Genomic DNA, 115,343 nt, shown 5'->3' on the forward strand with positions numbered 1-115,343 from the left:
CCAATGCCGGTGCCGCCACCACCGCCACGGGCGCGCTTGCCACCGCAGCGGGCGTCGCCAGCGCGGCGTCGACCATCGCGGCGGCCGCGTCCGCGCTGTCGGGCGGCAAGCTGGTCTCCGCGCGCTTCACGATCTGCGGGCACGCCAAGCGGATCGACTGCATGGTCGACGGCGACACGTTCTGGATGGCGGGCACCAAGATCCGCATCGCCGACATCGACACGCCGGAGACCCACCCGCCCCGCTGCGCCCGCGAAGCGCGACTGGGACAGGCGGCGACGCTTAAGATGCAGGCGCTGCTCAACGCCGGCCCCTTCACGCTGACCCCGATCAAGCGCGACGTCGACCGTTATGGGCGGAAGCTGCGTCTGGTGGAGCGGGACGGGAAGTCGCTGGGCGCGGTCCTGGTCCGCCACGGCCTCGCGCGGCACTATGGTGGGGGGAAGCGATCGCCTTGGTGTGGGTGGGCATGAGTTGCTGCTGGTCGTGGTTGCCTTTGAGGTGTATCTCCGACCAGTGACGCGTGAAAACGCCTTGTTCGATACGAGCGATCCGGCTGCCGAGGCTGAGGCCGATGCGCGGGCCGACGCGGATGTGCGCAACGGGCGATTGATCAGCCACGACGCGGTCAAGCGCTGGCTATCGTCATGGGGTTCGACCGAACCTCTACCCCGACCTCGCGTCGGCGATTAGTTGCGCATCGTCTGGACGGAAGATGCCGTCGCCAATCTGGAAGCGATCGTTACCTATGTCTCCGCGTTCAATCCCGTCGCTGCCAATGCACTGGGCGCGCGGCTTATCGCGGTGGCAGACAGCCTCGCGATCTTTCCGGATCGAGGTCGCGACGTAGGCGACGGACGGCGTGAGCGGACGACGGTATGGCCGTATATTCTTCGCTATCGGGTAGTAGGCGATTGCGTGATCATTTTGCGCGTCAGGCATGGTGCGCGGGACGAGGGGTCGACGCATGATTGGAACGAATGAGTCGGAGTAGCAGGCTCAGTGCGTCTATAAGGCGTGGACGGATGCCAAAATCAAGATCGGGAAGGCACAAACTATCGTCTTGTAAATTCTCTCAGTTAATGGCGGTCAGTTCTCAGGCTTTTGCCAATACTGATTGGCGAGGTTCAATGTCGTTCCACAATTTGCCAATCTGGCGGCAGGCGGCTTTAATTGCGCGAACGCGGGCGGAATGGTCGCTTGAGGAAAAACTAATTCGCTCTTGGAGTCTTATGTCAGCTACAATCGACTGAACGCGGTCAAAGGACCAACCTGGCTGATCATCCACGAGCAAATGAGCCATCGCCAGCATATAGCGCCCCATCTCGCGTCTATGCTCACCGCGCTGTCGGCGCGTTTCTTCCAAGCGACATGCCTCAGGATCAGGGGCCTTTTGCGGTCGAAACATAACGACGCCAAGTTTTCCGCCGTCAGAGTCCTGGGGTCGTATTAGCAAATCGGGTTGTATCGATACTCGGACGCCCTCGATAATAAGAGGCTGATAGCGGTCGGTGGTGCAAAGCGACAGGCCGTTCAATCCGAGCGCGTTTCGGGCTCCCTCGAATAACGATAATGTTTCAAGGCAACGTAGCGCTTCTTCACGTGCCTTAGGGCGTAGTGCTCCATCGTGCGACTTACCCGTGAGTGATTCCTTTGCCGCATTAATGACAGAGTTGGGTCTTAGTGGGTCGCCGCAGTACGCTCGTATGGCATTCATCGCTTCGAAATATGGAGTGACGACCGGCGGGCTTGCGAAGCGTGAATTGTGAAGCACTGTTTCTTGTTGATCAGGCTTCATGATGAGATATTCTGAGAGGGCCGCCGCCGACATGCGGGGAGTACGGTGTTCCCGAACCGATGGGTGCAGCTTGATGATATCCGCCATGGAAAACGACCTTTCCGTTGAGCTAGATGCGAGCCGCACCTTGTGGTTAACTGAAATCAGTAGACATACTTTCGAAGATCAAGGGCTTTCAGATTTGGAAAGCGATAGTGGTCTATTTATTGTACTAGAAGATTTGGCGAGAGGATCGTTCGATATTCTCGCCAAAGTTGCTTCTGCGCAATCGGGAACAGTTCTTTTAAGTCTTTTTGCAGGACGGTTGGGATTGCATCCTGCAAGGACTTAAGGGGCCTATATACTGAGACTATTCGGCCGCAACCGAGTCGCTGAACATATCCCGAACTTCGCTCAGGTCCACATTCGCAGCCGGCCCCTTCTTCGCGGTCTGGCGCTTGTCGAAGCTATCCCAGACGTCGTTCCACTGGCCCTTGGTCGCGGCCTTCGAATACTCCGTTGCGCGCTGTTCGAAGAAGTTGGCGTGCTCGACGCCGTTGAGCATCGGGGCGAGCCAGGGCAGCGGGTGCTCGTCGATCATGTAGATCGGCTTCAGGCCGAGCTGAGTCATGCGCCAGTCGGCGATGAAGCGGATGTACTTCTTGATCTCCTTGGGGGTCATGCCGTTGACCGGGCCCATCTCGAAGGCGAGGTCGATGAAATTGTCCTCGAGGCGGATCGTCGTCTGGCAGACGTCGGCAATGTCGTCCTTGACCGCCTTGGTCAGGCACTGGCGCTCCTGACAGAAGGTGTGGAACATCTTGATGATGCCCTCGCAGTGGAGGCTCTCGTCGCGGATCGACCAGGTGACGATCTGGCCCATGCCCTTCATCTTGTTGAAGCGCGGGAAGTTCATCAGCATCGCGAACGACGCGAACAGCTGGACGCCCTCGGTGAAGCCGCCGAACATGGCGAGCGTGCGCGCGATGTCCTCGTCGTTGTCGACGGTGAACTGCTGCATGTAGTCATGCTTTTCCTTCATCTCGGCATATTCGAGGAAGGCGCCGTACTCGCTCTCGGGCATGCCGATGGTGTCGAGCAGATGGCTGTAGGCGGCGATGTGGACCGTCTCCATGTTGCTGAACGAGGTCAGCATCATCTTGATCTCGGTCGGCTTGAACACGCGGCCGTATTTCTCGTGGTAGCAATCCTGCACCTCGACATCGGCCTGCGTGAAGAAGCGGAAGATCTGGGTCAGCAGGTTGCGCTCGTGATCGCTGAGCTTCTGCGCCCAATCGCGGCAATCCTCGCCCAGGGGCACTTCCTCGGGGAGCCAGTGGAGCTGCTGCTGGCGCTTCCAGAACTCAAACGCCCAGGGGTATTCGAACGGCTTGTACTGCTTGGAGGCGTGGAGGAGGGACATGGGATACTCCGGAAGAAATTTGGGAAACTGGGTGAAACGGTAGAATGGAAACTAGAAGCGGCTGGAACTGACCATCACGACGACCACGAAGACGACCGAGGCGATCGGTGCGGCGATCATCAACTGGCGACCGCGCTGACGGATCTTGGCGACGTCCATCGTGCCGGGGTTCCAGCCGGGGACGGGCTCGCTGTCGACCTCGGGATCGATGTCGAGCACGCGATCCGACGACGACCTCGACCAGGGATTGTGATCGAGGCGGCTCCAGTGACGGCCGAGCATGACGTTCGCCATGCAGAGGACGAACACCGCGAGGATCAGGACCAGTGTGTTAAGGCTCATGGTGTATTCAGGCTCACGGCGTGTTCAACGTCATGTCTCGGTGCTCCATTGCCACATCGCGGCGGCGGACATCGCGAGGACGATCGCGCCGGACGTCAGCATGATCCCGATCATCCGAAACGCATAGGTCTGCGGTTCGGTGATGTTCGGCGAGCGCAACCGGAGCAGCATCGCGGTGCCGACGATTCCGAGCACGCCCGCGACCACGAACATGATAGCTGAACCATATGTCATGCGGCGAACTCGCATGACGTGCGTTGAGATGCCGAACCCACTACAGGAGAACGACCATGGTCGATGCAACCAAGATCCAGGAACATGCCGAAGTCATCGGCGCGGACGGCGTCCATGTCGGCACCGTCGACAAGGTCGAAGGCAACCGCATCAAGCTGACCAAGAAGGACTCGGGCGCGCAGGTCGTCGAGGGCACGGGCAGCCATGAAGGGCATCATCACTTCATCTCGCTCGGGCTGGTTGCGGATATCGAGGACGGCAAGGTCCGGCTTTCCGCCAACGCCGACGTGGCGGTGACGTTCGAAGAAGAGGCCTGACGCGAACGCGGTGTGTTCGACACGCGCCGCATAGCCAGTCCGAACCCCGGTCCGCTTCGCGCGGGCCGGGGTTTTTTGCGTCAGGCGCTCCCCGGTCCGTGGTTCACGGGCCGGGGTCACGCTTGAACGCCGAGAGGCCTTACTGGCAGGCAAGGCACTCATCGTAATCCTTCGACTCGACGTCGATCTGGCGCAGGTCGATGGTGTTGTCCGCCTCGACACCACCGGCGAAGCCCGCGCGCTGGACCGACTTCGAACGCAGGTAATAGAGCGACTTGATGCCGAGCTCCCACGCGCGGAAGTGGAGCATCAGGAGGTCCCACTTCTCGACGTCCGCCGGGATGAACAGGTTCAGCGACTGCGCCTGGTCGATGTACGGCGTGCGATCCGCGGCGAGTTCGAGCAGCCAGCGCTGGTCGATCTCGAAGCTCGTCTTGTAGCAGTCCTTTTCCTCGACCGAGAGGAAGTCGAGATGCTGGACCGAACCGCCCTGCTCGAGGATCGAGTTCCACACCGCGTCCGAGTTCTTCGACTTCTCGCTCAGCATCTTTTCGAGATACGGGTTCTTGATCGAGAAGCTGCCCGACAGCGTCTTGTGCGTGTAGATGTTCGCCGGGATCGGCTCGATGCACGCCGAGGTGCCGCCGCAGATGATCGAGATCGAAGCCGTGGGCGCGATCGCCATCTTGCAGCTGAACCGCTCCATCGCGCCGACGTCGGCGGCGTCGGGGCAGGGGCCGCGCTCGATCGCGAGCTGCATCGAGGCTTCGTTCGCCTGGCTGCTGATGTGCTTGAACATGCGCAGGTTCCACGACTTCGCCATCGCGCCCTCGAACGGGATGCCGCGCGCCTGGAGGAAGCTGTGGAAGCCCATCACGCCGAGGCCGACCGAGCGCTCGCGGCCCGCGCTATAGGCGGCGCGCTCCATGCCGGGTTCGTGGCGGTCGATGTAATCCTGCAGGACGTTGTCGAGGAAGCGCATGACGTCCTCGATCAGGCCCTTCTCGTCCTTCCACTGATCCCATGTCTCGAGGTTCAGCGACGACAGGCAGCAGACCGCGGTCCGCTCGTTGCCGAGGTGATCCTTGCCGGTCGGCAGCGTGATCTCCGAGCACAGGTTCGAGGTCGAGACCTTGAGGCCGAGTTCGCGGTGATGCTTGGGCATCGCCTTGTTCACGTGATCGGCGAAGACGATGTACGGCTCGCCGGTCTGGAGACGGGTCTCGACGAGCTTCTGGAACAGCGAGCGCGCGTCGACGGTGGCGCGGATCGCCTGGTCCTTTGGCGAGCGGAGGTGCCATTCGTCACCGTTGCGGACGGCTTCCATGAAGGCGTCGGTGATCAGCACGCCGTGGTGGAGGTTCAACGCCTTGCGGTTGAAGTCACCCGAGGGTTTGCGGATTTCGAGGAATTCCTCGATCTCGGGATGCGAGACGTCGAGGTACACGGCGGCCGAACCGCGGCGCAGCGAGCCCTGAGAGATCGCAAGCGTGAGCGAATCCATGACGCGGACGAACGGAATGATGCCGCTGGTCTTGCCGTTGAGGCCGACCGGCTCGCCGATGCCGCGGACGTTGCCCCAATAGGTGCCGATGCCGCCACCGCGCGAGGCGAGCCAGACATTCTCGTTCCAGGTGTCGACGATCCCGCCGAGGCTGTCGGGGACCGAGTTGAGGTAGCACGAGATCGGCAGGCCGCGACCGGTGCCGCCGTTCGAGAGAACGGGGGTGGCGGGCATGAACCACAGCTTCGAGATCGCGTCGTAGAGGCGCTGCGCGTGGCCGGCGTCGTCGGCATAGGCGGAGGCAACGCGGACGAACAGGTCCTGGTAGCTCTCGCCCGGGAGCAGATAACGATCCCGGAGCGTGTCCTTGCCGAATTCGGTCAGCAGCGCGTCGCGGCTGTGATCGACCTCGACGGGGTAAATCTGCGCGCGCACGGAATGGCTGTCCTGCGCCTGGCGTGGCGCCTTGGGAGCCTCGGCTTCGATGGTGGGGGCTGCTTGGTCGATCGTGTCTGTGGTCATGTCGCTATCCCGGCTGCTGTCTCTGAAATCCATCGAAACCGCTCCTAGTGTTCTGTATTCGTTCGAATCGGCGTCATGTCGCCATGCTACCATCGGACGGCCCCTAACGGGAGAACAAAAAGTGACCATCGCGGCGGTGGAAGGCGCGCATATGATCGGTTCGCATAGGGCTATGCGAGGGATGTTCTACCAGCGATTGGGTCCGCCCCCGAACGCAACCCCAAGAGATTGTGCCAAAGCGCGGAGAGACGCAAGGGGGTGTGGGGGTGGTCGAGGGCTCGGTTCGTCGCGTTCGGGTGCGGGTTGGGCGAGCGGGATATTCGCGACGCGTGGACTTCTGCGGGGTTCGTGAAGCGCAAGGGGGCGAAGCGGGAACGAAAAATTATTTAAGGGCGGAAGGTGGCAAATGTTGCTTCAAGCGGAGCAGGTATGAGTAGGCACTGGATATGGGGGGCCGCTCTAGTTCCCCCGCGAAGGCGGGGGCCCAGGAACCACGAACGTCGCCCTACTTGATTCCTGGACCCCCGCCTTCGCGGGGGAACGGTGGTGATGCGAAGGTAACCTCAAATCGCCCCACCCCGGCGAAGGCCGGGGCCCAATTGGGGGACGGTGATAACGAAACGCAGCGCGCCGTTACGACCACCTTTCCACTTGGGCCCCGGCCTTCGCCGGGGTGGTGGCGGTTGTTGGCGCGTCCTGTCCGCCTCAGCCCTCGATCATCGTCCGGATCTGCGTCGCCAGCGCCTCCATCGCGAAGGGCTTAGTGATCATCGACATGCCCGGCTCCAGGAAGCCCGACGCCAGTGCGGCGTTCTCCGCATAGCCGGTCATGAACAGTACGCGCAGGTCGGGACGCAGCGCACGGCCGGCGTCGGCGACCTGGCGACCGTTCAGGCCGGGCAGGCCGATGTCGGTGACGAGCAGGTCGACGCGCTCCATCGTGCGCAGGCGCTCAAGCCCGGCAGGGCCGTCATGCGCCTCGATCGCCTGATAGCCCAATTCGCCGAGGACCTCGACGATCAGCGCGCGGACGACCGAGTCGTCCTCGACTACCAGCACGATCTCGCCCGCATCGGTGACGTGGTCCTGCGTCAGCCCCGGCAGCGCCTCGTCCTGCTCCGCTTCGCCGTAATGGCGCGGCAGATACAGCTTGATCGTCGTGCCCTGGCCGAGCTCGCTATAGATCCTCGCATAGCCCTCGGACTGGCGCGCGAAACCGTAGATCATCGACAGGCCGAGCCCGGTACCCTGACCGATCGGCTTGGTCGTGAAGAACGGCTCGAATGCCTTGGCAATCGTGTCGGCGGACATGCCGGTGCCGGTGTCGGACACGCAGATGCACACGTAATGGCCGGGCCGGACGTCGCGCTGGCTGGCGGCGAAATGGTCGTCGAGGTGCGCGTTGCACGTCTCGATCGTCAGCTTGCCCCCATGCGGCATCGCGTCGCGCGCGTTGATGACGAGGTTGAGCAACGAGTTCTCGAGCTGGTTGGGATCGCACAATGTCGTCCACAGACCGCCCGCGAGCACCATTTCGAGTTCGATCTGCTCACCGGTGGTGCGGCGGAGCAGGTCTTCGAGCGAGGCGACCAGCGGGTTGACCTTGACCGGGCGCGGATCGAGCGGCTGGCGGCGCGAGAACGCCAGCAAGCGGTGGGTCAGCGAGGCGGCGCGGTTGGCGGCGGTGGTCGCGCCGGTGATGAAGCGATCGAGTTCGCTTACCCGGCCTTGCGCGACGCGGCGCTGGACGATCTCCAGGCTGCCGGTGATGCCTTGCAACAGGTTGTTGAAATCGTGCGCGATGCCGCCGGTGAGCTGGCCGACCGCCTCCATCTTCTGCGCCTGGCGTAACGCTTCCTGCGCTTCGATCAGTTCCTGCGTGCGGTCGCGGACGCGCTGTTCGAGGTCGGCGTTGAGCGATTGCAGGTCGCGTTCGAGCGTCTTGCGATCGGTGACGTCTGCGCCCTCGACGAACACGCCGACGACCGCGCCGGTCGCGTCGCGGATCGGCTGGTAGACGAAATCGACATAGCGGTCGTCGATCGGACCACCGGGTTCGGCCTGGACCGCATACAGCATCCCGCGCGCGGTGAAGGCGTCGCCGCTCGTGAACACGCCGTCGAGCAGGTCGAGGAACCCTTGTTCGACCGCATCGGGCAAGGCATCGGCGACGGTGCGGCCCAGCACTTCGCGGTGGCCGATCAGCTTGTCGTAGCCGGGGTTGGTCAGCTCGAACCGGTGCTCGGGCCCGCGCAACATCGCCATGAAGGTCGGCGCCTGCGCGAACATCTGGCTCATCCGCTCGCGCTCGTCGCGCAGCGCGCGTTCGGTCACGACGCGCTCGGTGCTTTCGTAGGTCGAGCAGAACATGCCCGCGATCGCGCCGCTCTCGTCGCGCACGGGCGAGTAGGAGAAGGTGAACCAGGCGTGCTCGTCATAGCCCTTGCGGTCGGTGACGAGCGGCAGATTCTCGAAGAACGACGCTTCGCCCGCCAGCGCCTTGTCGACCAGGGGGCTGATATCGCTCCAGACATCCGCCCATACGTCCGCAAACCGCTGGCCGAGCGCCTGCGGGTGCTTGTCGTGCATGATGCGCGCGTAATGGTCGTTATAGAGGAAGCCGAGTTCCGGGCCCCAGGCGAGGCACATCGCGAATTCCGAGGCGAGCATCAGCGAGACGATCGAACGGAGCGACTGCGGCCAGTGCTCGATCGGCCCCAGCGGCGACGACGACCAGTCATGCACGCGGATCATCTCGGCCATCTCGCCGCCACCGGTCAGGAAATCGGCCTCGGCCGTCTGTGTGGTCATCTCAAATTCCTGCCGGGTCGCACGCCGGGCCGAATTTTACTCCGGTGCGCGTTCGATACGGCGACGCGTCGCACGTTTCTACCGGTTCGCGGGCAGGTCGGCGGGTCATCGGCACAGTTCGTCCGCCAATCGCGTCAGGCTGTCGACGCTATGGTCCCAATCCTGCGCGGCGTCAGCGTCGGGTGCCGGGCGGCCGCCATATTCGTGCGGTCGGTCGACATAGGCGGTTTGCAGGCCGGCGGCGCGCGCCGCGGCGAGGTCGCTATGGTGCGCAGCGACGAGGCAGAGTTCGCCGGGAGCGATGCCGAGAAACCGCGCGGTGGCGAGGTAGGATTCGGGGAGCGGCTTGTAGATGCGGCTGACTTCCGCCCCGAGGATCGCGTCCCAAGGCAGGCCGGCGCGGCGTGCCATCTCCAGCATCAGTGCGATGTTGCCGTTGCTGAGCGTGACGATCGGATACCGCGTCTTGAGGTGGGTCAGGCCCTCGACCGAGTCGGGCCAGGGATCGAGCCGGTGCCAGGCGTGAGTCAGGTCGACGAGCGTTGCCTCGTCCAGCGCCGCGGTGTCGATGCCGTGGTGACGGATCAGGTCTTCGAGCGCCTCGCGGTGGAGCGTGTCGAGAATGACGAACGGCCGCCGTCCGCTGCGGACCTCCTCGAGCGCCGGCTGATAGCGTTTGCGCCAGCCGTCGGCGAAGGCGTGCGGGTCGATATCGGTGCGGCCGAGGTTTGCGAGGATCGGGGCGGCGTCGCGCGCGATGCCCGAGCGCCAGTCGACGACGGTGCCGAACACGTCGAAGGCCAAGGCTCTGATCGGGAGGCGGTTTACCATGATGGAGAGACGGCGGGCGACGGCGGTTGGTTCCCGCTAAAAGCCGATCGGGCTGGCACGGGAGGACGGTTCCATCGCTCAGCCCGCGCGACGAAGACGCGTTCCCTGGCCCTGGTTGAGGCTATCGAGGTCGAACGCCTCGTGGAACTCGATCCCCGCCTTGCCGCCGCGGGCCCAGCGGACGCGGGCCGCGACCATCTGGTCCTCGAGCAGTTCGATCTGCATTTCGACGCCGTCGGGATTGCCCTTGATCCGCAGCCCGTCGAGCATCGCTCCCGACGTCGAAATGTCGCGGATCCTGACGTCGCCGCGGACGCCGTCCATCATGATACGCGCCGAGCGCAACATCTTGGTGCGCGGCGCACGGCTCACCTTGAAGCCGCTGGCGGTGGCGGTGGCATCCTCGACCCCCAGTTGCAGCAACGCCTCGTCCGCGCGGACCGGGCGGCCATAGACATAGCCCTGGATATGGCTGCACCCGAGGTCGCGGACCAGATCGATCTCGTCCTGCACCTCGACCCCCTCGGCGGTCGTCTCCATGCCGAGCGTGTCGGCGAGCGTGACGATCGCCTTGATGATCGCGGCGTTGCGGTTGCCGGGTTCGGCGGCGCCTTTGACGAACGACTGGTCGATCTTGATCTTGTCGAACGGGGCGTTGCGCAGATAGCCGAGCGACGAATAGCCGGTGCCGAAATCGTCGAGCGCGAGCCGGACGCCGATCGTCTTCAGCGCCCTGAACATCCGCTCCGACGATGCCGTCTCGTCGAGAAACACGCCTTCGGTGATCTCCAGTTCCAGCCGGCCCGGTGCGATTCCCGATTGCGCCAGCGCGCTGGTGACGAGCGCGGGCAGCGCCGGATTGGCGAACTGGATCGGCGAGACGTTGACCGCGACGCGGACGGTGCCGGGCCAGCGCGCCGCCTCCATGCACGCGGTGCGCAACACCCATTCCCCGATCGCCTCGATCAGCCCGCATTCCTCGGCGACCGGGATGAAATCGGCGGGCGAGACAAGCCCGCGCGTCGGGTGGAACCACCGGATCAGCGCTTCGTAGCCGACGATCCGCGTCGTCTTCGTGCTGACGACGGGTTGATAGCAGAGGTGGAATGCGCCCTGCGATACCGCGGCGCGCAGATCGTCTTCGAGCAGTTTGCGCGTCCGTGCGCCGGTCAGCATGTCGTCCGAATAGAATCGGGCCACGCCGCGACCGTCGGCCTTGGCGGCGTAGAGCGCGAGATCGGCGTTGCGGACGAGCGTTTCCGATGTGTCGCCGTCCTCGGGTGCGATGGCGATGCCGATCGAGCAGCCGATCGTGACGGAGGCGCCATTGATGAAATAGGGCTCCGAGAGCGACGCGATCACCTCACGCGCGAGTGCACCAAGCGTGGTGCGATTGTCGATTCCAGGTAGCACCACCTTGAATTCGTCGCCACCCAATCGCCCGACCAGACCCGCATCGGCGATGCCACGCTGGAGCCGCTGTGCGACCTGTTGCAGCAGCGCGTCGCCGGCCTGATGGCCGAGCGTATCGTTGACCGCCTTGAACCGATCGAGATCCATCAGGAACAGCGACGTGGCCCGGTACGGACCGGTGTTCTGCGCAAGCGTCTTGTCTAGCGACAGCCGCATCCGCTGGCGGTTGGCCAGCCCGGTGAGGCCGTCGAACAACGCGAGGCGCGTGATCTCCGCCTCGGACCGGCGTTGTTCCGTCAGGTCGCTGCCGGAGCCGATGAAGCCCTGGAACCGGCCGAGATCGTCGACGACCGGACGGCCGGAGATCGACCACCAGCGCTCGACGGCGCCCTCGGTCGCGGCGCAGACCGAATAGTCGGAAAACGACGTACGCGACGCGATGTGGAACGCCAGCGTCCGCTCGGTGCCGGGCGTATCGCTGTCCATCCGGAACAGGTCGATCAGCGGCTGCCCCACGGCGGTATCCGCCAGACCCAGGTCTTCGGCGACCTTGGCGGACAGATGGGTGACGCGGCCCTGGCGATCGGCTTCCCAGAACCAGCCGGTGCCATAGCTCTCGAATTCGGCGATCATCCTGATCGCGCGCCGTCCTTCGCCGGCCGCTTCGGTGCGGCCGAGTTCCATCTCGTGATCGATCCGCGCGAGTTGCCGGGTCGCGAGCACGAGGCAGCCGAGAAACAGGAGTGCGACCCCGAGAGGCACGCCGACACCGGCCAGGATCGCCAGCATCAGCACGATCCCGATACCCAGGCCGAGCGTCGCGGCGCGGACGGCATGGACCCCGACCGCGGTGACGATGAGCGCGCCCGTCGCTGCGGCGAAACACCCGAGCTGCAACGGGCCGGCCGGCAGATGGGCGACGGTCCAGAGCATCGACAGCAACACCGCCGAGGTCGACGCGACGAGGAGCATCAGAATGCGGTTGCGCTGATAGGCTGGCCATCGGCGCAGCATCGGCAGCCGCAACAGGCCGAAGATCGCGGAGGATACCGAGCCGAGGATCGCGGCATGGATGCCGATGACCGGCACGAGCACGCCGAGGCCGGCCGCGGACGGCGCGACGAGACCGAGGAGGATCAGCAGCGCGCAGGCGAGCGCCTGCGCCGCGAAGGTGAGCGGCCATACCGCGGCGGCCTGGTCGAGCTTTCGGCCAAGCATCGCGGCGATCTGTTCGCGCGTTTCCTCGCCCAGTCCGAACACGGCGGGAATGGGCAGTCGATCGCGCGCGCGGCGATCGGCAACGGGGAGGGGCGCGTACATCCACCCATTCTGGCTCGAATAGGTTTCGGATATGGTAAGATGCGAAGCGCCGACGCCTCAGTTCGTCTCGGACCTCGGAGCGCCGCTCATCGTCACCGGTTGCGGGCCGCCTGCGGTGGCCTCCAGCGTCGAATCCCCGCCCAGCACCCGGTAGAGCGTCACGCGGTTGCTCGCGCCGACGAGTTGCGTCGCGACGAGGTTGCGCTGTGCGGTGTAGAGCGAGCGTTGCGCGTCGAGCGAGTTGAGGAAGGTGTCGATCCCGCCGCGATAGCGCGCGTCGGACAGGCGATACGTGTCGAGGGCCGCCTCCGAGAAGTTCTGGTTCGCCTTGAGCTGGTCGGCGATCGTGCCCTGTCTGGCCAGCGCGTCGGCGGTTTCCTGGAACGCGGTCTGGATCGTCTTTTCGTAGGTCGCGAGCGCGGCGTCGCGTTGCGCCTTCGAATAGGCGACGCCGGCGATCCCGGCACCGGCGCGGAAGATCGGGTAGCTGACCGAGGGCGCGACCGAATAGTTGAACGCGCCGCCGCTGAACAGCGAGGTCAGCGACGTGCTGGCGAACCCGAGGATGCCGGTGAGCGATATCTTCGGGAACAGTTCCGCGCGGGCTGCGCCGATCTCGGCATTGGTGGCGCGGAGCTGGTATTCGGATTCGACGACGTCGGGTCGGCGCAGGAGAATGCTGCTGTCGAGCCCGGCCGGCAGCGTGGCGACGGTCGGCAGCGCCTGTTCGATCGACGTGGGCAGTAGTGCCGCGTCGACGGGGGCACCGACGAGCAGTTGCAGCGCGTTGACGTCCTGCGCGAGTGCGGTGCGCTGTTGCGCGAGGTCCGACTGCGCGGTGAACAGGATTTGCTGTGCCTGGCGAAGATCGGTGCGCGGCGCGACGCCGCCGCGCAGCCGCGCGTTGGTCAGCGTGACGCTGCGCTGCGAGCTCGTGACGGTGTCCTGCGCGATCTTGAGCAGGCTTTGGTCCGACGCGTAGGTCAGCCACGCGTCTGCAATGTCGCCGACGAGCGTCAGGCGGGTGGCGCGGGCGGCGGCTTCGGTGGCGAAATAGCGATCGAGCGCGGCGCTGGTGAGCGAGCGGATGCGGCCGAACAGGTCGAGTTCGAACGCGGTCGTGCCGAGGTCGACCGAGAAGGCGCTGTTCGAGCTCGACGAGCTGACCACCGATCCGGTGCCGGTGCCGGTGCCGGTGCCTGTTCCGCCCGTGCCTGTACCGGTCCCGGTTCCGGTCCCGGTCCCGGTTCCCGTTCCGGTCCCGCCTGTTCCCGTACCGCCCGTTCCGCTCGTAACGGTGTTGCTGGTGCCGTTGCCGCCGCCCGAATAGGTGTAGCGGCCGCTCGCGTCGAGCTGCGGCAACAGGTCGGCGCGCTGGATGCGGTACTGCGCGCGGGTCGAGGCGATGTTGGCGGCGGCGACGCGGAGATCGCGGTTGTTGGCGAGCGCCTGGACGATGATCTGCTGGAGGCGCGGGTCCTTGAACACGTCGCGGTAGGTGAATGCAGGCAGCGTCGCCTCGGACTGGCGCAGATACGCGTCGCCGACCGGGAGCGACGGCGGCACGGGAAGCTCGGTGCGCGCGTATTTCGGCGCGAGCGAGCAGCCGGCGAGCGCGGTCGAGGCGGCGAGGATCAGGACTAGCGAGCGCATCATGCGGGCTCCGGCCGGTGAGGGCCCTGTGGTTCGGGCGGACCCAATGGTTCGTTGTGATCGCCATCGGATCCGTGGCCATCATGGCCCTGGAAGCCGGTCGGCTTGCCACGGAGCTTGGCGATGCCGTCGCGCGCGCCGCGGCGGACAAGGACGAAGAACAGCGGGATGTAGAAGATCGCCAGGATCGTCGCGGTCAGCATGCCGCCGACCACTGCGGTCCCGATCGCGATGCGGCTGTTCGCACCCGCACCGGTCGACAGCGCGAGCGGCAACACGCCGAGGATGAACGCGAACGAGGTCATCAGGATCGGGCGCAACCGGATCTTCGCCGCGGACAGCGCCGCCTCGATGACGCGCTTGCCCTTCTTCTCCTCCTGCTCGGCGAACTCGATCATCAGGATCGCGTTCTTCGCGGCCAGCCCCATCGTCGTCAGCAGGCCGATCTGCAGATACACGTCGTTGATGAGCCCCCTCAGCGTCACCGCGAGGATCGCCCCGACGAGGCCCAACGGGATCACGAGCAGCACCGCGATCGGGATCGACCAGCTTTCGTACAGCGCGGCGAGGCACAGGAACACGACCAGCAGCGACAGCCCGTAGAGGATCGGTGCCTGACCCGAGGACAGGCGTTCCTGATACGACAGGCCCGACCAGGCGACCGACGTGCCGGGAATCTGCCCCGCAAGCTCGGCGATCCGGTTCATCGCATCGCCCGAGCTGACGCCGGTCGCGCCCGAGCCCTGGATCTCGTACGAGGCAATGCCGTTGAAGCGCGACAGCGTCGTCGGCGCCTGGCCCCAGCTGGTCTTCGCGAACGACGAGAACGGCGCCATCTGGCCATTCGATCCGCGGACGAACCATTGGCTCAGGTCGGACGGCTGCGCACGGAACTGCGCGTCGCCCTGGACATAGACGCGCTTCACGCGGCCGCGATCGATGAAGTCGTTGACGTACTGGCCACCCCAGGCGGTCGACAGCGTCGAGTTCACGTTGGCCTGCGTGAGGCCGAGCGTAGAGAGCTTCTGCTGGTCGGCATCGACGCGCAACGTGGCGACGTCGGGCAGTTCGGTCAGGCGGATAGCGGTCAGCGACGAGTCGGCGCGCGCGAGCGCGAGCAGCGTGTCGCGTGCGGCGTTGAACTCGACTTGGCTGAGCCCGCCGGCGTTCTGCAACTCCATCGTGAAGCCGTTCGACGAGCCGAGACCACGCACGGCGGGGGGCACGAGCGAATAGACCTGCGCGTCACGGAAGCCGGCAAAGGCCTTCGATGCCCGACCGGTGATCGCTTCGGCAGTGTTTTCCTTGCCGTGGCGGTCTTCCCACGGTGCGAACGAGACGAAGCCCTGGCCCGTATTCTGGCCGCTCGCGCCACCACCGCCGCCGCCGCTGACGGTGAACATCGTGCGGACGTTGGCCTTCTCGTTGGTGAAGTAATATTGCTCGATCTGCTTCTGCAGCGCGAAGGTGCGGCCTTGCGTGGCGCCCGCCGGAAGCTGGAACTGGACGATGCCCGAACCCTGGTCCTCGGTCGGCAGGAAGCCCGTCGGCAGCCGCAGGAACAGCACCGCGAGCACCGCGACGATCACCGCGTAGATCAGCAGGAACAGCCACTTGCGGTCGATCACCGACTGCACGGCACCGGTGTATTTCTGCGTGCCCTTCTCGAACCCGCTGTTGAACTTGTCGCCAGCGCGCGTGAAAAAGTGCGCGACCTTGGGGAATTTACGTTCGCCCCAGCTCTTCTCGGTGTTGCCGTCGGCGTCCTTCTGCTTCTGCTTGAGCAGCGTCGCGGTGAGGGCGGGCGAAAGGATCAGCGCGACCAGCACCGACAGGACCATCGCCGACACCATCGTCAGCGAGAACTGGCGGTAGATCACGCCGGTCGAGCCGCCGAAGAACGCCATCGGCAGGAACACCGCCGACAGCACGAGCGCGATCGCGACCAGCGCGACGGTGATCTCGTTCATCGACTCGATCGTCGCCTCCCGAGGCGTCATCTCGGGATTTTCCTCCATCAGGCGCTCGACGTTCTCGACTACGACGATCGCGTCGTCCACGAGAAGCCCGATCGCGAGCACCAGCCCGAACAGCGTCAACGTGTTGATCGAGAAGCCTGCGAGATAGAACACGCCGAACGTGCCGAGCAGCACGACCGGGACCGCGATCGTCGGGATCAGCGTCGCGCGCCAGCTTTGCAGGAACACGAACATGACGATGACGACGAGGATGACGGCCTCGATCAGCGTCTTGACGACCTCGTCGATCGACAGCTTGATGAAGTCCGTCGTGTCGTTGGCGTAGGCGAATTTCAGGCCGGGCGGGAAGCTCTTGGCGGACTTGGCGACGAACGCCTTGACCAGCTCGGCGGTCTTGAGCGCGTCGGCGCCCGGCGCGAGCAGCACCGCGATGCCTGCGCCGGGATGCGCGTTGACGCGACTGCGCGCGTTGTAGTTCTCCGCACCCAGCTCTATCCGGGCGACATCGCGCAGCTTGACGACCGCGCTGTCGTTGGTCGTCTTCAGGATGATGTTGGCGAACTGCTCGGGCGTCTGGAGGCGCGACTGCGCGGTGACGGTCGCGTTCAGCATCTGCGTGTCGGGCTGGGGCTGTCCGCCGAGTTCGCCGGCGGCGACTTCGGTGTTCTGCGCCTGGATCGCGGTCGTAACGTCGCTCGGGATAAGCTGGTAACTCGCGAGCTTGTTCGGGTTCAGCCAGATCCGCATCGCGTATTGCGCGCCGAACACGTTGCTGTCGCCGATGCCGGGAATACGGCCAAGCGGGTCCTGCAGGTTCGAGACGAGATAGTCCGAGACGTCCTGGTTGGTCAGCTTGTCGGTCTCGTCATAGACGCCGACGATCAGGAGATTGTCCGGGTTCGATTTGCGGACGACGAGGCCCTGCTGCTGCACCTGCGTGGGGAGGCGGGACAGCGTCTGCTGGACCTGGTTCTGGACCTGGACCTGCGCGATGTCGGGATCGGTGCCCTTCTCGAACGTCACGGTGATCGTCACCGACCCGCGCGACGACGAGGACGAGCTGAAATAGATCAGCCCGTCGATACCGGTCAGCGATTGCTCGACGACCTGCGTGACGCTGTTCTGGATGGTCTGCGCGTTGGCGCCCGGGAAGGTCGCGCGGACGGTCACCTGGGGCGGTGCGACGTCGGGATATTGCGCGATCGGCAGGCTCATGATCGCGCCGATGCCGCCAAGCATCACGATGATCGCGAGCACCCAGGCGAAGATCGGGCGATCGATGAAGACACGGGACAACATAAGGGCTTAGCCGGCCTTTTTCTGGCTGGAGTCGCCGCCGGAGGACCCGTCATCAGAGGTGCCCTTGGGCGCTTCGATCTTTTGCGCGGTGTTTTCCGGCACCGGCTTCACGCCCTGGTTCGGGGCGATCTTCGACAGGCCTTGTGTGATGATCCGATCGCCGGGGTTGAGCCCGCTGGTGACCACCCAGAACGCGCCCTGCGTGCGGTCCGCCTTGATCTTCTTCTGCACCGCCTTGTTGTTCGCATCGACGACATAGACCGTCGCATTGCCCTTGGCATCGCGCGACACGCCTGCCTGCGGCACGAGGAACGCGCGCTGGTTGATCGCCTGCGCGAACTTGGCCTGGACGAACATGCCGGGGAGCAGCAGCCCCTGCGGGTTGGGGAAGCGCGCGCGCAGCGTGACGGTGCCGGTCTCGGTATTGACCAGCGCTTCGGCGAACTCGACGGTGCCGGTCGCGCCATATTCGCTGCCGTCCTCGAGCGTCAGGCGGACTTCGGCGCGGGTTGCGACGATGCCGTTCTGGCCGAGCGAGCGACGCAATGCGAGAAGGTCTCCGGAGGATTGCTGGATGTCGACGAACATCGGATCGAGTCGCTGGATCTGCGCCAGCGGATCGGTCTGCGTGGCGGAGACGAGCGCGCCGACGGTGAACAGCGAGCGGCCGATGCGACCGGTGATCGGCGCGGGGACGGTCGTGAACTTGAGGTTGATCTGCGCTGTCTCCAGTGCCGCGCGGGTCTGCGCGACCGAGGCGGTGGCCTGGCGCGAGGTGGCGACCGCGTTGGTGTAATCCTGCTTGCTGATCGCCTCGATCTCGGCGAGCGGCTTGTAGCGCTGTGCGAGGATGGTCTGCGCCTGCTGGTTGGCGCGCGCGCTCTGCAGGTTGGCCTGCGCTTCGTTGGCGGCGGCGCGATAGAGGCGGGGGTCGATCTCGTAGAGCGGCTGGCCCTTCTTGACGAGCGTACCCTCCGTGAAGAAGCGGCGGCGGATGATCCCGGTGACCTGCGGGCGTACGTCCGAGCTTTCGAACGCGGTGGTGCGGCCGCTGAGTTCGGTGGTCATCGCGACACTGGTCGGCTGGACGACGACGTAGCCGACGGTCGGCGTACCCTGGCCCGGCTGGCCACCGCGGCCTGCCTTGCCCTGGGCCTTGTCATCGCCGCCGGAGCAGGCCGCGAGCGCCAGTGCGGGCACCAGCAGGATGGCGCACCGCCGCGCAGAAAATCGTGTGGCTATCAAGTTTGGTATCCGCTCGCGATCGGTGTGGGCAGCTGCTGGTCGGGCTAAACCACGAGGATGTACCAGAAGTATGTCAGTTGAAAAGCGGGGGTGAGAAATAGGGTAGAAAGAGTAACCTGTTTGATTGGTTGGGGGTGGTTTGTGCGTTCGTTGCGCTTCGATGGAGAACAAGGAGGAGTGCGCTCCTGTAATCCCATGCATCACCCCAGGATGAACATCGCACCACCCCGGCGGAGGCCGGGGCCCAGTTGGGTGACGGTGCTAACGGAGCGCGGTCCGTCGTTACTGCGACCTTTCCAACTGGGCCCCGGCCTTCGCCGGGGTGGTGCTTTGTGTGGGAGTCCTCCAAACCAAATTGTCGCGAGGGCGTTGAGCAGTGGTTGCCGGAACGAGCCCGGCATGACGGATGGGGTGGGCTGATGGCTTCGATCGATGATGACAAGAAGGCGGCTGCCGTTGCGGCTGTGGCCGAGGTGCGGGATGGGATGCTGGTCGGACTCGGGACCGGATCTACCGCCGCATTCGCGATCCAGGTGCTCGGCGACCAGGTCGCTCAAGGCCTGCAAATCCGCGCGGTCGTCACCTCCGAAGCCTCCGGCAAACTCGCCCGCGAACTCGGCATCGAGATCCTCGACTTCGCCACCATCGCCCACGTCGACCTCACGATCGACGGCGCGGACGAGATCGACTCGCGGTGCTTCGCCATCAAGGGCGCAGGTGGGGCGATGCTGCGGGAGAAGATCGTCGCCGCAGCCTCGGCACGGATGGTCGTGATCGCCGACGGTTCCAAGCGCGTCGACCGGATCGGCGCCGCCAAGCTGCCGGTCGAGGTGCTCCCCTTCGCCGGCGCGTACGTCATGCGCGTGCTGACCGAGATGGGGGCCGCCCCCATCACCCGCGACAACTACCGGACGGACCAAGGCAATCTCGTCATCGACTGCCACTTCGCCACCCTCGACGACCCCCGCGCAATCGCCGCCACTCTCGCCGCGATCCCCGGTATTCTCGGCCACGGGCTGTTCCTCGACGAGGTCGATGCCGCGTATATTGCTACGAATGGCGTCGTTACGCGACTGGAACGGACGGGTGCATCCGACTAAAGGCATCCTATGTTGGCAACCAGATCGGATGCGCGGCGTTCGGTCACCGTCTAGAGCGAGGCTTCTTCCATGACCGATACCGCAACCGCCCCCACCAAGGCGGACCCCAAGCTGCACGAGGACGGCTCCCCCGAGCGTCTGGCGATCGATACCATCCGCACGCTGTCGATGGACGCCGTGCAGAAGGCCAATTCGGGCCATCCCGGCACCCCCATGGCGCTCGCGCCGGTCGGCTACACGCTCTGGTCGAAGTTCCTGCGCTATGATCCCAAGCATGCCGACTGGCCCAACCGCGATCGCTTCGTGCTGTCGGTCGGCCACGCGTCGATGCTGCTCTATTCGCTGATCCACCTCGCCAAGATCGAAGAGATCGACGCCGACGGTAACAAGACCGGCAAGGAGGCCGTCAGCCTCGCCGACATCGAGCAGTTCCGTCAGCTGTCGTCGAAGACTCCGGGTCACCCCGAATACCGCCACACCACCGGCGTCGAGACCACGACGGGTCCGCTCGGCCAGGGTTGCGGCAATTCGGTCGGCATGGCGATCGCCGAGCGCTGGCTCGCGGCGCGCTACAACAAAGACGGCTTCACGCTGTTCGACCATGACGTCTACACGATCTGTGGCGACGGCGACATGATGGAGGGCGTCTCGTCCGAGGCCGCGAGCCTTGCCGGCCACCTCAAGCTCAGCAACCTTTGCTGGATCTACGACAGCAACCACATCTCGATCGAGGGCGCGACCGATCTCGCGTTCGACGAGGATGTCGGCCTTCGTTTCGACGCCTATGGCTGGAACGTTATTCACATCGACGACGCGAACGACACCGCAGCGCTGAGCCGTGCGATCGAGACGTTCAAGGCGACCACCGACAAGCCGACCTTCATCGTCGTGCATTCGGTGATCGGCTACGGCAGCCCCAAGGCGGGCAGCGAGAAGGCGCACGGCGAGCCGCTCGGCGAGGAGAATATCCGCCTCACCAAGCAGGCTTACGGTTGGCCCGAAGATAAGTCGTTCTACGTGCCGGACGGCGTGATCGAGCATTTCAACGGTGCGATCGCCGAGCGTGGCGCCAAGCTGCGCGACGAGTGGGTCGCGCTGACCGACAAGTATCGTGGCGCCTATCCCGAGCTGTCGGCCGAGCTCGACCTGCTGCTCAAGGACGAGCTGCCCGAGGGCTGGGATGCCGACATCCCGACCTTCGAGGCCGATGCCAAGGGCGTCGCCAGCCGTGATTCCGGCGGCAAGGTGCTCAACGCGATCGCCGCCAAGGTGCCGTGGCTGATTGGTGGTTCGGCCGATCTCGCGCCGTCGACCAAGACCGACATCAAGGGCCAGCCCTCGTTCGAGGCGGAGAATTACGCCGGCCGGAACTTCCACTTCGGCATCCGCGAACACGGCATGGGCGCGATCGTCAACGGCATGGCGCTGTCGCATCTGCGTTCGTACGGCTCCACCTTCCTGGTGTTCGCGGACTATATGCGCGCGCCGGTGCGCCTGTCCGCGATCATGGAAGTCGGCGCGATATGGGTGTTCACGCACGACTCGATCGGTGTCGGCGAGGACGGCCCGACGCATCAGCCGATCGAGCATCTCGCCACGCTGCGCGCGATCCCCGGCCTCGACACGATCCGTCCGAGCGATGCGAACGAAGTCGTCGCGGCGTGGAAGGCGGTCCTGAAGGACGCCAGCACGCCAGCCGCGCTGATCATGTCGCGCCAGGCTCTGCCGACGCTCGACCGGACCAAATATGCGAGCGCCGATGGGCTCGAAAAGGGCGGCTATGTTCTCGCGGATAGCGACGGCACGCCCGACGTGATCCTGATCGCGACCGGCAGCGAAGTGTCGCTGGTCGTCGAGGCGCACGAGAAGCTGACTGCGGACGGCGTGAAGAGCCGGGTCGTGTCGATGCCAAGCTGGTATCGCTACGAACTGCAGGACGCAGCGTACAAGGAAAGCGTGCTGCCGCGCGAAGTGCGCGCGCGCGTTGCGGTCGAGATGGCCGGGTCGATCGGTTGGGACCGCTATGTCGGGCTCGACGGCGCGACCGTGACGATGTCGACCTTCGGGGCTTCGGCACCGCTCGCCAAGCTGCAGGACAAGTTCGGGTTCACCGTCGACAATGTCGTCAAGGTCGCCCGCCAAGTGATGGAGACCAAGTGATGGGTGCGCTCAACGATCTCGAAGGCTTCGGCCAGGCGGTATGGCTCGATTTCGTCGACCGGAAGTTCCTGGAGGCCGGTGGTCTCCAGAAGCTGGTCGACGAGGACGGCCTGACCGGCGTCACGTCGAACCCGTCGATCTTCGAAAAGGCGATGGGTCATGGCGATGCCTATGATTCGACGCTGGCCGAATACGACAAGCAGCATGCCGGCGCGGCGACGATCGACCGTTACGAGCATCTGGCGATCCAGGACATCAAGGCGGCGGCGGATACGCTGAAGCCGGTTTATGACAAGGTCGACGCGAAGGACGGCTATGTCAGCCTCGAGGTGTCGCCGTACATTTCGGACGATACCGACGCGACGATCGCCGAGGCGAAGAAGCTTTGGGGGATGGTCGACCGCCCGAACCTGATGATCAAGATCCCGGGGACGCTCGCGGGTGGTCCGGCGATCTCGTCGACAATCGCGAGCGGGATCAACGTCAACGTCACGCTGCTGTTCGCGCTCGACGCGTACATTCGCGTGGCTGAGGCTTATGCGGCGGGTCTGGAAGAGCGCGTCAAGCAGGGGCAGCCGATCGACAAGATCGCCAGCGTCGCGAGCTTCTTCGTCAGCCGCATCGATTCGTCGATCGACAAGGAGATCGATACGCGTCTGGAGAAGGGCGATGCCGATGCCGAGGCGCTGAAGGCGGTGCGCGGCAAGGTCGCGATCGCCAACGCGAAGATGGCGTATCAATGGTATCTCGACTTCCTGAAGTCGGATCGCTGGCAGGCGCTCGCCGCCAAGGGTGCGCAGCCGCAGCGGTTGCTGTGGGCGTCGACCGGCGTGAAGGATCCTAGCTATCCCGACACGCTCTACATCGACACGCTGATCGGCAAGGACACGGTCAACACGATGCCGCCGAAGACGATGGACGCGTTCCGCGACCACGGCACCGCGGCGGAGACGATCACGCAGGACGTCGAGGGTGCGAAGCATACGCTCGCCGAAGCCGAGCGCTTGGGGCTCGACCTCAACGGCGTGACCGGCAAGCTGGTCGAGGAGGGCGTCGCCTCGTTCGTGAAGGCGTTCGACGACCTGCTCGGCTCGATCGCCAAGAAGCAGCCCGCGACGGCGTAAACTTCTGCTCCCTCTCCCCGTTGGGGAGAGCGCCGGGGTGAGGGGCGCCGCGAGCGCTGCCCTCCCCAACTGCCCCTCACCCCAACCCTCTCCCCGGCGGGGAGAGGGGGTAAGCAAGGAATTCCCCATGAAGATCGGACTGATCGGCCTCGGCCGGATGGGCGGCAACATCGCGCGCCGGTTGATGAAGAACGGCCATGAGGTCGTCGCGTTCGACCGCGATGCCGAAGCCGTGAAGAAGCTCGCCGCCGACGGTGCGATCGGGGCGGACTCGCTCGACGACATGCGCGAGAAGCTCGACACTCCGGCGATCTGGTGGGTGATGGTCCCGGCCGGCGAGCCGACCGAGAGCACCGTCCAGGCGATCGCCGCGAAGTCGAATTCGGGCGATATCATCATCGACGGCGGCAACAGCTTCTACAAGGACGACGTCCGCCGCGCGAAGGAACTGGCCGAGAAGGGCATCCACTATGTCGACGTCGGAACGTCGGGCGGCGTGTGGGGCCTCGAGCGCGGCTATTGCATGATGATCGGCGGCGACAAGGAAACCGTCGACCTGCTCGATCCGATCTTCGAGACGCTGGCGCCGGGCATGGGGACGATCGTCCGCACGCCGGGCCGCGTCGAAGGGCAAGCCGATCCGCGCGCCGAGAAGGGCTATATCCACGCAGGCCCCTCGGGCGCCGGGCACTTCGTCAAGATGGTGCATAACGGCATCGAATACGGCCTGATGCAGGCCTATGCCGAGGGCTTCGACATCCTCAAGGGCAAGTCCGGCGAGCATGTCGTCGAGGAGGAGCGCTTCGACATCAACCTGACCGACGTCGCCGAAGTCTGGCGCCGTGGCAGCGTGATCTCGTCGTGGCTGCTCGACCTGTCGGCGATCGCACTGGCGAAGGACGGCACGCTCGAAGGGTTCAGCGGCAGTGTTGCGGACTCGGGCGAGGGCCAGTGGACGATCGACGCGGCGATGGAGGAGAAGGTGCCCGCCAACGTGCTGAGCGCGGCGCTGTATGCGCGCTATCGCAGCCGTGTGGACCATACGTTCGGCGACAAGCTGTTGTCGGCGATGCGCTATGGCTTTGGCGGTCATGTCGAGATGCCCCAGTGAGCGGTGGCATGAGCGATATCAAGCTCCTGGTTTCCGATGTCGACGGCACGCTCGTCGACAAGGAGAAGAAGGTCACGCCCGCGACCGTCGACGCGGTCAAGCGACTGAAGGCGGCGGGCCTCGGTTTCACGATCATCAGCGCGCGGCCGCGGTCGGGGATGATGCCGATCGCGGACCTGCTCGGCATCGACGAGCCGATGGGCGCGTTCAACGGCGGCATCGTGTTCAAGCGCGACGGCACCGTGATCGAGCACCACATGATCGACGTCGATGTCGTGCGTGGCGCGATGGAGATCATCGGTGACGCGCCGGTCGATACATGGTTCTTCGCGGATGATGTCTGGTACGCCAGCACCGACCAGGGTGGCCATGTCGGCAGCGAGAAGAAGGCCTCCGCGCAGGACCCGGTGATCGTCTCCGACTTCACCGCTCTGCTCGCCAAGGCTGACAAGGTGACTTTCGTCAGCGACGACGAGGATTTGTTGCGCAACCTGCATGCCAAGGTCGCCGCCAAGTTCGATACGCAGGCGACGATCGTCCAGTCGCAGACCTATTACCTCGACATCACGCCCGTCGCCGGCAACAAGGGCAGCGGGATCGAGGAACTGGCGGATGCGTTCGGTATCTCGTTGACCGAGACCGCGGCGATCGGCGATCAGGCCAACGACATCGCGATGCTCAAGCGCGCCAAGCTGGCGATCGCGATGGGCAACGCACCGCAAGCCGTCCGTGACGTCGCGCACGAGATTACCAGCGCGAACGATGCCGACGGCGTCGCCCACGCGATCGACACGTTTATCCTTACTGGAGTTTCCGCATGAAAGAGTTGGTTGCCTTCGACCTCGATGGAACGCTGGCCGAGAGCAAGCAGCCCCTGCAGGAGCCGATGGGCGAGGCACTGGCGAACCTGCTCGACGTCGCGCATGTCGCGGTGATCTCGGGCGGCGACTGGCCGCAGTTCGAGAAGCAGGTCGCGTCGCGCCTGCCCGAGCGGGCCGATCGCACCAAGCTGTGGCTGATGCCGACGACGGGGACCAAGCTGTACCGTTTCGATGGCGAATGGCGCGCAGTGTATGCCGAGCTGTTCGAGGACGACGAGAAGCAGAAGATTCTCAAGGCGTTCGACGAGGCGCTCGAGGCCACCGGATTCGTGCCGGAGAAGACCTGGGGTGAGCGGATCGAGGATCGTGGCAGCCAGATCACGTTCTCGGCACTCGGCCAGGAAGCACCGATCGACGCGAAGCACAGCTGGGATCCCGACTTCGCCAAGCGCAAGGTGATCCAGGCCGATCTGCAGAAGCGCCTGCCGGGGCTGTCGATCAACATGGGCGGTGCGACCTCGATCGACATCACGCGTGAGGGTGTCGACAAGGCGTATGGTCTGAAGAAGCTCAACGAGGCGAGCGGCATCGCGCTCGACAAGATGATGTTCATCGGCGACGCGATCTTCCCGGGCGGGAACGACTATCCGGCTGAGCAGCTTGGGCTGGACGTCGTGAAGGTGAAGAACGTCGACGGCACGCTGGCGGCGATCGCCGGGATCGTCGCGTGCCTGAAGTAAGGGCGTGAGCGTCGCCTTCCGTCGCGAGAGTGACGAGGAACATCTCGAACCCAAGTTCGAACAGCCGATCGCGCCGGGGCCTAATCTGGTCACCGCGCGCGGGCTTCGGTTGCTCGGCGAGCGGGTGGTCGCGATCGAGGCTGCGGTTGCGGCTGAGACGGACGAGGAGGCGCGCAAACTGCTGCTTCGCGACCTGCGCTATTGGCACACGCGCCAGACGACCGCCGAACTCGCGCCTTCGCCGGAAGAGGACGAGGTTGGGATCGGGTCGCGAGTTCGGGTTCGGATGAATGGAGCTGAGCGCGTGATCGCGATCGTCGGTGGTGACGAGGCCGAGCCCGGCGAGGACCGGCTGGCGTTCTCGGCACCGCTGGCGCGCGCGCTGATGGGCGCGGCGGTTGGCGAGACGGTTGCGTTTGCGGACAAGGCGGATGCGATCGAGGTTCTGGCGATCGACAAGGATGACGGCTGATGGCTGAGGCGAAATTCGAGCGGCATCGTCAGGCGTGGACGCAGGACGAGATCCAGAAGCTGCACACGCTCGCCAAGAAGGGCATGGCGTTGAAGGCGATCGCCAAGGCGCTGACCCGGAGCGAGGAGTCGGTGAAGGTTCGGGCGAAGGAAGACTCGTTGAATATTGCCAAGCTGCGGTGAGGTGAAAAGAGCCCTCTCCCCTCCGGGGAGAGGGTTGGGTAAGGGGCTGTTCTTGGCGGTGCACTGCTTGGCGGCCCCTCACCCCGACCCTCTCCCCGGAGGGGAGAGGAAGTAGAAAGGCCCGCAGCAACCTTCGCCATATCGTCGGAAAATCCGGCCCCCAATGGCACCGCCCCGGCGAAGGCCGGGGCCCAATTGGAAAGGTCGTGGTAACGGCGCGTGACGTGCGTCATTTCCGTCTTCCAATTGGGCCCCGGCCTTCGCCGGGGTGGTTCTGGTGTTGGACGCGGTGTGGCCAACAGTTATGCGGGGCACTCCCTATGTGGCACACCCCGAACACGCTACAGCGGCCACCCCTTGTTCTCCCGCGAAGGCGGGAGCCCAGTCTGGGTCCCCGCCTTCGCGGGGAAACATTCTTGACTAGCTGCCCGCCCAACCAAGCCGCACGGAGCGACACTTGTCCGAATACGACGCGATAATCCTCGGGGCAGGCGCCGCCGGCCTCATGTGCGCCGCCGTCGCCGGCCAGCGCGGGCGCAAGATCCTGCTCGTCGATCACGCGGACCAGGCCGGCAAGAAGATCCTGATCTCCGGCGGAGGGCGGTGCAATTTCACCAACGTCCACACCGCCGCCGACCGCTACATCTCCGCCAACCCGCATTTCGCCAAGTCCGCACTCGGCCGCTACACCGCGCAGGATTTCATCGCGCTCGTCGAATCCTACGGCATCGCGTGGCACGAGAAGACGCTCGGCCAACTCTTCTGCGACGGCTCGGCACGACAGATCGTCGAGATGCTCCTCGACGAATGCGACAAGGGCCGCGTCGACCTGTCGCTCGGCCGCGCGGTCACCGGAGTCGACCATGCAGACGGCCGCTACCGCGTGTCGCTGGACGGCCGCACCGTCACCGCCCCCGCGCTGGTGATCGCAACCGGCGGCCCGTCGATCCCGAAGATGGGCGCGACCGGGTTCGCTTATGACCTCGCACGGCAGTTCGGGTTGAAGGTTGTCGAACCACGTCCCGCACTCGTCCCGCTGACGCTCGGCGGCGACGAGACGCTGTTCCGCGAACTGTCCGGAGTCGCTGCCGAAGTCGTCGCGACCGCCGGCAAGACCGCGTTCCGCGAAGCCGCGCTGTTCACGCACCGTGGCCTGTCCGGCCCCGCGATCCTCCAGGTGTCGTCCTATTGGCGCAACGGCCAGCCCGTCGGCATTGATTTCCTCCCCGATCGCGAGTCCGGCTGGCTCCCCGCCGCCAAGCGTACCACGCCGCGCGCGACTCTCCGGAAACTGCTCGGAAACACGCTTCCGGACCGGCTCGCGGAGACTTTGAGCGAGCGATTGGGGATGACGAGCGAGATTTCCACGCTCACCGACCGGAAACTCCAGGACGCCGAACGCGCGCTAAGTCACTGGCAATTCACGCCAAACGGCTCGGAAGGCTATGCCAAGGCCGAGGTCACCGCGGGCGGAATCAGCACCGCGGAACTGTCATCGCAAACAATGCAAGCCAAACGCGTACCAATGCTGTATGCAGTCGGCGAAGCGGTCGATGTCACAGGGTGGCTCGGCGGCTACAACTTCCAATGGGCATGGGCGAGCGGGTGGGCCGCGGGTCAAGTCCTGTAGGGACCACCACGCCAGTGCCTTGCCGTTGCGTAAGCCGGCCACCAATTAGGACGTACATGCCTTTTACAAATATTCCGTCGCTTCTTTCCGAGGCGCTCGAAGCGCGCGGCTATACCGCGCTCACCCCCGTCCAGGCTCATGTGATCGAGGACAATGCGATCGGTCGCGATCTCGTCGTGTCGGCGCAGACCGGCTCGGGCAAGACCGTCGCGTTCGGCCTGGCGATGGCCGGCGAACTGCTCGGTGAAGCCGGCGAGGACGGCGTCCAGCGCCTGCCCGCGCCGCACAAGCCGCTCGTGCTCTGCATCGCGCCGACTCGCGAGCTCGCGCTCCAGGTCAGCCGCGAGCTGATGTGGCTCTATGCCAAGGCCGGCGCGCGCATCTCGACCTGCGTCGGCGGGATGGACGCCTCGAAGGAGCGTCGTTCGCTCGCGCACGGTGCGCATATCGTCGTCGGTACGCCGGGGCGTCTGCGCGATCATCTGGAGCGTGGCGCGCTCGACCTGTCGGCCCTTAAGGTCGCGGTGCTCGACGAGGCCGACGAGATGCTCGACATGGGCTTCCGCGAAGACCTCGAGCAGATCCTCGACGCATCGCCCGAGAGCCGTCGCACGCTGCTGTTCTCGGCGACGATGCCGCGGCCGATCGTCGCGCTCGCCAAGCGTTACCAGAAGGACGCGCTGCGGATCTCGACTGTCGGCGAGGATCGCGGTCATGGCGATATCTCGTACCAGGCCGTCACGGTCTCGCCGTCCGAGATCGAGCATGCGGTGATCAACCTGCTGCGCTTCCATGAGGCGGAGACGGCGATGCTGTTCTGCGCGACTCGCGATAACGTGCGTCATCTGCATGCGAGCCTGGTCGAGCGTGGCTTTGCCGCCGTGGCCTTGTCGGGCGAGCATTCGCAGAACGAGCGTAACGCCGCGCTTCAGGCGCTGCGCGATCGTCGTGCACGCGTCTGCGTCGCGACCGACGTTGCTGCGCGCGGGATCGATCTGCCGACGCTGTCGCTGGTCGTGCACGTCGAGCTGCCGCGCGATGCCGAGACGCTTCAGCATCGCTCGGGTCGTACCGGTCGTGCGGGCAAGAAGGGCACGGCCGTCCTGATCGTGCCGTTCCCGCGTCGTCGTCGTGTCGAGATGATGCTCCGTGGTGCCAAGATCAACGCGGAGTGGGTCAACGCCCCGACCGCCGAGGACATCCGCAAGAACGATCACGAGCGGCTGATCGGCATGCTGTTGCAGCCGGTCGAGGTCGAGGAGGAGGATCGCGCGCTCGCCGTCCGCCTGATGGCCGAGAAGACGCCGGAAGATATCGCCGCCGCGCTGGTGCATATGCACCGCGCGACGATGCCGCAAGCCGAGGATCTGATCGACCAGAGCAAGCAGCCGACGCAGGACGAGCGTTCGCAGGGGCCGCGCGCGGGCTTCGAGGACACCGTCTGGTTCCGCATGGACATCGGCCGTCGCCAGAACGCCGATCCGCGCTGGATCCTGCCGCTGATCTGCCGTCGCGGGCACATCACCAAGTCGGAGATCGGCGCGATCCGCATCGGCCCGAACGAAACGGCTTTCGAGATTCCGCGGGCGGTTGCGTCGCGGTTCTCGGCGGCGATCCAGCGTACCGCACAGGCTGGTGAGGAAGAGAGCGGCGTTGCGATCGAGGCGATGCAGGGTGCGCCCGAGAGCGGTGCGCGGCATGACGGCGGCGGCGGTGGTCGCAGCAATGCGAGCGGCCCTCGCTCGACGCTGCACCGTTCGGCTCCCCGTGGCGGCCCGGCTCCGGCGCGGAAGCCTCCGTACCGTGGTAACCGCGAGCGTAGCTGAGGGCCTCGGCGCGCCCTTCCCAATAGGGGAGGGCGCGCCGCCCTCAAGAACTCCGTCATCCTGACGAAAGTCAGGATCCAGAGTAACGAACGCCGCCCTGCTTGATCCTGGATCCTGACTTTCGTCAGGATGACGGGAATGAGCGGGGCGGTTCGGGATGTGTACGATGACGAACGTATCTTCCAGCACGATCCGCATCCTCGTCGACGCTGACGCGTGCCCGGTCAAAGACGAGATCTACAAGGTCGCGTGGCGCCACGAAGTCCCCGTGACGATCGTCGCGAACAGCCATTTCCGCATCCCCATCCATCCGCTGATCTCGCGCGTAGTCGTGAGCGACGGGTTCGACGCCGCAGACGACTGGATCGCCGAACAGGCCGATGCGAAGTCGGTCGTGATCACCGCCGACATCCTGCTCGCCGACCGCTGCGTGAAAGCCGGCGCGACCGTGCTCGCCAACACCGGCAAGCCTTTCACCACCAGTTCTATCGGCGGCGCGATCGCAACGCGCGCGATCATGGCCGATCTGCGCGCGGGTGGCGACATCATCGGCGGCCCGGCACCGTTTTCGAAAGCCGACCGGTCGAGCTTCCTCTCCGCGCTCGATGCCGCGCTTGTCCGGCTGAAGCGCCGCTAAGCTCGCCGCCTGCCCTGAAACCGACTTTACCGGTTGCCATCCCACGCTTCGCATCGGCATAGGCGCGCGTTCATTGAAGGACGACGCGATGCAGACGGACGCTGGCGGCCCCGCTTTGGGGCTGGATTTCGGCACGACCAACAGCGTCGTGGCGCTGGGGACCAAAGGCGGTTCGCCGGAGCTGGTGATGTTCGCCGCCCCTGCCGAGACTAGCCCGGTGTTTCGATCGGCGTTGTGTTTCTGGCAGGACGACAGCGGCAAGGGGCTCGCGTCGGACGCGGGGCCTTGGGCGATCGCGGAGTATATGGAATATCCGCTCGACAGCCGGTTCATCCAGTCGTTCAAGTCGGTCGCGGCGATGAAGACGTTCGAGCAGGCCTCGGTGTTCGACAAGCGCTATCGCTTCGAGGAGATGGGCCAGCTGTTTCTCGAAAAGCTGATTTCGCATGCGGGCGGCAAGCTCGACACGCGGCCGCACCGGATCGTGGTGGGGCGGCCGGTCGAATATGCTGGTGCGCGGCCTGACGAAGCACTGGCCCGCACGCGGTATGACGCGATGTTCAAGGGTTTCGGCGCGGAGATCCATTACGTCTACGAACCGCTCGGTGCGGCGTATAGCTATGCGACGCGGCTGACCGAGCCGGCGACGATCCTGGTGGCTGATTTCGGCGGCGGGACGAGCGACTTTTCGGTCGTGCGCGTTGCCGAGCCGGGCGCGGCGCGGCGGTGTACGCCGCTTGGGCATGCAGGCGTGGGGATCGCGGGCGATCGGTTCGATTACCGGATTCTCGACCGGCTGGTGCTGCCGATGCTCGGCAAGGGCGGCGCGTACAAGTCGTTCGGCAAGGAACTGGAGATTCCGCGCGCGTATTTCGCCGACTTCGCGGACTGGTCCAGGCTGGCGCTGATGCGCAACCGCAAGACGATGACCGAACTGGAGCGGTTGCAGAAGACCGCCGTGGATCCGGATGCGATCGGGCGGATGATCGCGGTGATCGAGAACGAACTGGGCTATCCGCTGTACGATGCGGTCGGGTCGCTCAAGCGCGCGCTGTCGAGCGGCGAGGATGCGCATTTCCACTTTGCGGGCGCTGGGCTGGAGATTGAGGCGGACGTGACGCGGGCGCAGTTCGAGGGCTGGATCACCGACGACGTCGTGCGGATCGAGGCGGCGGTCGATCGGGCCTTGGAGGTCGCCAACGTCGGTGGTGGCGAGATCGACCGGGTGTTCCTGACCGGCGGATCGTCACTGATTGCGCGCATCCGGCAAATCTTCGTCGAGCGGTTCGGCGAGGCGGCGATCATGAGCGGCGGCGAACTGACCTCGATCGCGCACGGGCTGGCCTTGATCGGCGAGCAGGACGATATTGCGGCTTGGTCGGCATGATCCCTCGGGTGCTGTTGGGAACGGCGCAGGTGCCGGGCGGGGGTGAACTCCGGCTCCTCCAGCGTGGCGCCGAGTTCTCGATCATGCTCGGTGCGAACGAGTTGATGAACAGTCGGTTGAGCGGGTCGGAAGAGGCGCTGGCGGTGCAGGCGTGCGACCGGATCGGTGGGCGGCCGGGCGTGCGGATGCTGATTGGCGGGCTTGGGATGGGGTTTACCCTCCGCGCGGCGCTGGCTCGGCTTGTGCCTGACGCGGAAGTAGCGGTTGCGGAGATCGTGCCGGCGGTGATCGAGTGGGCGCGGGGGCCTATGGCGGCGCTGCACGAGGACAGCCTGACCGATCCGCGGACGCGCATTTTCGAGGGCGATGTCGCCGCGGCGATCGCGGAGGGTGATTGGGACGCGATCCTGCTCGATGTCGACAACGGTCCGGACGGGATTTCTCGGCCGGGTAACGATCGGCTTTACGGGGCGCGTGGATTGTCTCTGGCGCGGGTGGCATTGCGGCCGGGCGGGGTGCTTGCCGTGTGGTCGTCCGCGCCGAGCAAGCCGTTCGCCACACGACTTGCCGAAGCGGGTTTCGCGGTCGACGAAGTGATTGCGCGTGCGACGCGGAAGGGCGGCGCGCGGCATACGATCTGGTTCGCTACCAAGGCATGATCGGGCGCTGGGCCGTATTGATCGCGCTGTCGGCGGTGATTGCGGGGGTGCTGGAACTGGTCGGGCTGCCCGCGGGATTGCTGCTCGGGCCGATGATCGCTGCGGTCGTGCTGGCGGTGCGGGGGTGGTCGCTGAGCGTGCCGACTTCGGCGTTTCGGGGTGCGCAGGCTGCGGTCGGGACGCTGATCGCGGGATCGATCACGACCGGGATCGTCGCGACGGTGGCGGATCATTGGCCAGTGTTCCTGATGGTCAATTTCGTCACGCTCGCCGCTAGCAGCGTGCTCGGGTATTTGCTGAGCCGGTGGCAGGTGTTGCCAGGCACCGTCGCGGTGTGGGGATCGACGCCCGGCGCGGCGAGCGCGATGGTGTTGATGGCGCAGGCGTACGGCGCGGACTCGCGGCTGGTCGCGGTGATGACGTATACGCGGGTCGTGAGCGTGGCGGTGGTCGCGTCGGTGCTGGCGGCGGTGATGGTCGGTGGCGGGAGCGGGCATCATGTTGCCGCGACGTGGTTCGCGGCGGTCGATCCGGTTGCCGTGCTGCGGACGATCGCGATTGCCGGTGTTGGTGCGACTGTTGGCGTCGTGCTGAAGTTGCCGGCGGGCGCTCTGCTCGGGTCGCTGGTCGCGGGAGCGGCGCTCAATGTTACAGGCGTCGCGCAGCCGGTGTTGCCGCAGTGGTTGCTCGCGATCAGCTATGCAGTGGTCGGGTGGCGGATCGGGCTGTCGTTCACGCGCGATACGCTGCGGGTCGCGGGGAAGGCGATGCCACGGATCCTGCTGTCGGTGGCGTTGCTGATCGCGTTCTGCGGCGGGATCGCGGCGGCGTTGACGCGCTGGTGGGGGATCGATCCGGTCACCGCGTATCTGGCGACTAGTCCGGGCGGGATGGATTCGGTCGCGATCATCGCTGCGTCGAGCCCGGTGGATGTGCCGTTCGTGATGGCGCTTCAGGTGCTGCGGTTTCTGGGAGTGTTGTCGATCGGGCCTCCGCTCGCGAAGTTCGTCGCCACGCGGCAGGGCGGGGTGCCGCCGCCGGGTATTCCGACCTAGTTCGGTCCTCCCCTGCAAGGGGAGGTGTCGCGCAGCGACGGAGGGGTATCGCCCTATCGAGCGCGGATCACCCCTCCGTCAGCGCTGCGCGCTGCCACCTCCCCTTGTAGGGGAGGATTGAGCGTTAGCCCTTGGTCGGTCGGTAGGCCTCGACGTCGATGTCGTGGCGCTTGAGCTTGTCGTAGAACGTTTTCCGCGGGATGCCGAGCGCGGCCAGGGCCGAGCGGACGTCGCCGCTGACTTGTTGGAGGGTCGCGCGGATCGTCGCTTCCTCGAACTTGTCGACGCGGGCGGGGAGGGGAATGTCGCTGTCTTCGTCGACCGCCTCTTCCGCCTCGACTCGGAGCACGAGGCGTTTGGCGAGGTTGTCGAGTTCGCGGACGTTGCCGGGCCAGTCGTGCTGGCCGAGATAGGCTAGCGTGGCGGTGTCGATCGTCGCGACCTCGCGGCCGAACCGTTCCGCCGCCTGGTGGAGTAGATGCCCGAACAGCAGCGGTATGTCATCGCGGCGTTCTCTAAGCGGCGGGATGCGCAGGCGTACCGCGTCGAGGCGGAAGAGGAGGTCGGCGCGGAATCGGCCTTCGTCGACTGCCTGTTCGAGGCCGGGTTTGGCAGCGGCGATCACGCGGAGATCGAGTGCGCGCGGGAGGTCGCCACCGACCGGCATCACTTCGCGCTCCTCGAGCACGCGGAGCAGTTTTGCCTGGAACGCCGGCAGCGTGCTCGCGATCTCGTCGAGGAACAGCGTGCCGCGGTTCGAGGCCTCGATCCGGCCGGTGCGGGGAAGGCGGGAATCGCCGTCATGGCCGAACAGCTCGATCTCGGCGACCGCCTCGGGCAATGCGGCGCAGTTGACCGCGACGAACGGGCGTGACCTGCGGTTGCTCCAGCGGTGGAGTAGTACAGCGACGAGTTCCTTGCCGGTGCCGGTCTCGCCTTCGACCAGCACGTCGATGTCGGCTTGGGCGATCTGGCGCATCGTTTCGCGGAGGCGGACCATCACCGGGGTTTCGCCGATCAGGGGTTCGGCGCCGATGGTTTCCTCCGCCGCGGCGCGGAGCCGGCGGTTGTCGAGCACGAGGCGGCGCATTTCGAGCGCCCGGCGCGCGCCAGCGATCAGGTGATCGGTCGCGAACGGTTTCGGGATGAAGTCGAACGCGCCGTTCTTGAGCGCGGCGACCGCCATCGCGACGTCGCCGTGGCCGGTCATCAGCAGCACCGGGATCTCGTGGTCGATCGCGGCGATCCGGCGGAAGAGTTCGAGCCCGTCCATTTTCGGCATGCGGATGTCGGACACCACCGCGCCGTCGAACCCGGCGGTCACGCGGGCGAGCGCCACGGTCGGGTCGCGCTCGGCGATCACCGCGATCCCGGCGAGTTCGAACGATTGCTCGAGCGCCCCGCGGAGCACATCGTCGTCGTCGACGAGTAAGACGGCCTGCTCGCTCATGCCTTCACCAGGATCATACGGAAGATGGCGCCTTCTGGAGCGGGGACGAGGTCGAGCGTGCCGCCGAACTCTGTCATGATGTCGCGCGCGATGCCGAGGCCGAGCCCGAGGCCGTCCTTCTTGCTCGTCGCGAACGGGGTGAAGAGGTGGTCGGCGATGTCGGGCTCGATGCCGGGGCCGTTGTCGGCGACGGTCAGCACGACGTCGCGGCCTTTCCGTCCGACCGTGACGCTGACGCGGGCATCTCGGCGGTCGGCGACCGCGTCGAGCGCGTTCTGGAGGAGGTTGACCAGCACCTGTTCCAGGCGGACGCGACCGGCGATCACCGTCAGTCGCGCCTCGGGGCCGTTCGGCAGGTCGAGCGTAACGCCCTTGGCGCGGAAGCGGTCGCCGATCAGCAGGCGGACGCCGTCGATCGCTTCGTCTAGCGCTACCGGACCGATCGAGCCTGCGCCACGCCGTGCGTAGCGCCTGAGCCCGGCGGTGATGGTGCCGATCCGGCTGGTGAGGTCGACGATCGACTGGAGATTGGTTGCGGCCCGCGCGGGTTCGCCGCGGTCGAGGAACGCCGCGGCATTGTCGGCGAAGGTCCGGATCGCGGCAACGGGCTGGTTGATCTCGTGCGCGACGCTGGCGGTGATCGTACCGATCGAGCCGACGCGGTTGGCGTGCGCTAGTTCCTCGCGGGCCTGGCGGAAGCGCTGGTCGGAGGCCTCGCGCTGCTCTACCTCGATCTGGAGGCGGTCGGCGGTGGCGCGGAGCTCGGCGGTGCGGCGGGCGACCTCGGCCTCGAGTTCGGCGCGGGCGCCGGCATTGCGCTTCCGCCGCTCCTGAAGCCACCACGCGGCCAGCATTGCCGCGATCGTCGCCAGCGCCGCGATCGCGGTCGCCCAGCGGGTACGGGCCGCGGCGGTGCGCAGCGCGGCGTCGAGCGGCTCCATATGCACCAGCCGCCACTTCGCGATCGGTACGGGCAGCGAGACCTCTACCGCCGGCGTCCCGTCGGCGAGGCGCGCGCGATCGGCGTCGAGCACGAGCGGCGCAGGCGCGAGTGGGGAGGCACCGAATTGCCGCGTCGCGATCAGTTCTGCGCGGCGCGTCGACGATAGCGGGCGCGTCGTACGGAATTGCAGGCGGGGGTCGCTCGCGATCAGGATGATGCCGTCGGGATCGGTGACGAAGGTCGCCATCCGGTCCTGGATCCACGCGCGGGCGATCGTGCCGAACTCGACCTTGACGACCACCACGCCGAGCGGTCGTCCGGCGCGATCGATGCGGCGCGACAGGTACAGGCCTGGGCGCCCGCTGACGCTGCCCAGCGCGAAGAACTCGGTCGCGCCCGATGCCATCGCCTTGGTGAAATAGTCGCGGTAGCGATAGTCGTGGCCGAGAAAGCTGTCGGGGCGGCCGGCGTTCGACGCCGCGATCGTCATGCCCTGCGTATCGAGCGCGTAGATCACCGGGGCGCCGGTTCGCTCCGCCAGCATGGCCAGTTTGGTGTTGAGCGCCGGGTCGACGGTGCCTGATGCCAGCGCCGCACGGACATCGGGATATTCACCAAGCATGACCGGGAGCAGGCGGTAGGTCTGCAACTCGGCTTCGAGCAGCCGGAGGTTGCTGCGGGTCTGCTGGATCGCGCGCATCCGTACGCTCGCGGTCGCGTCCGCCACCGCACGCGGGCCGTAGACCGAGGCGACTCCGGCGACGATCACACCGAGTGCGGCAAACGCGAGCAGCACCGCCAGCGCAGTCATGAAAAGAGGGGATCGGAGCCGCGCCATCTGTGCGGATTATCACACACCACTAGGTCGCGCCACTCCGTAAAATCGGCATTTCTCGCACATCTGAAGACTGGGTATGTATGCAAACCACGCAAAACCAACGTTTTATGCGCATGACCACATAGTCTTGTAGTCCTTGGTTCGGCCCGGCATTACCGTCAGCATAACGTCCCGTGGCAGTGGACGAGGTTTTCAGGAGGCGATGTTGACCCTACCCACCCAGACATATGGCGTCGCGGAAACGCCCGCGCGGAAGCGCTGGAGCGGCCAGCTCTATATCCAGGTCCTGATCGCGATCGCGCTCGGCGCGGCGCTCGGGCATTTCTATCCGACCTATGGTGCGGCGCTGAAGCCGCTCGGCGACGCGTTCATCAAGCTGGTGAAGATGATCATCGCACCGGTGATCTTCCTGACGCTCGTCACCGGTATTGCCGGTATGAAGGAGCTCGGCTCGGTCGGCCGCGTCGCGGGCAAGGCGTTCGCGTATTTCCTGTTCTTCTCGACGCTCGCGCTGATCGTCGGCCTGATCGTCGCCAACGTCGTCCAGCCGGGCGCGGGGATGAACATCGACGCCGCCACGCTCGATACCAAGGGCATCGCGGATTACACCGTGAAGGCGCACGAGACGACGATCACCGGGTTCCTGATGAGCATCATCCCGGACACGATGGTCAGCGCATTCACCGAGGGCAACATCCTCCAGATCCTGCTCGTCGCGATCCTGTTCGGTATCTCGCTGAGCCTGGTCGGCGAGCCTGCCAAGCCGGTGCTGAACTTCCTCGAGCGCCTCAGCCTGATCGTCTTCAAGCTGGTCGGCATCCTGATGCGCGCAGCTCCGCTCGGTGCGTTCGGCGCGATCGCGTTCACGATCGGGAAGTACGGGATCGGCAGCCTTGCCAATCTCGGTGCGCTGGTCGCGACCTTCTATCTGACCGCGGCGCTGTTCGTGATCGTCATCCTTGGCACCGTCGCTCGCCTGACGGGCTTCTCGATCTTCAAGCTGATCAAGTATCTGAAGGCCGAGCTGCTACTGGTGCTCGGTACGTCGTCGTCGGAAGCCGCGCTGCCGAACCTGATCCAGAAGATGGAGGCGGCAGGCTGCGAGAAGTCGGTCGTCGGGCTGGTCGTGCCGACCGGCTATTCGTTCAACCTCGACGGCACCAACATCTACATGACGCTGGCGGCGTTGTTCATCGCGCAGGCAACCAACACGCATCTGACGCTCGGCCAGGAACTGTTGCTGCTGGTCGTCGCGATGATCTCTTCGAAGGGTGCCGCGGGCGTCACCGGCGCGGGCTTCATCACCTTGGCCGCGACACTGTCGATCGTGCCGACGGTGCCGATCGCCGGCATGGCGCTGATCCTCGGCGTCGATCGCTTCATGAGCGAGTGCCGCAGCCTCACCAACTTCATCGGCAACGCGGTCGCGACGATCGTCGTCGCCCGCTGGGAAGGCGCACTCGACCGCGACAAGCTCGATGCTGCGCTGTCGGGCAGGCTTCCCGAGTTCGTGCCGGCGGCGATCCCTGCCGCTGCTACCGCCCATTGATGCCGGCGGGGACGGCCAGTCCGTCCCCGTTCGCCAGTACCGGAACTTGCTTATGACCTCGATGACGATGCGCCGCTTGCGGCACGCGGCTGGCCTTGCCACGTCCGCGCTCTCGATCTTCGCGTTTGCGAATGTCGCCACCGCGCAGGCCGAGGCGCCGCCGTCACGGCAGGCCAATATCGGCGCCAAGGACGTGTCGAGCACCGCCGAAGCCTCGCCGATCGCCGAGAGCTATCCCAATGCCGCGATCGGCGACGGCGTGACGGCGGGTGGCTACAACCAGTCGCGCTGGGCGGAGGACTGGTCGAAGCTGCGCGATCCGAAGAAGCGCAAGGACATTGTCGACCAGCTGAAGTTCATCTCGATCGCGGGTGATGGCGACGTCTATCTGACGCTGTCGGGCGAGGCGCGGTTCCGCGTCAACGAGACGACCAACCCCAATCTGCGCGATGCCGAGGCACAGCGACAGGACATTCTTCGCCTGTTCGGTGGCGCCGACCTGCATGTCGGCCAGCATCTCCGTTTCTATGGCGAGCTCGCACATGGGACGCTGGAGGGGCAGAATCTCGGGACCGCGCTGCCGAACCTGCGCAACAAGCTGGCCGTCCAGCAGGCATTCGTCGATCTGACCGGGACGGTCGCCGATGTCGATGTCGGCGTGCGCTATGGCCGCCAGACGTTTGCGGACGGTCCCAACCTGCTGGTCGTGCCGCGCGACAACAACACGCTGTTCTTCGGTTTCAACGGCTTCCGCGCCTGGGCGCGCACCGCCGGCGTCCGTGCCGACGTGTTCGATTTCAAGCCGACTGCATACGGCAATGGCGGTACTCAGGATGACAATGCGGAGAGCGCGCGGCGCTTCTCGGGCATCTCGACGGGCATCGTCGTGCCGGAGACGCTGTTCGGCGGTTCGAAGCTGTACGTCGATCCGTTCCTGTGGCGCCTGCGCAACCGCGCGGCGGTATGGGGCACGGACAATGCGCGCGAAGTCCGCAATTTCTACGGGCTCCACGTCTGGGGCGATGCAGGGCCGGTCAATCTCGACTGGACGATCAATTACCAGGGCGGTTCGTACGACAATCGCTCGATCAAGGCGTGGCTGATCCTGTTGGCGCAGACCTACAAGCTCGGCGAGGGCAAGTCCGCGCCGCGCGTCGGCTTCCACGCGGACTATGCGAGCGGCGGCGGCGCGTACGGTAATGGCACGTTGCGCAACTCGTTGGCGCCGTTCGGCAACAACATCTATTACAGCTATCAGCTGTTCGCGACGCCGACCAACCTGCTCGCGCTGGCGCCCAACGTGACCTTCACGCCGTTCGGCAAGCTGCGCATGACCGCGGAGTATCAGCGCTCGTGGCGCGATACGACGAGCGATGCGGTGTACCGTGCGAACGGGACCGCGTTTGCCGGGACGCAGAATTTCGGGGGCAAGAAGATCGCCGATACGCTGCGGTTCCAGGCGGTGTACCCGTTCACCTCGCGGCTGTCGTTCACCGGGCGTTACGAGCATTTGATCGCGGGGCCTGCGCTGACGAATGCGGGGTACAAGAACTCCGACTTCCTCGCTGGCTGGATCAGCTACCGGTTCTGACGCTTTACTGATCCTCCCCTGCAAGGGGGAGGTGGCTGGCGCTTGTCAGACGGAGGGGGAGGAAAGGGCTTACGTCTGTTCCGTGTCCTCCCCCTCCGTCACCTGCGGTGCCACCTCCCCCTGGCGGGGGAGGATTGATAGGCCGCGATACCGTTCGGATTAACCTGCGTCGCTCCGCACGACAAATTCGGTTATCCAGACCATACCGGTCCTTCAATTCCCCGATCGACTGTGGCACACAGGCTCCAACATCAGGAGTCACATGGCCATGGATCTCAGCTTCACGCCCGAGGAAGAAGCCTTCCGCGAGGAAGTCCGCAGCTTCTTCCGCGACAAACTTCCCGCCCGCCTCTCGACGCTGGTCCGCGAGGGCAAGCGGCTGCGCAAGTCGGACATGGAGGAATGGCACGCGATCCTCAACGAACGCGGATGGCTGGCGAACCACTGGCCCGAGGAGTGGGGCGGTCCGGGCTGGAGCGTGATCCAGCGCTTCATCTTCGACAATGAATCCGCGCTCGCGCACGCGCCCCGCGTCGTGCCGTTCGGGGTGAACATGCTCGGGCCGGTGCTGATCAAATACGGCTCGGAGGAGCAGAAGAAGCAGTGGCTGCCGCGGATTCTCGACGGCTCCGACTGGTGGTGCCAGGGGTATTCCGAGCCGGGTGCGGGGTCCGATCTCGCGGGGCTCAAGACGACGGCTGTCAGGAAGGGCGACGTCTACGTCGTCAACGGCCAGAAGACGTGGACGACGCTCGGCCAGCATGCCGACATGATCTTCTGCCTCGTTCGCACCGACGCGACGGCGAAGAAGCAGGAGGGGATCTCGTTCCTGCTGATCGACATGAAGTCGCCCGGCATCGAAGTCCGCCCGATCACGCTGATCGACGGAGAGCAGGAAGTGAACGAGGTGTTCTTCACCGATGTCGAGGTGCCCGTCGCCAACCTCGTCGGCGAGGAGAATCTGGGCTGGACCTACGCAAAGTACCTGCTGACCTACGAGCGCACCAACATCGCCGGCGTCGGCTTCTCGATCGCGTCGTTCGAGCGGCTGAAGGAGGTCGCGCAGATGCAGAAGAAGGGCGGGCGCTCGCTGGCCGACGATCCGTTGTTCGCGGCGCGGATGGCACGGGTCGAGATCGACTTGGCCAACATGCAGACGACCAACCTGCGCGTGCTCGCGGCGGTGGCGGGCGGCGGTGCGCCGGGTGCGGAGAGTTCGATGCTCAAGATCAAGGGCACCGAGATCCGCCAAGAGATCACCTCGCTGACGCGTCGCGCCTATGGATCGTACGCGGCGCCCTACATACCCGAAGCTCTGGAGGCCGGGTGGAACGGCGAGGATGTCGGCCCGGAGGACGCGGCGATGGCGGCGCCGAGCTATTTCAACAACCGCAAACTGTCGATCTTCGGCGGGTCGAACGAGATCCAGAAGAACATCATCTCCAAAGCCATCCTGGGTCTGTGATACCATGAACTTCGAACACACCGACGACCGCCGCATGCTCGCCGACACGCTCGTGCGGGCGCTGCGCGACGGCTATCCGATCGAGACGCGCAACGCGGGAGCGTATGGCGAGGCGGGGTACGACCCGGCGGTCTGGCAGCAGTTGAATGAACTCGGCATCGTGTCCGCGCTGTTCGACGAGGCGGCGGGCGGCTTCGGCGGCAGTGGGTTCGACATCATGGTGGTGTTCGAGGCGCTCGGCCGCGCGCTGGTAGTCGAGCCGTTCCTCGGTGCGCTGATGGCGGGGCGTGCGCTGGCGAAGGCCGGCGGGCATGACGAGACGCTTGCCGGGATCGTGTCCGGCGAGACGATCGCCGCGTTCGCGCATGAGGATGGCGCGACGCCGGTGACCGCGACGAAGAGTGGCAATGGCTGGACGCTGAGCGGGACGAAGGCGGTCGTCTCGCAGGCCGGCGCCGCATCGGTGTTCGTTGTGACGGTGGAGCAGGATGGCGACCCGCTGGTGTTGCTCGTGCCGGCGGATACGGCGGGGGTGTCGGTGCGCAGCTTCAACGTCGTCGAGGGTGGTGCGGCCGGGGACGTGACGTTCGAGAACGCCACGCTCGGTGCGGATGCGCGCGTTGGTGACGAAGGGCAGGGGCAGGCGATCGTCGATGCGGCGGTCGGGGCGGGGTTGCTCGCGTTGTCGGCCGAAGCGGTCGGTGCGATGGAGTTCGTCAAGGAGGCGACGCTCGGCTACCTTCGCGACCGCAAACAGTTCGGCGTGCCGATCGGCAAGTTCCAGGCGCTCCAGCATCGCATGGCGACGGTGTTGCTCGAAATCGAGCAGGCGCACTCCGCGGTGATCAATGCGGCGTCGGCGTTCGACGGTGATGATGCGAAGGCACGGGAACGAGCGTTGTCTGCTGCGAAATACACGATCGGGCGAACTGGTGCGCTGGTCGCGGAGGAGACGATCCAGCTCCACGGCGGCATCGGCATGACGTGGGAGTATGCGGTGTCGCACTACGCCAAGCGGCTGGTGATGATCGACCACCAGTTGGGTGATGAGGACTATCACCTGCAACGCTACATCGCGCTGGGCTGACCCTTCAGTCCGTCATCCTGACTCTGGTCAGGATGACGGTACGACCTACCGCGTGCGCTTCCCGATCATCGGTCGGAGCCGCACGCCGAGGCAGATCACCGTCGGCCAGAGCAGCGTGTTGAGGATGTCCAGCGAGGTATCTCCCCAGCGCCAGGACCCGAAGCTCAGCCGGTCCATGATCTCGTTGAAGGCCTCACCGGCGACGACGACCCACCACGGGATGAACGTCCCGAACGAACGACGCGTAACCAGTCGCGCTATCATCAACAGCGCCATGCCGGCGTGGATATGCAGGATGGCATCGGGCAGTCCCGTCCCGTCGCCGATCCAGATGATGGCATCATGGTACAATTTGGGGATCACGCTTCACTCCGGGCGAAAACGGCAGGGCCGTGGCAGTGCGAGCCTATACGAGCCTCAACCGGAAGCGCCAATCGTACCGAGCATCAACGGTTTGAGCGCGGCGATCGTCGCGTCGAGCCAGGCGATGAACCGATCGATCCGCGCGATCCGCCGGACGTCGCGGTGGACGACGAGCCAGAACGAGCGCGCGATGTCCACTGCTTCGGGCAGCACGCGCACCAGTCCCGGCATCTGGTCGCCGATGAAGCACGGGAGTATCCCGCAGCCCGCTCCTGCCGCGATCAGTTCGGCCTGAGCGACGATGCTCGAGCTGCGGATCGACGCATCGAGCCGCCCGTCGATCTCCGCAAGATAGCGGAGTTCGGGCGCGTAGATCATGTCGGGTACGTAGCCTATCAGCCGGTGCCGCATCAGGTCCGCAGTGGTCGCGATCGGCCCGGTCCGCGCGAGGTGATCAGGATGCGCGTAGAGGCCGAGGTGATAGTCCGTCAGCTTTCGCGCGACCAACGGTCCGCTTTTCGGTCGCGCGAGCATCACCGCGATATCCGCCTCTCGCCGTGAGGGGTTTAGGAACCCGGTCGACGCGATCAGGTCGACCGCGATCCGCGGATGCTGGTTGGTGAACGACGCGAGCCGCGGCGCGAGGATACGGCTGCCGAAGCCTTCCGAGACGCTCAACCGGATCGGGCCGGCGAGCACGCCGGCGTCATTGCCGACGACTTCCTGGATGCCGAGCGCGGACGCCTCCATCGTCTCGGCATGGTCGAGCAGCGCCGCGCCACGCTCGGTCAGCGCGTATCCCGCCACGGTCTGTTCGAACAACGTCGTCTGGAGTCGGCGTTCAAGTCTTTGCAGCCGCCGCGAGACTGTCGTCGCGTCCTGTCCGAGCAGTTTGGCGGCTGGCCCGAGCCTGTGCGTGCGCGCCAAAGCGAGGAAATACCGGACGTCGTCCCAATCCATGAACGCCTCACCCTATGCTGCATATCTGCAGAGCGTATCTGCAAACAGCCCCACTTGGCTGCGAAACGCTTATGGCGGACGATGCGGGCAACTAGAAGAGGATGCCCATGCGGACGATCGAGAATTTCGTGAGCGGTGCGGCCAGCACGGCCGAGCGCTTCGGCGACGTGTTCGACCCGAATTCGGGCGAGGTGCAGGCGCGCGTGCGGCTGTCGGGCGCGAAGGACCTGGATGTGGCGGTCGCTGCCGCGCAGAAGGCGCAGCCGGGCTGGGCCGCGACCAACCCGCAGCGTCGTGCGCGCGTCATGTTCGAGTTCAAGCGGCTCGTCGAAGCGAACATGGACGAACTCGCGCGACTGCTCTCGTCCGAGCACGGCAAGGTGATCGCGGATTCGAAGGGCGACATACAGCGCGGGCTCGAGGTGATCGAGTTTTGCTGCGGCATCCCGCACATCCTCAAGGGTGAATATACGCAGGGCGCCGGGCCGGGGATCGACGTCTATTCGATGCGCCAGCCATTAGGCATTGGCGCGGGGATCACGCCGTTCAACTTCCCGGCGATGATCCCGCTGTGGATGTCGGGCGTCGCGATCGCCACGGGCAATGCGTTCATCCTCAAGCCCAGTGAGCGCGATCCTTCGGTGCCGGTGCGGCTCGGCGAATTGTTCGTCGAGGCGGGGCTGCCCGAGGGCATCTTCCAGGTCGTCCACGGCGACAAGGAAATGGTCGACGCGATCCTCGATCACGCGGCGATCTCGGCGGTGAGCTTCGTCGGATCGTCCGACATCGCGCATTACGTGTACCGCCGCGGCGTCGAGGCGGGCAAGCGCGTCCAGGCGATGGGCGGCGCGAAGAACCACGGGATCGTCATGCCCGACGCGGACCTCGACCAGGTCGTCGCCGACCTTTCGGGTGCGGCGTTCGGGAGCGCCGGCGAGCGCTGCATGGCGTTGCCGGTGGTGGTGCCGGTCGGCGAGAAGACGGCGATCGCGCTGCGGGAGAAGCTGATCCCGGCGATCGCCGCTTTGCGGGTTGGCGTGTCGACCGACAACGACGCGCACTACGGACCGGTGGTGAACGCGGCGCATCGCACCCGGATCGAGAACTGGATCCAGACCGGCGTCGACGAGGGCGCGGAACTGGTCGTCGATGGGCGCGGGTTCGCGTTGCAGGGGCATGAGAAGGGCTTCTTCATTGGGCCTTCGCTGTTCGATCACGTGACGACGGAGATGTCGGCGTACAAGGAGGAGATCTTCGGGCCGGTGCTGCAGATCGTCCGCGCCGCCGATTTCGAGGAGGCGGTGCGCCTGCCGAGCGAGCATCAATACGGCAACGGCGTCGCGATCTTCACGCGCAACGGGCACGCGGCGCGCGAGTTCGCGGCGCGGGTGAATGTCGGGATGGTCGGCATCAACGTGCCGATCCCGGTGCCGGTCGCGTATCATACGTTTGGTGGGTGGAAGCGCTCGGCGTTTGGCGACACCAACCAGCACGGGATGGAGGGCGTGAAGTTCTGGACCAAGGTCAAGACGATCACGCAGCGTTGGCCGGATGGCTCCGCGCTGCCGGCGATGGCCGAGGATGGCGGTCCGGCGCGCAATAACGACGCGTTCGTCATCCCGACGATGGGGTGATTGGGGTGCGCCTGGGAACCGTCGCCCTCGTCGTTCGCGACTATGACGAAGCGATTGCGTATTTCGTCGGTACGCTGGGCTTCGTACTGGTCGAGGATAGCGAACTGGGCGGCGGCAAGCGCTGGGTGCGTGTCGCAGCTCCGGGCGGCGGTTCGGCGCTGCTGCTCGCCAAGGCGGTTGGCGATGAGCAGATCGCGGCGATCGGCAAGGCTGGCGGCGGGCGCGTTTCTTATTTCCTGAACACCGACGATTTCTGGGCGTCTTACGCGAAGTTGAAAGCCAAGGGCGTTGATTTCGTCGAAGCACCGCGCGACGAGCCCTATGGATGGGTCGTCGTGTTCGCCGACCTGTACGGCAACACATGGGATTTGGTCGGATTGACCGCAGACGCAAAAGCCAATGGAGCTTCCTCGTGACCAACCAGTTCGACCTCACCGACGACCAGCGCGAGATCCAGGAGCTGGCACGCCGGTTCACCACCGACCGGATCACCCCGCACGCGGCTGAGTGGGACGAGGAGCACATCTTCCCGCGCGAGACGATCAAGGCGGCGGCCGAGCTCGGTTTCGCGGCGATCTATGTCAGTGAGGAGAGCGGCGGGATCGCGCTCGGGCGGCTCGAGGCGGCGCTGATCATGGAGGCTATGTCGTACGGGTGCCCTTCGACGTCCGCTTTCATCAGCATTCATAACATGGCGGCGTGGATGATCGACCGGTTCGGATCGGCCGCGGTGAAGGACAAGTACCTCCCCGATCTCGTGACGATGGATCGGCTGGCGAGCTATTGCCTGACCGAGCCGGGTTCGGGCTCGGATGCGGCGGCGTTGAAAACGCGGGCCGTGCGCGACGGCGACGACTGGATCGTGACGGGATCGAAGCAGTTCATCTCGGGCGCGGGCGAGAACGAGGTGTATGTGACGATGGTCCGTACTGGTGAGGATGGGCCCAAGGGCATCTCGTGCCTGGTGATCGAGAAGGACATGCCAGGCGTCTCGTTCGGCGCGAACGAGAAGAAGCTCGGCTGGCATTCGCAACCGACGCGGCAGGTGATCTTCGACGGCGTCCGCGTGCCGGCGGCGAATATGGTCGGGGGCAAGGGCGAGGGCTTTCGGATCGCGATGATGGGCTTGGACGGTGGGCGGTTGAACATCGGCGCGTGCTCGCTTGGTGGTGCGCAGCGGTGTCTCGACGAGGCGATCGTTTATACCAGGGATCGGAAACAGTTCGGGAAGGCGATCGCGGATTTCCAGAACACCCAGTTCATGCTGGCGGACATGGCGACCGAGCTGGAGGCGGCGCGCGCGTTGCTCTACATCGCGGCCGCCAAGGTGACGGCGAACACGCCCGACAAGACCAAGTTCGCGGCGATGGCGAAGCGGCTAGCGACGGATACCGGCTCGTCGGTGGTCGACCGCGCGTTGCAGTTGCATGGCGGGTATGGGTATCTGCAGGATTACCCGATCGAACGCTTCTGGCGCGATCTGCGCGTGCATTCGATCCTCGAAGGCACGAACCAGGTCATGCGCATGATCGTCGGTCGCGAACTGACGCGGCAGTGAGTCCGCTTAGCCGTAGTCTTGATCTTCGCGCCTTGGCGCCTTTGCGTGAACAAGAAGGTTTTGATCACGCGAAGGCGCAAAGGCGCGAAGAGCTTATGCAGTGGAGCAATCGCCGTGACCGATGATCTGATCGTCGAGAGTGAAGGGCCTGTCGGCCGTATTCGGTTGAACCGACCGAAGGCATTGCACGCGTTGAATCTCGCGATGTGCGAAGGCGTGCTCGAGGCGCTGGAAGCTTGGCGTGGCGATGCGGCGATCGAGGCGATCGTGGTGGATCATGCGGAGGGACGCGGGTTCTGTGCTGGCGGGGATATCCGCATGCTTGCCGCGTCGGGCGCGACCGATGGCGTCGAGGCGCGGGCGTTCTTTCATGCCGAGTACCGGATGAACCACCGGCTGTTCACCTATGCCAAGCCGATCGTTGCGTTCATGGACGGGATCACGATGGGCGGCGGCGTCGGTCTCGCGCTGCCGTGCCGGTTTCGCGTCGCGACCGAGAACACGAAGTTCGCTATGCCCGAGACCGGGATCGGGCTGTTTCCGGACGTTGGTGGCGGCTGGTATCTTTCGCGGTTGCCGGGGCGGATCGGGCAGTATCTCGCGCTGACCGGGCATCGGCTCGATGGCGCCGAGTGTCTCGCGCTCGGGTTGGCGACGCAGTACCTCGCGAGCGATACGCTCGACACTGCCAAGGCGCGGATCGCAGAGACACCACAGGATATCGCGGGCGTGTTGGACGCATTGGCCACGTCGGCACCCGACGCGAAGATCTTGGCTCGCAGGGACGAGATCGACCGGCTTTTCGCGTCGGACGTGCTCGAGGACATCTACGCTGTGCTCGAAGCCGATGGCGGGGAATGGGCCGCGCAGACGCTCGCGACGTTGAAGACCAAGTCGCCGCAGACGATGAAGGTGTCGCTCCGGTTGCTCCACGAGGGGGCGGGGATGGCGAGCTTCGCGGACGAGATGCGGCAGGAATATGCGGTTGGTGCGCATGTCGTGCAGCGGCATGACTTCATTGAGGGCGTGCGGGCGGTGATCGTCGACAAGGACAATGCGCCGCGCTGGGATCCGGCGACGCCCGAGGATGTGACCGATCACGTCATCGACCAGATTTTCGCGCCGTTGCCGGAGGACCAGGCGTGGACGCCGGGCTGAATGGCAGAAAGCACGTCACCCCAGCGGAACCTGGGGTGACGAAATTGGAAGGGTTTGGAATGGCTGAGTACGAAACGATCCTGGTCGAGCAGCGCGGTGGCGTCACGCTGGTCACGCTGAACCGGCCGCAGGCGCTGAACGCGCTCAATTCGCAGGTGCTCGCCGACCTGATCTCCGCGTTCGCCGCGTTTGATGCGGATGCGTCGCAGGGCTGTGCGGTGCTGACCGGCTCGGGCAAGGCGTTCGCGGCGGGGGCGGACATCAAGGAGATGCAGTCGCAGGGCTTTGCCGAGATGTACGCGAGCAACTTCTTCGCGGGCTGGGAGAACTTCACGCGGACGCGCAAGCCGGTGATCGCGGCGGTCGCGGGGTATGCGCTCGGCGGCGGGTGCGAGCTGGCGATGATGTGCGACTTCATCCTTGCTGCCGATACCGCCAAGTTCGGGCAACCGGAGATCAAGCTCGCCGTGTCTCCCGGCATGGGCGGATCGCAGCGGCTCACGCGCGCTGTCGGCAAGGCCAAGGCGATGGAGATGTGCCTGACCGGGCGGATGATGGATGCCGCCGAAGCCGAGCGCGCGGGGCTCGTTTCGCGGATCGTGCCGGCGGACGAGCTGGTCGAGGAGGCGGTGAAGACGGCGACCACGATCGCCGCGATGGCGCCGCTGGCGGTGCTGGCGAACAAGGAAATGGTCAACGCGGCGTTCGAGACGGGGCTCGCGATGGGCGTGCAGTTCGAGCGGCGGCTGTTCCACGGGCTGTTCGGGACCGCGGACCAGAGCGAGGGCATGGCCGCTTTCGTCGAGAAGCGCGCCGGGACCTGGACGGGGAAATGAACCGGATGCCCCTCCCGCTTGCGGGAGGGGTCAGGGGAGGGGCGTGCCGCGACCACGCGCGACGTATTTGCGGCACTGCCCTCCCCCAACCCCTCCCGTGAACGGGAGGGGAGCAAGATTAGGAGAGAGAACATGGCACGAATCGGTTTCATCGGGCTCGGCAACATGGGCGGCGGGATGGCGGCGAACCTCGCCAAGAAGGGCCACGACGTTCGCGCGCTCGATCTGAGCGTCGACGCGCTGGACAAGGCGAAGGCCGCCGGATGCCTGCCGGTCGCGTCTGCTGCCGAAGCCGCAGACGGTGCCGAGGCGATCGTGACGATGCTCCCCGCCGGCAAGCATGTCGCGGAGGTCTATGACGCGCTGTTCGGCGTCGCGTCGCCGTCCGCGATCCTGATCGACTGTTCGACGATCGACGTCGCCACCGCCAAGCAGGTCGCCGCCGCCGCGCAGGCCAAGGGCCTCGTCGCGGTAGACGCGCCCGTCTCGGGCGGGATCGGCGCGGCGAATGCGGGCACGCTCACCTTCATGGTCGGCGGTTCGGCGGAGGCGTTCGACCGGGCACAAGCGATCCTAGCGGACATGGGCAAGGCGGTCATCCATGCGGGTGCGAACGGCGCGGGGCAGGCGGCGAAGATCTGCAACAACATGATCCTCGGCGCGACGATGATCGCGACCTGCGAGGCGTTCGTGCTGGCGGAGAAGCTCGGGCTCGATGCGCAGGCATTCTACGACATCGCCAGCGTGTCGTCGGGGCAGAGTTGGTCGATGACGACGTACGCGCCGCTGCCGGGCATAGGTCCCGATACGCCTGCGGATCACAACTATCAGGGCGGTTTTGCGGCCGCGCTGATGCTCAAGGACCTGCGGCTTGCGATGGCGGCGGCGAAGGACACCGGCGCAGATACGCCGATGGGGGCGAAGGCGGCCGAGCGTTACGAAGCGTTCGCCGAGGCCGGGCAGGGTGGGCTCGACTTCTCGGCGATCATCCGCACGCTGCGCAGTTAGGTCTTAGAGGAAGCGGATCAGCATCAGCAGCAGGCCGAGGATCGACACCGTCCAGCACAGGCTGCGCACATACTTAATCCCGAACAGATAGAGCGGGATGTAGGCGATCCGCGCACCGAACCAGAGCCATGCGCCGATCGTACCGAGCCCGCCGGTGCGATCGGTCACCGCTAGCCCCAGCGCCAGCGCGATGAAGACCGAGTAGGTTTCCTGGAAATTCTTCAGTGCACGTTCGGCGCGGCCGGCCATCTCGCCGAGCGGCTTCTGCTCCCCGTCGCGCGGGCCTGCGTTCCAGTCGAGGCCGCGGTCGCGCGTCGCGGTCTGCCCCTGGATCATGACGTAGGCGAACAGCAGGACCGTCGACCAGCCCAGCAGCAGCATTTCGGTAGGCAGCGTCATGATCGATCTCCGCGGGGCAGCGGGTCTCGAACGCCGCTATGCGAGCGTGGTTGCGCTGCGCTGGATTGGAATGGCGAGCCGCTGGGCATCGCGGGCGCGGTGGAATGCGCGGTCGGCGTCGTCGATCGCGCCGAGCAGCGCGCCGAAGCAAGGCATCTCGTCGATCGGATAGACGCGCGACAGGTCATGGCCGAGCGCGAAAACGTCACGCTGCGTGAGCAGTCCGATCGCGACGATGCGGTCTTGATCCGGCATATGTCAGGCTCCGTTTGTATAACACATGTTAACACAACGGGACGACTATGTATCAGAAATGTCGGACGAAGAGACCAAGCGAGCCTTAGCCGAGCCCAAGTCGCTCGCGCGCCTGCCATCGGGCGATCATGAGTACCGAAACCACCGCCAACCCGGTCGCCAGCCCGGTCCAGATGCCGACTCCGCCCCAGCCGCGCCCGAACGCTAGCCATGCACCGACGCCGATTCCTATGCCCCAATAGCCGATCGCCGCGAACAGCATCGGCACCTTGGTATCGCCCAGTCCGCGCAACATGCCTGCGCCGATCACCTGCGCGCCGTCGACCACCTGGAACACCGCGGCGACCGCGAGCAGCGAGATCGCCAGCGTAACAACGGGTGCGTTGGCGGGCGCATCGACGTCGAGGATAATGCCGATCAGCATTTGTGGCGCTAGGATTAGGAGCATTGCGGTCAGCACCATGAAGCCTTCGCCGATCGCGAACGCCGCCCAGCCGGCGCGGCCGATACCTGCGCGGTCGCCGCGACCCGAGGCGAGACCGACGCGGACGGTGGCGGCTTGCGCGATGCCGAGCGGGACCATGAAGGTGACGCTGGCGATCTGGATCGCGATGGCGTGCGCGGCGAGCGGCACGGTGCCGAGCAGCCCCATGAGGAACACCGCAGCGATAAACACGGTGGATTCGAACCCCAGCGTGATCGCGATCGGCAGGCCAAGCTTCCAGACCGCGCGGTATCGTGGCCAGTCGGCACGCCAGAACCGGCCGAGCAGGCGATAGCGACGGAACGGCCTGGCATAGACGATGACGGCGGCCATCGCGACGAAGCTGAGGCCGTTGGCGATGCTGCTCGCCATCCCCGAACCGAGCAGGCCGAGCGCGGGGAGGCCGGCATGACCGAATATCAGCAGCCAGTTGAGCCCGGCGTTGACGACCAGCAGCCCGACCATCACCACCAGCGACCAGGCGGGTTTCTCGAGCGCGGCGACGAATGCGCGGAGCACGAGGAAGCAGAGGCTCGGCAGCATCCCCCACATCACCGCGCGGACGAACCGTGCGGCTTCGTGCGCGAGGAGCGGATCCTGGTCGAGCAGGTGGACTAGGATCGGCTCGGCGTTCCACAGCACGATCCACGAGGGCACGCAGAGCGTGGCGGCGACCCAGATCGTCTGACGCACGGTCCGCCGGATATCGCGCACCGCATGTGGCCGCGCGCCGCGCTCGCGTGCGATCATCGGGACGGCGGCGGTGGTGAGGCCCATGCCGAAGATCAGGAAGACGAGGTAGAGGTTGAGGCCGAGCGTTGCCGCCGCCAGCGTGTCCGACCCCAGCCGCCCCAGCATTGCTACGTCGGTCGCGCCGACCAGTGCCTGCGCGAGGTTGGTCGCGACGAGCGGCCAGGCGAGTTTCAGCGTGGCGGCGAACTCGGTGCGCCAGGGGCGGGGCGGGGTGGACGTCATGCGCTGGCTTTAGCCGGGTTGGGCGGCTTGTCGATTACTCCCGTCGATCCTCCTCCTGGTAGGGAAGGCGACGCATGGGAGGACATGCAACGGATGTCGTCCATTCCTCCCCCTCCGTCAGGCTGATGCCTGCCACCTCCCCCTGGCGGGGGAGGATCGATAGGGTGAGCTATGGCGCGCAGATTGCGCGGTTGAGGCCGTCGAGGTTTTCACCAACTCCGTCATCCTGACGAAAGTCAGGATCCAGGGTAACGGATGGTGTCCTGTCTGGCTCTGGATCCTGACTTTCGTCAGGATGACGGGTGGGAGTTGGCGGGAGTGCACCCAACCGCTAGCCGATGGCTAGCCTACCGCATCAACCCGGCCGCCCGGAGCGCGTTCTCGATCGTCGCCTGGATACCGGTGGGCGCCTCGGCGCGTGGCTTCGACGCAGGCTTTGGCGTCATGGGTATCGCAATCTTGGCTACGCGTTCGGATGGTGCCGGCTTGACCACAGTCTCCGCCTTCGCCGCCGCTAGCAGGCCCCAGGACTTCGCGATCACCGCCGTGCTCGAAATCCCGACATCCAGCATGAACGGCCCCGCGGCGCCCAAGCGCTCGCCGCGCAACGGATCGATCGGCGTGCCGTGGCCCATCCCCGGCACGGTCCAGTCCTCGACGACGTCACGCCCTTGCGCGTCCGACCAGATCCGGTGGACGGCGGTGCCTAGCCGCTCCGTGCGCACGGCCTTCGCATCGACGCCGTGGACGCCGCGCCATTGCCGCGCGATCGTGTCCGCGTTCGCTACGCTCACCGTCGCGTCCGCGCCGCCGTGCCAGATCGCGAGCGTCGGCCAGCGTCCGTCGTGGCCACGCGCACCGGTGCGGACCAGATCGACCAGCGCTGTGTCGCTCGTGTCGCCATGCCCGCGCATCCGGTCGAGCGCCTGCGACACGCCGGTCGCTGTGCCGTAGGCTAGCCCGCCGATCACAGCACCACCGGCGAACAGATCCGGCCGTGTGGCGAGCATCGCCATCGTCATCGCGCCGCCCGCCGACAGTCCGGTAACGTAAATGCGGCTGCGGTCGAGGCCGTGGCGTGCGATCATCGTCTCGGTCATCTGCGCGATCGATTCCGCCTCGCCGCCGGCTTGTGCGGTGTCCTCCGATGCGAACCAGTTGAAGCAGCGGTTGGGATTGTTCGCGCGAGTCTGCTCGGGGAAGACCAGCGCGAAACCCGCGCGATCCGCGAGCTTCGACCAGCCTGCACCGTGGTCATACCCCGCCGCGGTCTGCGTGCAGCCGTGCAGGACGACGACCAGTGGCGCGTTCGCTGGCAGGTTGGTGGGGACGTAGCTGAAGCCCAGCAGCGCGCCTGGATTGGTCCCGAACTCGGTCAGCGGCGTCAGGCGGCTGGGCGCGGTGTCGCGCGGGGTCGGCGCTCCGGCGCGCGCCATGCGGGCGAGGGTATCGGCGATGTTTCTCACGGTAATCGAGCCTTTCGTCGCCAGCGTACTCGGCCGCGATCTTATCTCAACGTCGCACGTACATCATTTGTTGCTGCAGTGCAGCAAGAACGTCAGGACTCTTGCCTGATCGTGTCGCACGCTTCGGCGATCGTCGCATAGATCCGATCTAGATCGGCATCATCGATGCAATAGGGCGGCATGACGTAGACGGTGTTGCCGAGCGGGCGGAGCAGAAGGTCGCGCTCGCCGAAGAACGCGAGCAGGCGCGGGCCGATCTGCGACAGATAGCCGTCCTCGCCGCGGAGTTCGACCGCGGTGATCGTGCCGATCTGGCGCGCGTTGGCGATGCGGGGATGGTGAGCGAGAGCTCCCAGCCGCGAGGCTTGGTGTGCGGCGAGGTCGGCGATCCGCTCGCGCACAAGTTCGTCGCGCCAGATCGCGAGGTTCGCGTTGGCGGCGGCGCAGGCGATCGGGTTGGCGGTGTAGCTCGACGAGTGGAAGAACATCCGCGCACGGTCGGTGCCGTAATGCGCCTGGTAGATCGCCTCGGTCGCCATCGTCACCGCGAGTGGGACCGCGCCGCCGGTCAGGCCCTTTGACAGGCACAGGATGTCAGGCACCACGCCCGCCTGTTCGCAGGCGAGCAACGTGCCGGTGCGGCCCCAGCCGGTCATCACCTCGTCGGCGATGAACAGCACGTCGTGGCGCGTGCAGATCCGCCGCATCTCGGCAAGGATGTGCGCGGAATAGATGTGCATCCCGCCGGCGCCGAGCAGCAACGGCTCGACGATGAACGCGGCGGGATGCTCGGCGCAGGCGGCCTCCAGCGCGTCGAGCGTCGCCTGTTCGTGCCCAGCGGCGGGGAAGGGGATCGTGCCGACGTCGAACAGCAGCGGCGCGTAGGCGCGGTTGTAGACGCCGCGTGCGCCGACCGACATCGCGCCGATCGTGTCGCCGTGATAGCCGTGTTCGAGCACCAGGATGCGGTGGCGATTCTCGCCACGATCGAGCCAATAGCCGAGCGCCATCTTCAGCGCGCACTCGACGCTGGTCGAGCCCGAGTCCGAGAAGAAGACTCGCGTAAGGTCCGGCGGCATGATCGCGGTCAGTCCGCGCGCGAGGTCTTCGGCGGGCTGGTGCGTCCAGCCGGCGAAGATGATCTGGTCGAGCTTGCCCGCCTGCTCGGCGATCGCCGCCATGATCTTCGGGTTGGCGTGGCCATGTGTCGTAACCCACCAGGACGAGATCGCATCGACGATCCGCCGGCCGTCGGATGTATAGAGCGCGGCGCCCTCTGCATGCGTGACGAGCGGGATCGGCTCGCGCAGGCCGTGCTGCGTGAACGGGTGCCAGACGGGGGAGTCGCTCATCGGAACGCCGCCAGATCGAAGTTTGCGCTGAACGCCTGCGCCAGTGTTGCGGCGTTCAGCGGATCGAGGCGGGGCAGGCGGCCGAGCCGGCGGACGTTGCCGAGTGCGGCGATCGTCGCCTCGCTATCCTCGACCGCGTCGCCGACGAAGGCGATGCCGAGAATCGGTACGCTGCGGCTGCGCAAGGCCTCGATCGAGAGCAGGCTGTGGTTGATCGTCCCGAGCCCGGTGCACGCGACGAGCACGACCGGCTCGGCCCAGCGCGCGAACAGGTCGGCGAAGATCAGCTCGCGCGTGACGGGGACCATCACGCCGCCTGCGCCCTCGACGACCAGTGGTCCGTCGATTTGAGGTAGCGTGAGGCGGTCAGGGTCGATCGTGAGGCCGTCGATCTCGGCGGCGAGATGCGGCGAGCATGGGGTAGTCAGCCGGTATGCTTCCGGCAAAACATGGTCCGCCGGCACGCCTAAAGCCACCACCGATGCTGCGTCGCTGCCGTCCGCGAGCCCCGCCTGCACCGGCTTCCAGTACTGCGCGTCGAGTGCCGCGGTGAGCCCGGCGGCGAACACGGTCTTGCCGATATCGGTGTCCGTTCCGGTAACGACGATCGTCATTGTAGCGCCTCTCCCATAACCTTTCCCAAAGCCTCAATGTCAGCAACCGCCGCGTTCAGCGTCAGCGAAATGCGCAGTCGCGACGTCCCCTCGGGCACGGTCGGCGGCCGGATCCCGCGCACGTCGAACCCAGCTGCCTGGATCGCACCGGCGACACGCATCGTTCGTGCGGCGTCTCCCAGCACTAGCGGCAGGATCTGCGACCCCGTTGCCGCGACGCCGTAGGGTGCAAGCACACGCTCCGCCGTCGCGATCAGGTCCCAGAGCCGCTTCCGCCGCGCCGGTTCGTCTGCGATGATGCGGAGGGCTTCTCCGACCGCCAGCGCCATCAGCGGCGACGGCGCGGTCGAGAAGATGAACCCGCGCCCGCGATTGACGATGAACTCGCGCATCGTCGCAGGTCCGCACAACAGCGCTCCCTCGCATCCCAGTGCCTTGCCGCAGGTGCGCAAGCTGATGACGTTCTCGCGCCCGTCGAGTCCCTCGGCCAGTCCGCGGCCATCGGTGCCGAACACGCCCGTGGCATGTGCTTCGTCGATCAGCAGGATTGCATCGTGTCGATCGGCAATCTCGGCCAAGGCCACCAGCGGCGCGCGGTCGCCGTCCATGCTGTAGAGGCTCTCGACCGCGATCCAGGCGCGGCCGGTACCACCCGATCGGCGCCAATCGACGATCGCATCCTCGAAGGCGTTGGCATCGTTATGCGCAGCGGCCACGAAGGTCGCTCGCGTGAGACGCATGCCCTCATGCGCGCTCGCGTGGATCAGCGCGTCGTGGACGATCAGGTCGCCGCGTTGCGGCAGCGTCGCGAACAAGATCGTGTTCGCGACGTAACCGCTGGCGAAGAACAGCGCCGTCGCGGTGCCGAAGAAGGTGGCGGCGTCCGCTTCGAGCGCCTCGTGCTCGGGTGCATTGCCACGGAGCAATCGCGACCCCCCGGAGCCGACCGGCATACCGCGTCGCAGGGCATCGACCATGGCGCCGCGCAGTCGGTCCGACCCGGCCAGCCCGAGATAGTCGTTCGAGGCGAAGTCCACGCCCTGTCGCGGGCGAAGCGATCGGTACCGGTCCGCTGCGGCCAGCGCGGCGAGGTCTCGTTCCTGAGCGGCGAACATCATCGCGACGCCCTAACCGCAACGCGCGGCGAAGACGATCCCCGCCAGGTGATCGCGTTACCCTGTGTTCAACGCCGTGATGAAACCACGCGCCCGTGCGACGACGTCGTCTGCGCTCATGCCGGGCGCATACAATGCCGAGCCCAGACCGAAGCCCGCGGCGCCGGCGGTGCGCCATTCCGCCATGCGTTCGGGTGTGATCCCGCCGACCGGCAACACGCGCGTATCCTTGGGGAGAACCGCGCGCATCGCCTTTAGCACTGCCGGGCTCGCGGCCTCGGCGGGGAACAGCTTCAGCGCGGCGGCGCCGGCCTCGAGCGCGGCGAACGCCTCGGTCGGCGTGGCGATGCCGGGGAGCGCGACGTAGCCGTGCTCCGCCGCCGCCGCGATCACGCGCACATTGGCGTTGGGGGCGATGATCAACGTGCCGCCAGCCGCGCCGACGTCCTCGACGTCCTCGACCCGCAAGACCGTGCCTGCACCGACGACCGCACGTCCCTCAAGCTTGCGCGCCAGTCGCGCGATGCTGTCGAGCGGGTCAGGCGAGTTCATCGGGACTTCGAGGATCGTGAAGCCGGCCTCGACCAGCGCTTCGCCGATCGCCTCGACTTCCTCAGGCTTCACACCGCGCAAAATCGCGATCAGCGGGCATTTCGCGAAGGCGTCGTCGAAGGCTTGGCGGTGAGGGGACAAGCGGGGCGTGGTCATGCGGCGAGATCCTGAATGCGGGTGATGCCGGCCACGAACGCGGCCTGACTGTCTATATGGTGTGACGTACCGCCGAGCGCATCGATCGCGCTGGCGTAGAGTGCGCCGAGTGACGGGTCGGCGAGGATGTGGACGGTCGCGCCGGGTTCGATCCGCGCGGCGGTATCCGCGCCGATCAGCAGGCCGCTCGCGAACGAGGCGGCGTGGGCGTCGTCGGCGATCCCGAGCACACCGCGCGCACGGATCGCGAACAGGCTGGCGGCGAGATCGCGCCGAGCCCCCTCCACGACGCCTTCGAGGAAAGCGGTGCCCGGCTCGACCGGATGGCCGAGCTGGCGCGAGAGCACGCCGTGTGCGCGGAGCAGCGCGAAGAGTTCGCCGGTCATCGCGGTGGTAAACCGGGCGATCCTGCCGCCCTCGACGGACGCCCATTTGCAATGCGTGCCGGGTTGGCAGAGCATCGCGTCCATTGGCACGAGTTCCGCCGCAACCGCGCCGAGCAACTGGACCTCTTCGCCGCGCATCACGTCGGCATGAAGTCCGTCGCGGTACGAGAGCCCGGGTACGATCGCGGTACGGTCGTCGATCCGGTCGAGCGCGGCGGCGACTTCGGCAAGACCCGCGGGCGCGGCGACATAGGGAACGCTGCGCCAGCCGATGTTCGACCCGACCATCCCCGCGAGCAGCATCGGCAGGTCGCCGAGCCGATCGCGGATGCCCGCAACCTCCGCCTCATACTCGCCCGCTGCGACATTGGCCGCGCCGCGATCGTCGCGTTCGGTCGCGACGACCTCGCCGTGCTCGATCCGGAACGCGCGGCGGTTGGTCGTGCCCCAGTCGACGGCGATAAACGAACCCATACTCACCACCATGTTGCGTACAAAGCGACGAGGATCATCACCACGCCGACCGCCGCGATATTGAACCCGCGCGTCGTCGTATAGTCGACGTCGCGCGTGACGATCCGGTTGGCCTCGCTCGATTGCGGGCGGACCAGCGATGCGACCACCGCCAGTATCAGCGCGATCACGAACGCGACCAGCATCCGGTTCATGAAGGGGATTTCGGGCGCGGCGTATTTCAGCAGCAGCGAGATCGCGAACGATGCGACCGCGGCGATCAGCGCGCCCGCCTCGGTCGCGCGCTTCCAGAACAGCCCAAGCATGAAGATCACGACGATGCCGGGCGTGAAGAACCCGGTATATTCCTGGATATACTGGAACGCCTGGTCCGACTTGCCGAGCAGCGGCCGCGCGGTGATCATCGCCAGCAGAATCGCGACCGCGGCGGCGATCCGCCCGACCTTGACGAGGTTGCGCTCGACCGCGGGATCCGAGACCTTGGTCGAACCATCCTCGGCGATCGACGTCGCGCCGCGACGCTTGGCGTAGAGATCGAGCGTGAAGATCGTCGCGATCGAATTGATCTTCGATGCGGTCGACGCGACGATCGCGGCGATCAAGGCGGCGAACACCAGCCCGAGCAGGCCGGGGGGCAGCAGCCGCATCATCGTCGGATACGCCTGGTCCGGCTTGGCGAGATCGGGCGCGAGGATCACCGCGGCGATCCCCGGCAGGACGATCACCAGCGGCATCAGCAGCTTCAGGAACGCGGCGAACACGATGCCCTTCTGTGCCTCGCCGAGCGACTTGGCGGCGAGTGCGCGCTGGATGATGTACTGGTTGAAGCCCCAGTAGCTGAGGTTGGCGATCCACATGCCGCCGACCAGCACCGAGATGCCCGGCAGGTCCTTGTAGAACGCATTGTCCTTCGACAGGATCATGTGGAAATGCTCGGGCGCTTGGCTGGTCAGGCGATAGAAGCCGCCGATCATGCCGGTGTCGCCGCCGAGTTCGCGCAGCGCCAGCGCGGAGACGATCAGCCCGCCGACGACCAGCAGCGTCACCTGGACGATGTCGGTGAGCGCGACGGCCTTGAGGCCACCCTTCAACTGATACAGGAGCGCGAACAGGCCGAGTCCGATCAGCGCGACGTCCTGGTTGATCCCGGCGACCTGGTTGACCGCGATCGAGCCGAGCCAGATGATCGAGGTGAGGTTCACGAACACGTACAGGCCGAGCCAGAACACCGCCATCAGCGTGCGGATCGACGGGCCGTAGCGCTGTTCGAGGAACTGCGGCATCGTGTAGATCTCGTTGCGCAGGAAGATCGGCAGGAAGAACTTGCCGACGATCAGCAACGTCAGCGCCGCCATCCATTCGTACGAGGCGATCGCGAGGCCGATCGCGTAACCCGAGCCGGCCATGCCGACGATCTGTTCGGCGGAGATGTTGGCGGCGATCAGCGAGGCGCCGATCGCCCACCACGGCAGCGATTTCGAGGCGAGGAAATAGTCCGAACTGTCCTTGGCCTTGCCGCCCTTGTCGCGCGACACCCATTGCGCGAGGCCGAATATGCCGATCGCGTAGACGATGACGACGACCAGATCGATGCCGGACAGGCTCATGCGCGTTCCTCTTCCACCCGGTTCGCGTGCGGTTCGCCCGGTGCGAGGATATTTATACGACAATTGTGCATTGTCTAGCGTAACGCTTGGATACGTGACAGCAAGGCGATGTTGCGCCAGAACTCGTGCAGATGGCTACCGAAATCACAGACACCGAAATCAATCCGGTCGGCGCGGTTGCAGGACGCAACCTGACGCACGGCATGCTCGATACGCTGGGTCGTGCGATCGTGACGGGGCGGTATGAAAGCCGGCCGTTCCCGACCGAGGCGGAGATCGCCAAGACGCATGGCGTGAGCAGGTCGGTGACGCGCGAGGCGGTCAAGATGCTGACTGCGAAAGGCCTTGTCAGCGCGCGGCCGCGGCAGGGGACGGTGGTGCAGCCCGCGAGCGCCTGGAACCTGTTCGACACCGACGTGCTGCGCTGGACGCTCGAGCGGAAATTCTCGGTCGAACTGTTGCGGCATTTCAACCAGTTGCGCGTGGCGATCGAACCCGAGGCGGCGGCATTGGCGGCGCGCTACGGCGATGCGGCCGATATCCAGGCGATCCGCAGTGGGCTGGAGCAGATGGAGGCGGGCGAGTCGGGGCTGACCGATCCGCTGGAGGCCGATATCGCGTTCCATGTCGCGATCATGCGCGCGTCGAAGAACCCGTTCTACGCGCAGTTCCAGTCGGTGGTGTCGACGGCGCTGCGGACCTCGATCCGCTTCACCAACCGGATCAAGGGGCGCTCGGCCAACATCGCCGATCACGCCGCGGTGGCTGACGCGATCATCGCGCGCGATCCCGCGGCCGCGAAGGTGGCGATGACGCGGATCATCGGCGACGTGCTGACGATGATCGGGGAGGAATGAGGGGCGGCAGCGTTTGATCCTCCCCCGCTAGGGGGAGGATTGAGAGCCCGTGGACCGCGCACGAGGTGCCCTCAATGGCTATCGCGTGGCAGGCCCTTCTCGGCGATGCGCTGATACTTCACCGCGCTCTCGATCACCGCGCCGCCGTCGAACTGGCCGACGATGTTGCGGTGGATCTCCTGCCACGGGGTCTGCGATACCGGGAAGAAATAGCCGTCCGCGTCCACCGCCGCACGGCGTCGCGCGAGTTCGGCGTCGTCGACCAGCATGTCGGCCCGGTTGGCGCGCAGGTCGATGCGGATGCGGTCGCCGGTCTGGAGCAGCGCGAGATTGCCGCCCGCCGCTGCCTCGGGCGAGGCGTTGAGGATCGACGGACTGCCGCTCGTCCCCGACTGACGCCCGTCGCCAAGGCACGGCAGCGCGTGGATGCCCGCGCGGATCAGCGCCGCGGGTGGGCGCATGTTGACGACTTCCGCGCCGCCCGGATACCCGATCGGCCCGGTGCCGCGCATCACCAGGATGCAGGTCTCATCGATGCCCAGCGCGGGGTCGTCAATCCGCTTGTGATAATCCTCCGGCCCGTCGAACACGACCGCGGTCGCCTCGAATGCCTCGGGATCGTCGGGATTGCTGAGGTACATCTCGCGGAACTGGTCCGAGACGACGCTGAGCTTCATCACCGCCGCATCGAACATGTTGCCGCGCAGGACGGTCAGCCCCGCATTGGCGAGCAGCGGCGCGTCGAGCAGGCGGATGACGTCGACGTCGCGGGTCGTCTGGCCGCCGATATTCTCCTCGACGGTCTTGCCGTTCACGGTCAGCGCGGAGCCGTCGATCATGCCCTTCGCCAGCAACTGTCCCATCACCGCGGGGACGCCGCCCGCGCGGTAGAAATCCTCGCCGAGATATTCGCCGGCGGGTTGCAGATTGACGATGAAGGGCACGTCGGCACCGTGATTCTCCCAATCCTCCAGCGTCAGCTCGACGCCGACATGGCGCGCGATCGCGTTCAGGTGGATCGGCGCGTTGGTCGATCCGCCGATCGCCGAATTGACGCGGATCGCGTTGAGGAACGCCTGGCGCGTGAGCACGTCGGAGGGGCGGCGGTTGGCGGCGACCATCTCGACGATCCGGCGGCCCGTTTCCCACGAACATTCCTGGCGATCGCGGTGCGGCGCGGGGATCGCGGCCGAGCCCGGCAGCGACATGCCGAGCGCCTCGCACAGCGAGTTCATCGTCGTGGCTGTGCCCATCGTGTTGCAGAAGCCGGTCGACGGCGCCGACGACGCGACCAGCGCGATGAAGCCCTTATAGTCGATCTCGCCCGCCGCGAGCAGCTCGCGCGCCTTCCACACGATGGTCCCCGAGCCGGTGCGCTGGCCATTATAGTTGCCGTTGAGCATCGGCCCCACGGAGAGCGCGATCGCCGGGATGTTGACCGTCGCCGCGGCCATCAGGCACGCCGGCGTCGTCTTGTCACAGCCGATCGTCAGCACGACGCCGTCGATCGGGTAACCGTGCAGCACCTCGACGAGGCTCAGATAGGCGAGGTTGCGGTCGAGCCCGGCGGTCGGGCGCTTGCCGGTTTCCTGGATCGGGTGGATCGGGAATTCGATCGGGATACCGCCTGCATCGCGAATGCCGTCGCGGACGCGCTGCGCGAGGACGAGGTGGTGGCGGTTGCACGGCGCGAGGTCGCTGCCGGTTTGCGCGATGCCGATGATCGGCCGGTCCGACTGGAGTTCCTCGAGACTGAGCCCGTAGTTCAGATAGCGCTCGATATAGAGTGCGGTCATGTCGGGATTGCTCGGATCGTCGAACCACGCGCGCGACCGCAATCTGCCCTGAGCAGGGTTGGCCGGTCCGTTGTCGATCATATCCGTCATGTCATGCACTCCGATGCAAACCATTGACGCAGCAAGATTTAAAGACTCGCGCGCCACGGTCGTCGCGCTGTTGATAGCGTAGCTGCGAAACGTTACAACGAATAAGTAAGATAAATTGAGGAATCCGAATGGTCGATAAGACAGCGTCTGCGCAACCGATCCGGCTGGCGATCATCGGTGTCGGCAAGATCGCGCGCGATCAGCATCTACCGGCGATCGCGGCCGATCCGCGGTTCGAGCTTGTTGCGGCGGCCAGCCGGAACGCGGTCGTCGACGGCGTGCCCAATTATCACGATATCAATGCGTTGCTTGCTGCGGGCCATGCGCTGGATGCTGTATCGATCTGCACGCCCCCGGTGGGCCGGGCAGCCATTGCGATGGCGGCGATCGATGCCGGACTCGACGTGATGCTGGAGAAGCCGCCCGCCGCGACGCTGTCGGAAATCGCCCGGATCGAGGCGCATGCCGCCGCTGCCGGACGGACACTGTTCGCGACCTGGCATTCGCGCGAAGCAGCCGGCGTTGCGGCGGCCCGCGCGTGGCTCGCGGACCGGACCGTCGAGCGCGTGACGATCGACTGGCGCGAGGACATCCGCCGCTGGCATCCCGGGCAGGACTGGATCCTCGAAGCGGGCGGCTTCGGCGTGTTCGATCCGGGCATCAACGCGTTGTCGATCGCGACCGAGATTTTGCCGGGCGCATGGAGCGTCCAGAGCGCCGACCTGCGCGTGCCGGAAGGGCGAATGTCGCCGCTTGCCGCCGACATTCTCCTGTCCTGCGACGACGTCCCCGTCACCGCGGCGTTCGACTTCCTCCACGAGGGACTCCAGCAATGGGATATCGTCGTCGACACCCAAGGAGGCCGATTGACGTTGCGGATGGGGGGCTCCGTGCTCGAGATCGACGGGACGATCACCGAGGCACCCGACGCGGAATATCCGCGCCTGTATGCCAAATTCGAGCGGCTGGTGCGCACGCGGGCGAGCGATGTAGACGTGACGCCGCTGCGATTGGTGGCCGATGCGTTCCTGGTCGGGCGGCGCGAAACCGTGCCGGCGTTCGCGTGGTGATCCGGCGAACTAGCTGATCGAGGATAGGATCGCCGGAACGGGCGCACCGAGACCACGTTCATCCTAAAAATAAGGATGCGTATCGGTGCTTCAGGTAGGTCGACAGATAGAGAGTGACAGTACGACGCCGGTCGCGGCGACGGCACCGATCGCGGTTGCGATCGCCGAGGCGACGTCCCGAGGCAGTCTGATCTACGTCGCCGCCGACGACCAGCGTGCGACCGAGATTGCGGCGATCGTGACCGCGCTGGCACCCGATGCGCTGGTGGTTCACCTGCCGTCGAGCGATGCGTTGCCGGGTGACGATGCGCCGGCATCGCCGGCCAATGTCGGGCGCAGGGTCGCGGCGTTGCGCCGGTTGCGCGCGGGGTCCGAGGACAAGACCAGTCCGATCCTGCTGGTGACCACGGCCGAGGCGACGGCGGTACGCTATCCGCCGCCGGCGATGTTCGACGCCGCGCCGCCGCGGCTCGCGGTCGGCGATACGATCGACGTCGACGCGTTTGCGGTCGTCGCCACGGATATCGGGTATCAGAACGACGACCGTGTCGACGAACCCGGCGAGATCGCGGTTCGGGGCGGCGTCATCGACGTATTTCCCGCCGATCGCGAAAACCCCGTCCGGATCGAGTTCGCCGAAGACCGTATCACCGCCCTGCGCGAATACGATCCGGTCTCGCAACTCGGCTGCGACGATGTCGACGTGATCGAGATCGGCCGCGCGACTGAGCCGCTGGTCGAGAAGGGCGTGTCGATCCTGGCGCATCTGCCAGAAGCCGCGATCGCGTTCGATCGCGATGCCGAGAAGCGGCGCAATCGTTTCCTTGCCATCGCCGCGGATGGCCTGCCGCGGCGCAAGGCTGCTGCCGATCTGGTCGAGGAGAAGGCCTGGAACGGCGAAACGGCGAAACGGGAAATGCTTGCGTTCGCGGTCGCCGACGACACGCCGCCGCGGTTTGTCGAGCGCCGCGATCCCGCCCGCGCCTTTGCCCGCTTCGCCAAGGATGCTCTGGCCGACGGACGCCTGCTGATCGTCGGATCGCCGCGCGACCTGCGGTTCCTGCAACCGCGGCTAGAGCATGCCGCCAAGATCGCGTTCACGGTCGTCGATCGCTGGGCGGCGGTGATCGCGGCGAAACCGGGCACGGCGCTGCTTCTCGCGGCGCCCGTCGATCGCGGGTTCGTCGCGAGCGGTACGACCGTCGTTGCGGGGGCAGACCTGCTCGGCGGCCGGGCACGGGGCGACGAAATCGCCGGTAGCGGTGCGAATGCCCTGTCGGGTCTGGCGAGCGAGCTGCAATGCGGTGACGTGATCGTCCATGAGGAGTTCGGGATCGGCGTGGTTCGCGGGCTGGAGGCGTTGCCCAACGCGGGCGGCGATGCGATCGTCCTCGAATATGCCAAGGATGGTCGTCGCCTCGTCCCGGTCCTCGAAGCCGATCGTATCTGGCGCTATGGGGCGGACGCCGACGCGGTGACCCTCGATGCGCTCGATGGCTCGTCGTGGCAGAAACGTCGCGGTGCGATCGATGCCGCGATTGCCGAGAGCGCGCGGGACCTTGCCGCGATCGCGGCGGAACGCGACGCGCGCAAAACCGACCCGATCGAACCGGACCGCGCGCGCTACGAGCGCTTTGCCGCCGGTTTCGCCTTCACCGAGACGCCCGATCAGGCGCGGGCGATCGCGACGACGCTGGCGGATCTTGCCAGCGGCAAGCCGATGGATCGGCTCGTGATCGGCGACGTCGGTTACGGGAAGACCGAGGTCGCCTTGCGCGCCGCCGCTGCCGTGGCGCTGGCCGGGCGGCAAGTGGCAATCGCCGCACCGACCACGGTGCTCGTCCGCCAGCATATCGAGACGTTCGCCAAGCGATTCGAAGGCACCGGGATCGTCGTCGCCGGGCTCTCGCGCCTGTCGAGCGCGGCTGAGAAGACGCGCGTCAAGGCGGGCCTTGCGGATGGCTCGATCGGGGTCGTGATCGGCACTGGCGCGATCGCCGGGAAGGGCGTCGCGTACAAGGACCTCGCGCTGGTCGTGATCGACGAGGAGCAACGCTTCGGTGCGGCCGACAAGGCAAAGCTGCATGCGCTCGGCGTGGGACACGTGCTGACGCTGAGCGCGACGCCCATTCCGCGTACGCTGCAATCCGCGATGATCGGGTTGCAGGGGCTGTCGGTGATCGCGACACCACCGGCCCGGCGGCAGCCGATACGGACGTCGGTGGCGCTGTTCGACGACGCGACCGTGCGTGCGGCGTTGCGGCGTGAGCGGGCGCGGGGCGGGCAGAGCTTCGTGGTGGTGCCGCGGATCGACGACATGGCGCCGCTCGCTGCCAAGCTTGCCAAGCTGGTGCCCGAACTCGGGCTGGTCCAGGCGCACGGCAAGATGCCCGCGACCGACATCGACGAGGCGATGGTCGCGTTCGCAGCAGGCGACGGCGACGTACTGCTCGCCACCAACATCATCGAAGCGGGGCTCGACGTGCCGCGCGCGAACACGATGATCGTCCACCACGCGGACCGCTTCGGCCTGTCGCAGCTCCACCAGTTGCGCGGTCGCGTCGGGCGCAGCGGACGGCGCGGGCAGGTAATGCTGCTGACCGACGGCGACGCGACGATCGCCGAGGCCACGCTGAAACGGCTGCGGACGCTTCAGGCGTTCGACAGACTGGGAGCGGGGTTTGCGATCAGTGCGCGCGATCTCGACCTGCGCGGGGCGGGCGATCTGGTCGGCGAGGCGCAGGCCGGGCACATGAAGCTGATCGGCATCGACCTGTACCAGCATCTGTTCGGTCGCGCGCTGCTCCTCGCGCGCGTCGAACGCGACGGCGGCGCAATCGTCGACGATTGGGTGCCCGAACTGCATCTCGAAATGGGCGGGATATTGCCCGAGGCGTGGATCCCCGAAATGGAGATGCGGCTGTCGCTCTACGGACGGCTCGCCCGGCTGGAGGATGTCGCGGCGCTCGATCTGTTCGAGGCCGAGCTCGACGATCGGTTCGGCAAGACCCCCGACGCGGCACGCAACCTGTTGCAGGTCGCGCGGATACGCATGCTGGCGCGCTCGGCGGGTATCCGGCGGATCGATGCCGGCCCTGCGGCGATCGCCTTCACGCCACAGATTCGCGGGGCGGCGAAACCGATCGATGACCTGGTCGAGAAGAACGGCCGATGGATCGCGGCGGAGGGCATCGCCGACCCGATCGCACGCGCGAGCCGAATCGAGGAACTGCTGGATGCGGTGATCGGGTAGGCGGCGGCTAGTCCGTTCTGACTACTCGGCCGCTGCCGCGAGTGGGATCGAAAGCGCCTCGTCGGCCAGCGCGGCCAGGATCGAGCGCACCAGATCGACGACCCGCGGAAAGCCGGCGCCCGGCGCGTGCAGCTTGCGGTCGAGGTAGAGCGTGCGATCGAGTTCGAGCTGGATCGCGTGGATACCCGTGGCAGGGCGCGCATGGCGTTCGAGGATATGGCCGCCTGCATAGGGTGCGTTGATCGCGGTCGAAAAGCCTCGCGCGATGCATTCGTCCTTGACCCGCGTGACGAACCGCGGGGCGGCGGCATGGCCGAACCGGTCGCCGAGCACGATCCGGGTGCCACCGGGGGCGAGTTGCGGCATCGAATGGACGTCGAGCAATACCGCCACGCCAAATCGCGCCTGCGCCGCCGCCAGCGCCGCGGCGAGGGCGGCGTGATAGGGGCGATGATCGTTGGCGATCCGTGCGGTGACCTCGGCATCGGTGAACCGCCGCGCCCAGAGATCGCCTGCACCGGAAGCTCGCCGCGGCACGAGCCCGAGACCGCTCCGCAGCTTGGCGGATTGTTGCATGGGCGGAAGCGACCGCGCGCCCTCGTCGAGCAGAGGGTCACGCTCGTCCTCACTGCGGTTGAGATCGATCCAGGCCCGTGCGCGCGTCTGCACGATCGTCGTCTGGTCGGTACGCGCGGCGCGCGCGACGGCATCGACCAGCCGATCTTCGAGCGGCAGCAACCCCGACAGCGGAACGCGCAACGCGGTCTTCAGCGCGAGCGGATAGTCTCGCCCCGCATGCGGCACGGACATCACCACCGGGCTCACGGGCGGCATTGCGCCCAGGCGCTCGAACGGAGATGCATGCATGGCAATACGCTAGAGCGCTCACACGGTGCGGGCAATCGACCTGGAAATGTTAACCAGTTTGTGGCTAGGAACGGTACCAGCATATGCGTGTAAAAACGGGACTTTAGATCGATGTTGCGAATTCTGCTGGCCGAGGACGATCAGGTCATGCGCGAGTATCTGACTCGGGCGCTCGAACGCTCGGGCTATGCCGTGACCGCGGTCGACCGCGGGACGGCGGCGATTCCGTTGCTCGAAACCGAGACGTTCGACCTGTTGCTGACCGATATCGTCATGCCCGAGATGGACGGCATCGAGCTGGCGCAGAAGGCCGGCGAGATGTGCGCGGACCTGCGCGTGATGTTCATCACCGGCTTTGCGGCGGTCACCTTGAAGGCCGGGCGGGCGATGCCGCAGGCGCGCGTGCTGTCCAAGCCGTTCCACCTGCGCGACCTGGTCGCCGAGGTCGATCGGCTGTTCGAGATGGATAATGTCACGGGCATGCATTGAGGGCTTGCACGCCGCGAAGAGCGCGGCTAGTGGAGCCCTCCGGCGGGCGTGTAGCTCAGTGGTAGAGCACTGTGTTGACATCGCAGGGGTCGCAAGTTCAATCCTTGCCACGCCCACCATTGAAAACCCCGCTAGTCCCATGGACTAGCGGGGTTTTTATTTGCCTGGAGTGCTACCGGGGTCCCCGAAGGGACCCTCGTCTCAGGCGGGTATCTGGTCGATTTTCGCGGTGTTTTCGGCCTTGATGCCGTTCTCGCCGTGCCGCAGCTTCGACAGCGCCTGATAGACCTGCAAGCGGGCGCGCATCACCGAACCCAGTGGGCGATGCGCCACGAGTGCGTGCGCGGGACGGAACGTCATCACATCGTCGAAATACCGGACGCGGGCGGCGCTATAGGCTTCTTGTCGCGGGATGCGGATCGTCCCGACCGTCAGGTAGCGGCTGTCCTCCTCGGGCCAGTCGACCGAGGTGTCCTCGATCGGCTGCATTTCGGCGTTCGCCCAGAGCTGTACGCGCAGTTCGAAGACCGCGTCGTGTTCGCCGAAATAGCGGACGGCTGCATGGCGGAAACCGTCCTCGTCCTGCTTCGGGTCGAGTTCCCAGTCCTTGAGCGCGGCCTGTTCGGGCGAGGCGGGGAAGGCGCCGAGCTTGGCGACGTAATCGCCGTAGCGGATCGGACATTGGCTGAAATACGGTTCGGCGAGCGGATGGCTGAACGGGTGGCCGAAAAAGTCCGCCTTGGGGCTCTCGGTGCCGACCGCGTGCAGTGCCTTGTTCACGTTGCGCGCGAGGCTCGACACCGCGCTCTTGAAGCCCTCCGGCAACGGTACTGCCGCACCGATCTTCTTGGCGTCGCTCAGAAACCCCTGTGCGGTGCCGGACGGAAACGTCGTGCCCGTCGCGAACACGAAATCCTGCGTGTCGGCATCATGACCCGACAGCTTGTCGCCGGGTACGTCGAAGATCTTCATCGCCATGCCGCGGTGCGTCGAGACGCGGTCGCCGAGCGTCTCGCCCGGCCCTTGCGCGAAGCGGATCGCGACGGGGTGCGTGCCGGGCGTCGCGAACACGCCTTGCGCGAGTTCGGGTGGCAGGCCGGGCGCGATCGTGAGTTCGCCGATCACGCATGCCGAACTCTTGGCGTGGCTCGCGCGGACCGCATGGCCCTCGCGCTTCTCGACGGTTTCGGTCTGCTGCGACATGCCCTGGATGATGCCGTCGATCGACGTCTGCTCGTCGGGCTGGATCGTCTCGATGTCGTCGCTGTAGCGGAGATAGGTCATGTCGGGCCTCACTTTGCGGGTGCGAACGAGAACAGCTCGGTCTTGAGCGACGCGGGCGCACCGGGCTTGAACCAGTTGGTGTCCTGGATGTGGCTTGCGGTGACGTAGATGCGGCCGTCCGGACCTTCCGAGAAGGTGTCGGGCCAGCGCAGGCGGGCGTCGGTCAACACCGGCTCGACATGATCGCCTACCAGCCGGGTGATGCCGTTGTTCACTGGCGACGTCAGGTAGAGCGTGCCCGCCTTGCTCATCCAGAGGCCGTCGGCGACGTGCGTCTGCGCGACCGTCTTCACGCCCGCGGCCCGCGTCGCCTCGCTGACGCCGTCACGCAGCAGCGTGGTGTCGATCGAGTAGAGCGTCTTGCCGGTGAGCGCCTGGTAATACAGCGTCTTGCCGTCGTTGGAGATCGCGATGCCATCCGCGGCAAAGGCGGGCTGACGACCATCGGGGCGGACGAGCGGCTTGCCGTCGGTCATCACCTTCACGGTCTTGTCGATCTGCGTCGAGCCATGGCCGTCGAGCGCGCGCAAGCCCTTGCCGGTTTCGAGATCGATGACGATGATCGCGCCACGCGTCCCGGAATCGGTGATGTAGCCGGTCTTGCCGTCGGGCGAGAAGCGGATGTCGTTGAGGTAGGTGCCCTGCAACGCGACGTCGAGCGGCACCTTGATGACCTTGGTCACGCGGTTAGAGGCGAGGTCGATTTTGACCAACTTTGGCGCGCCTTCGAGGATCTTCTCGTTACCCGGCGCACCGGGATCGAGCACCCAGAGGTTGCCGTGGCCGTCGGGGACGATCGACTGCACGCAGACGAAGTAATTGCCGACCGGCATCTCGTTCGACTTCGCGTTGCGCCAGCTGTTCCACTTGGCGTCCGGATAGGCCTTGAGCGAGCCGTCCTTCATCACTTCGGCGACCGAGATCGGCGCGTCGTCGGTCCAGCGGGGGAAGTTGACGAAGCGACGGCCGTCGGCGGTGACGGCGACGCCGGTCGCCTGGTGATCGAACTGCGCGACCTGGGTGAGGGGGCGACCGCTGGTCTGCGATGCGGTCTGCGCGCTGGCGACGCCGATCGCCGCCGCGGCGACGACGGCGATCGCGGCTACGCCGGCGAGGAAGGGCTTGGTCTTGGACATGATAAGGCTCCGGTCGGTGGTGTCGGACAGTTCGGCAGGATTGCCGGTGAAAAGCTGGATGAGATGCCGCGCGATCGCGTCGGGGGCTTCGCGCTGGATGAAATGGCCGACGCCGTTGAGCGTCACGAACGCGAACGGGCCGGTGAACTTGGCGGGTACCGAGGTGCTCGCCGATGGCGGGTTCACGCCGTCGACCGCGCCCTGGAAATACATCGTCGGCAAGGAGAGCGTCCTGGTCGCCTTCACCTTGTCCTCGAGCCACTGGCTGCGCGGATTGGGCTCGGCTTCGTTCCAGCGCGCGCAATAGCTGTGCAGCGTGACGTCGGCCCAATCGGCGTTCTCGAACGATCGTGCGACGCGGGCGAAGGTCGTCTCGTCGAACCAGCCGGGGGGCGACCAGTTGACCCAGTGGATGTGCGCAAAGCCCTTGTGGTCGTCGCGAACGGCCTGCGCACCGCGCGCGGTGGCCATGAACCAGTGATACCATTGGCGCTGCGCCTGCTCGAACGGCGGCGTCGGCATGCCGCCGAGACGGGGCGGCGTCGCGAGCATCGCCATCCGCTCGACGCGGTCGGGCCAGCCGACTGCGAGCGCCTCCGCGGTGTTCGAGCCCCAGTCGTGCCCGGCGACCATGAACGTCTCGATCCCGAGCCCGTCCATCAACGCGATCATGTCCATCGCCAGGATCGCGCTGTTGCCGGTGCGCGGTGCATCGCGCACGAACCGGGTTTCGCCGAAGCCGCGCAAGGTCGGCACGATAGTCCGCAATCCGGCCGCGTTGAGTGTGGGGATGACGTCGTCCCAGGTCGATGCGTCGTCGGGCCAGCCGTGGATCAGCAGGACCGGCGGGCCATCGCGCGGCCCGGTATCGGCATAGGTGATTGCGAGATCGTCGGTGGTCTGGATCGGCATGATGGTCCTCGTCGGATCGAGGCGTCGGGCTCATGGTGGAAGCTCACGGTGGAGCGGGCCGACGCGAAGGGTCCTGGTATCGAAACAGTCTCGGGAGGCTGCTGTTCCGGCGGCTAAGCCAATGATTTGCAAAGATGATCGGGCGGCGCGACGTGGTGGACCGATTTGCGATCCGCGCGTTGTGGACGGCAGAACTTCAGGAGCGAAATGATGGATTCACGACGTATGGCCGGTGCGGTCGCAGGTGGCCTGGTGGCCGGGCTGGGCATTACTGCGCTGCTAATGGCGGGCGAGCGCAAGAGCGGCGAACCGTCCGAGATCGTCACGCTCGAACGCAAGACCGCGGGGAAACTGGGCATCGACACCCCGGCCGCGGATGCCCTGCCGTCGCCGCGCGAGCAGGCGATCACGCAGGGCGGTCACCTGTTGCTGTCTGCGGCGGCGGGCGCGGTCTATGCCGCGACCGTCGACGAGGAAGCGTCGGTCGTTGGATCGGGCCTGGTGTTCGGCGCGGCGTTCTATGCGGCGATGCACTGGATCACGGGGCCGTTGCTTGGCGTGAAGCCGCCGGAGTGGCAGGCCGATGCGAAGACGATCGGCATGCACAGCGTGAACCATGCGGTGTTCGGGCTGGTCACGGCGCTGGGCGCGAAGCTCGCGACCCGGCGCTGAAATCGAGTATCAGTAGAACGCGATGGTGTGCCCGTACGGCAGACCATCGCGTGCTATCGTCAGCCTGCCGCGTCGACCTGCGGCAGGTAGGCGACATACCCGTTGGCTTCCATCTCGGCGCGGGGGACGAACCGCAGCGACGCCGAATTGATGCAGTAGCGCAGCCCGCCCTTGTCCTGCGGGCCATCCTCGAACACGTGGCCGAGATGGCTATCGGCGCCTGCCGAACGAATCTCGGTGCGGACCATGCCGTGGCTGCGATCGTGGAGTTCGGCGACGTGCTCGGGCGTGATCGGCTTGGTGAAGCTCGGCCAGCCGCAATGCGAATCGAACTTGTCGGCGGATGCGAACAGCGGCTCGCCCGAGACGATGTCGACGTACAGACCGGGCTCGCGCGTGTTGAGATATTCGCCGGTGCCCGGCCGCTCGGTGCCGCTCTGCTGCGTGACGTGGAACTGCTCGGGGGTGAGCTTGGCGATTGCTTCGTCGGTCTTCTTATAGTCGGTCATGGTGATCCTCTCGCGCTCAGGAGAGCGCCGGTTGGCCGTTCGACGCGGACAGGCCGCCGTCGACCGGCAGGTTGACCCCGGTTATATAGTGCGCGTCGGCGCTAGCCAAAAACGCGATGGCGCCGGCGATGTCTTCGGGCTGTGCGCCGCGTGCCATCGGGATGCGCTCCTCGAACTTCGCGATCAGGTCGGGCTGGTCCTTCATGCCGGCTGTCAGCGCCGTGTAGGTCAGCGACGGGTTTACCGCGTTGACGCGGACGCCGTGCTTCGCCTCGTCCATCGCGAGCGCTCGCGTGAAGTTGGTCACCGCGCCCTTGGCAGCGCAGTAGAAGCTGTGGTTCCAGTCGCCGCCGAGGCCCGATACGGACGAGACGTTGACGATGCAGCCCTTGTTCGCGCGCAGCGTGGCGATCGCGGCGCGGCTCATGTGGACGACGCCGTAGAGATCGGTCTCGATGACCTTGGTGAATTCTGAGAGGTCGCCCTCGTCGAGCTTGCCGAGATGGTCGACGCCGGCGTCGTTGACGAGCACGTCGATGCGGCCGAACTTGTCGATCGCGTGTGCCACCAGCGCCTCGCAGGCGGTCATGTCGGAGACGTCGGTTTCGAGCGTTCCGACGGTCGTGCCGTCGAGGCTGGCGGCGACCTTCGCGAGGCCGTCCGTGTCCTTGTCGCCGAGTACGAGCGTCGCGCCTTCCGCGGCGAAACGACGCGCGGCGCCTTCGCCGATGCCGGAGGCGGCGCCGGTGATCACCACGATCTTGTCATCGAATCTCATCGATCTGTGTCCTGAAGCTTTGGGGAGATACCGCGATGAACGACCGACATGCGTCCGGGTTTCCCTGCTGAATCAAAGGGATCGCCGGTCGGTCCCAGCGACGGACCCCGGTTGAGCTTGCACGCGTTGATGCGCTCGAACCTGTTTTCGGAGATCATCATGCTCGCATCCTTCCTGATGGGCCTCGTCGGTGGCCAGCGCGCGATGACGCCGCTCGCCGCGGTCGCCATCGCCGCCGCTCGCGACGAACTGCCTGCCGACAATGGTGCGCCGAAGCTGCTGTCGCATCCCATCGTCGCCGCAGGTGCGCTGGCACTCGCGATCGGCGAGATGGCGGGGGACAAGCAGAAGACCGCGCCCGACCGGATCGTCGCGATCGGCCTGGCCGCGCGGTTCGTCACGTCGGCGATCGCGGGGGCTTCGCTCGTCCCGCGGCGGCAGCGGTGGATCGGCGCCGCGGTGGGTGGACTGACGGCGGTCGCGGCATCCTATCCCGGCTGGCGTGCGCGAATGGCGGCGATGTCGCAGTACGGCCAGACACCGACGGGGTTCGTCGAGGATGCGGTGGTTCTTGCCAGCGCGGCGGCGATCGCGCGCAATGCGGCGAAGCTCGGCGCAGCCTGACGTCGGAGGTGTATTCCGGGCGGGCGGAAAAGCTGCCATGCGGTGGTAATGATCCGTATCTCATTCTCTACGCTCGCCTTCGTGTTGATCTCGTCCGGGAGCGCGATTGCGCAGACAAGTGTCGCGGCCGACCAGCCGGCTGAGATCGTCGTCACCGGGCGCGGGCTTGCCGATGCGCCCGGCGATCGTGCGTACGACGTCGTCACGATCGATCGCGCGCGGATCCAGGCGAATGCGAGCAATCGGCTGGAGAGCGTGCTGGCCGATGTCGCGGGGCTCCAGCAGTTTCGTCGGTCGGATTCGCGCAGCGCCAACCCGACCAGCCAGGGGATTTCGTTGCGCGGGATCGGTGGCAATGCGTCGAGCCGTGCGCTGCTGATCTTCGACGGCGTGCCGCAGGCGGATCCGTTCGGCGGCTGGGTCGCGTTTCCGGCGTATGCGACGGAAAGGCTCGGGCGCATCCGCGTCACGCGCGGCGGCGGTAGCGGGTATCAGGGGCCGGGCGCGCTGGCCGGGACGGTCGAGCTCGAAAGCGCGACGCCGGACCAAGCGGCGCCTTTCCAGGGCAACGTTGCGTATGGCAGCCGGGATTCGGTCGATGCCCAGGGGTATGCCGCACTGGTGCGCGGGTCGGGGTTTGCGACCCTGTCCGGCGCTTACGCGCGCGGGGATGGCTTCACGCCGACCGTCGAGGAAAGCCGGGGGATCGTCGATCGCGCCGCGCCGTACGAGCAGGCGTCGGGCGCGCTGCGGACCGTCGTCGGGATCGGTGCGAAGACCGAATTGCAGATGAATGCGAGCGCATTCACCGATCGGCGCGACCGGGGCAGCGACTTCACCGACAACAAGAGCGAAGGCGCGGATGCGAGCGTCCGGCTGGTCGGGCGCGGGCGTTGGGGATATTCGGCGCTGGCGTATCTGCAGACGCGCGCGTTCGCGAGCAGCTTCAACAGCATCAATGCCGCGCGGACGACCGCAATCCAGTCGCTCAACCAGTATAATACGCCCGCGACGGGGCTGGGGGGACGGATCGAGATCCTCCCGCCGCTGGGCGAGAGCATCGCGCTTCGCCTGGGAGCGGATGTTCGCGATGTCAGCGGGAAGACGCAGGAGCTGTACACGTTCGTCAACGCAGCGCCGACGCGGCGGCGCGAGGCCGGCGGGAGCACGACGACGACTGGCGTGTTCGCGGATGGGAGCCTCGTCGCGGGCGACTTCACGTTCAGCCTGGGTGGCCGGGTCGACTGGTGGTCGATCGACGGTGGCTATCTGTCCGAACGGCCGCTCGCGGGCGGCGCGGCGCTGACCAATCTGCGCTATGCGGATCGCGACGGCAGCGAGACGACCGGCCGGGCGGGCGTAGCGTATCAACCGGTCGAGGCGATCACGCTGCGGGCGGCCGGGTATCGCGGGTGGCGATTGCCGACGCTCAACGAACTGTATCGACCATTCCGCGTCGGCAACGATGCGACCGCGGCGAACGCGCTGCTGTCGCCGGAGCGGCTGACCGGGGTCGAGGGCGGTGTCACGCTGACGCCTGCTCCGGGCGTGAGCATCGCCGCGACGTATTTCTACAACCGGCTGAAGGATGCGGTGGCCAACGTCACGACGACCAACCCGCCGCAGGTGTTGCCGGGGGTGACGACCTACCGCGTTCGCCAGAACCTCGACGCGATCCGCGCGCACGGGTTCGAGCTGGATGCGGCGTATCGGCCGGGTCCGTTTGGCGTGCAGGCATCGTGGTCGCATACGAATTCGAAGGTCGAGGGGTCGGGGATCACGGCTGCTCTGGACGGTTTGCGTCCGGCGCAGACCCCGCGCGATCAGGTTTCGGGGACGATCGACTGGCGACACGACGCGGCAGCGCTGTCGCTGACCGTGCGCCATATCGGCCGGCAGTTCGATGACGACCAGAACACGCGGGTGCTCGATCCGGCGACGACGCTGGACGCGTATGCGGCGTTGCCGATCCTGCGCTCGCTGGTCGCCGAGGTGCGCGGGGAGAATTTGTTCAACGAGCGCGTCGAGGCAGGGATCAGCGGCGCGAACATCGTCGAGCGCGCCACGCCGCGAACGATCTGGGTGGGGCTGCGGTACGGCGGGCGGTGAGCGCCGATCGTCTCCAGGTGTCTCTGCGTTGACCCGTGTCTGGCGCACGACTAATGCCGCCAACGTGAAGGGTTCCCGGCGACGGGATCAAAAGGGAAGTCGGTGCGCGGGCCGGGTCGTCACGATCCAAATCCGCAAGACCGGCGCTGTACCCGCAACTGTGACCGGATAGCGGCCACCCCGATATGCCACTGGGTCTCGACCTGGGAAGGCGGGGTGGGCGCGGCGACCCGGAAGCCAGGAGACCTGCCTCTCACGGTCGATCCACTGCGCGGGCGGGTGTCCGGCGCGGACGAGTGCTCCGGTCATGCCGGGTTTCCTCGAGCGAGAGACGTCTGGCCGCCCGGCGAATGGTCGCTGGCGGTTCCGTTTAGGACGCAGCCGATGACGAAATTCTTCCTTCTCCTGAGTGCCGCGGCGATCGCATCGCCCGCCTATGCGCAGGACATTCCCGACTTCGACGCCCCCGAAGTCGTCGTCACCGCGACCCGCGCGGCGCAACCGCTGAGCGAGATCGGCCAGGCCGTGACCGTGATCGACCGCGCCGAGATCGAGCGCCGCCAGACCACCGTCGTGTCCGATCTGCTCGCGACCACGCCGGGCATTACCGTCACGCGCAACGGTACGGTCGGCGCGCTGACCAGCGTTCGCATCCGCGGTGCCGAGGCGGACCAGACGCTCGTCGTGATCGATGGCGTGCGCGTCAACGACCCCTCGTCGACCGGGGGCGGCTTCAACTTCGGCAACCTGCTGTCGAGCTCGGTCGAGCGCATCGAGATATTGCGCGGGCCGAACTCGGTGCCTTGGGGCAGCCAGGCGATTGGGGGCGTCGTCAACATCATCACAGCCGCGCCGACCGAGGGCGTGCAAGCGCGCGCCAACGCCGAGTACGGCTATGCCGACAGCGTGTTCGCGAGCGCGGGCGTCTCGGGCAAGTCGGGGCCGGTGTCCGGATCGCTGACCGGCGGCTATCTGCGCACCGACGGTATCTCGTCCGCAGCCAGCGGCACGGAGCGCGACGGCTATCGCCAATATGGCGCAACCGGGCGGGTGGGCGTCGAGTTCGCGCCGGGCATCGGCCTGGACCTGCGCGGCTATTTCGCGGACAGCAAAGTCGAGATCGACGACGGTTTTGACCCGAACACGTTCGTGGTCGCCGACAGTCTCGCCTACGCCACCACGCAAGAGCTTTACGGCTATGCGGGCCTACATGCGAACCTCGCGGACGGTCGGTTCAACAACCGCGTGGCGTTCACGATCGCCGATATCAACCGCGACAACTTCACCCAGCCCGGTGGCGACATATCGTTCATTGGCCGTGGCCGTAGCGAGCGCTATGAATATCAGGGCGACTTCCGCCCGCTCGACCAGGTGCGCGTCGTCGCAGGTGTCGAGCGCGAGAACAGTCGTTTCAACGACGGCTTCACGTTTGCAGATACCGGCATCACCAGCGTGTACGGCCAGCTGATCGTCAAGCCGCTCGATATCCTCACGGTCACCGGCGGCGTCCGCAACGACGACCACGACGATTTCGGCAGCCACACGACGTTCGGCGCCAACGCAGCGTTGGCATTGCGGACCGGCACCACCGTCCGCGCGAGCTATGGCGAGGGCTTCAAGGCACCGACCTTGTACCAGCTGTTCTCCGACTACGGGAACCGTGGCCTCGATCCGGAGACGGCACGCAACTTCGACGTTGGCGTCGAACAGGCGTTTCTCGGCAACCGGGCGCGCGTCGCGGTGACCTATTTCAATCGCCGCACGCGCAACCAGATCGACTTCCGCGATTGCAGCCCGGCCGAGCTGGCGACGCCCGGTTCGATCTGCGCCAACCGTCCGTTCGGCGTTTACGACAACGTCGCGCGGGCCGAAGCGGATGGCGTCGAATTCACGCTCGCGCTGCGCCCGGTCGACGCGCTGACGCTGACCGCCAACTACAGCTATATCGACACCGAGAACCGCTCGATCGGGGACAATTTCGGCAATGTTCTGGCACGTCGCCCAAAGCAGACCGCGAGCGTCGATGCCGATTATCGGTTCGCGTTCGGACTGTCCGTCGGCGGCACCGTGACGATGGTCGGCGACAGCTTCGACGAGGCGAGCAATACCACGCGGCTCGACGGCTATGCGCTGGCCGGCGTCCGTGCGGAACTGCCGATCGGCGAGCGGTTCGCGGTCTATGGCCGCGTCGATAATCTGACCGACTCGCGGTACGAGACGATTGCCGGCTACGGCAATTACGGCCGCGCGGCCTATGGCGGCGTGCGGTTGCGCCTGAAGTGAGGCGCGGGGCGATCCTCCTCGCGCTCCTGATCGGGGGCTGCGCCAAGCCCCCCGGCGCGGGAGTAGGCGGGGGGATCGTCTCGACCAATCCGTGCGCGGATTCGGTGCTGGTCCGCATCCTGCCGCCCGCAAAGATGGCCGCGATCAGCCATTATTCGCAGGATCCCTCCGCAACCTCGATCCCGATCGCTGTCGCGCGTAGGTTTCGCGGGATCGCCGGGACCGCAGAGGAGGTGATCGCGCTCCACCCCGATCTGGTCATCGCTAGCACCTACACGCCCCCCGCGACGCAGGCGGCCTATGCGCGGGCCGGTTTGAAGACGCTGCTGATCGGCATCCCCGACTCGATCGCGGAGAGCCAGGCGCAGGTCACGCAGATCGCCGAGGCTGCCGGTGCGCCGATGGGCGGCGCGCGAATCAACGCTGAGATCGACCGCGCGGTGTCGCGCCGGAGCCGCAAGGATGGCGCTTCGCCGAGCGCGTTGCTCTATATCAGCGGCGATCTCGCGACCGGGGGGAGCACGTTGCTGAACGACATGATGACGCGCGTCGGCTTCCGCAACGCCGCCGCGAGCTACGGCCTGACGCATACCGGCACGCTGTCAGCCGAAACGATCGTGACGCAGCCCCCCGCCGTCGTGATCGCTTCCGAACGAAAAAGCCGCGGCACCGCGCTGCGCCACCGCTTGTTGCCGAACACGCCGCAAGCCGTCTTCCCGCGCGTCCTGGTCAATTGCGGTGGGCCGACGATCCCGCCTGCGCTCGAACGCCTTGCCGCGATCCGGGCGGGGCTGTGATGCTGCACGCATACCAAAACCACCCCGGCGAAGGCCGGGGCCCAATTGGAATGGCCGAAGTAACGGAGTGCCGCGCATCGTCACGACCGTCCTCCAATTGGGCCCCGGCCTCCGCCGGGGTGGCGGTCGTGGCGGTGGTCGGTATGGGCGAGGCGGCGTTTTGATGACCCGCACCCTCAAGCTCGTCGCCCTCGGTCTGCTCGTGATCCTCCTGTTCGGCCTGTCGCTCGGCTGCGGGAAAGTCTGGGTGCCGGCCTCCGCCTGGTTCTCGACCGACCCGCGCTGGTGGATCATCCTCGAACTGCGCCTCCCACGTGCAGTCCTCGGGCTAGCGCTCGGCGCCACGCTCGGCCTGTCGGGCGCGGTGCTGCAAGGCTATCTCCGCAATCCGCTCGCCGACCCCGCCGTCGTCGGCGTGTCGTCGGTCGCAGCCCTCGCAGCAGTCGCGGCAATCGTGTTCGGGCTCGGCTCCGGCCCCGCGATCTTCGCGGCGGCGATGCTGGGGGCAGGCGGCGCGGTCGCGTTGCTCGCCGCGCTGACATGGCGGTCGCCGAGCGCGATCACCTTCATCCTCGCGGGTACGGTGCTGTCGAGCCTCGCCGGCGCGCTGACCGCGTTCCTGATCTCGATCGCGCCGAACCCCTATGCGGTCGCCGAGGTGATCGACTGGATCATGGGCGCGCTGACCGATCGCGGTTGGGACGACGTGACGCTCGCGCTCCCGCCGATGGCGGTCGGCGCGGCGCTGCTGATGCTCACCGGCCGCTCGCTCGACGCGCTGGCGCTGGGCGAGGCGGCGGCGCGGTCGCTCGGGACGCGGATGGGCCGGGTCCGATTGCTGGTCGTGCTCGGCACGGGGCTCGTCGTCGGTGCTGGCGTCGCCGTGACCGGCGTGATCGGCTTCGTCGGGCTGGTCGTCCCGCATCTGTTGCGACCGATCTTCGGTCACCGCCCGAGCGCGTTGCTGCTGCCCTCCGCGCTCGGTGGAGCGGCGCTCGTGCTCGCTGCCGACAGCCTCGTCCGCCTCGCGCCCGGCGCGGGCGAAGTCCGGCTCGGCGTGGCGATGGCGATGATCGGCGCGCCGTTTTTCCTCGGGTTGCTGGTCAGGGAACGAGGTCGCGCATGGATCTGATTATCAATGCGCTGGGCGTGAAACTTGGCAAGCGCACCGTCCTCAACGACGTGTCCGCGCACCTGCGTCCCGGCCGCGTCACCGCGATCCTGGGCCCCAACGGCGCCGGCAAGAGCACGCTCGTCAAGGCTGCAGCCGCACTTGTCGACCGCAGTACCGGCAGTGTCCGCCTCGACGCGCAGGACGTCGCCAGGATGGACGCGCGCGCGCGCGCCCGCGCGATCGGCTATCTCCCGCAGGACGCGACGGTCCACTGGAACATCGTCGCGCGCGATGTCGTCGCGCTCGGCCGCCTGCCGCACCTTGGCGCGCATGCCGCCCCGTCGCCCGCCGATCGCGCCGCAGTCGAGCGCGCGATGCACGACACCGAGACGATTCACCTCGCGGACCGCCCGGTCGGCGAACTCTCCGGCGGCGAGCGGGCGCGGGTCCTGCTGGGGCGCGTGCTGGCGGGCGAGCCGCGCTGGTTGCTGGCGGACGAGCCGCTCGCGAGCCTCGATCCGTCGCACCAGATCGACCTGCTCGCCCGCCTGCGCGGCTACGCGCTCGGCGGGGCAGGGGTGGCGATCGTCCTCCACGACCTCGTCCAGGCGCAGCGCGCGGCGGACGACGCGCTGCTGCTCACCGACGGCCGGTTGGTTGCCTTCGGGCCCGTCGCCGAGGTGATGACCGCGGAGACGCTCGGCCGCGTATTCGGCGTCCGTGTAGCGCCACTCGACGATGGCGATCGCCGCCTGCTGGTGCCGGTCGGACGCATCAAGGCGGCATAGACGGTCGACGCGCCGCGCCCGTGGCACTATCCCGCGCCGGGTGATCGACATTCCCGCTCCCCTCCGCCTGCGCCTAGACGGCGACGCTCTCGTCCAGAACTGGCGCACGCTCGACCGCATGAGCGGCACCGCCGCATGTGGTGCCGCGGTCAAGGCGAACGGTTACGGCCTCGGCGCGATCGAGGTTGCGCGCCGCCTGGCAGACGCAGGCTGCCGCGACTTCTTCGTGTCGAACTGGCAGGAAGCCGCCGAACTCGCCCCGCTGGGCCTGACGGTTTCCGTCCTCCACGGCGTCCGCGAAGAGGACATGCCCGCCGCGGCCGCCGGCTTCGCCCGCCCGGTTCTCAACACCCCCCGCCAAGTCGCGCGCTGGAAAACGGCGGGCGGCGGCGTGTGCGACGTCATGGTCGACACCGGCATGAACCGCCTTGGCGTCTCGGCGGACGACATCGCCGCCGGCTTGCTCGACGGCCTCCAGATCGAAACGCTGATGAGCCATCTAGCCTGCGCCGACGAGGATTCTCCAATGAACGCCGTGCAGCGCGACCGGTTCGCTGCACTGGCAGGCGCGACGACTGCAAAGCGCCTGAGTCTCGCCAATTCTGCGGGGATTGCGCTCGACGGCTATGCGTTCGATCTCACGCGGCCTGGGCTGGCGGTATATGGTGGAGTCCCCCGCGCCGGCCTGGCGGATGCGGTCAAGTTCGTGGCCACGATCGAAGCGCAAGTCCTTCAGTGCCGTCGCGTACGCGTGGGGCAAACGGTAGGCTATAACGCGACCTGGACGGCGCCCGCCGACACCGAGGTGGCGATCCTCAACTTGGGCTATGCCGACGGCTATTTTCGCGGATTTTCGAACTGTGGAACCGCATCGGCGGGCGGCATCCCGATGCCCGTTATCGGTCGCGTATCGATGGATCTCGTGGCCATCGACGTGACGAGTGTACCAGCAGTGCACGAAGGGACATGGCTGGCGCTCGATTTCGCGCTGCCCGAAGCGGCCGCGGTATCGGGGATGTCGCAATACGAACTGTTGACCAGTCTTGGCAGACGCTATTCGCGAGTTTGGCGTTAACAAGCGCATCATGCGGCACCGCAGGCCGGCATCAGGACTTGCTTCAAGCAAAAAAAAGGCCGCCCCGTAAGGAGCGGCCTTTTCAGTTGGTAGATCGGCGGATCAGAACTTGGCTTCGAAGCCTGCGTACATGAAGCGGCCGACGTTCTCGTAGATGCCCTGCGCGCCGGTCGTGCCGGTGATGTCGTAGGGGGGCTGGCGGTCGAACACGTTGTCCATGCCGGCATAGAAGCGGAACTTGTCCGTGACGTCCGCACCGACGCGGATGTTGTGGTAGGTCACATCCGGGTAGAAGGTGAACGGGAACGCGTCGGGATCGCGAGCCGGGCGACCCTGGACCGAGTTCTGCGTCTCATATTCGGCAGCGACCGTCTGCTTGCCGACATAACGGAAGTTGTAGTTAAGGTCGAAGACGCCGAAGTCGACATTGGCCGTGAACGAACCCGACCATTCCGGATCTCCGACTTCGAACTTCTGCTGGTCGATGAAGCTTGGGGTGTTGATGTCGGTATAGTTGTCGCGGTTGATCAAGTAGCTGACGATACCACGCAACGTTACCTTCGCACCGCCAACATTATGGCTATAGCTCAGATCGGCATCGACACCGGATGTCTTCTGCTTGGCAAAGTTGAATGGACCCGAGAGGAACGACTGCCCGGTCGCAGGGAAGGAGATCTGCGCGCCACCGTTGGTGACGCCGGTCTGACCAGCGAAGGTGCCGTTGGGATTACGCGTCAATGCCGCGCAATACTGATTGTTGATGCCGCTCGGGCTGTCGTAGCACTGGTTGATGATCGTCTGGGGCGCCAGCGCGAAGATCACGTTGGTGATCTTGATGTTGTAGTAGTCGACCGACAGCGTAAGGCCCGGGATCATGCTGGGCTGGAGGATGAAACCGCCAGTAAAGCTGTCTGCGGTTTCCTCGCGCAGATTGGGATTGCTGCCGTTCAGACCGCTGATGCCGGAGGTCGGAACGTTGGTGAAAGGCTCCGTGATACCGTTGAACGTCTGGGTCGTCGGAACGCCTGCGGCTGCGCAGTTAGCCGCACGGTTCGGGCCGTTGCGGATATTGTTCTGGCTGCAGGGGTCGATCAGGCCGTTGAGGAAGGTCTGGCTCGGCGCCGAGAACAGATCCCCCTGGGTCGGTGCACGAACCGAACGGGCATAGCTGCCACGAAGACGGATATCGCGTACCGGCGACCAGGTCAGGCCGGCATTGTAGGAATACACGGTGCCGGTTGCGCCGATGTTATAGTCTGAAACGCGACCTGCGCCATCGATCGTCAGTTCCTGGAAGAATGGAACGTCCTTCAGCAGCGGAATACGGATTTCACCGTATGCTTCCTTTACGACCTGCGCCGGCGGGTCGAAGATCGGAATGGCGTTGAGGAAGGTCGCACCGCTCCGCGTGACGTCGTCGAATGCCGAATAGGCTGTCTCCCGGCGATATTCGCCGCCGATCGAGAATGCGACCGGGCCGCCCGGCAGTTCGAACAGCTGCGAAAGGTCGCCCGACACGAACGCGGTCGCATCATACTGGTCGGCCTGCTGGCGGCGGGTCGAGTTCACGACGAAATAGTTCAATGCCGAGGCGCTGGGTGCACCCTGGCCGAACAGGTTGACGGGAACGCAGCTCGCGTCGTCATTGGCTGTGCTTGCATCGGCGTTGATGCCGCAGACGATATTGCCACCGGCGTTGCGGACCGCATCCTGCGAGTTCTTGAACTTCTGGACGTTTACGTTGCCCTGGGTCGCATAGAACGTGTCCAGATGGCCGTAGTTGAAGGCGACCTCGTAGCGCCAATCGGTGTTGAACGTGCCCTCGACGCCGGCAACGATACGATAGGTTTCGCGACGATGGTTCTCGCCACGGGCGCCGAAATCGACGTTGATGCGCTGCGCCTGGAACGTGGTGGCGCCTGGCGCCAGCGTCTGAGCGAGCACCGAGCGTGCCTGAGCCGTGAGAAACGGATTGTTGACGTTGTAGATCGCGGGCAGCGTGCCCTGCAGGAACGTCGGCTGGCCTTCCTGGATTGCGTCGACGCGGACATATTTTGCCTCAACGAACGGACGGAACGCGTCCGAGACGTCGTAGTGCGCTAGGACGTTCGCCGAATATCGCTTGATGCCGGGCTGCAACTGGCCGGTCAGGCGCTGTGAGGAACCCAGGCCGCCGATCGCATTGCCCGAACCAAACGGACGGAAGTCCTTGATGACGTTGTTCGGTACGAGGTTGCCCGAATTGTCGAACACGAACACCCGACCGAGTGCCGCGCCCGTGTTGCTGTTTTCGCCGGTGCAGTTGAAAGCACGGCGGGCAGCAACGGCCGCGTTGCCGGCCACTGCGGCAGGGCAGGCCGACGTGATCGCGCCACCTTCGGAGATGGCGATGTTGCGGACGTTGGTCAGGAAGGTGGTGTCGGGAACGCCATTGCCGCTACCCGGCTCGTTCAAGACGTTTTCAGTCAGATTGAATTGGCGACGGCCGGTCGTGCTGTACCGAGCGCGATCGGTAAAATAGAGCGCGTCGGACTCGCTGTATTCGGCCGAGACTGCGATGTTGCCACGACCATCGGCAAAGTTCTTGCCGGCCGTCAGGCTGCCGAAATACGATGGGCGATCGCCGCGCGACGTCACACCGCTCTGGCCGCGAAGGCGGAAGCCTTCATAGTCGCGCTTCAAGACAAAGTTCACGGCGCCAGCGACCGCATCGGACCCGTAGACCGCCGAATTGCCGCCGGTTACGACATCGACGCGTTCGATCAGATCGACAGGAATGGTGTTGATGTCGACGCGGCTTTCGCCGGGGGTCGAGGTGACGTGACGGCGGCCATTCACCAGGACGAGAGTCCGGTTCGTGCCTAGACCGCGCAGATCGAGCGCATTGATACCGGCCGTGCCGATGAAGCGAGTCGAATTCGAGCCACTGAACGTCGCGCGCAGCGACGGCAACTTGTTCAGCGTATCGCCGAGCGAGACTTCGCCGGTCTGGGTCAGTTCCTGAATGCTGAGCGACGTGATCGGCGACGGCGAATCGAGATTGGGACGGGCAATGCGCGATCCCGTGACGACGATCGTTTCATTTTCCGGCGCGGCAGCGGCTTCGGCCGCGACTTGAGTGCCGGTTTCCATGGCGGTGCCATCCGTGGCGGACGGCGCGGTCTGCGCAGCCACGGAATTCGGTAGCATCATCGCGCCCGTTGCCAGGATCGTCGCGAATAGAAAGTGATGCGCTCTTTTCAACTAAAGTCCCCCGTTTACCGGCACTTTGGCCGTTATGAGGACCTTACAACCGCGAATAGCGACGACTGGCAAGCCTGCGTTCAGGTTCAGGCCAGCCAGCCGTTCGGTTTGTAACCAATTGTGACAAAATCGTCACAATATGGTCATGGAGCGTATCAACCCGACATAAAGTTACTTTAAAAAGTACGTCAGCGTTCCAGGCACATAGCGATGCCCATGCCGCCGCCTATGCACAGCGTCGCCAGCCCGCGCCTCGAATCACGCTTCTGCATTTCGTAGATCAGCGTCGTCAGGACGCGCGCGCCGCTGGCGCCGATCGGGTGGCCGATCGCAATCGCGCCGCCGTTGACGTTGACCTTCGAGGCGTCCCAGCCGAGTTCCTTGCCGACCGACAGCGCCTGGGCGGCGAAGGCCTCGTTGGCTTCGATCAGGTCGAGGTCGGCTAGCGTCCAGCCGGCTTTCTCCAGCGCGCGCTTGGTGGCGGGGACGGGACCGATGCCCATGATCGAGGGGTCGACGCCGGCCGAGGCCCAGCTCCTGATCGTCGCGAGGATGGGCGAGCCGCGGCGTTCGGCTTCGTCGCGGCGCATCATGACGAGGGCTGCGGCGCCGTCGTTGAGGCCGCTCGCGTTGGCAGCGGTGACGGTGCCGTCCTTCTTGAACGCGGGCTTCACGCCCGAGACGCTCTCGATCGTCGCGCCGGCGCGGATGTATTCGTCGTCGGCTACCACGGTGTCGCCCTTGCGGCCCTTGATCGTGACGGGGGCGATCTCGTCTTTGAAGCGGCCCGAGCCGCGGGCGGCCTCGGCCTTGTTCTGCGAGGCGACCGAGAAGGCGTCCTGTTCGCCGCGCGTGACCTGGTATTGCTCGGCGAGGTTCTCGGCGGTGATGCCCATGTGATAGCCGTTGAAGACGTCGGTCAGGCCGTCGCTGACCATCGTGTCGACGAGGCTGAGGTTGCCCATCTTCTGGCCGCCGCGGATCGACTGCGCGTGCGCGGAAAGCGACATCGATTCCTGGCCGCCCGCGACGACGATGGTCGCGTCGCCGGTCTGGATCGCCTGTGCCGCGAGGGCCACCGCGCGCAGGCCTGAACCGCAGACCTGGTTGACGCCCCAGGCGGGGATTTCCTTGGGAACGCCGGCGGCCATCGAGGCCTGGCGGGCGGGGTTCTGGCCTTGGGCGGCGGTGAGGACCTGGCCGAGGATCACTTCGGAGACGTCTTCGCCCGCGACGCCGGCCTGTGCGAGCGCGGCCTCGATCGCGATGCGGCCGAGTTCGTGCGCTGGCGTGGCGGCGAACGCGCCGAGGAAGCTGCCGACGGGGGTGCGCTTGGCGGCGGTGATGACGACGTCGGTGGGAAGCTGGTCGGTCATGTCGGGATCCTCTTTGTTTGGACCCCATGTAGGTCAGTCGAGTGCGGCGATCCAGTTGGCGAGCGGTTCCCAGAGGCGCGCGCGGGCGGAACGGCCGACGATCATGCCGACATGGCCCGCGCCGAGATCGCGGCGGTCGACGAGGCCGATCGCGGTCGCGGCGGGGACGATGCGGTCGCTGAGCGAGACGAACTCGACGGTCGGGCAGGCGAGCGTGAGCGGATCGACCGGGGTGCCGGCGATGACCCAGGCGCCTTTGCCGGGCAGGTCGTTGGCGATGCAGTCCTCGAACAGCGAAGCGGCGGCGGCGTAGGGGAGGGGGGCACCGGCGTTGGCCCAATCCTCGAGTCGGACGAATGCGCGTGCTGCGTTGCTGTCAGGGGGGAGGTCGGCGAACGCTTCGTATTTGGCGATGGTCCGTGCCGGATCGAGTTGCCAGAAGCCGGCTTGCAAGACTTCCATCGGCAGGACGCCGAGCATCGCGGCGGCGGGCTGAACCGCAGCCCAGGTCGCGGCCAGCGTGGGACGGCCCTCGCCATAGCCTTCGAAGTGCCACGGCGCGGCGATCGTCGCGACTCCGGCGGTCGACGTGATCGCCGCGGCACCGAGCGCCAGCGTCCCGCCGAGGCAATAGCCGACCAGAACGGGCGGCTCGGGGAGTGCCTGGAGCAGCGGCACCAGCAAGCGTTCGATATGCGCCGCCAGATCCAGGTCGCGGTCCTCGCTGCCGGGCGATCCCCAGTCGACCAGCCAGACGTCGAATCCTTGCGCGGCGGTCCATTGCACCAGCGAAGACTCAGGTGAATGATCGAGGATATCGGGCGGATTTATCAGCGATGGGACGAACACGACGGGACGGCCTTCGCCGCCGTAATCGCGCAACGAGACCCGGCCTTTACGATGAATCGCCGGCTTCGGATCGGGGCGCGGCTCTCGCGGCGCGCCTTGATACGCGCGCAATCCCGCCAGGGCTCGAGCCATCCGTTCCGGCGATGCTGCGGTCTCGCTGCGCAGCACATTGAGGAACAAGGGTAAGGGCCGGGGACCATGCTGCGCACCGTGTTGCGGTGCGTCATCAAAGACTGTAGCCTCCGTTTCAAACATAAGACGGGGGATCCATGAAGAAGCAACCGGCTGCCGACGGAATCGTCATCATCAAGAAATACGCCAACCGGCGGCTCTATAACACCGAGTCGTCATCCTATATCACGCTGGATCATCTCGCGACGATGACCCGCGAGGGGCGCGACTTCAAGGTGGTCGATGCGAAGACCGACGAGGACATCACGCACAACGTCCTGACGCAGATCATCATGGAGGAGGAGAGCCGCGGCGAGACGATGATGCCGGTGAACTTCCTGCGCCAGTTGATCTCGATGTACGGCGATTCGATGCAGACGATGGTGCCGGGGTATCTGGAGGCGTCGATGGACAGCTTCCGCCGCAACCACGACCAGTTCAAGTCCGCGGTCGAAGGCGCGTTCGCGAATTCGCCATTCGCCGATATCGCCAAGCGTAATCTGGCAATGTTCGACGTGGCCGCGCAGGCGATGACGCCGGCCGCGACGACGCCAGCCCCCGCGGCCAGCAAGGACGACGAGATCGCGGCATTGCGCAGCGAACTCGCCAAGTTGCAGGAAAAGGTCGAGAAGCTCGGCTGATCGGTCGGACTGATGGGGGTGCCGGTATTGTGGAGTGCGAGCGGCGGACTGGCCGTACTGGCCGTCGTCGCTGGTCTAGGCGAACGCAGGCGGCGACGTCGGCGCGATCCCGATTCGGTCGGCTGGGTCGACTGGCCGACCGTCCAGATGCTGGCGCTGATCGGACTCGCGGTAACGATCGGCCTCGCATTCAAGACCTGAGCTGACGACGCCTCGTCAACGGGGAGCGTCGATACGCAGGCGATAGACGCTCTGCGGCAACCCGCCGATCTTCACCGAGCCGACCAGTCGATACCGCGTGGCGATCGCGCGCAGCACGAGCGCCTGGGTCGCGAGGTTCGTGCTGGGCTTGGGCGCGCGTACGACGATCACGCCGGGACGGGCCGCGAGCAGACGCGCGACTTCCACGACCGGATCGACCCCCGTACCGTGCGACTCGGTCGTCTGGCCCAGATGACTGCGGAATATATACGGCGTCGGCAGGCACGACCGGGTCAGGAAGTAGAGGATCGGCTCGCTGCCATAGGCGAACATGCAGCCGCGGGGTTGCTGGCCGATCATCTGGACGAGTTGCGCGATCTGGCGCGCATTGCCGCGTCGTCCGATGCGGACGCTGGTCATGATGGTCGCCGCCAGCACGCCGAACGCCAGTACGGCGGCAAGGCGAACGATGGTCGTGCGGACGGTCGGGCCGCTCAACCCCGTGCCGGCCGCGACCGACAGCGGCAGCGCGAGGGGCAGCAGATAGAGCAGCTCGAACGTGTGCATGATGAGGATCGCGATCACCGCAGCCGCGAGCCATCCGAGCGCGAAGCTTCCCGTTCGACGGCCACGCCACGCAAGCCAGGCGAGCGGCAGGCTCATGCCTACGCCGCCCAGCAGCTTCAGCAGGTTGGAGCTGAGCGTGTCGTCGTCCTGCTGCCCGAAGATCGACAGGAAATTGGCAAAGAGGAAGGCGTCGCCGTGGCCGGCCGCGGCATAGACTATCCAGGCGAGCGCGGTCGGGAACAGCGCTGCACCGACCCACAGGGCGGCATCGGCTGCGAGGCGACCGATCGACCGCCCATCGCGATGCGCGGCCCATACCAGCGTCAGACCGAAGAATATGCCTTCGAACATCGCGGTGTACTTGATCTGCATCGCCAGGCCGATCAGCAGCATCGCACCGGCACCGCGCAGGCTGATGTGTCGGTGGCCGCGCGTCGTATCGAGCACGAGCAGCGCGGCGGCGGCCATCAAGGCGTTGCCCCATACCGCGGACTGGCCGCCCGCACCGTCGAACACGATGAGCCAGACGAGATAGATCAACGCCGCACCGAGGCTCGCCACCGGGCTGGCGTCATCGGGAGTCAGGCGGCTGACGATCCGCGCGACCAGGAATGCCGTGGCGGTGGCGACGAGCGTCGCGGCAAGCTGGTACATCAGCACGCCATCGCCGCCGACGCTGCGGATGGCGGCGAAGATCAGGAACAGGCCGACCGGCTTGCGATCGAAGATGTCGACGAACGGCCATGCGCCGTGCAGCAGGCGATCGCCGACGAGCAGGTAGAATTGCTCGTCGCTATGGATCACCGGATTGCCGAAGAACGGGCTGCGGAGGGCAAAGGCGACGAGGAGCAGGATGATGACCTGCCCCGATCGGTGACGCAGGCTAAACATGGGCAATCCTAATAAAAATGCGTCAATTCGAGCTTGCGTATCGTGCCATCGCACAGACCGAGGGCAACGATGCGGCCGGGCGCTCCAGCCGACCAGGATGCGACCGGACTCGTCGCATAGTCGGGCGGTATGGGCGTGCCGTCGATCGTACAGATCGTGTCGCCGTCCTTCCAGCCCGACGCGGCAGCCGGGCCACCGCGCATGACGTGGAGGATCTTCAGCCGGTTCTTCTCGACGCCGACGAGCAATCCGCTGGTCGAACGGAGTGGGGGCGTACCGGCCTTGGGGCCAGGGCTCAGCACCATGCGGCGGGCACCGGGATCGAGCAGGACGCGGTAATTCTGCAGGAAGCCCGAGCCGATCCGGCCCGCAACGCCGATCGACTGCGAAAAGCCGCCCGCGGGTTCGATCCGGACTTCGACGGCATGCGCGATCAATTCGCCAAGGCGGAGATCGGGCGCGATCGCGAGACCGCTGACCGCCGGTCCCGCGAGCCCGAACGAGATCGCGGTCGTCGAAGGCACGTTCAGCGCCGCGGCCTTCCAGCCGTCCTTCGTCACGGTGATCGACGACCCGTCGCCGGTATCGACGATCACCGGCGCCAATCGACGGCTGCCGAGCGTGGCTGCGCTTTCGTAGACGCTGCGCTCGGGGGACACGCGCAAGGGGGCGGTCTCGCCCTTGAACGGGAGGCGTCCCGACGGGAGCAGGCGGAAACGGTGCGCGGCGTAGTCGATGTCGAGCGCGTGCCCGGCGAGCAGGTCCGCGCCGACCAGCAGGTCTACCGCCGCCAGGCTGCCGGTGGCGATCGCGGGAAGATCGGTGACGGTGACGCCGCCACCGGTGCGCGCGAGGCCGCCGATGGCGAGCGTGCGGGTCGGCATCCACCCCAGTTCGACCGATCCGCCGATCGCACGTGCGCTGCCGCCCGCGACGAGCTTGGCAGTGTCGACTGCGGGGGACGCCTTTGCGAGCAGGGTGTAGCTGACCCCGGTATCGAGGATCGCGGTGACGTCGCGGCCTTCGAGCTGCATCGTGAAGCGGATCTGATTGCCGGGGGTGAGATCGAAGGGCACCCAGCGTGCCTCGGCATCGTCCGCGAGATGGTAGACGCCGCGGTCCCGTGCCGCGGGCGAGATGCTGGCGGCGGGGACGGGTTTCGCCGGTTCGCGCGCAGAGACGATGAGCACCGCCAGCAGCGGGACGAGGGTGAAGAGGGCGCGGCGCATGTCGGCCTGTCCCTAGCGGGTCGGGGGACGGGTACAAGCGGGGTCGAACGTCTGGCCGCTATAGTCGCTCGAACTGCCGCCGTTCTCCGGCGATGGCGGGAGTCCAGGGTTACCGGCGGTGGCGTTCGTGTTTCCTGGGGCCCTGCGATCGCGGGGGCGGTGGCGTTAGAGGGGGAGCGTAAGCCTCTTACAGGCACGCCTCCAGATACGCCTGATCGAACCCGAACTGTTTGGCTTTCTCCAGCGTGTACGGCCGCAGCCCCATCGACCGGTATTCGCCCAGGATCTTGCCATCCGCCGACTCGTCGAGATACTCGAACTTGAACAGCTCCTGCGTGACGATAACCGGGCCTTCCATGCCGATCACCTCGGTGATGTTGGTGACGCGGCGCGAACCGTCGCGCAGGCGCTTCACCTGGATGATCAGCTCGACCGAGTCCGCGATCTGGCGCGAGATCGCTTCCTTCGGCACCTTGATATCCGACATCATCACCATGTTCTCCATACGCGCGAGCGCCTCGCGCGGGGAGTTGGCGTGGAGCGTGCACATCGAGCCGTCGTGACCCGTGTTCATCGCCGCGAGCATGTCGAAACACTCGGAGCCACGAATTTCGCCCAGGATGATCCGGTCAGGCCGCATACGTAGTGCGTTCTTGACGAGATCGCGGATCGAGATTTCGCCCTGGCCCTCCAGGTTGGCAGGCCGCGTCTCGAGCGGGAGCCAGTGCGGCTGTTGCAGGCGAAGCTCGGCGGCGTCCTCGATCGTCAACACGCGCTCGCCGGGGTCGATCATCTTCGACAACGCGTTGAGCATCGTCGTCTTGCCCGAGCCGGTACCGCCCGAGATCACGACGTTGAACCGCGACGCCCCGGCGATCTTCAGCGCGGTCGCCATCTTCGGCGACATCGAGCCGAAGCCCGCCATCATGTCGAGCGTGATCGGTTTGGCGGAGAATTTACGAATCGAGATCGCGGTACCGCGCAAGCTTAGCGGCGGCACGATGACGTTGACGCGCGAGCCGTCCTTCAAGCGCGCATCGGCAAGCGGTGAGGTCTGGTCGACGCGACGGCCGACCGAGTTGACGATCCGTTGCGCGATCTGGAACAGATGCTCCTCGTCGCGGAACTGGATCGGCGCGAGTTCGAGCTTGCCCTTGCGCTCGACATAGGTCTGGTCGGGGCCGTTCACCATGATGTCGGTGATGTTCGGATCGGCCAGCAACTCCTCCAAGGGCCCGAGCCCGAGCAGCTCGTCGACCAGCACCTTTTCCAGCGCGAACTGTTCTCGGCGGTTGAGCGTGAGCTTCAGTTCGGCGAGCACTTCGCCGATGATCGGGCGGAATTCCTCTGCGAGTTCGTCCTTGCCGAGCGTCGCCGCCGCCTCCGGATCGACGCGTTCGAGCAGGCGCGGGAGCACCTGTTCCTTGATCTTGTGGATCGACTGTTCGAAGCCCTCGACACGGCTGTTGCCCGCTTCGCCGCTCGCGTTCTGGCGGTCGGACAGGCGCTGCATCGCGTCCATGTGCGTGCCGGGCATCGTGCCGGGGCCAAAGCCGTCGGTCTCGCCGGGCATCGGCATCGACTCGATCGGCGGGAACTGCGAACCGCCCTCCGGTTCGGGACGCGGCGCGGGGCTGCCGCCCTGCATAGGTCGGGCGACGCCGAATGCGGGCCGGGCCGCTTGCCCCCCGCTGATGCCGTTACGACGCCCGAATGCGCTCATGCCCAAATCCCCGGATGATTGCCCAAGGGGTTAGGGGCCAAGGCTTGATAATTCGCTAACCAAACCGGATGCGTGGGGCACGTCCTGTGAGAGGCGAGGGTTGATCGCGGTCAAGAACTCCCCGAAGGCAGGAGCATGATCCGCCTGCTGCTTCTTCTCGCGCTCACCTTCGGGTTGGCCAGCTCGGCATCGGCCGACGACATCGCCGCCACCGGGCGCGGCGTGGTGCGCGTCGTGACGATCGCAGTGGTCGACGACCAGGTGGTCGGCTTCGGCCATGGCAGCGGTTTCGCGATCGCGCCCAACCGGATCGTGACCAACGCGCACGTCGTCGATCTCGCCGAGCGCTATCCCGACAACGTCGTCGTCGGCATCGTGCCGACCGAGGGCAGCAAGTCCTACCAGGGCAAGGTGATCGCGTACGATTCGCAGCGCGACCTGGCGCTGATCGAGTTCACCGGCGCGCGCCTGCCGCCGAGCGCGCTGTATACCGGGCCGATGAGCGAGGGCGATCCGGTGGTGTCGCTGGGCTTCCCGGGGAACGTCGATCTGGCGACGGCGCGGTCGGCGGCGGATTATATCCGGCCGATGACGCCGGTGCGGTCGGAGGGCGTGCTTTCCGGGCGGCGCGTGTTGAGCAGCATCGAGGTGCTTCTTCACACGGCGAGCATCGCACGCGGCAATTCGGGTGGACCGCTGCTCGACCGGTGCGGGCGGGTGATCGGGGTGAATTCGGCGATCACGCGCGGCGAGGAGGGCGATTCGACGTTCGGGTTCGCGATCGCCGACACCGAGCTCGCGGCCTTCCTCCACGAGGCGAAACAGCCTTATGCGTCGATCGGGACGGGGTGCACGTCGATCGAGGATCGCTTGCGACAGGACGCCGACGCGGATGCGCGGGCGACCGCCGATGCTGCTTCCGCCAGGCGCGACGCCGCGACGCAGGATGCGATGACTCGCGAGGTTGCGCTGGAGAAGGCGCGGACCGAGGCCGGGCGCGCGCGCGAGAACGTCATGGCGCTCGCCGGGCTGCTGCTGGTCGCCGGGGCACTGGTGATCGGGAGCGCGGGACTGCTCGAATCGCGCGGGCAACGGCGGCAGGCGGTGTGGGCGCTGGGTATCGGCGGGCTGAGCGTGCTGGTCGCGATCATCGTGTTCGTGCTGCGGCCTTCGGGCGAGGTCGACGTGCCGCTGTCCGCGCTGCCAAAGACGCGGATCTCGACGCCCGATGCGGCGCTGGGCAAGTTGATGTGCACGCTGATCCCGGAGCGCAGCCGGATCACGATCTCGTCCAGCGAGGACGTGCCGATCGACTGGGGCGCGAAGGGCTGCGTGAACGGCAAGACGCAATATGTCGGCACGCAGAATGGCAATGGGGCTGGCCGATGGGACCGCGTGCTGGTGCCAGACGCCGAGCAGACCGTCTCCGTGCTGTCGTTCGATCCGGCAACGCGCGTCTATTCGAACACGCGCTATCTGATGTCGGCGGCGGGGATGGAGGCGGCGCGGACGGCGCGGGGTGTCGTGCCGAACGTGTGCAACATGGATGAGGCTGCGTTGGGTCGGCTCGCGGGGCAGCAGGCGGCGGTCCGCGCGGTATTGCCGCCGTTGCCGAACGAGAAGCTCGTCTATTCCTGCAAGTCGGCAAAATGAGCGACTTCCGATTGATCGTCTAGATTCTACCGGGGAAAACTGCTCGGTTGCGCCATGACGCTTGGCAAAGGGGGCGAAATGACCAGTGCCGTGGGATGGGTTCGCTGTATCTCGGTCGTAGTCGCCGCGAGCGCGTCATGGGTATCGGCCGCGTCAGAGGCGAAGTGGTTGCGGGCGACGTCCGACCATTTCATCGTCTATTCCAGCGTCGGTGAGAAGGAATTGCGCAAGACCGCGACGCAGCTCGAGCAGTTCGATGGCGTCATGCGCATCCTGCACAATATCGGCGCCCCGACCGCCGAAGCGGGCACCAACCGGGTTACCGTCTACGTCGTCGACGACGCCAGCGACGTTCGCAAACTGATGGGCAAGGGGAGCGCCAACGTCGCCGGGTTCTACGTGCCGCGCGTGAACGGCTCGATCGCCTTCACGCCCCGCTCGGGCGGTGCGGATGGCAATTTGCAGCCGCAGATCGTGCTGTTCCACGAATACGCACATCACTTCCTGCTCGGTACGTTTGCCGCCGCCTATCCCGCCTGGTTTTCCGAAGGCTATGCCGAGTTCGTCTCGACCGCGCGGTTCGAGAAGGACGGCGTGATGGTCGGGATCGCGGCGCAGCACCGGGCCTATAGTTTGTTGAGGACGCGCGGACTGTCGGCGGAACGCTTGTTCGATACCGGATCGCGCCGATTGTCGGACGAGGACCGCGCCTCGCTATATGCGCGTGGCTGGCTGCTGACCCACTACATCATGTTCGACGCGGCACGTGGCGCGACGTTCGGGCGATATCTCGATGCGTTGAACAGGGGCGTTCCCAGCGTTGCGGCGGCACAGGCTGCGTTCGGCGATCTGCGCGCGCTCGATCGCGCGCTCGACGCCTATCTCGCGCGGTCGACCATCCCCGGCATCAAGATCGCCTATTCGCGTCTGCCCGATACGAAGGTGACGGTCGAACCGCTCAGCGCGGGGGCCGAAGCGTTGATGAACCTTCGCATGGAGTCCGAACGTGGCGTCAATCGCCAGACCGCGCAGCCGATCTACGCGCGGGCCAAGGCGATCGCCGCAGCCTATCCGAACGATGCCGTGGCGCAGGGCTGGTTCGCGGAAATGGCCTATGACGCGGTGCAGGACGACGATGCCGAAGCCGCCGCGGACCGCGCCCTCGCGGCTGACCCGAAGATGGCGCAGGCGCTGCTGTACAAGGCGAGGATACACCTGCGCCGCGCGAGCGCCGGCTCCGTCCAGGATCCCGAAGCGTGGAAGGAAGCGCGAAGCTGGATCGTCAAGGCCAACCGCCTCGCGCTCGACGATGCGGAGGCGTTGTCGCTGTATTACGACAGCTTCCGCGCGCAGCGAGCGCCGCCGACCAAGGCGGCGATCACCGGTGTAAAGCGCGCGCTCGAACTCGTGCCGCAGGATCCCGGCCTGCGATTCCGGGTTGCGACGCAGGAGATACGCGACGGCGATGCAGACGATGCCAAACGGACCCTGCGGCCGCTCGCCTTCAATCCGCATCTGCCGGCGGACAATCCCGCAGCGCGTCTGATCACCATCCTGGAATCGGGCAAGATCGGCCCCGACGCGTTGCGATCGCTCGGACAGGGGCAGGGTGAGACGGCCGATCCGCCTCCAGCCGGTTGACGCTCAATCGCGTTCGCGGGTCAGCAGCGCGCGCTTGCGGTCGAGGCCGTAGGCATAGCCGCCGAGCGCGCCACCGATGCGTTGCGCGCGGTGGCAGGGGATGACGATCGAGACCGGGTTCTGGCCGCACGCGGTGCCGGCGGCGCGGACTGCGGCGGGGCGGCCGGCCAGCGCGGCGAGTTCGCTGTAGGTGCGGGTTTCGCCGATCGGGATGGTGCGTAGCGCTTGCCAGATCGCTTCCTGGAAGGCGGTGCCGCGGACGTCTAGCGGGAGGTCTTGGTCGCGGTCGGGGGATTCCACGGCTGCGACGACTTGCGCCGCCAGGTCCGCGAGGGCTTCGCCACCGGGTTCGATCGTGGCGTTGGGGAAGCGGCGGCGAAGTTCGTCCGCGTCTTCGTCGAACGATACGCGGCACAGGCCCTTGTCGGTCGCGGCGACGAACAGCGTGCCTAGGCTCGTATCGGCAGTGGTCCAGCGGATCGTGACGCCTTCGCCGCCGCGTGCCCAGGCGCTGGGGGCCATGCCGAGCCGTTTCGCGTCGGCCTCGTAGAAGCGGCTGGGGGCGGAATAGCCGGCGTCGTAGATCGCTTCGGTCACGGTCGAGTCCTCCGATAAGGCGTTGGCCGCGCGGCCGGTACGGAGCGCCCGCGCGTAGGCGGCGGGGGTAACGCCGGTGGCGCGCTTGAACAGGCGGTGGAAATGATGGGGAGCGTAGCCGACTCTGGCGGCGACTTCGTCTAGCGAGAGGCGGTCTTCGGCGGTTTCGAGCAGTGCGACCGCCGCGGCGACGGCGATGCGGTCGCGGCCGACTTCATCGGGGGTGCAGCGCAGGCAGGCGCGGAAGCCGGCGGCGCGGGCGCTGGCTGCGTCGGGGTGGAAGGTGACGTTCTCGCGCTTGGGGTGGCGCGCGGGGCAGCTTGGCTTGCAGTAGATGCCGGTGGTCTTCACGCCGACGACGAACCGACCGTCCCACGCGCGGTCGCGGGATTCGAACGCAGTCCAGGCGGTTTCGGTGTCGGGGGCGATGCTCATTGGCTCGGTATAGCCGGTCGCGACGTGCGCGCATCCCGTGGCTTGCGCTCAAAGCGGGAGCCAATCGGCGGTCCGGCCGTTCTTCCGTGCATACCCCCTAACGAAAGATGTCTCATGGCCTCCGACACGCCCGTCTGGTTCATTTCCGGCTGCTCGACCGGTTTCGGTCGCGAACTCGCCAAGCTTGTGCTCGCGCGCGGTTGGCGTGCGGTAGTTACTGCGCGCGATGCGGATCGCGTCGCCGATCTGGCGGAGGGCGCGGAGGATCGTGCGCTCGCGCTGTCGCTCGACGTAACGGAGCAGGCGCAGATCGACGATGCGGTCGCGCAGGCCAAGGCGAAGTTCGGGCGGATCGACGTGCTCGTGAACAATGCAGGCTATGGCTATCAGGCGTCGGTAGAGGAGGGCGTCGAGTCCGAGATCCGCGCGCAGTTCGATGCGAACGTGTTCGGGCTGTTTGCGCTGACTCGCGCGGTGCTGCCGATCATGCGGGGGCAGAAGAGCGGTAACATTATCAACATCACGTCGGTCGCGGGTCAGGTCGGATTTCCGGGGTCGGGCTATTACGCCGCTTCGAAGCATGCGGTGGAGGGGTGGTCGGACGCGCTGCTCGCCGAGGTCAAGCCGCTCGGGATCGATGTGACGTGCGTCGAGCCGGGGCCGTTCCGGACGGATTGGGCTGGGCGGTCGCTGAAGCAGACGCCGGTGAAGATCGCCGACTATGCGGATACTGCGGGCAAGCGGCTCGATGGTACGCGTGAGGTTAGCGGGACTCAGGCCGGCGATCCGGTGCGGGCTGGCGAGGCTATGATTGCGCTGACCGAGGATGCGAACCCGCCGCGGCATCTGGTGCTGGGGGCTTGGGGGTATGATGCGGTGACGACGAAGCTGACGGCGCGGCTGAAGGAGATTGAGGCGCATAAGGCGGATAGCCTTGGGGCGGATTTCCCGGGGGAGTAATCTCGGAGGATTTGCAGAGAGTTGTTTCCCCGCGAAGGCGGGGACCCAGACTGGGCTCCCGCCTTCGCGGGAGAACAAGGAAGTAAGCGCGACCTTTACTTCTGTAGCGCCAGCCTGCGCCGAGGCCCTTTACCATAGCCACCACCCCGGCGGAGGCCGGGGCCCAGTTGGAAAGGTGGCAATAACGAAGGGGTGTCCTCCGTTAGCGACGTCCCCCAACTGGGCCCCGGCCTTCGCCGGGGTGGCGCCAAACTGGGAGAGCAGTGATCACCCGCCGTTGGCGCGGAACAGGTCCAGCGTGCGCTGCTTGGCGAGATCCGCACTCGGCTCGTGATAATCCTTCCGCCGGTCCGAATTGAAGCCGTGGCCGGCCTCGTAGACATACACCGTTGCGTTCGGCCAATCCTTGGCGATGACCTGCTCGACGCCCTCCATTGGAATACCGTGGTCGTGGCGACCGAAGTGGAGGATTACCGGCGCCTTGGGTTCCTCGTCCGCCGCGGCCGGGATCATGCTCCCGTAATAGCCGCTCGCCGCTGCCACGCCGGTAAGCTTGGTCGAGCCGAACCACGCGACCGAACCGCCATAGCAATAGCCGACCACGAATACCGGCCCGGCGGGGGCGAGCGTGTCGATGCAGGTCTGGACGTCCTTCAACGACAGCTCGAACGGATGGAGTTGCCGTGCGAGTTCGACGCCGCGGGCGAGGCCTTCGCCCGAATAATCCGCCTCGAAGCCGGGATGCTCGCGATCGAACAGCGCGGGGGCAAGGACCTCATAGCCGTCGGCGGCGTATTCGTCGCAGAGGTCGCGGATGTGGTCGGTTACGCCGAAGATCTCCTGCACCAGCACGAGACCACCGCGACGCTCGCCGGTCGGGTGCGCGTGATAGACCGCGACGCTCGCGCCGTCGGACATCGTCATCGTTTCCATCGTGCCGGTCATTCTCTCGTCCTCGTCGTATGATCCAATTCGTCACCATTATCGTCATTCCCGCGGAGGCGGGAACCCATAGTGGCAGGCCGTGCGATGAAAGCGCCGGGTCCGGAGAATAGGGATCCCCGCCTGCGCGGGGATGACAGGGAGGGGCGGAATCGGGGCCTTCCGACCCTCGATCAATGACAAAACAGTCACAAACCCGCCGCCACGAGCCTCCCGCCGGGTTGCCAATCCGGGAACCCGATGCTACCCGCGCCGCGTCCCATGAGAGGTGCTTTCGCGCCCTCTTCCCCCGTGGGGCGGCACTATTTCGGTTTCATGCGAGGATTGACAGGTCCGTGGAGACATCCGGCGGTATTCAAGCGAGCTTAGGCGGGCGTTATGCGCTGGCCCTGTTCGAACTCGCGCGTGACGCGAAGACGATCGACGCGGTCGAGTCGAGCCTGGCGAATGTGCGCGACGCGCTCGCGCAGTCGGAGGACTTCCGCATGCTGACGTCCAGCCCGATGGTGTCGCGTGGTGCCGCCGTGAAGGCGGTCTCCGCGGTCGCCGACGAACTCGGCGTCGATGCGACCACCAAGAGCTTCCTCGGCGTCCTCGCCGAGAACCACCGGCTGGGCGCGCTGTCAAAGATCATCAAGGCATTCCGGACACTTGCCGCGCAGCATCGCGGCGAGATCGCGGCCGAGGTGACGTCCGCGCATCCGCTGACCGACGAGCAGGTGATCGAGCTGAAGCATCAGCTCCGCCAGCGCGTCGGCCGTGAAGTTTCCGTCGACCTCAGCGTCGACCCATCGTTGCTGGGTGGACTCGTCGTCCGCGTCGGCAGCCAGATGATCGATTCGTCGATCAAGACGCGTCTCAACACTCTCGCGCACGCGATGAAGGGCTAAGCTAATGGATATCCGCGCCGCAGAAATCTCGAAGATCATCAAGGATCAGATCGCCAATTTCGGCACCGAGGCCCAGGTCAGCGAGACCGGCCAGGTGCTGAGCGTCGGCGACGGCATCGCGCGCATCTTCGGCCTCGACAACGTCCAGGCCGGCGAGATGGTCGAATTCTCGAACGGCGTGCAGGGCATGGCGCTCAACCTCGAGGCCGATAACGTCGGCGTCGTGATCTTCGGGAGCGATTCCGAGATCAAGGAAGGCGACATCGTCAAGCGCACCGGCACGATCGTCGACGTGCCGATCGGCAAGGAGCTGCTCGGCCGCGTGGTCGATGGCCTCGGCAACCCGATCGACGGCAAGGGCCCGATCCACACTACCGAGCGTAGCCGCGTCGAAGTGAAGGCACCGGGCATCATCCCGCGCCAGTCGGTCAGCGAGCCGGTCCAGACCGGGCTCAAGGCGATCGACGCACTCGTCCCCGTCGGTCGTGGCCAGCGCGAGCTGATCATCGGCGATCGCCAGACCGGCAAGTCCGCCGTCGCGATCGACGCGTTCATCAACCAGAAGATCGCCAACGCCGGCGACGACGAGTCGAAGAAGCTGTATTGCGTCTATGTCGCGATCGGCCAGAAGCGCTCGACCGTCGCCCAGCTGGTCAAGACGCTCGAAGAGAATGGCGCGATGGAATACACCATCGTCATCGCCGCGACCGCGTCGGACCCCGCACCGCTCCAGTATCTCGCACCCTATACCGGCGTCGCGATGGGCGAGTATTTCCGCGATCGCGGCATGCACGCGCTGATCTGCTACGACGATCTGTCGAAGCAGGCGGTCGCGTATCGCCAGATGTCGCTGCTGCTGCGTCGTCCTCCGGGCCGTGAAGCGTATCCGGGCGACGTGTTCTATCTCCACAGCCGCCTGCTCGAGCGTGCGGCGAAGATGTCGGACGCCAACGGCGGCGGCTCGCTGACCGCGTTGCCGATCATCGAGACGCAGGCGGGCGACGTTTCGGCGTACATCCCGACCAACGTGATCTCGATCACCGACGGCCAGATCTTCCTCGAGACCGACCTGTTCTTCTCGGGCGTGCGTCCGGCGATCAACGTCGGCCTGTCGGTGAGCCGCGTCGGTTCGGCGGCTCAGACCAAGGCGATGAAGAAGGTGTCGGGCTCGATCAAGCTCGAGCTGGCGCAGTACCGCGAGATGGCGGCGTTCGCGCAGTTCGGGTCGGACCTTGATGCGTCGACGCAGAAGCTGCTGAACCGCGGCGCGCGCCTGACCGAGCTGCTGAAGCAGGCACAGTTCTCGCCGCTGCCGTTCGAGGAGCAGACCGTGTCGATCTTCGCCGGCACCAGCGGCTATCTCGACAAGGTGCCGGTCGCCGACGTGACCCGCTACGAGCAGGCGCTGCTGGCCGACATGCGCGCGAACCATGCCGACGTGCTGAAGCTGATCCGCGATACCCGCGACCTGGGTAACGAGGCGAAGGACAAGCTGAAGGCAGCGCTCGAAGCGTTCGCGAAGACGTTTGCATAATTGACCGTCACCCCAGCGAAAGCTGGGGTCTCAGGCCGCTAGCGAGCGGTCTGCGGCACGAGGTCCCAGTGTTCGCTGGGATGACGAGGTAGGAAACTAAATGGCGTCGTTGAAAGCCCTCAAGATCCGCATCGGCTCGGTGAAGTCGACGCAGAAGATCACCAAGGCGATGAAGATGGTCGCCGCTGCGAAGCTGCGCCGTGCGCAGGACGCGGCGGTCGCCGGGCGTCCGTATGCCGAGCGTCTCGAAGCGGTGATGGCGAGCCTCGCGGGGCGCGTCGGCATCGCGCCGGGCGCATCGCCGCTGCTCGCGGGCACCGGCAAGGACCAGGTCCACCTGATCGTCATCGCGACGTCGGAGCGTGGCTTGGCCGGTGCGTTCAACACCAACATCGTCCGCGCCGCTCGCCGCAAGGCTGAGGAGCTGATCGCAGCCGGCAAGACCGTTAAGTTCTACGTCGCCGGCAAGAAGGGGCGCGTGATCAAGCGCTTCTTCCCGAACGACATCCTCGCCGACCACGAGATGAGCCAGATCAAGAAGCTAGCATTCAGCGACGCGCAGGAGATCTCGGAAGACCTGATCAAGCGCTTCGGCGAAGGCCAGTTCGACGTGGCGCATCTGTTCTACGCGAAGTTCGTCTCGGCGCTGGTGCAGGTGCCGACCGGTATCCAAATCATCCCGATCCCGCTGTCGGCGATCCCCGGTGCGGAAGCCAAGCCGGGTGCGCCAGCAGAGGCCGTGGTCGAGTATGAGCCCGACGAGGAAGCGATCCTCGCCGACCTGCTGCCGCGCAACGTCGCGATCCAGATTTTCCGCGCGCTGCTCGAAAATGCGGCGTCGGAGCAGGGTTCGCGCATGAACGCGATGGACAACGCCACGCGCAATGCCGGCGACATGATCACGCGTCTCTCGATCCAGTATAACCGTACCCGCCAAGCCGCGATCACGACCGAGCTGGTCGAAATCATCTCGGGCGCCGAAGCGCTCAAGTAAGTCCAAGGAAGCAGACAATGGCAACCGCCCCAGAGACCCTCGGAACCACGCTCGCCCCCAAGGCCACCAACAACACCGGCCGCATCTCGCAGGTCATCGGTGCGGTCGTCGACGTGCATTTCCCCGACAATTTGCCCGCCATTCTGTCGGCGCTCGAAACCGACAACAACGGCAACCGGCTCGTCCTCGAAGTCGCGCAGCATCTTGGCGAGAACACCGTTCGCACGATCGCGATGGACGCCACCGAGGGTCTGACCCGCGGCCAGACCGTCACCGACACCGGCTCGCAGATCCGCGTGCCGGTCGGCCCGAAGACGCTCGGCCGCATCCTCAACGTCATCGGCGAGCCGATCGACGAGCGTGGCCCGGTCGGCGCAGAGACGACCGCCCCCATCCACGCCTCGGCACCGCTGTTCGTCGACCAGTCGACCGAGAGCGCGATCCTGGTCACCGGCATCAAGGTCATCGATCTGCTCGCGCCATACGCGAAGGGCGGCAAGATCGGCCTGTTCGGCGGCGCCGGCGTCGGCAAGACCGTGCTGATCCAGGAGCTGATCAACAACATCGCCAAGGGCCATGGCGGCACCTCGGTGTTCGCGGGCGTCGGCGAGCGTACCCGCGAGGGTAACGATCTCTACCACGAGTTCCTCGACGCGGGCGTCATCGCCAAGGATGCCAACGGCAATCCGCAGTCGGAAGGCTCGAAGGTCGCGCTGGTATTCGGCCAGATGAACGAGCCGCCAGGCGCACGCGCCCGCGTCGCGCTGTCGGGCCTGACGATCGCCGAGTATTTCCGCGACGTCGAAGGCCAGGACGTGCTGTTCTTCGTCGACAACATCTTCCGCTTCACGCAGGCGGGCGCAGAGGTTTCGGCACTTCTCGGCCGCATTCCTTCGGCAGTGGGCTACCAGCCGACGCTGTCGACCGACATGGGCGCGCTGCAGGAGCGCATCACGTCGACCAACAAGGGTTCGATCACCTCGGTGCAGGCCGTGTACGTGCCGGCCGACGATCTCACCGATCCGGCACCGGCAACGTCGTTCGCGCATCTCGATGCGACGACCAACCTCAACCGCGCGATTTCGGAGCTGGGCATCTACCCGGCGGTCGATCCGCTCGACTCGACGAGCCGTCTGCTCGAGCCACGCGTCGTCGGCCAGGAGCATTACGACACCGCGCGCGCCGTCCAGTCGACGTTGCAGAAGTACAAGTCACTGCAGGACATCATCGCCATCCTCGGCATGGACGAGCTGTCCGAAGAGGATAAGCTCACCGTCCAGCGTGCGCGTAAGATCCAGAAGTTCCTGAGCCAGCCGTTCCACGTCGCCGAGGTCTTCACCGGCATCAGCGGCAAGTTCGTCCAGCTGGAGGATACGGTCCGGTCGTTCAAGGCGGTGGTCGAGGGCGAGTATGATCACCTCCCCGAGGCCGCGTTCTACATGGTCGGCGGCATCGACGAGGCCGTCGCCAAGGCCGAGAAGATGGCTTCCGAGGCTTAAGCTTAGCTCCCTCCCCTTTAGGGGAGGGTTGGGGTGGGGCCTGACCGCGAGCGTCGTGCCTGCCGCACTCCCCCACCCCGACCCTCCCCTGAAGGGGAGGGAGTGAGAAGATAGACATGCTGCATTTCGAACTCGTCACGCCAGAAAAGCTCGTCCGCTCGGAGGAGGTCTACATGGTCGTCGTCCCCGGCACCGAAGGCGATTTCGGCGTGCTGGAAGGCCACGCGCCGTTCATGTCGACGGTCCGCGACGGCGGCGTGCAGATCTTCCGCACGCAGAACGGCACCCCCGAGATCATCGCGATCAAGGGCGGTTTCGCCGAGGTCAACGCCAAGGGCCTGACCGTCCTCGCCGAACACGCCGGCGAGTAAGCCTCGTCAGGCGAGCGCGGGTGCTCGTCTGATCGATACCGGTCGGCGACGCTTCAACCGTGCCAGCAACGGTTGCTCTATCCACCGATGTACGGCCAGGCCCAGCATCGTCGATGCGACGACGAACGCCAGCATGAACGCATAGGGTGACATGATCGGGAGATAGCCTCGTACCATCCAGAGCAGCTGGATCAGGCAGGGATGCGTGAGGTACGTCGAGTAAGATGCGTCGCCGACACGCGCTACGACCCGCTCGAACCGTCCCTCGGCGATCGCATCAATCACGCCGATCATCACCAATGCCCAGGGTATGCCCCAGGTCCAGGTCCGAGAAAGACTTGAGCTCCCCGCTACCAGGACCTCGATCTCAAGCGGCAGCGGCAAGCCCAGCCCGAATGTGATCCCTATGGCCAATAGAGCGACGCCCGTGACCAATGCGGGCGCTGCAATGTGCGCGCTAATTCTCCGGTGCCACGCTATCCAAACGCCCACGCCAAGTGCGAATTCGAGGAGGAGTGGATTGAGCAGAATGCGCGCTGGTGCCCATCCCGGGTGGATCAGGAGCCCCGTCAGTGCAACCGCCACGGTCAGCGCAAGCAGTATCGCGATACGGTGGCTGCGTGCGCGCATTGCGATGGCCACCAGCGCGTAAAAGGCGAACTCAAACCCCAGGGTCCAGCCCGGATACAGCGCCGGAACGTGATAGCCGGCGCCATCCAGGATCGGCAGGACTGTTATCGACATTACCGCGGCTTGAACTGTTGGCGGGGTATGCATGATCGTCATGTAGAATGCGCTGACGCATGCGAATAATGGTACGATCCGTAGCCATCGATTTGCCAGGAACCGCCAAGGCGCGCGATCGGCGGTCGAAAGCCAGTGCGCCATAACGAACCCGCTGATTACGAAGAACAGGTCGACCCCGCTCGCGCCAAATACCGACAGATTGGGAACAGACGGTACAAACTGGCCTGTCATCGCGACCGGACCGGACTCAATCACGTCCGATGCGTGCATCATCAACACGAGTGTCGCCGCGAGAGCGCGGAGCCACTGAATGGGTGCTATGCGACCTGATGCCATGACGAAGGATTATCGTCAGAGCCGTTAAGGTAGCGTTGCGTTATGCAATTACAGGAAGTTGTAGGGGTCGACGTCTACCGTAACCCGCACCTTCGACGGCCAGTCCAGCTTTCCCAGCCATTCCCGGATCACATCCTGCACGTCCAGCGCGCGGCGCGCGTGGACGAGTAGCCGATAGCGATGGCGTCCGCGCAACATCGCCAGCGGCGCTGGGGCAGGTCCGTAGACGTGCATTCCTTCGACTTCCGGGGCGCTGCGGCCGACGAGCTTGGCCGTATCGTGCGCGCACGTCTGGTCTTCCGACGATACCACGATCGCGGCATAGCGCCCGAAAGGCGGCGCCCCCGCATCCTTCCGCGCATCCGTCTCCGCGGCGTAGAACGCGTCCGCGTCGCCGGTGATGAGCGCCTGCATCACCTGCGCGCCGGGGCTGTGCGTCTGGATGAACACGTGGCCCGGCTTCTCGCCACGCCCGGCGCGACCCGACACCTGCCGGATCTGCTGGAACGTACGCTCCGCCGCACGCAGGTCGCCGCCGTCTAGACCGAGATCCGCATCGACCACGCCTACCAAGGTAAGGTTCGGGAAGTGATACCCCTTCGTCACCAGCTGCGTGCCGACGACGATGTCGATGTCGCCCGCCTCCATCCGCCCGACGAACTCCGCGGCCTTGGCAGGCGACCAGATCGTATCCGACGTGACGACCGCCGTTTTCGCCTCGGGGAACAGTGCGGTCACCTCGTCCGCGATCCGTTCGACACCGGGCCCGCAGGCGACGAGCGTATCTTCGCCCTTGCACTCCGGACACACGCGCGGCGTCGGCTCCGCGTGCCCGCAATGATGGCACGCCAACCGTCGCGTCAGGCGATGCTCGACCATCCACGCGGTGCAGTTCGGGCACTGGAACCGGTGCCCGCAGGTCCGGCATAGCGTGAGCGGCGCATAGCCGCGGCGGTTGAGGAAGAGTAACGACTGCTCGCGCCGTTCCAGCGTCGCCTGCATCGCCTTCACCAGCCGCGGGGCGAGCCAGCGACCGCGTTCGGGCGGCTCCTTGATCAGGTCGATCGGCTCGATCGTCGGCATCTCCGCCGCGCCGAACCGGCCCGGCAGCTTCAACTCCGCATAGCGTCCGGTCACGACCTGCTGCCGCGTCTCGATCGCTGGTGTCGCGGAAGCGAGGATCACCGGACACCCCTCGAACTTGCCGCGCATCACCGCGACGTCGCGGGCGTGATAATGCACGCCCTCTTCCTGCTTGAAGCTGGTCTCGTGCGCCTCGTCGACGACGATCAGCCCGAGATCGCGGTACGGCAGGAACAGCGCTGACCGCGCGCCCACCGTCACCAGCGCCTCGCCGCTCGCGATCGCTCGCCAAGCCCGCCGCCGCTGGGTGGAGCGCAGGCCCGAATGCCACGCGATCGGCTCGCACCCGAACCGGTCGTGGAAACGCTTCAGGAACGGCTCGGTCAGCGCGATCTCGGGGAGCAGCACCAGCGTCTGGCGCCCATCGCGGATCGCCTGCGCGACCGCCTCGAAATACACCTCGGTCTTGCCCGAGCCGGTGACTCCGTCGAGCAGGGTGGGGTGGAACGCATGCTCGGCGACGCCCGCGACGAGAGCATTGGCCGCCGCGCGCTGGTCTTCCGACAACACCGGCTCGTGATGTTGTGGATCGGGCACGGGGTAGGGGACGTCGATGCTGACCTCGACCGCCTCGATCGCACCGACCTTCACCAGCCCGCGGATAACCGCGTCGCTGACCTCCGCCAGCGTCGCCAGTTCGCGGATCAGCCCCTGGCGATCACCGATCCGCTCCAAGGCCTGCTCGCGCTGAGGGGTGAGCCGCGGTGGCACGACCCCGGTAGAACGATACTCGACAGCGGTTCGCGCGCCCTCCAGCGCCGAGGTCGACGCCAGCGTCATCCGCAGCACCAAGGCCGCGGGCGCGAGGTAATAATCCGCCGTCCACTCGACCAGGCGTCGCAGCGGCGCACCCAAGGGCGGCACATCCGAGACCGCGAGCAGATTGCGCAACCGGTTGTCGCCGACCTCCGCATCGGACGGCATCCGCTCCGCCTCCCACACCACGCCGAGCAACTGCCGCGGCCCGAGCGGCGCGACCACGATCGAGCCTGGCTCGACCTCCATGCCGGCAGGCACGCGGTAGTCGAGCGGCCCTAGGGCGGCGTTGAGGATCAGGACACGGGCGCGGGACGACATCGTGTCGGTATATGGGGGCGGATCGACTCCGCGTGAACCGTCTTAAGCCGCGTTGCGCCTGTCGGTCCGCCGGCGTTCGCCGATCCGCGCGCGTTTCGCCTTGTAGAGGATCGTATCGGCGCGGTGGACGAAATCGCGGATCGCATGGCAATCCGGCTCCAGCGGAGCGATCCCCACGGTGCCGGCGCTGACCATCGCAAGTCCGTTGAGCGCGATCGGAAAGCGCAAAGCCTCCTCCAGCCGCGCGCAGACATGGCTCGGTTGCGCGACGAGGCCCGGATTGTCGATCAGCACCGCGAACTCGTCGCCGCCCAGTCGCGCGGCGAAGCTGCCCTTCAGCCACGGCGCCTGCAGGACCCGGCCGACATCGCGCAAGACGTCGTCGCCCGCGGTATGGCCGAGCGTGTCGTTGATCGCCTTGAACCCATCGAGATCGACCAGCGCGAGCAACAGCGGCGTGCCATCCGCATGCGCACGCGTCATCGCCGAATCGAGCGCACGATCGAACGCGGCGCGATTGGCGATGCCGGTCAGCGAATCGGTATCAGCGCTCCGCCGCAAGATCGTTTCGAGGGCATGGCGTTCGGTCACGTCCTGGAACACGCCGACGAACCCGATCGTCGTGCCGCCGTCGGTTTCCAGTTCGCCGAGCACGCGCACCCGGCGTGGCTCACCCTGCGCGGTCGTGAAGTCGACCTCGATATCGAACGGCACCCCCGTTTCCAGGGTATGCGCCATCGATGCGTTGAGCTTCTCCCCCGCGTGTGGCGGGTAGAAGCTCATTGCTGCGTCCATGTCGGGCACGGGGCCGACCGGCAGCCCATAGATGTGAAACACGCCGTCGGACCAACCCATGTCCTGGTGGTCGAGCGAGGTCCGCCACGAGCCCATCGCCGCCATCCGCTCCGCCTGGCGAAAGATGCGATCCTGGCGGGCGAGCGCCGCGGCTTGTTTGTCGGCGGTGGTGGCGATCGCGATCGCCTGATGAGCGGCGGAGCGCGCGGCGATCGTCGCCTCGGCCAGCGTCGCGAGATGGGTCAGCGCACGACGGCCGGCGTCGTTCAGGCTGCGGGGTACCGTATCGATCACGCATATCGTGCCGATCGCGTGACGTTCGCCGGTGCCGTCGACCGCGTGGATCGCGGCGCCTGCGTAAAACCGGGCGCCTCTTTCCGCCATGACGAGCGGGTTCTTCGCGAATCGCGAATCGGCGTCGAGGTCTTCGATGACGAGCGGATCCTCGTTCTGGATCGTGTAGGCGCACATGCCGATGTCGCGGCTGATCTCGCCGCGCTCGCCACCGGCCGCCGCCTTGATCCAGAGCCTGTCGCTGTCGACCAGGGTCATCAGCGCGGTCGGGCAGTCCAGCATTTCGGCCGCGAGTGCGACGAGCGCGTCGAATTCGCGTTCCGGCTCGCTATCCAGCAACGCGAGCGCGTGAAGCGCCGCCACGCGCCGCGCTTCATCTGCAAAGATATCGAACGGGAGATCGGCGGGGGACATGGCACTCGATATCGCAAGGGGGGTTAATTTTCTTTGCAGGCGGAACGCGTTACTGTCCAACGATGGACTATGAGGATCCCCTGCCGCCGTCGATGCTCTGGGCGGACCATCTTGCGCGCGATCGTCGGCGATCGGTGCACACGGTGCGTGCCTACCAGGCATCGGCGGAGCGGCTGACGGCGTTCCTGGTCGGGCATTGGGGCGAGCGGATCACGCGCGGGGAGTTGGCGCGGGTGACGGCGACGGACCTGCGGGCGTATCTGGCGCAGCGTCGCGAGGCGGGGTTGGGCAACGCATCCGCGGCGCGCGAATTGTCGGCGGTGCGCGGGTTTCTCGCCTGGGCGAACGAAGGCGCGGAGCAGCCGCGGATGCGGGGGCCGCGCGTGAAGGCGGGCGTGCCGCGACCGATCTCGCCGGCCGAAGCGGTTGCGCTGGCTGAGGAGGTCGCCGACGATGCCGCCGAGCCGTGGATCGGCGCGCGCGACTGGGCGGTGTTGATGCTGTTGTACGGCGCAGGCTTGCGAATCGGCGAGGCGTTGACGTTGCGGGGCGATATCCTGCCGCTCGGTGAGACGATCCGGGTGACAGGCAAGCGCGCCAAGACGCGCGTGGTGCCCTTGTTGCCGCAGGTGCGTACGGCGATCGAAGCATATGTCGCACAGACGCCGTGGCCGGCTACGCGCGGCGAACCGCTGTTCCGCGGGGCTAAGGGCGGGGCGTTGTCGCCGGTGATGATCCGCCGGGCGGTTCAGTCCGCGAGGGCGCGGTTGGGGCTGGGCGATCGGACGACGCCGCATGCTCTGCGGCATAGTTTCGCGACTCATCTGCTGGGGCGGGGGGCGGATCTGCGCGCGCTGCAGGAGTTGCTCGGCCATGCGAGCCTGAGTTCGACGCAGGTCTATACGCAGGTCGATGCCGCGCATCTGATGGAGGTGTACCGCAACGCCCATCCGCATGGCGGGGTCTAGCCCTTCGGCTTCCAGGTCAGCACGCGCCAGCCATAGCCGATGATGATGACCACGAACGTCGCCACCGCGACCGGTCCGACATAGCGGTCGAGTTCCTCGAAATGCGAGCCGAGCAGGATGCCGGCATAGGTGAGCACGGTGTTCCAGATCGCGCTGCCCGCGGCCGTCCAGATCACGAACTGCCATATCGGCATGCGCGTCATCCCCGCCGGCAGTGAAATGACGGTGCGGAAGGTCGGCATGAAGCGGAACACGAAGATCACCCAGCCGCCGCGCTTCGTGAAGAAGCGGTGGATCTTCTCGACGTCGGACCATTCCATCGTCAGCCAGCGACCGTTGCGCTCGATGAACGGACGGAAGCGTTCGTAGCCGATGTTGCGGCCGATATAATACCAGAAGTAGTTGCCGACGACCGAGCCCGCGGTGCCCCAGGCGATCAGCGGCACGACGCTCATGTTGCCACGCGCGACCGCCATGCCGCCGAGCCCCATGATGACTTCCGACGGCACCGGCGGCACAATATTCTCGATCGCCATCAACAGGAAGATACCGAAATATCCGCCCCAGGCGATGAGATCGAGGATGAATTCGGTCATGGGTATCACATACTGCCGGGATGCCGGATGTGTTCCGCGACGTGCTCCACCATTGCACCACCCCGGCGAAGGCCGGGGCCCAATTGGGGGACGGTCATGACGGAGGACAGCGCTCCGTGACCGCGACCTTTCCAATTGGGCCCCGGCCTTCGCCGGGGTGGTATCTTCGATCCAGTTACCGCACGGCGACCTTCGCCTCGATCGCATCCCAGATCATGCCGGCCACGTCCGTCCCATCGAAGTTCGAGATCGCGACGATCCCGGTCGGCGATGTAACGTTTATCTCCGTCAGCCACGTGCCACCGATCACGTCGATCCCCACGAACAGCAGCCCGCGCTTCTTCAGTTCCGGCCCGAGCACCGCGCAGATCTCGCGCTCCTTGTCGGTCAGCACCGACTTCTCCGCCGACCCGCCGACCGCAAGGTTCGAACGGATCTCGCCCTCGCCCGGAAGCCGGTTGATCGCACCCGCGACCTCGCCGTCGATCAGCACGATCCGCTTGTCGCCCTTCGCCACGTCGGGGAGGAACGCCTGGACCATGTGCGGCTCGCGCCACGTCATGTTGAAGACCTCCATCAGCGCCGACAGGTTCGCGCCGTCCGACTCGACCTTGAAGATCGCCTTGCCGCCATTGCCGTGCAGCGGCTTGATCACGATCGCGCCGTGTTCGGCGAGGAATTTCCGCGCCTCGTCGAGCGAGCGCGTGACGAGCGTCGGCGGCATGAACTGCGGATAGTCGAGCACGAACACCTTCTCGGGCGCGTTCCGCACCTGCGCGGGATCGTTCACGACCAGCGTCTTGTCGGCGATCCGCTCGAGCAGGTGCGTCGCGGTGATGTAGCCGAGATCGAACGGTGGATCCTGGCGCATGAGGACGACATCCGCCTCGTCGCCGAGATCGAGGTTGACGGGTTCACCGACGCTGAAGTGATCGCCGACGACGCGCTGCACGGTGACCGGATGCGCCTTCGCCCAGACGCGGCCGTCACGGTAGTTCAGGTCCTCGGCCGAGTAATGGAAGAGCGTGTGCCCGCGGTCCTGCGCGGACAGCATTAACGCGAAGGTCGAATCGCCGGCGATGTTGATGCTGTCGAGCGGGTCCATCTGGACGGCGACGGTGAGGCTCATGCGTCTTCCTTCTGTTCGGTCGAGCGCATGTAGGCGCGGGCGGGCGCGAAGTCATCGGCTGACGTGGCACGCTTAACCCCGTCATCCTGACGAAAGTCAGGATCCAGGATGATCGAGGGCATAGCTTCGTGGCTCTGGGTCCTGACTTTCGTCAGGATGACGGAAGCTTTGCGAGGTTTCGCCACGAATGGTCGAGGCCTACCCGATCCACGCATTCTCGATATGGCGCGGTCGGGTGCCAGGGGCGAGCAGGATCACGTCGACGCGGATATCGTCGCCGGGGCCGGCATAGCGCGGCATCAGATATTCCGCCGCTGCGGCAACGCGCGCGAGGCGGCGCTCGTCGATCGCGAAGTCGAGTTCGGCGGCGGTCGCGCGGGTTTTAACCTCGACGAAGGCGACGAGGTTTCCCTTTCGCGCGACAAGGTCGACCTCGCCAGCGGGCGTGCGGACCCGGCGATCGAGGATGCTCCAGCCCTTCAACCGCAACCACCACCCCGCCAAGCGCTCACCGCGCCGGCCGGCGATCTCCGCAGAACGACGGTCACGCATTCCCGCACCCTTCCAGCGAAGGGGAGAGGAGGGCGGTCACCCTTTTTCGGCCTTCAATTCCAGCGCGCGCGTGTAGAGCGCCTTGCGATCGAGCCCGAGCTTCTTCGCCACCTCGCTCGCGGCCTGCCCGGTCGACAGTCGGGTAAGCGCCTCCACCAGCGCGGCATCGCCATCCTCCGCACTCGCAGGCGGCGCCTCGCCCGGTGGCGCGACGACGATCACGATCTCCCCCCGCGGCGGCGCATCCGCATAGCGCGCAGCGAGCGTCGAGAGCGTGCCCGTCACCGCCTCCTCGAATTTCTTGCTGATCTCGCGCGTCACTGCGGCTTCGCGGTCGCCGAGTCCCTCCGCCAGTGCTGCGAGGCAGGCGCCGAGGCGGGGGCCGGACTCGTACATCACGAGAGTCGCGCGAATCGTCGCCACCTCCGCGATCGCCTCCGCCCGCGCGTGCAGCTTCGACGGCAGGAACCCTACGAACAGGAATCGGTCGGTCGGCAGCCCCGCCAGCGTCAGCGCTGCCACTGCCGCGCACGGCCCCGGGATCGTCACCACCAGATGCCCAGCCGCCCGCGCGTCGCGAACCAGCTTGAACCCAGGATCCGAAATCAACGGCGTTCCCGCGTCCGACACCAAAGCCACCGCCTGCGTAGCCATCCGCGCGATCAGCGCCGGCCGCACGCCTTCCGCGCTGTGGTCATGATACGGCACCATTGGCGTCTTCGTGCCGATGTGGCGGAGCAGACCGGCGGTCACGCGGCTGTCCTCGACCGCGATCACGTCGGCGCGGCGGAGGATGTCGGCGGCACGCGGCGACAGATCGCCAAGATTGCCGATCGGGGTCGCGACGATGTAGAGGCCGGGATCGAGAAGAGTTTCAGGGTTCATGGGGACGGTCATGGCAGACGCGACGACGATAGGGCAATCCGGCCCGCTTTCGATGGGCACATTCGGGCGATGGGCGACGCTTGTCGCGGCGTGCCTGCTCGGCGCGTGCCAGACGATCGTCCCGCGTGGTCCCGTCGAGCCATCGCAGCAGCGCCCGACCACGCGCCCCGTCGATCGGCCCGACATCGGCGTAGAGACCGGCATCCCGCGCGATGCCGAGCGTAACCGCGTCGCGCTGCTCGTGCCGTTGTCGGGTAGCAACGCGGGTGTCGGCACCTCGATCGCCAACGCGACGATGCTCGCACTGCTCGATACGCAGAACCAGCGCGTCCGCATCACCAACTACGACACCGCGACCGGTGCCGCCGCCGCCGCGCAGCGCGCGATCGCCGAGGGCGCGCAGCTGATCCTCGGGCCGCTGCTCGCCGACGATGTCCGCGCGGTCGCGCCGATCGCACGTGCCGCGAACATCCCCGTGCTGAGCTTCTCCAACGATCTCGGCGTGGCGGGCAACGGCGCGTATTTGATGGGCTATGTCCCGACCCAGTCGATCGCGCGCGTCGTCGATTTCGCGAAGGAGCGGGGCGTCAGCAACTTCGCCGGCCTCGTCCCCAACGGCCTGTACGGCGAGCGCGCCTCCACCGCTTTCCTCCGCGCGGTAGAGGGCGCGGGCGGCCAGGTCGTCTCACTCCAGACCTACGCGCGCGGCCCCGGAGGCATTTCCGGCGCCGTCACGCGGCTGGCGGCAAAGGCGCCTTATGATGCGGTTCTGATCGCCGATGGGGGCGCCACCGCAGCCTCCGCGGCCGCGATGGTCAAGCGCGGCGGAGGCGCGTCGACGCGCATCCTCGGCACCGAACTCTGGAACTCGGACGCGGGAATCGCCGCGAAGCCTGCGCTGTCGGGCGCGTGGTACGCCAGCGTTTCGGACACGCTGTACCGCCAATATGCCGCCAAATATCGCGCGCGGTTCGGGGCAGGGCCATACCGCTTGTCGAGCCTCGGCTACGACTCGGTCCTGCTGACGGTCCGCATCGCGCGCGACTGGAAGCCCGGCACGCCGTTCCCGGTGAACCGCCTGCGCGACGGCGACGGCTTCGCAGGCATCGACGGTGCGTTCCGCTTCGGCAAGGACAACGTCGCCGAGCGCGCGCTCGAGGTAAAGGAAATCCGTGGCGGCACGACCACGGTGGTCTCGCCCGCACCAGCTGGTTTCGCGAAGTAAGGTCTATGTTCACCCGCCTTCGCGGGTGAACACCCCTAGGCGGTGACGATCTCGGGCAGGATGGCATCGAGCAGGAGCGCACCCGCCTCGGTAACGCGCAACCGGCCCGGCGAGTGCACGATCAGCCCGAGCGCCTCAAGCCGAGCCACCGCCGCCAGATCGACCGGTACCACGCCCGCGTTCAGTGCGGTGATCCGGTCCAGATCCACCCCTTCCGCCAACCGCAGCCCCATCAGCAAAGCCTCGGTCGCCCGCGTCGAGGGCGTCAGCGGGTCCTCCACCTCCATGCCGTGGCCGTTGCGTTCGATCGCCGCCAGCCAGTTCTCCGGCTTCTTCCGCCGCACCGTCGCCAGTCCGCCGCGACGCCCGTGCGCCCCCGGCCCGATCCCTGCGTAATCCTGGTACCGCCAGTAAGCGAGGTTG

General features: G+C 66.2%; 101 protein-coding genes, 1 tRNA gene, 1 pseudogene and 1 riboswitch (1 of these 104 running past the window's edge). Of the genes and pseudogenes, 54 read left to right on the plus strand and 49 right to left on the minus strand.

Annotation, left to right across the window (positions count from 1 at the left end; all coding sequences use genetic code 11):
• The 3 genes from IFR23_RS14645 to IFR23_RS14655 form a co-directional block, all read left to right on the plus strand.
• Positions 1 to 473, plus strand: a 473-nt coding sequence (locus IFR23_RS14645) for a thermonuclease family protein (protein ID WP_244655709.1), incomplete at its 5' end; no start/stop codon positions are given.
• 43 nt (positions 474 to 516) lie between these two features.
• Entirely contained in the window at positions 517 to 693 is a 177-nt protein-coding gene (locus tag IFR23_RS14650; RefSeq protein ID WP_342344969.1) for a CopG family transcriptional regulator, read from the plus strand.
• Complete coding sequence (locus tag IFR23_RS14655) at positions 694 to 984, plus strand: type II toxin-antitoxin system RelE/ParE family toxin (protein ID WP_192976552.1); 291 nt, start codon at positions 694 to 696, stop codon at positions 982 to 984.
• A gap of 112 nt (positions 985 to 1,096) precedes the next feature.
• Here IFR23_RS14655 and IFR23_RS14660 read toward each other — a convergent pair whose 3' ends face one another.
• The gene (locus IFR23_RS14660) at positions 1,097 to 1,885 is read right to left on the minus strand and encodes a hypothetical protein (RefSeq protein WP_192976553.1); all 789 of its coding nucleotides are present in this window, start codon (positions 1,883 to 1,885) and stop codon (positions 1,097 to 1,099) included.
• Here IFR23_RS14660 and IFR23_RS14665 point away from each other — a divergent pair.
• Entirely contained in the window at positions 1,884 to 2,129 is a 246-nt protein-coding gene (locus tag IFR23_RS14665) for a hypothetical protein (RefSeq protein ID WP_192976554.1), read from the plus strand. The genes IFR23_RS14660 and IFR23_RS14665 overlap by 2 nt on opposite strands.
• Positions 2,130 to 2,147: 18 nt before the next feature.
• Here IFR23_RS14665 and IFR23_RS14670 read toward each other — a convergent pair whose 3' ends face one another.
• From IFR23_RS14670 to IFR23_RS14680, 3 genes are read right to left on the minus strand one after another with little or no spacing between them, the layout of a single operon-like run.
• The gene (locus IFR23_RS14670) at positions 2,148 to 3,200 is read right to left on the minus strand and encodes a ribonucleotide-diphosphate reductase subunit beta (protein WP_056060836.1); all 1,053 of its coding nucleotides are present in this window, start codon (positions 3,198 to 3,200) and stop codon (positions 2,148 to 2,150) included.
• Positions 3,201 to 3,251: 51 nt separating this feature from the next.
• The gene (locus tag IFR23_RS14675; protein ID WP_107963770.1) at positions 3,252 to 3,542 is read right to left on the minus strand and encodes a hypothetical protein; all 291 of its coding nucleotides are present in this window, start codon (positions 3,540 to 3,542) and stop codon (positions 3,252 to 3,254) included.
• Positions 3,543 to 3,572: 30 nt separating this feature from the next.
• The gene (locus IFR23_RS14680; protein ID WP_107963769.1) at positions 3,573 to 3,776 is read right to left on the minus strand and encodes a hypothetical protein; all 204 of its coding nucleotides are present in this window, start codon (positions 3,774 to 3,776) and stop codon (positions 3,573 to 3,575) included.
• 56 nt (positions 3,777 to 3,832) lie between these two features.
• On the opposite strand from IFR23_RS14680, the gene IFR23_RS14685 reads away from it, so the two are divergent.
• Positions 3,833 to 4,093, plus strand: a complete 261-nt coding sequence (locus IFR23_RS14685; RefSeq protein WP_056055125.1) for a DUF2171 domain-containing protein — start codon at positions 3,833 to 3,835, stop codon at positions 4,091 to 4,093.
• Between the two features lie 139 nt (positions 4,094 to 4,232).
• On the opposite strand, the gene IFR23_RS14690 is transcribed toward IFR23_RS14685, so the two are convergent.
• From IFR23_RS14690 to IFR23_RS14720, 8 genes and pseudogenes are all read right to left on the minus strand, one after another.
• Positions 4,233 to 6,152, minus strand: coding sequence for a ribonucleoside-diphosphate reductase subunit alpha (locus IFR23_RS14690; protein WP_192976555.1), 1,920 nt, complete (start codon positions 6,150 to 6,152; stop codon positions 4,233 to 4,235).
• A 672-nt stretch (positions 6,153 to 6,824) separates the two neighbouring features.
• Positions 6,825 to 8,489 (minus strand): ATP-binding protein, encoded by a 1,665-nt coding sequence (locus tag IFR23_RS14695; protein WP_446740917.1) that lies wholly within the window; start codon positions 8,487 to 8,489, stop codon positions 6,825 to 6,827.
• A pseudogene (locus IFR23_RS20650) lies at positions 8,466 to 8,930 on the minus strand (PAS domain-containing protein); the annotation flags it as partial. The pseudogene IFR23_RS20650 and the gene IFR23_RS14695, both read right to left, overlap by 24 nt.
• 105 nt (positions 8,931 to 9,035) lie before the next feature.
• Positions 9,036 to 9,761, minus strand: a complete 726-nt coding sequence (locus IFR23_RS14700; protein ID WP_192976556.1) for a haloacid dehalogenase type II — start codon at positions 9,759 to 9,761, stop codon at positions 9,036 to 9,038.
• A gap of 78 nt (positions 9,762 to 9,839) precedes the next feature.
• Positions 9,840 to 12,494, minus strand: coding sequence for an EAL domain-containing protein (locus tag IFR23_RS14705; RefSeq protein ID WP_244655710.1), 2,655 nt, complete (start codon positions 12,492 to 12,494; stop codon positions 9,840 to 9,842).
• Positions 12,495 to 12,551: 57 nt separating this feature from the next.
• Entirely contained in the window at positions 12,552 to 14,150 is a 1,599-nt protein-coding gene (locus tag IFR23_RS14710; protein WP_192976557.1) for an efflux transporter outer membrane subunit, read from the minus strand.
• On the minus strand, positions 14,147 to 17,425 hold the full coding sequence (locus IFR23_RS14715; RefSeq protein WP_192976558.1) for an efflux RND transporter permease subunit: 3,279 nt from the start codon (positions 17,423 to 17,425) through the stop codon (positions 14,147 to 14,149). Before IFR23_RS14715 ends, IFR23_RS14710 begins: the two co-directional genes overlap by 4 nt.
• A 6-nt stretch (positions 17,426 to 17,431) precedes the next feature.
• On the minus strand, positions 17,432 to 18,667 hold the full coding sequence (locus tag IFR23_RS14720) for an efflux RND transporter periplasmic adaptor subunit (RefSeq protein ID WP_446740918.1): 1,236 nt from the start codon (positions 18,665 to 18,667) through the stop codon (positions 17,432 to 17,434).
• Positions 18,668 to 19,089: 422 nt separating this feature from the next.
• On the opposite strand from IFR23_RS14720, the gene rpiA reads away from it, so the two are divergent.
• From rpiA to IFR23_RS14790, 14 genes are all read left to right on the plus strand, one after another.
• Positions 19,090 to 19,770 carry a ribose-5-phosphate isomerase RpiA gene (gene rpiA, locus IFR23_RS14725; protein ID WP_192976560.1) on the plus strand — a complete coding sequence of 227 codons (681 nt, stop codon included), beginning with the start codon at positions 19,090 to 19,092 and terminating at the stop codon, positions 19,768 to 19,770.
• Positions 19,771 to 19,839: 69 nt separating this feature from the next.
• A complete protein-coding gene (gene tkt, locus IFR23_RS14730; protein WP_192976561.1) occupies positions 19,840 to 21,930 on the plus strand; it encodes a transketolase in 2,091 nt (696 codons plus the stop codon).
• Entirely contained in the window at positions 21,930 to 23,054 is a 1,125-nt protein-coding gene (gene tal, locus IFR23_RS14735; RefSeq protein WP_192976562.1) for a transaldolase, read from the plus strand. The genes tkt and tal overlap by 1 nt, the downstream gene beginning before the upstream one ends.
• Before the next feature lie 127 nt (positions 23,055 to 23,181).
• Positions 23,182 to 24,165, plus strand: coding sequence for a phosphogluconate dehydrogenase (NAD(+)-dependent, decarboxylating) (gene gnd, locus IFR23_RS14740; protein WP_056055160.1), 984 nt, complete (start codon positions 23,182 to 23,184; stop codon positions 24,163 to 24,165).
• 8 nt (positions 24,166 to 24,173) lie between these two features.
• Positions 24,174 to 24,986 (plus strand): Cof-type HAD-IIB family hydrolase, encoded by an 813-nt coding sequence (locus IFR23_RS14745; protein WP_192976563.1) that lies wholly within the window; start codon positions 24,174 to 24,176, stop codon positions 24,984 to 24,986.
• Positions 24,983 to 25,726: an HAD-IIB family hydrolase gene (locus IFR23_RS14750; RefSeq protein ID WP_192976564.1), complete on the plus strand. Its 744-nt coding sequence runs from the start codon at positions 24,983 to 24,985 to the stop codon at positions 25,724 to 25,726. The genes IFR23_RS14745 and IFR23_RS14750 overlap by 4 nt, the downstream gene beginning before the upstream one ends.
• Before the next feature lie 4 nt (positions 25,727 to 25,730).
• Positions 25,731 to 26,198: a GreA/GreB family elongation factor gene (locus tag IFR23_RS14755; protein WP_192976565.1), complete on the plus strand. Its 468-nt coding sequence runs from the start codon at positions 25,731 to 25,733 to the stop codon at positions 26,196 to 26,198.
• Positions 26,198 to 26,380, plus strand: a complete 183-nt coding sequence (locus IFR23_RS14760; RefSeq protein WP_055881387.1) for a hypothetical protein — start codon at positions 26,198 to 26,200, stop codon at positions 26,378 to 26,380. Before IFR23_RS14755 ends, IFR23_RS14760 begins: the two co-directional genes overlap by 1 nt.
• Positions 26,381 to 26,837: 457 nt before the next feature.
• Positions 26,838 to 28,010: an NAD(P)/FAD-dependent oxidoreductase gene (locus tag IFR23_RS14765; protein WP_274599196.1), complete on the plus strand. Its 1,173-nt coding sequence runs from the start codon at positions 26,838 to 26,840 to the stop codon at positions 28,008 to 28,010.
• A 56-nt stretch (positions 28,011 to 28,066) separates the two neighbouring features.
• A complete protein-coding gene (locus IFR23_RS14770) occupies positions 28,067 to 29,836 on the plus strand; it encodes a DEAD/DEAH box helicase (RefSeq protein WP_192976566.1) in 1,770 nt (589 codons plus the stop codon).
• Positions 29,837 to 30,002: 166 nt separating this feature from the next.
• Positions 30,003 to 30,473, plus strand: coding sequence for a YaiI/YqxD family protein (locus IFR23_RS14775; protein WP_192976567.1), 471 nt, complete (start codon positions 30,003 to 30,005; stop codon positions 30,471 to 30,473).
• Between the two features lie 88 nt (positions 30,474 to 30,561).
• Positions 30,562 to 31,860 (plus strand): Hsp70 family protein, encoded by a 1,299-nt coding sequence (locus IFR23_RS14780; RefSeq protein WP_192976568.1) that lies wholly within the window; start codon positions 30,562 to 30,564, stop codon positions 31,858 to 31,860.
• On the plus strand, positions 31,857 to 32,519 hold the full coding sequence (locus IFR23_RS14785; protein ID WP_192976666.1) for a spermidine synthase: 663 nt from the start codon (positions 31,857 to 31,859) through the stop codon (positions 32,517 to 32,519). Before IFR23_RS14780 ends, IFR23_RS14785 begins: the two co-directional genes overlap by 4 nt.
• A complete protein-coding gene (locus IFR23_RS14790; RefSeq protein ID WP_192976569.1) occupies positions 32,516 to 33,574 on the plus strand; it encodes an AbrB family transcriptional regulator in 1,059 nt (352 codons plus the stop codon). The genes IFR23_RS14785 and IFR23_RS14790 overlap by 4 nt, the downstream gene beginning before the upstream one ends.
• Positions 33,575 to 33,698: 124 nt before the next feature.
• On the opposite strand, the gene IFR23_RS14795 is transcribed toward IFR23_RS14790, so the two are convergent.
• Positions 33,699 to 35,024 (minus strand): sigma-54-dependent transcriptional regulator, encoded by a 1,326-nt coding sequence (locus IFR23_RS14795; RefSeq protein WP_192976570.1) that lies wholly within the window; start codon positions 35,022 to 35,024, stop codon positions 33,699 to 33,701.
• Positions 35,021 to 36,778, minus strand: a complete 1,758-nt coding sequence (locus IFR23_RS14800) for a sensor histidine kinase (protein ID WP_197978466.1) — start codon at positions 36,776 to 36,778, stop codon at positions 35,021 to 35,023. Before IFR23_RS14800 ends, IFR23_RS14795 begins: the two co-directional genes overlap by 4 nt.
• Positions 36,779 to 37,010: 232 nt before the next feature.
• Between IFR23_RS14800 and IFR23_RS14805 the strand changes: the two genes are divergently transcribed.
• The 4 genes from IFR23_RS14805 (at position 37,011) to IFR23_RS14820 (ending at position 42,497) form a co-directional block, all read left to right on the plus strand.
• Complete coding sequence (locus tag IFR23_RS14805; protein WP_274599197.1) at positions 37,011 to 38,354, plus strand: dicarboxylate/amino acid:cation symporter; 1,344 nt, start codon at positions 37,011 to 37,013, stop codon at positions 38,352 to 38,354.
• 52 nt (positions 38,355 to 38,406) lie between these two features.
• Positions 38,407 to 39,945, plus strand: coding sequence for an alginate export family protein (locus IFR23_RS14810; RefSeq protein WP_244655712.1), 1,539 nt, complete (start codon positions 38,407 to 38,409; stop codon positions 39,943 to 39,945).
• A gap of 268 nt (positions 39,946 to 40,213) precedes the next feature.
• Positions 40,214 to 41,410: an acyl-CoA dehydrogenase family protein gene (locus IFR23_RS14815; protein WP_192976669.1), complete on the plus strand. Its 1,197-nt coding sequence runs from the start codon at positions 40,214 to 40,216 to the stop codon at positions 41,408 to 41,410.
• A gap of 4 nt (positions 41,411 to 41,414) precedes the next feature.
• Positions 41,415 to 42,497 carry an acyl-CoA dehydrogenase family protein gene (locus IFR23_RS14820; protein WP_192976572.1) on the plus strand — a complete coding sequence of 361 codons (1,083 nt, stop codon included), beginning with the start codon at positions 41,415 to 41,417 and terminating at the stop codon, positions 42,495 to 42,497.
• Positions 42,498 to 42,542: 45 nt separating this feature from the next.
• Here IFR23_RS14820 and IFR23_RS14825 read toward each other — a convergent pair whose 3' ends face one another.
• Together IFR23_RS14825 and IFR23_RS14830 are read right to left on the minus strand one after the other, a co-directional pair.
• Entirely contained in the window at positions 42,543 to 42,860 is a 318-nt protein-coding gene (locus IFR23_RS14825) for a hypothetical protein (protein WP_107963752.1), read from the minus strand.
• Positions 42,861 to 42,914: 54 nt separating this feature from the next.
• Complete coding sequence (locus IFR23_RS14830) at positions 42,915 to 43,820, minus strand: LysR family transcriptional regulator (protein WP_192976573.1); 906 nt, start codon at positions 43,818 to 43,820, stop codon at positions 42,915 to 42,917.
• Positions 43,821 to 43,927: 107 nt separating this feature from the next.
• Here IFR23_RS14830 and IFR23_RS14835 point away from each other — a divergent pair, with 107 nt between their 5' ends.
• The 6 genes from IFR23_RS14835 to mmsB all read left to right on the plus strand — a co-directional run bounded on the left by IFR23_RS14835 (position 43,928) and on the right by mmsB (position 50,014).
• Positions 43,928 to 45,454, plus strand: coding sequence for a CoA-acylating methylmalonate-semialdehyde dehydrogenase (locus tag IFR23_RS14835; RefSeq protein WP_192976574.1), 1,527 nt, complete (start codon positions 43,928 to 43,930; stop codon positions 45,452 to 45,454).
• 5 nt (positions 45,455 to 45,459) lie between these two features.
• Complete coding sequence (locus IFR23_RS14840; protein ID WP_342344970.1) at positions 45,460 to 45,870, plus strand: VOC family protein; 411 nt, start codon at positions 45,460 to 45,462, stop codon at positions 45,868 to 45,870.
• Positions 45,867 to 47,012, plus strand: a complete 1,146-nt coding sequence (locus IFR23_RS14845; RefSeq protein ID WP_342344971.1) for an acyl-CoA dehydrogenase family protein — start codon at positions 45,867 to 45,869, stop codon at positions 47,010 to 47,012. Before IFR23_RS14840 ends, IFR23_RS14845 begins: the two co-directional genes overlap by 4 nt.
• A gap of 114 nt (positions 47,013 to 47,126) precedes the next feature.
• Positions 47,127 to 48,170 (plus strand): 3-hydroxyisobutyryl-CoA hydrolase, encoded by a 1,044-nt coding sequence (locus tag IFR23_RS14850; protein ID WP_192976576.1) that lies wholly within the window; start codon positions 47,127 to 47,129, stop codon positions 48,168 to 48,170.
• Positions 48,171 to 48,229: 59 nt separating this feature from the next.
• Entirely contained in the window at positions 48,230 to 49,006 is a 777-nt protein-coding gene (locus IFR23_RS14855; protein ID WP_192976577.1) for an enoyl-CoA hydratase, read from the plus strand.
• A gap of 132 nt (positions 49,007 to 49,138) precedes the next feature.
• Complete coding sequence (gene mmsB, locus IFR23_RS14860; protein WP_192976578.1) at positions 49,139 to 50,014, plus strand: 3-hydroxyisobutyrate dehydrogenase; 876 nt, start codon at positions 49,139 to 49,141, stop codon at positions 50,012 to 50,014.
• 3 nt (positions 50,015 to 50,017) lie between these two features.
• Here mmsB and IFR23_RS14865 read toward each other — a convergent pair whose 3' ends face one another.
• The 10 genes from IFR23_RS14865 to IFR23_RS14910 form a co-directional block, all read right to left on the minus strand.
• Positions 50,018 to 50,413 carry an MAPEG family protein gene (locus IFR23_RS14865; RefSeq protein ID WP_192976579.1) on the minus strand — a complete coding sequence of 132 codons (396 nt, stop codon included), beginning with the start codon at positions 50,411 to 50,413 and terminating at the stop codon, positions 50,018 to 50,020.
• Positions 50,414 to 50,449: 36 nt separating this feature from the next.
• The gene (locus IFR23_RS14870) at positions 50,450 to 50,668 is read right to left on the minus strand and encodes a hypothetical protein (protein ID WP_107954376.1); all 219 of its coding nucleotides are present in this window, start codon (positions 50,666 to 50,668) and stop codon (positions 50,450 to 50,452) included.
• A gap of 85 nt (positions 50,669 to 50,753) precedes the next feature.
• Positions 50,754 to 52,127 carry an MATE family efflux transporter gene (locus IFR23_RS14875; RefSeq protein WP_192976580.1) on the minus strand — a complete coding sequence of 458 codons (1,374 nt, stop codon included), beginning with the start codon at positions 52,125 to 52,127 and terminating at the stop codon, positions 50,754 to 50,756.
• 347 nt (positions 52,128 to 52,474) lie between these two features.
• Positions 52,475 to 53,593: an extracellular catalytic domain type 1 short-chain-length polyhydroxyalkanoate depolymerase gene (locus IFR23_RS14880; RefSeq protein WP_192976581.1), complete on the minus strand. Its 1,119-nt coding sequence runs from the start codon at positions 53,591 to 53,593 to the stop codon at positions 52,475 to 52,477.
• Positions 53,594 to 53,685: 92 nt separating this feature from the next.
• Positions 53,686 to 54,945 carry an adenosylmethionine--8-amino-7-oxononanoate transaminase gene (locus IFR23_RS14885; RefSeq protein WP_192976582.1) on the minus strand — a complete coding sequence of 420 codons (1,260 nt, stop codon included), beginning with the start codon at positions 54,943 to 54,945 and terminating at the stop codon, positions 53,686 to 53,688.
• Positions 54,942 to 55,559, minus strand: a complete 618-nt coding sequence (gene bioD, locus IFR23_RS14890; RefSeq protein ID WP_192976583.1) for a dethiobiotin synthase — start codon at positions 55,557 to 55,559, stop codon at positions 54,942 to 54,944. Before bioD ends, IFR23_RS14885 begins: the two co-directional genes overlap by 4 nt.
• Positions 55,556 to 56,677 carry an 8-amino-7-oxononanoate synthase gene (locus tag IFR23_RS14895; protein WP_192976584.1) on the minus strand — a complete coding sequence of 374 codons (1,122 nt, stop codon included), beginning with the start codon at positions 56,675 to 56,677 and terminating at the stop codon, positions 55,556 to 55,558. The genes bioD and IFR23_RS14895 overlap by 4 nt, the downstream gene beginning before the upstream one ends.
• Positions 56,678 to 56,731: 54 nt before the next feature.
• On the minus strand, positions 56,732 to 57,382 hold the full coding sequence (locus IFR23_RS14900; RefSeq protein WP_192976585.1) for a 2-dehydro-3-deoxy-6-phosphogalactonate aldolase: 651 nt from the start codon (positions 57,380 to 57,382) through the stop codon (positions 56,732 to 56,734).
• A complete protein-coding gene (locus tag IFR23_RS14905; RefSeq protein WP_244655713.1) occupies positions 57,379 to 58,242 on the minus strand; it encodes a 2-dehydro-3-deoxygalactonokinase in 864 nt (287 codons plus the stop codon). The genes IFR23_RS14900 and IFR23_RS14905 overlap by 4 nt, the downstream gene beginning before the upstream one ends.
• A gap of 2 nt (positions 58,243 to 58,244) precedes the next feature.
• Positions 58,245 to 59,849, minus strand: coding sequence for a sodium/sugar symporter (locus tag IFR23_RS14910; RefSeq protein ID WP_192976587.1), 1,605 nt, complete (start codon positions 59,847 to 59,849; stop codon positions 58,245 to 58,247).
• Positions 59,850 to 59,980: 131 nt separating this feature from the next.
• Here IFR23_RS14910 and IFR23_RS14915 point away from each other — a divergent pair, with 131 nt between their 5' ends.
• Entirely contained in the window at positions 59,981 to 60,706 is a 726-nt protein-coding gene (locus tag IFR23_RS14915; protein WP_192145737.1) for a FadR/GntR family transcriptional regulator, read from the plus strand.
• A 71-nt stretch (positions 60,707 to 60,777) separates the two neighbouring features.
• Here the strand turns inward: IFR23_RS14915 and IFR23_RS14920 are convergent, their stop codons facing one another.
• Entirely contained in the window at positions 60,778 to 62,592 is a 1,815-nt protein-coding gene (locus IFR23_RS14920) for an IlvD/Edd family dehydratase (protein WP_274599198.1), read from the minus strand.
• A gap of 128 nt (positions 62,593 to 62,720) precedes the next feature.
• Between IFR23_RS14920 and IFR23_RS14925 the strand changes: the two genes are divergently transcribed.
• Both IFR23_RS14925 and IFR23_RS14930 read left to right on the plus strand, forming a co-directional pair.
• Positions 62,721 to 63,662, plus strand: a complete 942-nt coding sequence (locus IFR23_RS14925; protein ID WP_192976588.1) for a Gfo/Idh/MocA family protein — start codon at positions 62,721 to 62,723, stop codon at positions 63,660 to 63,662.
• Between the two features lie 85 nt (positions 63,663 to 63,747).
• Complete coding sequence (locus IFR23_RS14930; RefSeq protein ID WP_342344972.1) at positions 63,748 to 66,915, plus strand: TRCF domain-containing protein; 3,168 nt, start codon at positions 63,748 to 63,750, stop codon at positions 66,913 to 66,915.
• A gap of 21 nt (positions 66,916 to 66,936) precedes the next feature.
• On the opposite strand, the gene IFR23_RS14935 is transcribed toward IFR23_RS14930, so the two are convergent.
• A complete protein-coding gene (locus tag IFR23_RS14935; RefSeq protein WP_192976589.1) occupies positions 66,937 to 67,782 on the minus strand; it encodes an N-formylglutamate amidohydrolase in 846 nt (281 codons plus the stop codon).
• A 111-nt stretch (positions 67,783 to 67,893) separates the two neighbouring features.
• On the opposite strand from IFR23_RS14935, the gene cpdR reads away from it, so the two are divergent.
• A complete protein-coding gene (gene cpdR / locus IFR23_RS14940) occupies positions 67,894 to 68,271 on the plus strand; it encodes a cell cycle two-component system response regulator CpdR (RefSeq protein ID WP_056065257.1) in 378 nt (125 codons plus the stop codon).
• A 44-nt stretch (positions 68,272 to 68,315) separates the two neighbouring features.
• Positions 68,316 to 68,390, plus strand: a tRNA-Val gene (locus IFR23_RS14945).
• An 82-nt stretch (positions 68,391 to 68,472) separates the two neighbouring features.
• Here IFR23_RS14945 and IFR23_RS14950 read toward each other — a convergent pair.
• Together IFR23_RS14950 and IFR23_RS14955 are read right to left on the minus strand one after the other, a co-directional pair.
• A complete protein-coding gene (locus IFR23_RS14950; protein WP_192976590.1) occupies positions 68,473 to 69,555 on the minus strand; it encodes a catalase family protein in 1,083 nt (360 codons plus the stop codon).
• An 8-nt stretch (positions 69,556 to 69,563) separates the two neighbouring features.
• Entirely contained in the window at positions 69,564 to 71,603 is a 2,040-nt protein-coding gene (locus tag IFR23_RS14955) for an alpha/beta fold hydrolase (RefSeq protein WP_192976591.1), read from the minus strand.
• Between the two features lie 210 nt (positions 71,604 to 71,813).
• Here IFR23_RS14955 and IFR23_RS14960 point away from each other — a divergent pair, with 210 nt between their 5' ends.
• Complete coding sequence (locus tag IFR23_RS14960) at positions 71,814 to 72,275, plus strand: hypothetical protein (protein ID WP_192976592.1); 462 nt, start codon at positions 71,814 to 71,816, stop codon at positions 72,273 to 72,275.
• 59 nt (positions 72,276 to 72,334) lie between these two features.
• Here IFR23_RS14960 and msrB read toward each other — a convergent pair whose 3' ends face one another.
• From msrB to IFR23_RS14975, 3 genes are read right to left on the minus strand one after another with little or no spacing between them, the layout of a single operon-like run.
• A complete protein-coding gene (gene msrB, locus IFR23_RS14965; RefSeq protein WP_192976593.1) occupies positions 72,335 to 72,784 on the minus strand; it encodes a peptide-methionine (R)-S-oxide reductase MsrB in 450 nt (149 codons plus the stop codon).
• Between the two features lie 16 nt (positions 72,785 to 72,800).
• A complete protein-coding gene (locus tag IFR23_RS14970; protein WP_192976594.1) occupies positions 72,801 to 73,562 on the minus strand; it encodes an SDR family NAD(P)-dependent oxidoreductase in 762 nt (253 codons plus the stop codon).
• Positions 73,559 to 73,723, minus strand: a complete 165-nt coding sequence (locus tag IFR23_RS14975; protein ID WP_192976678.1) for a hypothetical protein — start codon at positions 73,721 to 73,723, stop codon at positions 73,559 to 73,561. Before IFR23_RS14975 ends, IFR23_RS14970 begins: the two co-directional genes overlap by 4 nt.
• On the opposite strand from IFR23_RS14975, the gene IFR23_RS14980 reads away from it, so the two are divergent.
• The 7 genes from IFR23_RS14980 to alr all read left to right on the plus strand — a co-directional run bounded on the left by IFR23_RS14980 (position 73,722) and on the right by alr (position 82,352).
• Complete coding sequence (locus IFR23_RS14980) at positions 73,722 to 74,186, plus strand: DUF4126 domain-containing protein (protein WP_244655714.1); 465 nt, start codon at positions 73,722 to 73,724, stop codon at positions 74,184 to 74,186. The genes IFR23_RS14975 and IFR23_RS14980 overlap by 2 nt on opposite strands.
• A gap of 48 nt (positions 74,187 to 74,234) precedes the next feature.
• On the plus strand, positions 74,235 to 76,295 hold the full coding sequence (locus IFR23_RS14985; RefSeq protein WP_192976595.1) for a TonB-dependent receptor: 2,061 nt from the start codon (positions 74,235 to 74,237) through the stop codon (positions 76,293 to 76,295).
• Between the two features lie 52 nt (positions 76,296 to 76,347).
• A riboswitch (cobalamin riboswitch) is annotated at positions 76,348 to 76,563 on the plus strand.
• Between the two features lie 116 nt (positions 76,564 to 76,679).
• Positions 76,680 to 78,578, plus strand: a complete 1,899-nt coding sequence (locus IFR23_RS14990; RefSeq protein ID WP_192976596.1) for a TonB-dependent receptor plug domain-containing protein — start codon at positions 76,680 to 76,682, stop codon at positions 78,576 to 78,578.
• The gene (locus IFR23_RS14995; protein ID WP_192976597.1) at positions 78,575 to 79,375 is read left to right on the plus strand and encodes an ABC transporter substrate-binding protein; all 801 of its coding nucleotides are present in this window, start codon (positions 78,575 to 78,577) and stop codon (positions 79,373 to 79,375) included. Before IFR23_RS14990 ends, IFR23_RS14995 begins: the two co-directional genes overlap by 4 nt.
• Positions 79,376 to 79,538: 163 nt before the next feature.
• The gene (locus IFR23_RS15000) at positions 79,539 to 80,507 is read left to right on the plus strand and encodes a FecCD family ABC transporter permease (RefSeq protein WP_192976598.1); all 969 of its coding nucleotides are present in this window, start codon (positions 79,539 to 79,541) and stop codon (positions 80,505 to 80,507) included.
• Positions 80,498 to 81,277 carry an ABC transporter ATP-binding protein gene (locus IFR23_RS15005; protein WP_192976599.1) on the plus strand — a complete coding sequence of 260 codons (780 nt, stop codon included), beginning with the start codon at positions 80,498 to 80,500 and terminating at the stop codon, positions 81,275 to 81,277. The genes IFR23_RS15000 and IFR23_RS15005 overlap by 10 nt, the downstream gene beginning before the upstream one ends.
• 49 nt (positions 81,278 to 81,326) lie before the next feature.
• Positions 81,327 to 82,352, plus strand: coding sequence for an alanine racemase (gene alr / locus IFR23_RS15010; RefSeq protein ID WP_342344977.1), 1,026 nt, complete (start codon positions 81,327 to 81,329; stop codon positions 82,350 to 82,352).
• 102 nt (positions 82,353 to 82,454) lie between these two features.
• Here the strand turns inward: alr and IFR23_RS15015 are convergent, their stop codons facing one another.
• The 3 genes from IFR23_RS15015 to IFR23_RS15025 form a co-directional block, all read right to left on the minus strand.
• Positions 82,455 to 85,526: a TonB-dependent receptor domain-containing protein gene (locus IFR23_RS15015; protein ID WP_342344973.1), complete on the minus strand. Its 3,072-nt coding sequence runs from the start codon at positions 85,524 to 85,526 to the stop codon at positions 82,455 to 82,457.
• Positions 85,527 to 85,783: 257 nt separating this feature from the next.
• Entirely contained in the window at positions 85,784 to 86,971 is a 1,188-nt protein-coding gene (locus IFR23_RS15020) for an acetyl-CoA C-acetyltransferase (RefSeq protein WP_192976602.1), read from the minus strand.
• A 33-nt stretch (positions 86,972 to 87,004) separates the two neighbouring features.
• A complete protein-coding gene (locus tag IFR23_RS15025; RefSeq protein WP_244655715.1) occupies positions 87,005 to 87,952 on the minus strand; it encodes an alpha/beta fold hydrolase in 948 nt (315 codons plus the stop codon).
• A gap of 137 nt (positions 87,953 to 88,089) precedes the next feature.
• On the opposite strand from IFR23_RS15025, the gene phaR reads away from it, so the two are divergent.
• Entirely contained in the window at positions 88,090 to 88,632 is a 543-nt protein-coding gene (gene phaR, locus IFR23_RS15030) for a polyhydroxyalkanoate synthesis repressor PhaR (RefSeq protein WP_107961437.1), read from the plus strand.
• A 12-nt stretch (positions 88,633 to 88,644) separates the two neighbouring features.
• Entirely contained in the window at positions 88,645 to 88,833 is a 189-nt protein-coding gene (locus IFR23_RS15035) for a hypothetical protein (RefSeq protein WP_192976604.1), read from the plus strand.
• A 15-nt stretch (positions 88,834 to 88,848) separates the two neighbouring features.
• Here IFR23_RS15035 and IFR23_RS15040 read toward each other — a convergent pair whose 3' ends face one another.
• The 3 genes from IFR23_RS15040 to IFR23_RS15050 form a co-directional block, all read right to left on the minus strand.
• Positions 88,849 to 90,291, minus strand: coding sequence for a hypothetical protein (locus IFR23_RS15040; RefSeq protein WP_192976605.1), 1,443 nt, complete (start codon positions 90,289 to 90,291; stop codon positions 88,849 to 88,851).
• An 8-nt stretch (positions 90,292 to 90,299) separates the two neighbouring features.
• Positions 90,300 to 91,520, minus strand: coding sequence for a hypothetical protein (locus IFR23_RS15045; protein ID WP_197978468.1), 1,221 nt, complete (start codon positions 91,518 to 91,520; stop codon positions 90,300 to 90,302).
• Between the two features lie 187 nt (positions 91,521 to 91,707).
• Positions 91,708 to 93,243 (minus strand): CpaF family protein, encoded by a 1,536-nt coding sequence (locus IFR23_RS15050; RefSeq protein ID WP_107961440.1) that lies wholly within the window; start codon positions 93,241 to 93,243, stop codon positions 91,708 to 91,710.
• 135 nt (positions 93,244 to 93,378) lie between these two features.
• Here IFR23_RS15050 and IFR23_RS15055 point away from each other — a divergent pair, with 135 nt between their 5' ends.
• Both IFR23_RS15055 and IFR23_RS15060 read left to right on the plus strand, forming a co-directional pair.
• Complete coding sequence (locus IFR23_RS15055; protein WP_192976606.1) at positions 93,379 to 94,896, plus strand: S1C family serine protease; 1,518 nt, start codon at positions 93,379 to 93,381, stop codon at positions 94,894 to 94,896.
• 78 nt (positions 94,897 to 94,974) lie between these two features.
• On the plus strand, positions 94,975 to 96,537 hold the full coding sequence (locus tag IFR23_RS15060) for a hypothetical protein (protein WP_192976607.1): 1,563 nt from the start codon (positions 94,975 to 94,977) through the stop codon (positions 96,535 to 96,537).
• A gap of 3 nt (positions 96,538 to 96,540) precedes the next feature.
• Here the strand turns inward: IFR23_RS15060 and ada are convergent, their stop codons facing one another.
• The gene (gene ada / locus IFR23_RS15065; protein ID WP_192976608.1) at positions 96,541 to 97,569 is read right to left on the minus strand and encodes a bifunctional DNA-binding transcriptional regulator/O6-methylguanine-DNA methyltransferase Ada; all 1,029 of its coding nucleotides are present in this window, start codon (positions 97,567 to 97,569) and stop codon (positions 96,541 to 96,543) included.
• Between the two features lie 114 nt (positions 97,570 to 97,683).
• Between ada and IFR23_RS15070 the strand changes: the two genes are divergently transcribed.
• Positions 97,684 to 98,529 carry an oxidoreductase gene (locus tag IFR23_RS15070; protein WP_192976609.1) on the plus strand — a complete coding sequence of 282 codons (846 nt, stop codon included), beginning with the start codon at positions 97,684 to 97,686 and terminating at the stop codon, positions 98,527 to 98,529.
• Positions 98,530 to 98,796: 267 nt separating this feature from the next.
• Here the strand turns inward: IFR23_RS15070 and IFR23_RS15075 are convergent, their stop codons facing one another.
• Entirely contained in the window at positions 98,797 to 99,474 is a 678-nt protein-coding gene (locus IFR23_RS15075) for a dienelactone hydrolase family protein (protein WP_192976610.1), read from the minus strand.
• 332 nt (positions 99,475 to 99,806) lie between these two features.
• Between IFR23_RS15075 and IFR23_RS15080 the strand changes: the two genes are divergently transcribed.
• From IFR23_RS15080 to IFR23_RS15100, 5 genes are all read left to right on the plus strand, one after another.
• Positions 99,807 to 100,361, plus strand: a complete 555-nt coding sequence (locus tag IFR23_RS15080; protein ID WP_192976611.1) for a F0F1 ATP synthase subunit delta — start codon at positions 99,807 to 99,809, stop codon at positions 100,359 to 100,361.
• Between the two features lie 4 nt (positions 100,362 to 100,365).
• A complete protein-coding gene (gene atpA, locus IFR23_RS15085; RefSeq protein ID WP_055873607.1) occupies positions 100,366 to 101,895 on the plus strand; it encodes a F0F1 ATP synthase subunit alpha in 1,530 nt (509 codons plus the stop codon).
• 100 nt (positions 101,896 to 101,995) lie between these two features.
• Positions 101,996 to 102,889, plus strand: a complete 894-nt coding sequence (locus IFR23_RS15090) for a F0F1 ATP synthase subunit gamma (protein ID WP_192976612.1) — start codon at positions 101,996 to 101,998, stop codon at positions 102,887 to 102,889.
• 17 nt (positions 102,890 to 102,906) lie between these two features.
• Entirely contained in the window at positions 102,907 to 104,388 is a 1,482-nt protein-coding gene (atpD, locus tag IFR23_RS15095) for a F0F1 ATP synthase subunit beta (RefSeq protein WP_192976613.1), read from the plus strand.
• Between the two features lie 116 nt (positions 104,389 to 104,504).
• On the plus strand, positions 104,505 to 104,759 hold the full coding sequence (locus tag IFR23_RS15100) for an ATP synthase F1 subunit epsilon (RefSeq protein ID WP_056488477.1): 255 nt from the start codon (positions 104,505 to 104,507) through the stop codon (positions 104,757 to 104,759).
• A 6-nt stretch (positions 104,760 to 104,765) separates the two neighbouring features.
• Here the strand turns inward: IFR23_RS15100 and IFR23_RS15105 are convergent, their stop codons facing one another.
• The 3 genes from IFR23_RS15105 to IFR23_RS15115 are packed head-to-tail and all read right to left on the minus strand — an operon-like array spanning position 104,766 to position 109,565.
• On the minus strand, positions 104,766 to 105,842 hold the full coding sequence (locus IFR23_RS15105; protein WP_274599199.1) for an acyltransferase family protein: 1,077 nt from the start codon (positions 105,840 to 105,842) through the stop codon (positions 104,766 to 104,768).
• 48 nt (positions 105,843 to 105,890) lie between these two features.
• On the minus strand, positions 105,891 to 108,062 hold the full coding sequence (locus IFR23_RS15110) for a primosomal protein N' (RefSeq protein ID WP_192976615.1): 2,172 nt from the start codon (positions 108,060 to 108,062) through the stop codon (positions 105,891 to 105,893).
• 42 nt (positions 108,063 to 108,104) lie between these two features.
• Entirely contained in the window at positions 108,105 to 109,565 is a 1,461-nt protein-coding gene (locus tag IFR23_RS15115; protein ID WP_192976616.1) for a diguanylate cyclase domain-containing protein, read from the minus strand.
• A gap of 62 nt (positions 109,566 to 109,627) precedes the next feature.
• Between IFR23_RS15115 and IFR23_RS15120 the strand changes: the two genes are divergently transcribed.
• On the plus strand, positions 109,628 to 110,533 hold the full coding sequence (locus IFR23_RS15120) for a tyrosine recombinase XerC (protein WP_244655716.1): 906 nt from the start codon (positions 109,628 to 109,630) through the stop codon (positions 110,531 to 110,533).
• On the opposite strand, the gene IFR23_RS15125 is transcribed toward IFR23_RS15120, so the two are convergent.
• The 4 genes from IFR23_RS15125 to rsmI all read right to left on the minus strand — a co-directional run bounded on the left by IFR23_RS15125 (position 110,530) and on the right by rsmI (position 113,695).
• Positions 110,530 to 111,129 carry a DedA family protein gene (locus IFR23_RS15125; protein WP_192976617.1) on the minus strand — a complete coding sequence of 200 codons (600 nt, stop codon included), beginning with the start codon at positions 111,127 to 111,129 and terminating at the stop codon, positions 110,530 to 110,532. The genes IFR23_RS15120 and IFR23_RS15125 overlap by 4 nt on opposite strands.
• Before the next feature lie 175 nt (positions 111,130 to 111,304).
• Entirely contained in the window at positions 111,305 to 112,258 is a 954-nt protein-coding gene (gene gshB, locus IFR23_RS15130; RefSeq protein WP_192976618.1) for a glutathione synthase, read from the minus strand.
• A gap of 198 nt (positions 112,259 to 112,456) precedes the next feature.
• Positions 112,457 to 112,810, minus strand: a complete 354-nt coding sequence (locus tag IFR23_RS15135) for a YraN family protein (RefSeq protein WP_056488495.1) — start codon at positions 112,808 to 112,810, stop codon at positions 112,457 to 112,459.
• 36 nt (positions 112,811 to 112,846) lie between these two features.
• Positions 112,847 to 113,695 (minus strand): 16S rRNA (cytidine(1402)-2'-O)-methyltransferase, encoded by an 849-nt coding sequence (gene rsmI, locus IFR23_RS15140; protein ID WP_192976619.1) that lies wholly within the window; start codon positions 113,693 to 113,695, stop codon positions 112,847 to 112,849.
• Positions 113,696 to 113,747: 52 nt separating this feature from the next.
• Between rsmI and IFR23_RS15145 the strand changes: the two genes are divergently transcribed.
• Positions 113,748 to 114,920: a penicillin-binding protein activator gene (locus IFR23_RS15145; RefSeq protein ID WP_446740919.1), complete on the plus strand. Its 1,173-nt coding sequence runs from the start codon at positions 113,748 to 113,750 to the stop codon at positions 114,918 to 114,920.
• 35 nt (positions 114,921 to 114,955) lie between these two features.
• Here IFR23_RS15145 and hemW read toward each other — a convergent pair whose 3' ends face one another.
• On the minus strand, positions 114,956 to 115,343 hold the 3' portion of the coding sequence (gene hemW / locus IFR23_RS15150; RefSeq protein ID WP_192976621.1) for a radical SAM family heme chaperone HemW. It continues 785 nt past the right edge of the window; only the last 388 of its 1,173 coding nucleotides appear in the window; the start codon falls outside the window, past its right edge; the stop codon is at positions 114,956 to 114,958.

The sequence above is a fragment of the Sphingomonas sp. CFBP 13603 genome, assembly GCF_014892665.1.
In the GTDB taxonomy this organism is placed as follows: Bacteria; Pseudomonadota; Alphaproteobacteria; order Sphingomonadales; family Sphingomonadaceae; genus Sphingomonas.

Coding starts and splice junctions, on each gene's coding strand:
- gshB (WP_192976618.1), bottom strand. CDS start 112,258: ATGAGCCTCACCGTCGCCGTCCAGATGGACCCGCTCGACAGCATCAAC.
- IFR23_RS14870 (WP_107954376.1), bottom strand. CDS start 50,668: ATGCCGGATCAAGACCGCATCGTCGCGATCGGACTGCTCACGCAGCGT.
- IFR23_RS15075 (WP_192976610.1), bottom strand. CDS start 99,474: ATGACCGGCACGATGGAAACGATGACGATGTCCGACGGCGCGAGCGTC.
- rsmI (WP_192976619.1), bottom strand. CDS start 113,695: ATGAACCCTGAAACTCTTCTCGATCCCGGCCTCTACATCGTCGCGACC.
- IFR23_RS14970 (WP_192976594.1), bottom strand. CDS start 73,562: ATGAGATTCGATGACAAGATCGTGGTGATCACCGGCGCCGCCTCCGGC.
- IFR23_RS15110 (WP_192976615.1), bottom strand. CDS start 108,062: ATGTCGTCCCGCGCCCGTGTCCTGATCCTCAACGCCGCCCTAGGGCCG.
- IFR23_RS15070 (WP_192976609.1), top strand. CDS start 97,684: ATGGCCTCCGACACGCCCGTCTGGTTCATTTCCGGCTGCTCGACCGGT.
- IFR23_RS14800 (WP_197978466.1), bottom strand. CDS start 36,778: ATGACTGCGCTGGCGGTGCTGCTCGCGTTTGCCGCACTCGGTGTGATC.
- IFR23_RS14675 (WP_107963770.1), bottom strand. CDS start 3,542: ATGAGCCTTAACACACTGGTCCTGATCCTCGCGGTGTTCGTCCTCTGC.
- IFR23_RS14745 (WP_192976563.1), top strand. CDS start 24,174: ATGAGCGATATCAAGCTCCTGGTTTCCGATGTCGACGGCACGCTCGTC.
- tkt (WP_192976561.1), top strand. CDS start 19,840: ATGACCGATACCGCAACCGCCCCCACCAAGGCGGACCCCAAGCTGCAC.
- IFR23_RS15005 (WP_192976599.1), top strand. CDS start 80,498: ATGGATCTGATTATCAATGCGCTGGGCGTGAAACTTGGCAAGCGCACC.
- IFR23_RS14715 (WP_192976558.1), bottom strand. CDS start 17,425: ATGTTGTCCCGTGTCTTCATCGATCGCCCGATCTTCGCCTGGGTGCTC.
- IFR23_RS14835 (WP_192976574.1), top strand. CDS start 43,928: ATGCGGACGATCGAGAATTTCGTGAGCGGTGCGGCCAGCACGGCCGAG.
- IFR23_RS15060 (WP_192976607.1), top strand. CDS start 94,975: ATGACCAGTGCCGTGGGATGGGTTCGCTGTATCTCGGTCGTAGTCGCC.
- IFR23_RS15145 (WP_446740919.1), top strand. CDS start 113,748: ATGGGCACATTCGGGCGATGGGCGACGCTTGTCGCGGCGTGCCTGCTC.
- IFR23_RS14710 (WP_192976557.1), bottom strand. CDS start 14,150: ATGATGCGCTCGCTAGTCCTGATCCTCGCCGCCTCGACCGCGCTCGCC.
- IFR23_RS14685 (WP_056055125.1), top strand. CDS start 3,833: ATGGTCGATGCAACCAAGATCCAGGAACATGCCGAAGTCATCGGCGCG.
- IFR23_RS14900 (WP_192976585.1), bottom strand. CDS start 57,382: ATGACCACGCCCCGCTTGTCCCCTCACCGCCAAGCCTTCGACGACGCC.
- IFR23_RS15040 (WP_192976605.1), bottom strand. CDS start 90,291: ATGTTTAGCCTGCGTCACCGATCGGGGCAGGTCATCATCCTGCTCCTC.
- IFR23_RS14705 (WP_244655710.1), bottom strand. CDS start 12,494: ATGTACGCGCCCCTCCCCGTTGCCGATCGCCGCGCGCGCGATCGACTG.
- IFR23_RS14700 (WP_192976556.1), bottom strand. CDS start 9,761: ATGGTAAACCGCCTCCCGATCAGAGCCTTGGCCTTCGACGTGTTCGGC.
- IFR23_RS14790 (WP_192976569.1), top strand. CDS start 32,516: ATGATCGGGCGCTGGGCCGTATTGATCGCGCTGTCGGCGGTGATTGCG.
- IFR23_RS14770 (WP_192976566.1), top strand. CDS start 28,067: ATGCCTTTTACAAATATTCCGTCGCTTCTTTCCGAGGCGCTCGAAGCG.
- IFR23_RS14680 (WP_107963769.1), bottom strand. CDS start 3,776: ATGACATATGGTTCAGCTATCATGTTCGTGGTCGCGGGCGTGCTCGGA.
- IFR23_RS14830 (WP_192976573.1), bottom strand. CDS start 43,820: ATGGATTGGGACGACGTCCGGTATTTCCTCGCTTTGGCGCGCACGCAC.
- IFR23_RS15050 (WP_107961440.1), bottom strand. CDS start 93,243: ATGAGCGCATTCGGGCGTCGTAACGGCATCAGCGGGGGGCAAGCGGCC.
- IFR23_RS14935 (WP_192976589.1), bottom strand. CDS start 67,782: ATGCATGCATCTCCGTTCGAGCGCCTGGGCGCAATGCCGCCCGTGAGC.
- IFR23_RS15115 (WP_192976616.1), bottom strand. CDS start 109,565: ATGTCCCCCGCCGATCTCCCGTTCGATATCTTTGCAGATGAAGCGCGG.
- IFR23_RS14975 (WP_192976678.1), bottom strand. CDS start 73,723: ATGATGATCTCCGAAAACAGGTTCGAGCGCATCAACGCGTGCAAGCTC.
- IFR23_RS14780 (WP_192976568.1), top strand. CDS start 30,562: ATGCAGACGGACGCTGGCGGCCCCGCTTTGGGGCTGGATTTCGGCACG.
- IFR23_RS14960 (WP_192976592.1), top strand. CDS start 71,814: ATGGATTCACGACGTATGGCCGGTGCGGTCGCAGGTGGCCTGGTGGCC.
- IFR23_RS14920 (WP_274599198.1), bottom strand. CDS start 62,592: ATGACGGATATGATCGACAACGGACCGGCCAACCCTGCTCAGGGCAGA.
- IFR23_RS15125 (WP_192976617.1), bottom strand. CDS start 111,129: ATGACCGAATTCATCCTCGATCTCATCGCCTGGGGCGGATATTTCGGT.
- IFR23_RS15055 (WP_192976606.1), top strand. CDS start 93,379: ATGATCCGCCTGCTGCTTCTTCTCGCGCTCACCTTCGGGTTGGCCAGC.
- IFR23_RS15100 (WP_056488477.1), top strand. CDS start 104,505: ATGCTGCATTTCGAACTCGTCACGCCAGAAAAGCTCGTCCGCTCGGAG.
- IFR23_RS15000 (WP_192976598.1), top strand. CDS start 79,539: ATGACCCGCACCCTCAAGCTCGTCGCCCTCGGTCTGCTCGTGATCCTC.
- msrB (WP_192976593.1), bottom strand. CDS start 72,784: ATGACCGACTATAAGAAGACCGACGAAGCAATCGCCAAGCTCACCCCC.
- IFR23_RS14885 (WP_192976582.1), bottom strand. CDS start 54,945: ATGAGCGACTCCCCCGTCTGGCACCCGTTCACGCAGCACGGCCTGCGC.
- rpiA (WP_192976560.1), top strand. CDS start 19,090: ATGGCTTCGATCGATGATGACAAGAAGGCGGCTGCCGTTGCGGCTGTG.
- IFR23_RS14915 (WP_192145737.1), top strand. CDS start 59,981: ATGGCTACCGAAATCACAGACACCGAAATCAATCCGGTCGGCGCGGTT.
- ada (WP_192976608.1), bottom strand. CDS start 97,569: ATGAGCATCGCCCCCGACACCGAAACCGCCTGGACTGCGTTCGAATCC.
- IFR23_RS14695 (WP_446740917.1), bottom strand. CDS start 8,489: ATGTTCTGCTCGACCTACGAAAGCACCGAGCGCGTCGTGACCGAACGC.
- IFR23_RS15025 (WP_244655715.1), bottom strand. CDS start 87,952: ATGGCTCGAGCCCTGGCGGGATTGCGCGCGTATCAAGGCGCGCCGCGA.
- IFR23_RS14950 (WP_192976590.1), bottom strand. CDS start 69,555: ATGACCTATCTCCGCTACAGCGACGACATCGAGACGATCCAGCCCGAC.
- IFR23_RS14980 (WP_244655714.1), top strand. CDS start 73,722: ATGCTCGCATCCTTCCTGATGGGCCTCGTCGGTGGCCAGCGCGCGATG.
- IFR23_RS14795 (WP_192976570.1), bottom strand. CDS start 35,024: ATGAGCGAGCAGGCCGTCTTACTCGTCGACGACGACGATGTGCTCCGC.
- IFR23_RS14910 (WP_192976587.1), bottom strand. CDS start 59,849: ATGAGCCTGTCCGGCATCGATCTGGTCGTCGTCATCGTCTACGCGATC.
- IFR23_RS14990 (WP_192976596.1), top strand. CDS start 76,680: ATGACGAAATTCTTCCTTCTCCTGAGTGCCGCGGCGATCGCATCGCCC.
- IFR23_RS14905 (WP_244655713.1), bottom strand. CDS start 58,242: ATGGGTTCGTTTATCGCCGTCGACTGGGGCACGACCAACCGCCGCGCG.
- gnd (WP_056055160.1), top strand. CDS start 23,182: ATGAAGATCGGACTGATCGGCCTCGGCCGGATGGGCGGCAACATCGCG.
- IFR23_RS14815 (WP_192976669.1), top strand. CDS start 40,214: ATGGATCTCAGCTTCACGCCCGAGGAAGAAGCCTTCCGCGAGGAAGTC.
- IFR23_RS14760 (WP_055881387.1), top strand. CDS start 26,198: ATGGCTGAGGCGAAATTCGAGCGGCATCGTCAGGCGTGGACGCAGGAC.
- IFR23_RS15035 (WP_192976604.1), top strand. CDS start 88,645: ATGGGGGTGCCGGTATTGTGGAGTGCGAGCGGCGGACTGGCCGTACTG.
- IFR23_RS15135 (WP_056488495.1), bottom strand. CDS start 112,810: ATGCGTGACCGTCGTTCTGCGGAGATCGCCGGCCGGCGCGGTGAGCGC.
- IFR23_RS15090 (WP_192976612.1), top strand. CDS start 101,996: ATGGCGTCGTTGAAAGCCCTCAAGATCCGCATCGGCTCGGTGAAGTCG.
- IFR23_RS14925 (WP_192976588.1), top strand. CDS start 62,721: ATGGTCGATAAGACAGCGTCTGCGCAACCGATCCGGCTGGCGATCATC.
- cpdR (WP_056065257.1), top strand. CDS start 67,894: ATGTTGCGAATTCTGCTGGCCGAGGACGATCAGGTCATGCGCGAGTAT.
- IFR23_RS14875 (WP_192976580.1), bottom strand. CDS start 52,127: ATGACGTCCACCCCGCCCCGCCCCTGGCGCACCGAGTTCGCCGCCACG.
- IFR23_RS14820 (WP_192976572.1), top strand. CDS start 41,415: ATGAACTTCGAACACACCGACGACCGCCGCATGCTCGCCGACACGCTC.
- tal (WP_192976562.1), top strand. CDS start 21,930: ATGGGTGCGCTCAACGATCTCGAAGGCTTCGGCCAGGCGGTATGGCTC.
- IFR23_RS14955 (WP_192976591.1), bottom strand. CDS start 71,603: ATGCCGATCCAGACCACCGACGATCTCGCAATCACCTATGCCGATACC.
- IFR23_RS15045 (WP_197978468.1), bottom strand. CDS start 91,520: ATGCGCCGCGCCCTCTTCACCCTCGTCCCGCTGCTGGCGGTGCTCATC.
- IFR23_RS15105 (WP_274599199.1), bottom strand. CDS start 105,842: ATGGCATCAGGTCGCATAGCACCCATTCAGTGGCTCCGCGCTCTCGCG.
- IFR23_RS14855 (WP_192976577.1), top strand. CDS start 48,230: ATGGCTGAGTACGAAACGATCCTGGTCGAGCAGCGCGGTGGCGTCACG.
- IFR23_RS15020 (WP_192976602.1), bottom strand. CDS start 86,971: ATGACCGACCAGCTTCCCACCGACGTCGTCATCACCGCCGCCAAGCGC.
- IFR23_RS14985 (WP_192976595.1), top strand. CDS start 74,235: ATGATCCGTATCTCATTCTCTACGCTCGCCTTCGTGTTGATCTCGTCC.
- IFR23_RS14665 (WP_192976554.1), top strand. CDS start 1,884: ATGGAAAACGACCTTTCCGTTGAGCTAGATGCGAGCCGCACCTTGTGG.
- IFR23_RS14895 (WP_192976584.1), bottom strand. CDS start 56,677: ATGATGTTCGCCGCTCAGGAACGAGACCTCGCCGCGCTGGCCGCAGCG.
- phaR (WP_107961437.1), top strand. CDS start 88,090: ATGAAGAAGCAACCGGCTGCCGACGGAATCGTCATCATCAAGAAATAC.
- IFR23_RS15120 (WP_244655716.1), top strand. CDS start 109,628: ATGGACTATGAGGATCCCCTGCCGCCGTCGATGCTCTGGGCGGACCAT.
- IFR23_RS14670 (WP_056060836.1), bottom strand. CDS start 3,200: ATGTCCCTCCTCCACGCCTCCAAGCAGTACAAGCCGTTCGAATACCCC.
- IFR23_RS14865 (WP_192976579.1), bottom strand. CDS start 50,413: ATGACGCTGCCTACCGAAATGCTGCTGCTGGGCTGGTCGACGGTCCTG.
- IFR23_RS14785 (WP_192976666.1), top strand. CDS start 31,857: ATGATCCCTCGGGTGCTGTTGGGAACGGCGCAGGTGCCGGGCGGGGGT.
- atpA (WP_055873607.1), top strand. CDS start 100,366: ATGGATATCCGCGCCGCAGAAATCTCGAAGATCATCAAGGATCAGATC.
- IFR23_RS14690 (WP_192976555.1), bottom strand. CDS start 6,152: ATGGATTTCAGAGACAGCAGCCGGGATAGCGACATGACCACAGACACG.
- atpD (WP_192976613.1), top strand. CDS start 102,907: ATGGCAACCGCCCCAGAGACCCTCGGAACCACGCTCGCCCCCAAGGCC.
- IFR23_RS14660 (WP_192976553.1), bottom strand. CDS start 1,885: ATGGCGGATATCATCAAGCTGCACCCATCGGTTCGGGAACACCGTACT.
- IFR23_RS14775 (WP_192976567.1), top strand. CDS start 30,003: ATGACGAACGTATCTTCCAGCACGATCCGCATCCTCGTCGACGCTGAC.
- IFR23_RS14750 (WP_192976564.1), top strand. CDS start 24,983: ATGAAAGAGTTGGTTGCCTTCGACCTCGATGGAACGCTGGCCGAGAGC.
- bioD (WP_192976583.1), bottom strand. CDS start 55,559: ATGACGATCGTCGTTACCGGAACGGACACCGATATCGGCAAGACCGTG.
- mmsB (WP_192976578.1), top strand. CDS start 49,139: ATGGCACGAATCGGTTTCATCGGGCTCGGCAACATGGGCGGCGGGATG.
- IFR23_RS14810 (WP_244655712.1), top strand. CDS start 38,407: ATGACCTCGATGACGATGCGCCGCTTGCGGCACGCGGCTGGCCTTGCC.